The following is a 112794-nucleotide window of genomic DNA, read 5'->3' on the forward strand; positions in this document are numbered from 1 at the left end:
CGGCCAGCTGCTGCCCCCCGTGTCCGGTCGCTACCGCCTGGAGGTGGCCGGCGATGATGGCTACCGCCTGTACCTGGACGGCAAGCGTGTGATCGATCACTGGGTGAACACGGATCGCCTGCATGCCGAGGGTGTCGAACTCGACCTGCAGGCCGGGCGTGCCTATGACCTGAAGCTGGAGTACTACGACGACCAGCGCGATGCCGGCGTGCGCCTGGGCTGGCGCATGCCCGGCGCCAAGGCACCGTTCGATGAAGCGCTCGATGCCGCACGCGATGCCGATGTGGTGGTGTTCGTTGGTGGACTCACCGGCGATGTCGAAGGCGAAGAGATGACGGTCAACTACCCGGGCTTTGCCGGCGGCGACCGTACCGACCTGCGACTGCCCGCGCCGCAGCGCACCCTGCTGGAGGCCCTGCACGGCACCGGCAAGCCGGTGGTGATGGTGCTTACCGGTGGCTCGGCCATCGCCGTGGACTGGGCGCAGGCGCATCTGCCAGCGATCCTGATGAGCTGGTACCCCGGGCAACGCGGCGGCACCGCAGTCGGTCAGGCGCTGTTTGGCGACGTCAATCCCGCCGGCCGTTTGCCGGTCACGTTCTACAAGGCCGGCGAAGCGATGCCGGCATTCGACGACTACGCCATGGAGGGCCGCACCTATCGCTACTTCCGCGGCACGCCCCTGTATCCGTTCGGTCACGGTCTGTCGTATACCCGATTCGACTATGGAACGCTTCGCCTCGATGCAGACAGCCTCCGCGCCGACGGCCGCCTGGGCGTGGCGCTGGATGTGACCAACGCGGGCACCCGCAGCGGTGACGAAGTGGTGCAGCTGTACGTGCGGCGCGAGCACGCTGGCAGCGGCGACGCCGTGCAGGAACTGCGTGGCTTCCAGCGCGTCCAGCTGGCCCCGGGCGAACGCCGCACGGTGACGTTCACCCTGGAGGCGGCGCAGGCCCTGCGCCACTATGACGAAGCGCGCGCGGCGTACGCGGTGCAGCCCGGTGCCTATGAGGTCAGGGTGGGGGCGTCCAGTGCCGATATACGTGCGCAGGGCAGGTTCACCGTGGTGCCCGCGCATGACTGATCATCCCCGCCGGCATCGATTCCGATTCGACCAGATTCCTTTTCAAGGACGTCCGCTGCATGGCAAGCACTGAACACGCGCTATCGGTACGCGAGAAGCTCGGCTACAGCCTGGGCGATCTCGCCGCCAACCTGATCTTCCAGACCCTGATCACCTACCTGGCGTTCTTCTACACCGACGTCTACCGCCTGCCGGCTGCCACCGCGGCCACGATCATCTTCGTGGTGGGCCTGCTGGGTGCGTTCGTGTTCACGCCGTTGATCGGCATCGCGGCGGACCGCACATCCACACGCTGGGGCCGCTTCCGCCCATGGATCCTGTGGACAGCCATTCCGTTCGGCGTGCTGTCGCTGCTGGCGTTCAGCACCCCGGACCTGGGCGAGCGCGGAAAAGTGATCTATGCACTGGCCACCTACGCGCTGCTGGTCTGCGTCTACGCCGCGAACAACCTGCCGTACTCGGCGCTGAGCGGCGTGCTGACCGGCAGCATGGCCCAGCGCAACAGCCTCTCGGCCTACCGCTTCGTGGCTGTGATGGTCGCGCAGTTCATCATCCAGGTGCTGCTGATGCCGCTGGTGCTGATCCTGGGCGATGGCGACCGGGTGCGCGGCTTCGAGCAGGTCATGACCGCATTCGCCATCATCGGCACGGCGTTCTTCCTGATCACGTTCGCCACCACTCGCGAACGCATCGTGCCGACGCGCGAGCAGACCGGGGGCGTACTGCAGGACCTGTCGGACCTGCTGCACAACCGCCCGTGGCAGGTGATGCTGGCCCTGACCGTGCTGGTATTCATCAACCTGGCGCTGAAGGGCGGCACCTACATCTATTACTTCCAGTACTACATGAGTGAAGCCGCGCTGGCCGGCTTCCTGGACGGCTCAGGCTTCAACGGCCTGATCAGCGCCTTGAATGCTGCCCTGGCCAGCGCCGGCTTCGCGGCGTTCACCTGGCCGAAGGACGCGGCCACCTCGGCGTTCAGCCTGTTCAACGCGTGCGGCATCCTCTGCATGATCCTGGGCATCGGCGCATCACGACGGCTGGCGGATCGCTTCGGCAAGCGCGACGTCTTCGGTGGCGCCCTGTTTGTCTCGACCCTGTTCCTGCTTGCCTTCTACCTGTTTCCACCCACGGGCGTGGCGGTGGCCTTCGCTGCCTTCATGCTGCATGGCTTCTGCTATGGCATCACCATCCCGTTGCTGTGGGCGATGATCGCCGACGTCGCGGACTACTCGGAGTGGAAGAACCATCGGCGGGCGACCGCGATCATCTTCTCGGCGATGCTGTGCGGACTGAAGATCGGCCTCAGCGTCGGAGGCGCGCTGGTCGCGGCCATCCTTGCGCACTACGGCTACCAGGCAGGACTGGCGCAGCAGCCTGAGGGCGTGGTGCAGGGCATCCGCTTGACCGTAAGCGTCTACTGCTCCCTTCCTTTCCTGCTCGCCGTGGCGCTGCTGTTCTTCTACAGGATCGACAAGCGCACCGAGACCCGCATCGAGCAGGACCTCCACCTGCGTCGCCGTTCCGCCGACGCTTCCGCGTAAGGCCAAGATGACAACCATGATCGACCTCCATGCCGGCGAAGACGGCCAGGCCAGCGAAGCCCGTCTTGCGCAGCTCACCGCACACGCCATTTCGCAACCGCTGGTGACCCACATCTACACCGCCGACCCTTCGGCGCACGTGTTCGAGGGGCGCCTGTACATCTATCCGTCGCACGACATCGACGGTGGCCAGCCGTTCGACGACGAAGGTGGCCACTTCGGCATGCAGGATTATCATGTGCTGAAGATGGATACGCCCGACAGCACGGCCGTGGATTGCGGCATGGCGCTGCACGTCCGCGACGTGCCCTGGGCGCGGAAACAGATGTGGGCCCCCGATGCCGCCTGCCGCGATGGCCGCTACTACCTGTACTTCCCGGCCAAGGACGCCGAGGGCCGGTTCCGCATCGGCGCGGCGATCGGCACGCGGCCGGAGGGCCCGTTCGTGCCCGAGCCGGAGCCGATCAAGGGCGCGTACTCGATCGACCCTGCCGTGTTCGAAGACGAGGATGGCAGCCACTACCTGTACTTCGGCGGCATCTGGGGCGGGCAGCTGCAGAAGTATCGTGACAACCAGTACAGCGAGGCCCACGAGGAACCCGAGGGCAGCGCGCCGGCGCTGGGGCCGCGCGTGGGCCGCCTGGACGCCTGCATGACCGAGCTGGCCGAACCCACCCGCGAAGTGCAGATCCTGGATGAGCATGGCCAGCCGCTGCGTGCGGACGACCATGCGCGCCGCTTCTTCGAAGGCCCGTGGCTGCACAGGTATCAGGGTCGCTACTATCTGTCGTACTCCACTGGCAATACCCATCAGCTGTGCTACGCCATCGGCGACAGCCCGTATGGCCCGTTCACCTACGCTGGCGTGATCCTCACCCCCGTCGTGGGCTGGACCACCCACCACTCCATCTGCCAGTTCGAAGGGCAGTGGTACCTGTTCTATCACGATGCACTGATGTCCGGCGGCATCACCCACCTGCGCTCGGCCAAGTGCACACCGCTGCACATGGAGCCGGACGGAAGCATCCGCACGATCAATCCGTATGGGGCCTGAGCGCATGCTGCCGGTGGATGATGCGCTGGCCCCGCTGCCGGCAGGTGAACTGCACTGGCTGAGATGCGGCGAACTGGAGGTTGCGCTCGCTGCGGGGGCGGGCGGGCGCGTGGCGCACCTGCGTTACCGGGGCGTGGAGTGGCTGGTGGATGCGCAGGAGGGCGGGGTGGCTGCGATCGCCTGGGGCTGCTACCCGATGGTGCCCTGGGCCGGGCGCATCCGCCATGGAACGTTCCACTTTGACGGCAGGCCGCATCGGCTGCCGCTCAACTTCAACGGGCACGCCATTCATGGGTTGGGCTTCTCGCGACCGTGGCAGATCGACCGGCTGGATGCGGCGGCAGCCAGGTTGTCGCTGGCGTTGCCGCGCGACGGCTACTGGCCCTTTGGTGGCATTGCCATGCTGGACCTGCGGCTGCAGGCTCACGCCCTGCAGATGCGCCTTTCGGTCCAGGCCGGCGAGCAGGCGATGCCGGCGGTGCTGGGCTGGCATCCCTGGTTCCGGAAGCCGGACCGGCTGCTGTTCACGCCTCGTGCGATGTACCCGCGGGACGGGGACGGTATTGCGACGCTGCCCTGTGTGGCTCCCACTACCGGTCCTTGGGATGACTGCTTCATCGCCGACAGTGACATCACGCTGATACGCGAAGGCCAGCACCTGCGGGTGCGCTCGGACCACGACCATTGGGTGGTCTACGACGGCACGCCGCACGCCACCTGTGTGGAGCCCCAGAGCGGTCCGCCGGACGGCTTCACGCTGGCGCCGCACCGGCTGGAGCCCGGCCAGCGCCTCGCGTTGACGTTCGACCTGGCGTGGGCAGCGGACAGGGCGTGAGCCTGGCACTGGCATGCGTCTCCCCGAACCTGCGGTGCCGGCACAGGAGGACGACCGGCCGCGGACCCTGAACACGCCGAGGAAAGGTGCACCGCTGGTCGGATAATGGCGATCGGATCACGGAATACACACGATGGGAACATCCCAGGTCCTCAGATGGGCTACGGTGAGGCCATCGGAATCTGGGGGGATTCGTCACAGGAGCAACCGATGCCTATCAGGGCAGTGGTATACGTCAGCGAAGCCAGCCCAACTGTTGTGGGCGACAACGGGCGCAAAGAGGGCAACAGGCTGGACCAGCTGGTCGACGACGCCGCACGTTTCAACCGGGACGCCGGCGTTACCGGGGTGCTTCTCTTCGATGGGGGGCGGTTTCTCCAGTACATGGAGGGACCGGAGGACGGGTTGCGGGTGGCGTACGCGCGTGTGCTGGGCGCAACCAGCCACGCAGGGCTGGTGGAGCTGCAGCGGGGCAGGGTGGGCAACCGGCGCCTGCCGTTCTGGCCGATGCGCTGGCTTCCGGTAGATCCCGGGCAGTTGAAGTCCCTGGCCCACGCGGACTGGGTCGGCTTCGTGCAGCGTGGCGATACGTCGGCCGGTGGGCAATCGGCAATGGATCTGCTGGTGGGACTGGTGGAGCCGTACGCCCTTGCCGCATAACGCAAGGGGATTGCCAACGTACGCTACGGGCGAGCAGTCATCTCGTGCAGTTCCAGTCAACCCGCACTGCCCGCGATCACTGCATCGTGCAGATCATGCTGGCGTGCCGGTTCATTGGACGGGTCCGGACGGACGATGCAGGGCAGGTGCCATGCCGCTCTCCGCGTGAAGATCCTGCACAGTCGTGACACGGTGCTTTCACTGCCGCCGACATCCGTGATGGCCACACTGCAGGCTCCTTCCAGAGCAGGAGGTGCCCGATGGCTACCTGTGATGTCTGCGGCAACGACTACGACAAGAGCTTCACCGTACAGCAAGGCGGGCGTAGCGGCACGTTCGATTCCTTCGAATGCGCGATCCATGCGTTCGCCCCGCGCTGCGCCCACTGCGATTGCGCCGTCATCGGACACGGTGTCGAGGGAAACGGCCAGATTTTCTGCTGCGCACATTGCGCCAGTCATGCCGGTGTAAAGGGTGTCGCAGACCGGGCTTGAGCCGAATGCTGCTCCATCCCGCTGGTCATGCCGGCACCAGAGAAGCAATTCGTGCCACCCGGGCTGCTCCCGAATCGGCGAGCAGCGCCATTGCCCGCTGTTTCTGTGACGGCATCCCCGCCACGGCCTCCCTTGCCAGGACGACGTCGAACTCCCTGGCGTTGGCGTCCAACGCGGTTGCCAGCACACACGAATCGGCTGTCATCCCGCTGAGCCAAAGTCGGCGCACGCCCAACTTGGCCAGCAGGACCGGCAGCGGGGTGGCGAGGAACGCCGAGTGCTTGGGCTTGAGTACAAAGTAGTGATCGGGCAGGGGCGAGAGCAGGTCGGCTATCCGCCCGGCTGCGCCCCCGTCCCGCTTGCACTGCGCAACCTGTTGTCGGAAGTCACGCTTCCAGTCGGAGAAATTGTCATTGGCATAGATGACCGGCCACCTGCGGTCATCGAAGTGGTCTCTCAAACGCCGGATCTGTCTGGCCGCCCGCTCCGCAACGGGCGCAAGATCCTGCGCGCCGGGGAAGTCGAAACGGCTGAACATGTCGATGATCAGCAAGGCCGTCGATGGATCCTGTCCCATGGCTCAATCACCTGTCTGTGCGTGCGGGGCCTCGACCGGCTTGGACTGCGGTGAATCCTTCTGGCGCAGGAAGATCGTCAGTACAACCAGGGACAGCACGGCGAGAAATTCGCTCTGCCAGTTCTGCATCGATTCAAACCAGAATGTGCTGCTGGCCAGGTGCTGCAGGAAGCCGGGTGCGGGCAGGCCCCGCAACAGCTGCTCGGCTTGCTCGGCTCGCCAGCTTCCCAACGCATGCAGCGTGAAGCTCAACAGGAACAACAGCCCGAAGGCGATTGCAAGCGAATGACCGTACAGCACCTTCCAGACGCCGCCACGCCTCACCGGCCAGGGCGTAGGTCCTGGCTCGACGCGGCTCTGCTCCTGTGCAGGATCCAACGGCCGCGATTCAGCCGAGCCACGCTGGCGAAGGGTGACGGTCAGGAGAACATACATGCCCATCTGCAGGAATTCGCTCTCCCAGTTCTCGAATGTGGCGCTGACGAAGTGGCCGGTCGCCAGGTAGTGCCATAGATCGATCGGCGCGCGCCCGTGCCGCGTCAACTCCTCGTTGTGGACATGGTGCCCCGCAACTGCCTGCCCAACGATGAACACGACGGTGAGTGCAAGCAGCACCAGCGAGAGACCGTTGCGTTTCCACATGCAACACCTCGATCAGCTGTTCCAGAGACCGTGCGGAAGCATGCGCGGGCAGGAGGGCAGGGCTCGTGATCACTGCGCATCGAGGATGTGAGGCGGGCTCAACGCTTGCCTGTCGGGTCAGGATCCGGCCGCTCGTAGTCTTCAGGTACCGCCTTGGGGCCGTCCCCATCGTCGGGCATGTCGTGGTCCTTCCACCTGGCCTGGTCGTTGCGACGCTTGTCCGGCGTGTGGGCCTTCGACTGATCGTCCACGTCCGTGGTTGGATTGAAAGGCAACTTGTCGTTCATGAGCAGCTCCTGCGGCGAGAACCTGAAGCCTGCACCGCGCCGGGTTAACGCCACGACGCCGCGGAATGAACGCCGCGCACACCCGGATGTCACCGCAGCAGGGGGACAGCCCTGCGATGCTGATGTTCCGATCTTTCTGGAGAACCGCGATGCAGGCATTGACCTATCACGGCCGCAGGGATGTGCGCGTCGAGACCGTGCCGGACCCGGTGCTGGCGGCCGAGGATGATCTGATCCTGAGGGTGACCGCCACCGCCATCTGTGGTTCGGACCTGCACCTGTACCGGGGCAAGATTCCTGACCTGCACGATGGCGATGTGCTGGGCCACGAATTCATGGGCGTGGTGGAAGAGGTCGGCAGCGGCGTGACCCAGGTGAAACCCGGTGATCGCGTGGTGATCCCGTTTGTGATTGCCTGTGGCGAGTGCTTCCACTGCCGGCTGGCCGAGTATGCCGCCTGCGAGACCACCAATCCGGGCAAGGGCGCCGCACTGAACCAGAAGGGCATACTGCCTCCGGCCGCATTGTTCGGCTACAGCCATCTGTATGGCGGCGTGGCCGGCGGGCAGGCCGAATTCGTACGCGTGCCGAAGGCGAATGTAGGCCCGCTGCGCATCCCGGAAGGCGTGGCCGACGAGCAGGTTCTGTTCCTTTCGGACATCCTGCCCACCGGCTACCAGGCCGCGCTGAACGCTGGGGTCACGCCCGGCTCGACGGTGGCCATCTTCGGTGCCGGGCCGGTGGGGCTGATGAGCGCAGCCTGCTGCCGGCTGCTGGGGGCCGAGACCATCTTCATGGTGGACCATCTTCGCTACCGCCTTGACTACGCGCGTCGCGCCTACGGGGTGACCCCCATCGACTTCAGGGAGATCGAGGACCCGGCCGATTACATCCTGACCCAGACCAGCGGGCGGGGCGCAGACGCCTGCATCGAGGCCGTAGGCTTCGAGGCCGAAGGGAGTGCGCTGGAGTCAGCGCTGACCGCCGTGAAACTGGAAGGCAGCAGCGGGGTGGCGATCCGGCAGTGCATCGCCGCGGCCCGCCGCGGCGGCGTTGTCAGCATCCCCGGTGTCTATGCCGGCTTCATCCACGGTTTCCTGCTGGGTGACGCGTTCGACAAGGGCTTGACGTTCAAGATGGGGCAGACCCACGTGCAGGGACTGATGCCGGAGCTGCTCGACGCCATCTTGGAAGGAAAGCTGGATCCGGGTGACATCATCTCGCACCGGATGCGCCTGGCCGATGCAGCGCAGGGCTATGCGATGTTTGATGCCAAGGATGACGACTGCCGCAAGATCGTTCTGACACCGTGAGCGTGGCGCCATGAGTGCGATTGTCGTGGGCTGTGTGTACGCACTGTGGTTGGTGGCCGGTTCGCTGGACTTCCATTTTCACCGCCGGACCGACCTTCCACACACCTCCGCGATGCGCGAAAGCCTGTTGCATGGGGTGCAGCTGCTTCTGATCGGCAGCGGCGTGCTGGCGTGGCTGCTGCTGGAAAACACGTTGTCGCTGGTCACGCTCCTGGCGCTTCTGGTCATTGCTCACGCAATCGCCGGCTACCTGGACACCGTCAGCGCAGACGGCCGCAGACGCATCAGTCCGGCGGAGCAGCATGTGCACAGTGTTCTGGATGCCGCGCCGTGGGTCCTGTTGGCCTGGGTGGCCTGGCAGGCCCATCCTCGATGGTCGCTCAGTGTGGAACCGGCAGCACCCGGGATCTGGTGGTGGGTCCTGCTGCCGGCGTCTGGCCTGGTGGTGCTGCCTTGGCTGTGGGAGCTTCTCCAGTGCGTGAGGGCGAGAGCGAGGCGCCCGCGCTGACCGGGTGAGGATCACCGCACAGGGTATTCATGGGCACGCCACGCTTCCAGCCGAGTGATGTGGCCGCCGGCGCCTGCGCCCATTACCATCAACAGCCGTGAACGCTGTTGGCGCTGAACCGCTCGGCCGGGAGCGCAGAAGCTCTGCGCCTGCCGACGCGTTATCGCAGCGTGCAGCTCGGGGGAGGGCACTGGTAGCCCGGCGATTGAACACCTCATCTCTGCCTACATCAGCGCGGCGATCATTGAAGTGCAGGAAATTTCCTGCGCCAGAAGGAACGAATGTGCCCCTCCGTGCAGTCGCCTACGCAAGTGACGCGACATCGGGGCTTTCCATGGACCATGTGGATGACCTCGCCAGGGCCGCCGCCCGCTTCAACCTTGAAGCCGGCGTTACGGGTGTGCTTCTTTATGACGGGCTCCGCTTCCTGCAGTACATCGAGGGGCCGGAAGACAGCATCAACGTGGTGTACAGCCGCATTCTCAGTGCCCGCAGCCATCGCGAGCTGATCGAACTGGGCCGCGGCAGGGTTTCCGGCAGGTTCTTTCCCTATTGGTCGATGCGGTTGCTGTGGGTTGAGGCCTCCGAGATCCGCAGCGTCGCGCACGGCAACTGGGATGGCCTCTCCCGTGGTGGCGCGCTGCGCCAGCTGGGCCTGGTGGTAGCCCCGCACCTGGGGTGACGGTTGCATGGATTCAATGCGGGGGCGGCTGCGCGCAGGTATCGCCCAGCACGCGCCGAACCGTGTCCTGCAATTGACTCACATGGAACGGTTTGGCAACGAAGGCTGCGCGCCGGTGGCGCTGCGGCACCAGCTGGTCGTAGACCGCAGAGACGAACAGGTAGGGGATGCCGAGTTCTGCCAGGCGATCAGCGACGGGAAAGACCACACCGTCGCGAAGTTCGACATCGAGCACGGCGCCGTCGAATCGCTGGGTGTCCAGCAGCCCGAGAGCGTCGAACACGCTGTAGGCATGCGTCACCTGATCACCGACGTCCTCAAGGGCGTGCTCCATGAGTGTGGCCAGATCGAGTTGGTCTTCCACCAGCAGCAGGTTGCATCTGCGCTGGCTCATTGCGGATTGCATGCGTACATGCCTGTGTTGTCCTGGGAACACGAGTTTCTGCTGTGCTGCATCAAGATCCTGCGTGCGCATTGTCAGTCCGGCGCGAAGCCTTGCGCGCGTGCCAACCTCGTGGAGGAGGCGTGGAGGGCCTTATGGATCTCGTTGACGGCTTCTTGGCATGCGCTGTGGATACTGCCGCCGACCCCTGTATCGGAGTTTCTGTCATGCCTCTATCCGGAAACGAAGCGGCCTCTCCAGGCGTGCTGCGTATCGAGTGCATGCCGCTCGATTGTGGCGGCGCCGCCATTGTCGTGGAACTGGACCGTACGCCTGAACGGACATGGATGAAGTCGCTGAAGCGGGCATTGCAGGCCGACGATGCCCTTGAAGGCGCACAGGCCAAATTTGATGGCCGTTTTGTCTATGTCGTGGGCGTGGACGGGGGTGGGCACCGCGCTCAACACCGCGTGATGCAGGCCGTGATGGCGGCGGACGGCGGGGGCGCTCCGAACACACGCCCCCGGGGCCCCAGGGCGGGCGCGGTCGCATCGAGCGCCCTGGCGACCTGAGGGCGCCCCGGGTCCAGTCCGGGGTGCGGATGTTATCGCTGCATCAGCGCCGCGTGCAACGCCAACCTGCGGCGGCTCACATCGCCCGACAACGCGGTGATTGCGCTCGCTCCACGATGGTCTCCGGAGGCATGTCGCCCCGCACCGGAGATCGAGATGGCAGACCAGAACACCGCCCGAAGCGAGCGCCTGCTGAAGTGGCTGCAGGACGCCTACGCCATGGAACAGGAAGCGGAGACCATGATGAAGGCCATGGCTTCGCGGATCGAGAACTATCCCCAGCTTGCCGCACGCATAAGCCAGCACGTCCAGGAGACGCAGGGGCAGGCTGCCTCACTGCGGCAGTGCATTGAGGCGCTGGGAGGAAGCGTGCCCACCGCGAAGGGATTGTTCGCGAGCATGACCGCCGCCATCCACGCCGCCGGCAACACGCTGATGGAGGACGAGGTGGTCAAGAGCGTGGGCCTTTCATTTGGCTTCGAGAACACCGAGATCGCCACGTACAGGGCGCTGGTGATCGCTGCCGAGCGCGCCGGCGCGCCCGACATTGCGGCGGTGTGCGGCCAGATCCTGCAGGAAGAGGTTGCCATGGCGCGCTGGCTGGAGGACCACCAGGACGGGCTGGTCGGAGCGTTCCTCAACCGTGACGAAACGCCCGGCGCCCAGGCCAAGCGTTGACCCCTAAGCCAGCCCGCACCAGCCACCGGAGAAGCCCTCATGTTCTTTCATCACAAGAAACTGATGTATACCGTGCGCGTCCGCGAATCCAACCCGCAGCTCGCCAGCCTCATGCTTGAACAGTTCGGCGGCCCACAGGGCGAGTTGGCCGCCGCGATGCGCTACTTCACCCAGGGACTTGGCGAATGCGATCCCGGGCGCAAGGACCTGTTGATGGACATCGCCACCGAGGAGATCAGTCATCTGGAGATCATCGGCACCATCATCGCCATGCTCAACCGCGGGCCCAAGGCGATCCAGTCCGAAGGGCTTGCCGAGGCCGAGGACATGCGGCTGCTGGGCCAGAACAGCACCAGCCACACCGAACAGATCCTGTACGGCGGCGGCCCCGCGCTGGTCAATTCCAGCGGGGTGCCGTGGACAGCCGCCTACATCGACTCGATCGGCGACCCCACCGCCGACCTGCGCTCGAACATCGCGGCCGAAGCGCGCGCCAAGCTGGTGTATGAGCGCCTGATCAACGTTACCGACGACCCGGGCATCAAGGATGCGCTGCGCTTCCTGATGACCCGCGAGATCGCGCACATGAAGTCGTTCGAGAAAGCGCTGCACAGCATCCAACCCAACTTCCCACCGGGCAAGCTGCCGGGGGATCCGGCGTTCACCGATCTGTACATGGACATGTCGCAGGGTGACGGCGCCGACGATCTGCAGGGCAGCTGGAACAGCGGCGAGCTCTGGGAGCGGGTCAGCGACCGCGACGCACAGGCCGCTGTGGATGGTGGCGACGGCGGCGGCACGGTGGACCTGGACCCGCGCGAACAAGCGGCGGTGCAGGCCATGACCCTGCGCACGCTCTCCGACCCGGAAGCGCGGCCGGCCACCGGGGCCGAGCTGGGGGCAGGCCCGGGTGCAGGTGCACTGGACCTGCCGCCACGCGAGCCGTGAAAGAAGCCGGGGCGCCCGTTCGCGGCGCTCCGGTTGCAACGCCCCTGAGCCGCGTGGGGCGTACAAAAGTGGGGGGGGGGGGGGGGGGGGGGGGGCGGGCGGGGGCGGGGGGGGGGGGGGGGGGGGGGGGGGGGGGGGGGGCGGCCCGGGGGCCCCCCCCCCCCCCCCCCCCCCCCCCCCCGGGGGGGGGGGGGGGGGGGGGGGGGGGGGGGGGGGGGGGGGGGGGGGGGGGGGGGGGTGTGGCCACGAAGGGATGCAACGGGTTTCAGCGCCGATCAGCGCTGCTGGCCACCGCGGTTGTTGCCGCCGCCGCGTTCCTGCTGTTGCTGCCCGCCGCCCTGGTTGCCGCCCTGGTTGCCACCACCGCGACTGTTCTGGCCGCCTTCGCGGCCGATGTCAGCCATGTGCTGGCGGTCCTGGCTCACTGCTTCGCCGCCCTTGCGGCCGGCTTCGCGTGCTTCTTCCGAGCTGAATTCATGGGCGTTGCCTGACTCGTGCGCGGCACGTCCACCCTTGGCGGCGATCTCGCGCTGCTTGTCCTCGTCCATCGAAGCGAAACCGCGGTTGCTGGTGCCCTGGTTCTGGTTCTGGTTGGCCATGGAAAGTCTCCTTGGGTTCAGCCGCCTCATTGGCGGCAGCGACCATCTTCCAGATCCGGCGCTAGACGGCGGTGGCACGACCGCCAACGTCGCGTCATCCGGAAGGCTCTGATTCCTCATCCGGCCTCCACGAACATCCCTGCACGCGTGCGCACAGTGGCAGACACACGTTCGGTGGCCCAACCGTGCGTCAACGCGATGCGGAAGGTACACGCCACAGTTCGACGCAGCCTCCACACCGGTCTCACCGCGCGTACGATCGGTGTGGCTAAGGTAGAGCGGTCTGCAACAACCGGTGGTGCCATGCCCTTCAGAGCGATTGCCTATGTAAGTGAAGCCTCCCGCAACCTGACGGAACAGCGGCTGCAGCAACTCGTGGCGGAGGCGGTGCAGTTCAACGAGTCCGCCGATGTCACCGGCACATTGCTGTTCGATGGCTCGCGCTTCCTGCAGTACCTGGAAGGCCCGGAGGCAGGGGTCAAGGCGGTGTACACGCGCATTCTGGCTGCAAGCAGCCACAGCGGAATCGTCGAACTGAACCGGGGCAGGGTGGGTCGCCGACAGTTTCCGCGCTGGCGGATGCGCAGCGTGCGGGTGGATGAGCTCGCGCTGGGAAAGATCGCCATTTCCGACTGGACCGGATTCGTGCGCAGCGCGTCGGCGCTGCAGTCGGGCACCAGTGCCCTGGATCGACTAGTGTCGGTTTCGCAATCGCAGACGGAAGCAAGCGCGGGTGGCATCATCGAACCAGACGGGCAGCTGGCACGATGAAGGCCACAGCCGCCCCGGTTGCGTCCGGCCCACCACGCGTCGGTTGTGCGGGATGGTCGCTGCCGCGGGCGGATCAGGAAGCGTTCGGCGCGGGCGACAGCCTACTGCAGCGCTATGCCACACGCCTGTCGATGGTGGAGATCAACTCTTCCTTCTATCGACCGCACCAGCCCAGGACTTACGCGCGATGGGCGGCGAGCGTTCCGGAGGGCTTCCGGTTCGCGGTGAAACTCCCGCGCGAGATCAGCCATGAGCGTCGGCTGCGCGATGCAATGCAGCCGCTCGAACAGTTCCTTGAGGGCGTGCTGGAGCTGGGTGGAAAGCTCGGTCCGTTGCTGCTGCAGCTGCCGCCCAGCCTGGTGTACGACACGGCCACGGCCGAAGCCTTCCTGCGGGGCCTGCGCGCGCGCACGCAGGCCGATGTAGCGTGCGAGCCGCGGCATCCGAGTTGGTTCACGGCGGACGTGGATGCGCTGCTGAGCGCGCATGGTGTTGCACGGGTAGCCGCAGATCCGGCACGTGTGCCGGCGGCAGCGGTTCCCGGCGGTGATCGTGCGTGGAGCTACTGGCGCTGGCACGGCCAGCCGCAGATCTATCGCAGTGCGTACAGCGAACAGGCCCTGGCGGAACTGGCGCAAGGGCTGCGGCGCGAAGCTGATGCGCAACGGCCGGCCTGGTTCGTACTGGACAATACAGCACTGGGCCATGCCACCGGCAACGCACTGCGCCTGCAGGCGCTGCTGCAGGAGAACGCCCATGCCTGAAGGTCCTTCCATCGTACTGCTGCGCGAAGCCACTAGCCATTTCAAAGGGCACGTGGTCCGCACCGTCTCCGGAAACAGCCGCATCGACCTGTCGCCGCTGCAGGGCCGAAGGGTCAAGGCGGTCCGCAGTTGGGGCAAGCACTTCCTGCTGGAATTCAGCCGCCACACACTGCGCATCCATCTGATGATGTTCGGCAGCTGGCGCATCGACGAACGGAAGCCAACCCCGGCGCGTGTATCCCTGCTGTTCGACAATGGCGAGCTGAACTTCTATGCGTGTTCCGTGCGGCTGATCGACGAGCCGTTGGACGACGTCTACGACTGGCGCGCGGACGTGATGAACGATGCCTGGGATCCGAAGCTGGCCCGGCGCAAGCTGAAGGCAATGCCGGAAGTCATGGTCTGCGATGCGCTTCTGGACCAGACGGTCTTTGCCGGCGTGGGCAACATCATCAAGAACGAGGTGCTGTTCCGCATAGGCGTGCACCCCGCCACCCGCTTGGGCGACCTGCCGCCACGCAGGCTTACCGCGCTGATCGAACAGGCGCGCGCCTACAGCTTCGACTTCCTGGAATGGAAGCGGCGCTTCGAGCTGAAGAAGCATTGGCAGGTGCACACGAAGAAGGTCTGTCCCCTGTGCGGTGGCCCAATCAGCAAGCTCTACATGGGGACCACGCGGCGGCGCACGTTCTTCTGCCCCAATGATCAGGTGCTCTACGGGCACTGAGGCCGCCGTCCGTGGCAGCCGGGTTCCAAGGCGCGCCGATCAGGCGGCCTGCGCGGCCTTGGCGTTGCCGCCGCCCTTGGCCAGCAGGGTCAGCTTTTCGTCGGTGGCCTTCTCTTCCTCAAGCGTCTCCAGCAGCAGCGGCAGGGCGTCCTTGTAGCCCAGCTGCTTGGCCAGCGCGGCAATGGTCCCGTAGGACGCAATCTCGTAATGCTCGACCTTCTGCGCGCCGCCGATCAGCGCAGCATCCCGCACCGGGCCCTTGTCTATGCTGTCGATCACTTCCTTGCCTTCCTCCACCAGGCCCTCCATCGCCGCGCACTTGATGCGCTTCAGGCGAATGCCCAGGATCTCGACAACCTGGTCGATGCGTTCGATCTGGCCCTGGGTCTCTTCCAGGTGCGTCTCAAACGCCGTGGCCAGGTCCGGATTCTCGGCCGCACGGGCCAGGCGTGGGAGGGCCTTGGTCAGCTGCTTCTCGGCGCTGTAGATATCCGAGAGTTCGTGGATGAACAGGTCTTCCGCCGTCTTGATAGCCATACTGGGCTCCGCAGTGAGTGGAGCGATCAGCGTAGGGTCTTCCCGGTTGCGATCAGGCAGGTGCCAGGTGAAGGCGGCATGTGAAGGTCCACGCGAACCGTGCGCGTGCCCTTCACGATGCGGGATCCGCCACTCGAATTGGCGCCGGTGCCGCCAGGCCTTCGCCATGGCTTCACAATGGCATCGCCTCGTGCCCATGTACCGGCCGGTACGGTCACTTCACGCCCGACCACGCGTGGAGACTCCCATGAGCGATGACAAGCAGAAGACCGGTCGCCCGGACCGGGATCGCATCAACGTCAACGAAGATTACGAGCTGCAGTACTGGACCACCACGCTGGGCGTGTCCGCCGAGGAACTTCGTGCTGCTGTGGCGGCGGTAGGACCCACCGCCGTTGCTGTCCGCAAGCATCTGGGAAAATAGCGCGGAGTTGCCCATGTCCCTGGTCGAGTACCGCCGCAAGCGCAGTTTTGACAAGACCAAGGAGCCCGAGCCGGGCAAGGCGCTGCCGAAAGGGCAACGCGCCATTTTCGTGGTGCAGCTGCACCATGCCAGCCGGAGGCACTATGACTTCCGCCTTCAGGTAGGGGACGCGCTGAAGAGTTGGGCCGTGCCCAAGGGGCCCAGTTACGACCCGAAGGTCAAGCGCATGGCGGTGGAGGTGGAAGATCATCCTGTCGACTATGCGGCCTTCGAAGGCGAAATCCCCAAAGGCCAGTACGGCGGTGGCCATGTGGCCCAGTTCGACCATGGCGTGTGGGCGACGCAGGGCGACCCGGAAGCGCAGCTCGCCAAGGGCCATCTGCGATTCGAACTGTTCGGCGCCAAACTGAAGGGCGGATGGCATCTGGTCCGCTCCGGGAAGCCGGCGCGCCAGCCGCAGTGGCTGCTGTTCAAGGACGACGACGAATTTGCCAGCGACATCGAGGCAGATGATCTGCTGGCGGATGTCGCTGAAGCGCCCGCGGAGGATCTGAAGCGGGCCGGGGCCGGCAAGAGCGCGAAGAGGCGGCTCACCGCGGTACCCGTCAAGCGCTTCCGACGAACGAACTGGGCGAAGATGGCGCTGGCGCTCAGCAAGGCAAGAAAGGCCGCAGCGCCGTCCGGTCCATTCGAACCGCAGTTGGCCAAGCTGGGAGACGCGCCGCCCCAGGGCGAGCAGTGGGTCCACGAGATCAAGTGGGACGGGTACCGCATCCTCGCCACGGTCGCCAAGGGCAAGGTGCAGCTGTGGTCCCGGAATGCACTGGAATGGACTGGCAAGATCCCCGAGATACGTGACGCGGTGGCGGCGCTGGGCCTGACTTCAGCCGCACTGGACGGTGAGCTCATCGCCGGCGCCGGCACCAAGGAGGACTTCAACCTGCTGCAGGCCACGCTCTCCGGCGAGCGCCAGGGCGTGCTGACGTATGCCCTGTTTGATCTGCTGCATCTTGATGGCGTGGACGTCGCCGATGCGCCGCTCCTGGAGCGCAAGGCCTTGCTGCAGTCCTTGCTGGAAGGGCAGGGCAGCCCGTTGGCGTTCAGTTCCCATGTGCAGGGCGATGGCGACGAGGCCTATCTCCTGGCCGGTGAGCAGCATTTCGAAGGCATCATTTCCAAGCGCGCCGACGGCAGCTACCACAGCGGCCGCAGTGATGACTGGCGCAAGACCAAACAGCTGGCCAGCGACGAGTTTGCGGTGGTGGGCTACACCGCACCCAAAGGCAGCCGTGCCGGCTTCGGCGCGCTGCTGCTGGCCCGTCCAGATGCGGAGCACCGCTGGCTTTACGCCGGCCGGGTGGGGTCCGGGTTCTCGGACGAGCTGATCGGCGACATCAGCAAGCGCATCAAGGGCGGTGGCGGCCGCAAGCCAACCGCGTACGTGCCCACCCAGGACACCGACCTGCGCGCTGCGACCTGGTTCGAGCCGCGATTCGTGGTGGAGGTCTTCTACCGCGGGATCGGCGGGCAGAAGCTGTTGCGCCAGGCGTCGCTGAAGGCGGTGCGCGCGGACAAGGATATCGGCGACCTCGCCGATTCCGATCGCGCTGGAACGGCCCTGGCGGCGGCGCGCACACCGGCACCCCCGCGGCCTGCGCGCAAGACCAGGCTGGCACCGGTGGCGGATCGCGCGCCGCCATCGCTGTCCTCGCCGGGCAAGATCCTGTTCCCCGGCGACGGTTACACCAAGCAGGACGTGTGGGATTACTACACGGCAGTGATGGAGCACCTGCTTCCCGAGGTGATTGACCGCCCGCTCTCGATCATCCGATGCCCCAGTGGCGCCACAAAGCCCTGCTTCTTCCAGAAACACCATACGGCCGGGCTGGAGCTGGTCGACGCAGTAAAGCTCAAGGAAGAAAGCGGGGTGAACGCGCATTACCTGGTGGTGCGTGACCCGGCCAGCCTGCTGGAACTGGTGCAGTTCAACGCATTGGAATTCCACCCGTGGGGCAGCCACGCCGAAACGCCCGACCAGGCCGACCGGGTGGTGTTCGATCTGGATCCAGGACCCGGCGTTCCCTTTGCCGAGGTCAGGAAAGCGGCCACCGACATCCGCAAACTGCTGGCGCAGCTGGAGCTGGAGTCATTCCTGCGTGTATCCGGCGGAAAGGGCCTGCACGTGGTCGTGCCGCTCAACCCGGGATGCGATTGGGACCTGACCAAGCGCTTTGCGAAGGGTTTCGCCGAAGCGCTGGCGCAATCCGAGCCGCAGCGGTTCCTGGCAACAGCCACCAAAAGCCTGCGCAACAAGCGGATCTTCGTTGACTATCTGCGAAACGGGCGCGGAGCAACGGCCGTCGCGTCGTACTCGTTGCGGGCCAGGCCGGGCGCGCCGGTGGCGCTGCCGATTGCATGGAGTGATCTGTCAAAACTCAAGCGCGCCGACGGGTTCACGATCAAGGATGTGCCGGCGAAGCTCAAACGACGCCGCAAGGACCCGTGGGCCGGCATCGGGCAAGTGAAACAGAATCTCGCGCGATGGGCGCAGTCAGACCCGTAGCAAACGGCCAGGGCCTCCATGGCCCGCCGGCCACGGAATCTCTCCGCTGCACAGATGGAGGTGCCCGGTGCGCATCACGCAGTACAGCCGGGCCTCCGGGTCCGCACTGGCAGCAATGTAGTCCAGCGCCTCGGCGAGCATGCGCATGAACTGCTGCTCGGGGTAGAACGCCGCCCATTCCGGCAGCATTTCCTCCAGTTGCGCGATGATCAGGTCGAGCTCCACGTGCGTGCTCACTGCGGTTTCCTCCTTCCGGGCAAGCTGGCAACCGCGCGCACCGCAAGAAGGGTGTTGTGGGCCGCACAGCGGACGCAGGCGTGCCGTCTACGCGATGTTCAGCCACCCCCTGCTCGGCATCGCTACGGCTACGTGTGTGAGGATTTTCTGCACGGTCGCACCACGGCTGTTTCACCCCCGGCGGCGTATCAGGGAAGACTTCCAGCTGACTCTGCAAGGGTGCATTTCATGACCGACCCGTTACTGCGCGCCAGCCTATGGTCCCGTGATAGCGATTCGAACAGCTTTCGCCCACTTGCCGGAACCACGCGGGCGGACGTGCTGGTGGTTGGCGCCGGCATGACCGGCCTGTTGACAGCGGCCCGCCTGGCCGATGCCGGGCTGGATGTGCTGGTGGTCGATGCGGGGCCCATCGGTGGGCGCAACACGGTGATGTCCACCGGCAATCTTTACGCGCCCGTCTCCCGGCTGGCCGATCTGGTCTCCCGTTGGGGCGGTGACACGGCCAGCCGTGTCGTACAGTGGCGGCAGCAGGCGCTGCGGTCCATCGAAACCCTGGTTCATCGCTATGATCTGCGCTGTGGCTTCGAACGCGTGGTCATGCAGTACGGCATGCAGGAACGCACCCGCGAGGTCACTGCGCGATTCGAGCGTGAGCTGCAGGCCTATCAGCGCGTCGGCCTTCAGTGCGAACACCACCAGTCCGGGTTGCCGTTCACCTTGGGCCACGCCTTCCGCGTTGCAGATCAGGCGCAATTGGATCCGGCGGCGTTCTGCATTGAGCTGGCGCGACATCTGGCGGGCCGGGTGCGCATCCACGACTGGACCCGGATCAACAGCATCGAGGCATCCGCCGGCGTTGCGACGGCCGACGGCGCCCGCATCCACGCCAGGCACTTCGTGCTGGCCACCCATTCGCCAGCAGGTTTCAACCTGGTGCAGGCCGAGATGGAGGTCTACCGCGAATACGGCGTGGCGGTACCGGTTGCCACGCCGCCCGCGGCAGGCATTCATTGGATTGCCGATCGGCACCGATCGCTGCGCGGGGTGCGCGGTACTGATGGCCGTGACTGGCTGGTGCTGGTCGGCGAGACCCACCGCACCGGCGAAACGCCGCCGATGGATCCAGCCCAGCATCTGGTCGCCGACGCGCATCGCAATTTCACCGTGCAGGGAGAGCCGCTGTGCTGGTCCGCGCAGCAGTTCCGTGCAGCCGACCAGCTGCCCTACATCGGCAGCAGCGCGCACGATAATGTGTGGGTCGCTACCGGCTATGGGCCGGACGGTTTGACCTGGGCAGGCGTGGCCGCGCGCGCGATCACCGAGGGAATCCTCGGCACGGCCAGCGAGATCGAGCAGCTGCTCAGCCCCATGCGTTTCACCCCGGTGCGCTCGGCCTCTGGTTGGGCCCGCACCAACGCCACGGTGGCGCGGCACATGGTGGGAGATCGCCTTGCCACGGCGTCCTCGCGCTCGCCCAGTGAGCTGGCCCGTGGTTGCGGCGCACTGCTGGACGTGGATGGGAAGCGCAGTGCGGTCTACCGCGACGAGGGTGGGCGCCTGCACACGATGTCGGCGCTCTGCCCGCACCTGAAGTGCGTTGTCCAATGGAATGGCCATGAGCGCACATGGGACTGCCCTTGCCACGGCAGCCGCTTTTCGGCCACCGGAGCGCTGCTGGAAGGCCCTGCCAGGCAGGGCCTCACGCCAGAACAGTGATAGGTGCAGGTAGCCGCCGGAGCCGCGACCTCAGGCTTCGGCGGCCGCGTCCGCATCGCAGGGCATGCAGCGCTCCTTCTTGGACTTGATGTCTGCAGCGGTCTTGGCCAGTGCCTCGTAACGCTGGCGTATCTCTTCAAGATGGGCCGGCTCCATCGACTCCAGGTTCAACAACTCCTGGTTGGCGTCCTTGCTCACGCGGATCAGTTCGTCCAGCTTGATGTGCAGCGCGGCGGTATCGGCGTTCTGCGTATGCTGGATCAGGAACACCATCAGGAAGGTCACGATGGTGGTTCCTGTGTTCACCACCAGCTGCCACGTGTCATTGAAGTGGAAGGCCGGCCCGCTGGCAGCCCAGGCGATGATCACCCCCAGCGCTGCGACGAATGCCCCCAGGCTGCCGGACAATCGCGCCGTCGCGGCCGCGACACGGGCGAAACCGCGCCGGATCACTGGTCACCTCCCGCGGCCTCCTCATCCGTGTGCCGGTCTGGCAGTTTGACCCGCTCCCCGAGGCGCTTGTCCTGCTCTTCCGGCGTTGGCGCAGCGACGAAGGGGGAGATCGGGTCACTGGCGGGGAAGGTTTCCTGCAGCGCCTCGTCATGATTGCGGCGGTTGTGCAGCCTCGCCTGCAGCGGACTGACTGGATCGGGGCGCTGTGCCTCCTGGTCCGGATGGGGAAGGTCTTTCTGGTCGCGTTGCATGGTGCATCTCCAGGTTGATCACCACCCCTCAGGTGGCGGGCCCAGCATAGGAATGCGTTGTGAGCGGCCCCATCAAGAGTGGGGCAACGTGATGTCAAACCTTCAGGCAACACGCGTTAACAATCAGGGTGGAGGAGCCCGGCGTCGGCCGCGGCGGCGCCACGCCATCACCTGGCCCACCACCGCCGTCAACAGCAGCATCGCATTGGTCACCACGAATACCACGCTGCCCAGCATCGCGCTGTACACCGTGAACAGCGCAGAAGCGGTCATCTGGCCCGCGAACAGCCACCTGGACACGGCTTCCGGGTGGGACGACTGCCACTGCTTCACCATCTGCCGGATCAGGGTTGCCATCAGCACCGCCGTGGCGGCCCAGCCAAGTACGTCGGGATGCATGAGGGCCTCCGATGTGTGGGCACCCCACGCTAGCCCCTGGCTGGGCAACGCCGTACGAAGGGGAGGTGAAGACAACATCCCGCCTCCGGCGCCCTCGCGCCATTCACTCCACAGCGGCGACAATGGCCGCTCGGGCGCACCATGCGCGATCCGCCCACCGAATGCAGGAATGCTGAGATGTCCAACACCCCCTTTGGCGAATCGTCATGTGCTGCCGCAGCCAGCGGCTGCATCGAGGTGCGCGGTGCGCGCGAGCACAACCTGAAGAATGTCGATGTCTCCATTCCACGCAATGCACTGGTGGTGTTCTCCGGCGTGTCGGGGTCCGGCAAGTCCTCGCTGGCCTTCGGCACGGTCTTCGCCGAGGCGCAGCGGCGCTACTTCGAATCCGTCGCGCCCTACGCGCGTCGCCTGATCGATCAGGCCGGCGTGCCCGACGTGGATGCCATTGACGGGCTGCCACCGGCGGTCGCCCTGCAGCAGCAACGCGGTGCCAGCAATGCGCGCTCATCGGTGGGCAGCGTGACGACGTTGTCCAGCCTGGTGCGCATGATGTACTCGCGGGCAGGGGCCTACCCGGCCCACCAGCCCATGCTGTACGCCGAAGACTTCTCGCCCAACACCCCACAGGGTGCCTGCAGCACCTGCCACGGCCTGGGGCACGTCTACGAGGTGACCGAAGCACTGATGGTGCCGGACCCATCGCTGAGCATCCGCGAGCGCGCCATCGCCTCCTGGCCACCGGCATGGCATGGCCAGAACCTGCGCGACATTCTGGTCACGCTGGGCTACGACATCGATGTGCCGTGGAAGAAGCTGCCGAAGAAGGACCGCGACTGGATCCTGTTCACTGAGGAAACCCCGACCGTGCCGGTCTATGCCGGCTTCACGCCCGCCGAGACCCGCGCCGCGCTCAAGCGCAAGCTGGAGCCCAGCTACATGGGCACGTACACCGGCGCACGCCGCTACGTGCTGCACACCTTTGCCAACACCCAGAGCGCGCTGATGCGCAAGCGTGTGTCGCGCTACATGGAAGGCAGGCTGTGCCCCGCCTGCAACGGAAAGCGCCTGAAACCGGAAGCGCTCTCGGTCACCTTCGCCGGCGTGGACATCGGTGAGTTCCTGCGGCTGCCGATGGACCAGCTGGCGGCGTTGCTCGAGCCCATCGCGCAGGGCGACTTCAGTGCACACAGCCACGGCGCGCGTACCAGCAGGCGTGCAACGCCCCGCGATCGCGCCAAGCGGGCAGCAAGTGGCCGCGCGACCCACGAAGGCGCCCCCGACGTGCGCCTGACCTCAGCCTTGTCTGAGGAAAAGCGCCTGGCGGCACAACGCCTGGCGGGTGGGGTCATGGCGCGGGTGGGGCAACTGCGCGCGCTCGGCCTGGGCTATCTCTCGCTGGATCGCGCCACGCCCACGCTGTCGGCCGGCGAGCTGCAGCGCCTGCGGTTGGCCACCCAGCTCAGCTCGTTGCTGTTCGGCGTGCTGTACGTACTCGACGAACCCTCGGCCGGCCTGCATCCGGCCGACAGCCAGGCGCTGTACGACGCGCTGGAACGGCTGCGCGACGGCGGTAACTCGGTGTTTGTCGTTGAACATGATCTGGAGCTGATGCGCCGCGCGCAGTGGCTGGTGGATGTGGGCCCGCAGGCAGGAGAGCATGGCGGACGCGTTCTCTACAGTGGCCAGCCGGATGGCCTGCGCAACGTTCAGGATTCGCGCACGGCGCAGTACCTGTTCGACCAGGTGCCTGCGCCAGCCAGCCGGCAGCGCAGTGCCAACTGCTGGCTGGCGCTGAAAGGCATCCATCGCCACAACCTGCACGGTGTGGACGCGCAGGTACCGCTGGGGCTGCTGACCGCAGTGACCGGCATTTCCGGATCGGGCAAGTCCAGCCTGATGGCGCAGGCGCTGCCTGAGCTGATGCTGCTGCACCTGGGGCACGAGACGGTAGACGACAGCGCCGACAGCGCGCCCACGGATGGACCCACCGTGATCGAAGCCACTCGGGGCCAGCTTGCCGGCGATGTGGATGCCATCCAGCGCGTGGTGCAGGTAGACCAGAAGCCCATCGGCCGCACGCCACGCTCCAACCTGGCTACCTACACGGGCTTGTTCGACCACGTGCGGAAGCTGTTCGCCGCGACACCCGACGCGCGCCGCCGCCGATTCAACGCGGGCCGCTTTTCGTTCAACGTGGCCAAGGGCCGATGCGAAACCTGCGAAGGCGAGGGCTTCGTCAGCGTCGAACTGCTGTTCATGCCCAGCGTCTATGCACCATGCCCCACCTGCCACGGCGCCCGCTACAACGAAGCCACGCTGAGGGTGCAGTGGAACGGCCGCAACATTGCCGAGGTCCTGCAGATGACGGTGGACCAGGCCCATGCGTTCTTCGCCGAAGAAGAGGCCATCGCCCGCCCGCTGCAGCTGCTGCAGGAGATCGGCCTGGGCTACCTGCGGCTGGGCCAGCCAGCCACCGAACTTTCAGGCGGCGAGGCGCAACGCATCAAGTTGGCCACAGAGCTGCAGCGCAGCCAGCGCGGGCGCACGCTGTACGTGCTGGACGAACCCACCACCGGGCTGCATGCAGCAGACGCGGACAGGCTGCTGGTGCAGCTTCACCGGCTGGTGGACGCAGCCAACACGGTAGTGATGATCGAGCACGACATGCGTTCTGTCGCACAGGCCGACTGGGTGATCGACGTCGGCCCGGGCGCAGGCGGCGCGGGCGGCACCATCGTGGCGGCTGGGACGCCGCATCAGGTGGCCCACGCCAAGGGCAGCAGGACGGCACCGTTCCTTGCGCGCGAGCTGGCTCCACTGTAGAGCCGAGCCATGCTCGGCTATCGATCTCCAGCGCCGGAAGTCCAGCATGCAGGCCGCGCCTTTCAACAGAAAGCGGGCTCCGGCGCATCGCCGGAACCCCTGGCGGCTCACTTTTCCTGCAGGAACGTCAGCAGGTCCTGGTTGACCTTGTCCTTGTGGGTGTCGGTCAGGCCGTGCGGCGCACCCGGGTAGACAATCAGCTTTGCGCCCTTGATGAGCTTCGCCGATTGGCGGCCTGAGATATCGATCGGCACGATCTGGTCGTCGTCACCGTGGATGACCAGGGTGGGCACATCGAATTTCTTCAGGTCTGCGCGGAAATCGGTGGCCGAGAACGCAGCGATCGAGTCGTAGGTGTTCTTGTGGCCGCCCTGCATGCCCTGTGCCCACCACGCATCGATCAGCCCCTGCGACACCTTCGCGCCCGGGCGGTTGAAGCCATAGAACGGGCCCGACGGAAGGTCCTTGTACAGCTGCGCGCGGTTATCCATCTGTGCCTTGCGGATGCCATCGAACACTTCGATCGGCAGGCCGTTCGGGTTGTCGGCGGTCTTCAGCATGAACGGCGGCACCGAGCTGATCAGCACGGCCTTCTTCACCCGCCCGGTGCCATGCCGGCCGATGTAGCGCGCCACTTCGCCGCCACCGGTGGAGAAGCCCACCAGGGTCACATTGTGCAGGTCCAGCGTATTGATCACCGTGGCCAGGTCATCGGCGTAGTGATCCATGTCGTTGCCGTCCCACGGCTGGCTGGAACGGCCGTGGCCGCGACGGTCATGGGCAATGACGCGGTAGCCGTGGTTGGCCAGGAAGATCATCTGCGATTCCCAGCTGTCCGAGTTCAACGGCCAGCCGTGGCTGAAGGTCACGACCGGACCGTTCTTCGGGCCCCAGTCCTTGTAGTACAGCTGCACGCCATCGGCGGTGGTGATGTAGCTGGCGGTGCGCGCGATGCTGGTGACTGCCGCCGGCGTGGCCGGTTCGGCGGCCTGCGCGGACAGGCCGGCCTGGACCGAGAGGGCGAGGGTGGCAACGGCCAGAGTACGGGCGAAGGTGTTCATGCGGGAACTCTCATGGGTGGGTGGTGAGACGTACTTTGCGCCCGCGATCAGGCGCCCGGGTGATGAACTGTCCTGATTTCTTGATAGATCGTCTTGCGCGGATGTGCGCGTACGAATCGATCGCGATCGCGTGTTGACAGGGTAGAACGCTCGTTCTACTTTGCGGCCATGAGCAAGCTCACCACCGACACCCAACAGAAGATCCTGGCCACGGCCGAGGCGCTGATCTACCAGAACGGGATCCACGCCACCGGCATGGACCTGCTGGTGAGGACCTCGGGCGTGGCGCGGAAGAGCATCTACCGCCACTTCGAGAACAAGGACGACGTGGCCGCCGCCGCGTTGAAGGCGCGCGACGTGCGCTGGTTGGCCTGGTTCCGGAACGAATGCGATAAAGCGGACACCCCGGAAGCGCGCATCCTCGGAATGTTCACCGCGCTCAAGAGCTGGTTCCAGTCCGAGGGCTATCGCGGGTGTGCGTTCATCAATACCGCGGGAGAGGTCGGCGACCCGGCTGATCCGATCCGGCAGATCGCGCGTGATCACAAGCAGAAGCTGCTCGATTACACGCAGGAACTTACCGAACAACTGGATGTGGAGCAGCCGGCGGATCTTGCCCGTCAGCTGCTGATCCTGATGGAAGGCGCCATCACCCTGTCGCGCGTGATGGGTGATTTCGACGCCGCAGATACCGCGAAGGATGTCGCGAAGCTGTTATTGGAACAGGCCAAGCGTTAGCGCCTGGGTACCCCAGACCCGTTGAAGCAACCCGTATATCCATTTCGATTGGAGGTTTCCCCGTGTCCGCTGAACAACCCCGTCCGCCGCTTCCTCCGTTCACCCTTGAATCGGCCACGCAGAAAGTGCGTCTTGCCGAGGATGGCTGGAACTCCCGCGATGCCGACAAGGTCTCGCTTGCCTATTCGCTCGACACCCAGTGGCGTAACCGTGCCGAATTCACCAACGGCCGGGAGGAAGCCCGGCAGTTCCTGGCACGCAAATGGAACAAGGAGCTCGAGTACCGCCTGATCAAGGAGCTCTGGGCCTTTACCGAAAACCGCATTGCGGTCCGCTACGCGTACGAATGGCACGACGACTCCGGCAACTGGTTCCGTTCCTATGGCAACGAAAACTGGGAATTCGGAGAGGATGGCCTGATGCAGCGCCGCTTCTCGTGTATCAACGACATGCCGATCAAGGAGAGCGACCGCAAGTTCCATTGGCCGCTGGGGCGTCGCCCGGATGATCACCCGGGGTTGTCGGAGCTGGGTATGTGATTGCCGCTGAGGCGCCATCCGAAGCACGCTCAGGTACGATGGGGCGGCCGGCATCTGCGCCGGCCGGGGCAGGGGATGCAATGGAGATGCAGGCAGGGGGCGGATTCGATCCGCCGGCAAAGACCGATTCGCAGGAACTGACATTCCACTGGCTCTACCAGCGGGTGCAGGGGCTGGTTGAGCACAGCATCTACCCGAAAGCGGGCAGGGTGGAGACGTGGGCGTTCCGGGTGGGCGCACTGGCGGCCGCCATCGGCATTCTCGGTAGCCAGCTGCCTGATCGATGGCTTCCGCTTACGGCTGCACTGGTTTTGGTCAGGGTCTGCCTGGCGGTGGAAATCGGAGGTTTTGTCATCGGCGGGTTTCTCGCAGCCCGCCGCGGACTCCGGCAGTTCGTACAGCCACGGCTGTCGCACGCGCAGGAAATGGATGGCGAATTTACACAGTGGCAAGCGGTGATCGCCGAGCTTCGGAAGTTCCCCAGAGTCGAGCGTGAGCGCCGCCTCAAGTATGTCAGCCACTTGCGATCCAGCATGATCGAGCGCATGGGATTAATGTACGGAGGGCTGCAGCGCCTTGGGCCATTCCCACTCTTGATTGCCCTCTATCTGCAGTTCCGCCAATGGAGATGGGGTGACTGGAGCAGCGCCTTTGATGTTGGCGCGCTGGGTGCTTTCATCATCTACGCCCTCGTACTGCTATACCTCACAGGATGGCTATTGATCGGGCTGCGTTCGCGCCTGGATACCTACGTCGCCCTGCTTGAAGGCTCCATCCACGAACCCGAACCCTCGCAACCAACGTCCCTATAGAGCCGAGCCACGCTCGGCTACTGCGGGCGACATCGCGCCCCATCAGGTACCTCAGCAGCAACAACCCGCAGCGCCCGCTCCATCAGGACAGGCTCAGGCACTCCGGCCAGCGCCTGCTGCAGAACGCCCAAAGGTTCCATCTGCCATTGAAGAAGGGCCCGCAACTGCACAACGGCCGGCGCCCGCTGCCGGGCATCCAGTGATACCCGCAACAGCAGATAATTCGGGCGCCTCTCCAGCCACAGCACCGGAACGTCGCGGCAATAGATCTGCAAAGCGGCGCCCTCACGCTGATCGACGAATTGATAGCCCTGTCGTGACCGAGCTTCCACGAACTGCATCGCTTTGCGGCGCAGTTGCAGGAAGCGATCGTCGTGGATGTTCTGGAACCCGATAGGCGAAGGCACGGGCGGGGCAAGCCACTGCGTTGGCGACGCGACTAGCTCCACCAGGCACAGCGCCGTGGCCGCCCATCGGCACCCTGCCACTCACCCTTCCGGATGGAGGCGCGTACTGGCGTGTGCGGCGAGGCCGAGTCCGGCCATGATCAGGCCCTCCATCACCCGTGGACCGACGTACTGTTCCAGTTCGCCGTTCTCGCGGGCACGCTGCGCGGCCAGCAGGATCTCCAGCACCACGCGTAGCCCAGCCAGCGAGCAATCGGTATCCGCCAGCGCGATGCATCGGCCGGGCATCTGATGGCGTTCAGGCCAGGGCTGGCCATCCGAGGCGGCGCCAGAGCCGATGCTGTGCAGCAGGGCGATGAGCGTGTTCGGGTCCAACGCAGGGCCATTCGCGGACGCGTCGTGGATCGGGTGCGGGGCAGGGGAGTGGGGCGGGTTCATGACTGGCTCCTTGCGTGCATGCAGAAGCCGCCACCGATAAAGGTGGCGGACGGTGCGGGGCTCGAAATCCGGTGTGCAATCTTCCCGGCGGGCACAAGGCCCCCACGCACCGCCCGCCATAGCCGGCCGACGGATTGCCAGCCGGCACCACAGAAGGTGGTGCCGGCTGGCAAGCGCATACTTCTCTTGCACAACCGAGGATTTCGAGGTCTCGGCCACCCGTTTTCGGTGGCATGAACAGGAATACCCCTGGCTGTGCACGATGCCAACGCAGTAGGGCTGATGCCGACACCACTTTCAACATTTTCAGAATCGTTGCATGCAGCGCAATGAGGCTGGGGCCTTGCGCCGCAAGGCTGTTGTCGATGTCGTGGGTGCACGCCTGGCGGGTGTCGGCATTCGCCCGGCGGGGTCGTGAGCGAGGCAGATGCGACAGGACTGCCAAAGGTCGCCAGGCTCGCGTTCAGTGACCAGTTGCTGCGCCACCAGTCGTTCGACTTGCGGGCAGCGAGCCGGCTGCGTCGTTTCCTCGTTCACCCGCGCTCGATCCCGGCGCGGGCGCTGGGCGACTGGGTTGCCGCGAATGCCTGATCATCCATGTGACGGCTGGAACGCAAGTGTTGATGGTGTGCCAATAGGTAATGGCGCCTGATCGTGACGCATCACATTAACAGCCTTCAATCCCGTCGAGGGGCGAAGCCTGTGGAGCCATCGAAGTCTCACGGGTACTTACATCTTAGGCGCTCGACCTCCCGAGGGTCGCGCTATTCGGTGAGCCGCGGGTCGTGGCAGACTAGCCGCCATGAAAAGCGATCAAGCTGCCATGCCCGGACGGACACGAGTGGTTGATTCAGTGTTCGAATTCGAACTGCAAGGCCGAACGCTCTACGTGGACGCGGAGCACGTATCCCAATGCGTAGAGCTGTGGCGAACTGGGCGGTACACGCAACTCGGCATTTCGGATCGTGAGAACCCTGGCCTCAAGAGCATCGATTTCATTGAGGCCTTCTTTCCTGTAGCCGATCTCCACTTGATGCTGTTTGACAGAGTCGATTTGTCTGTCCTGCGCGGGAACGCGGAGTGGCTGGAGCACTTCTTCACCAACGCTGGGCCAAACGCCATCGACGACATTAGGCCCTTCACCAAGCTCGAATCGCTGGGGCAACCGTGGACCAGAGAATTTCGCGTCGACGCAGGCCTTGACCGTTTGAAGGGCTTGGCACTGGGCGGGTTCAGATCAGCATCAGGTGACGTCTCGGAGTTGTCCGTCCTGCCCGCACTGGAGAAGCTCTCGCTCTATTCCAATCGGCTGCAGAGTCTGAAAGGGCTCGAGACGATGCGGGGCCTACGCGAACTCTCCGTCAGTTACGCGCCGAAGCTCGAATGCATCGATCCGATCGGTGACCTTAAGGAACTTCGTGACCTGCGTTTCGAACACTGCAATATCGTCCGCGGTTTTGCGGATCTGGTGAGGGGTGAGCACCTGCTCAACCTGACGTACATGAAATGCTCGCCTCTCGATCACGTGCGGTTCGTCGGTCGCTTGTGTTCTTTGCAGAGCTTTGTTTTCCTGGAAACGGACGTGCTCGATGGCGACATGACTTCCCTTGTGGATCATCCGACGCTGGCGCACGTAGCATTCACAAGGAAGAAGCACTTTACGCTCAGCGAACGCCAGGTCCTTGAACGTCTTGGTGATCGGGAAGGTGGGGTTAGGGCCCGGATAGCCAAGCTGAATCTCAAGAAGGCCACAGCGGAAGCCGCAGCGCAAGCTGCAGTAGGAGCGCAGTAGTTCCGCCGCACAGTGGGCGGCCTGTGCTCGTTACGCAAGCTTGTTGTGCGGGGATGGCACGTAGGACGCAAGCGTCTGCCGTAACTCACTGTAGATTGAGATATCGAGGCGACGTCGTATCGGATCGTTTGGCGCAATTCGCCAAATCCTCCCTGGAAAGCGAGACATCGCTCGACAATCTCAAATAGTGCGAGGATTCGGGATGTTCATCGGGGGTGCCGCGGGTGCCCATTTCCAGCGCATGCAGGACAATTTAGGGGAGCTGCACTGCGCCCAACATCACCTATCCAGCTTCCACCACGCAACCAGCGCTGCAAATGCCGGCGACGGCTGCCGACGGTTCGGGTAGTAAAGGTGATAGCCGGGGAAGGGGACGCACCACCTGTCCAGCACTGCCACCAACCTGCCTTGCGCGATGTGCTCGGCCACCAGCGGTTCCGGTGCGTATGCCAAGCCCAAGCCATCCAGTGCGGCATTGATGACGTGGGTCATGCTGTTGAAGACCAACGGCCCGTCGCCGCGCACGGTGAATTCCTTGCCCCTCTCTTCGAACTCCCACGCATAGATGGCACCGTTTGGGCGATGTCGGATGTGGATGCAGCGATGGTGCGTAATGTCGGCGGGCTTCTTCGGTTTCGGATACTTCTCGAAGTAGTCGGGTGAGCCCACCACGACCAGACGCCAATCAGGGCCAACCCTGACAGCAATCATGTCCTTGCTCAGTGCCTCTCCGAGCCGGATGCCCGCATCGAAGCGCTGCTCCACCACATTGGTGAAGCCGTAATCCACGTAGAACTCAAGCGTAATGTCCGGGTACTCGTCCAGGAATCCGGCAAGCCGCGGACGGATGATGGTCTCCATGGAATCATCCGTGCAGGAGATTCGTAGCGTTCCAGCTGGGCGGTCGCGCAGGTCACCCAGCGCCTCCACGCTGGCACCGATGGCCTCGAAGTGGGGTGCGATGGAGCGCATCAGGCGCTCGCCCGCTTCAGTGGGAGAGACATTGCGCGTGGTCCGCGCGAGCAGGCGAATTCCCAGGCGCTCTTCCAGTAGGCGCATCGAATGGCTCAGCGCAGAGGGCGTAACCCCGAGGCGAACGGCGGCCTTGGTGAAGCTCTGCTCCTGCGCCACTACCAGGAACGCTTGCAGATCATGGGTCTTCACGGTGCTCATGGATCAATTGTGAGCGGAACTCAGCAATGCATCAACTTTCAACCGGCTTATCGATGTAGGGGGCGGGGCCTATCGTGGCGACCTGAGTCCCCCAAACGAGGCCATAAGCCCATGAAACGCACCACGCTGATGCTGGCGCTGCTCGCCAGCCTCTACGTTCCGGCTTCAGCCATGGGCGCTGACACACCGGCGCCAGCCCGGTCCATGGGAGCCGACAACTTCTACCGCAGCCCCACGGTCAAGGGGGAGCGCGTGAGCTTCCACAACCAGTACCAGATGGAGGTGGTGGGTACGCTTTACCGCCCTCAAGGCCTGCCCGACGGCAACCGCGCGCCCGCAGTGGTGGTTGGCCACCCGATGGGCGCAGTGAAGGAGCAGAGTTCCCAGCTCTACGCGCAGAAGCTGGCCGAGCAGGGCTTCGTTACGCTGGCGATCGACCTTTCCTTCTGGGGCGAGAGTGGCGGCGCACCGCGACACCTGGTAGCGCCGGAAATCTATTCGGACGACATCAGTGCGGCCGTGGATTTCCTGAACACGCAGTCCTTTGTCGATCCGGACCGCATCGGCGGCCTGGGCATCTGTGGCAGCGGCAGCTTTGTGATCAGCGCCGCCAAGATCGACCCACGCATCAAGGCCATCGCCACGGTCAGCATGTACGACATGGGTGCGGCGGCACGGCAGGGGCTGAACAGTGACCAGTCGCTGGAGCAGCGCAAGGCGGTGATCCAGTCCGCGGCAGATCAGCGTCTGGCCGAATTCAAGGGCGGGGCGCCGGTGTTCGTGCCTGGCACCGTGAACCACCTCGATGCTGACACGCCCGCCATCCAGCGTGAGTTCTTCGACTTCTACCGCACCCCGCGCGGCGCCTATACACCAAAAGGCGACAAGGCCGAACTGACAACGCAGCCGCTCTTCAGCAGCCTGGTCAAATTCATGAATTTCTATCCTTTCAACGACATTGAGACGATCTCGCCCCGACCAATGCTCTTCGTCTCCGGCGACGTCGCGCATTCCCGCGAGTTCAGCGAAGACGCCTACCGAAGGGCAGGGCAGCCGAAGGAGATCTACTGGGTGAAGGGTGCCGGCCACGTGGATCTGTACGACCGCATCCAGCTGATTCCCTTTGACAAGCTGGCCACGTTCTTCCAGCGCGGCCTGGCCGGGAAATGAGCCGCACCGACGCCCTCGCACATCGCGCCAACTGGGGTGGCGTGCTCGCAATGACGCTGTGCGTCTTCACGTTGATCGCCTCGGAATTCATGCCGGTGAGCCTGCTCACTCCCTTGGCGGCAGATCTGGGCGTGACCGAAGGCCTTGCCGGCTACGGCATTGCCATTTCGGGTGCCTTTGCGGTGTTGACCAGCCTGTCGATCTCGCGATTGGCGGGTAGCGTGAACCGCCGAACGTTGCTGTTGACCCTCACGGCGTTGATGGCGGTGTCGGGACTGGTGGTGGCGCTGGCCCAGGACTATCCGGTCTACATGACAGGCCGTGCGCTGATCGGCGTAGTGATCGGCGGCTTCTGGTCATTGTCCACCGCAACCGCGATGCGGCTGGTACCGGAGGCCGAGGTCCCGCGAGCCTTGGCGATATTCAACAGTGGCAACGCCCTTGCAACGGTCATTGCGGCGCCACTGGGCAGCTATCTCGGCAGCATGATCGGATGGCGCGGCGCATTCCTCTGTCTTCTGCCGGTGGCAGCTGTCGCCCTGGCCTGGCAGTGGATTTGTCTGCCGTCCATGGAAGCGGAGGAGGGCCGATCACACAGCGGAGTCGTCGTGTTGCTGCGGCGACGCGTGGTGGCACTGGGCATGATGTCCTGCGCTGCGTTCTTCATGGGGCAGTTTGCCCTGTTCACCTACGTGCGGCCGTTCCTGGAGCGGGTCACGCATGCTGGGGTACCTGCCGTTCCGTGGGTTCTGCTGGCGATCGGAGTGAGTGGTTTCGTGGGCACACTTGCCATCGGGGCATTCATCAGGCGCGGACTCTACCGCACGCTTGTGATTGTTCCCGCGCTCATGGCGCTGATTGCCATCACTCTGGTTCCACTCGGACCCCACCTTTGGCCGACCGCTGCACTGCTCTCGGCGTGGGGTCTGCTGGCCACGTCCGCACCGGTCGGCTGGTGGAGCTGGCTGGCGCGCACCTTCACCGACAATGCCGAGGCCGGCGGCGGGCTGATGGTTGCGGTGGTGCAGTGCTCCATCGCGTTGGGCGCCACCCTCGGCGGACTGCTGTTCGACAGCCTTGGCTTTGCCAGTACGTTCCTGGCCAGTGCGGGCATCCTGTTGCTTGCCGCGCTGCTTGCCTACGCCACTGCGGCTGAAGAGATGCACACGTCAGCCGCGGGGATTGCCACACAGGCCTCGAAGCGATGACGCGCCTCACTTCCATAGCGGCGAAGCTGCTCGTGCTCCTTGTCGCTTTTGGGGCGGTAGCAGCTTGCTCAGCCGCGCCCGATCATCCAGCCGTCGCTGCCACCAGTACTGGGGCCAACCAGGAGATTCATCCCATGAAAATTCGACTGATCATCAATGATCAAGTGCTGTCGGCCACCCTGGAGGACAGCCTTCCTGCACGCGAGTTCATCGCTCAGTTGCCGCTGACCCTACAACTTGAAGACTACGCCGCGACTGAGAAGATTGCGCAGCTGCCGCGCAGTCTAAACGTGGAGGGTGAGCCGGAGGGAATCACGCCCGTGGCAGGTGATATGGCCTTCTATGCGCCTTGGGGAAACCTGGCGATTTTTCACAGGCCTTTTGGCTATTCAAAGGGTCTCGTAAGGCTGGGTCGCATCGAAGGCGGGCTGCAGCTCCTTCGCAAGACCGGGGCCGTAGAGGTCCGCATTGAGTCGTTCTAGAGGCTGGCTGCCCATCTTGGGGCCCAGCCTTCTTGCCAATCTGCTGGGCGCGGCGACGCTTGCTGCCGTTCCCGGTCAGATGGCTTTCGCACACGAAGGAATAGCGATGCACACCACATCAAATCAAGCCCCCACAACTGAACTGGATCCGCGCCGGAAAGCCATCATTCCGATCGGCGCCTTCGCAGCGGCCGGCGACTTGGATGGCCTTCGTCAGGCGTTGAACCAGGGCCTGGACGCGGGATTGAGTTTGGCCGAAGCGCGAGAGCTGCTGGTGCAGCTCTACGCCTATGCGGGGTTTCCTCGGAGCCTGAACGCGTTGAGCGAACTGATGAAGGTGGCGGATGCGCGTAGACAGCAGGGTATCCAGGATGACGCCGGCCGCGAGCCCCGCAAGCCGATTCCCACGGGCGATGCCTTGCTCGCTGCAGGCACGGCAAACCAGACCAGGCTGGCCGGCGCTCCTGTCTCAGGGCCTTTGTTCGATTTTGCCCCGCAAGCAAATCAATACCTCCGTACGCACCTCTTCGGCGACATCTTCGAGCGCGACAATCTTGATTGGCAAAGCCGCGAATTGGCTACGGCCAGCATGCTGGCCGCCATGCACGGGGTGGAGCCCCAATTGCAGTCCCACATTGGAATCAGCATGAACATCGGCCTGCGGCCGGAGCAGCTATACGATCTGGCCGATGTACTTGAGGAGCGCGTCAGCCTCGAGGCTGCCGAACGTGTTCGCGTGGCGATTCAACGTCAGCTTGAGGCTCGAAAAGAATGATGGTCGGGAAAATGCTCCTTCGGCTGCCTTCGAGTTTTGAGATTAGGGATGTTTACCGGGTCGGGTAGTAGAGCTGGTAGCCGAGGAAGGCCAGCAGACTCGGCCGATGATGCCGGCGCGCCTCCGACCGACTTCACAGATCTGTACCCCGCAGATGGGCATAGTGCCCTTTGGGTAGTGTGAGCGCGTCCATCCAGCCACGGGGTTTTCCCGAACGCCAGGAGGTCACTGTGCCAAGTTGTGATGAAGGAATGAAGTTGACGCGTCGCCAGGTGATCGCCGGCGGCGTCACGACCGTGGCAATGTCCGCCGCACCGGGGGCGTCATCGCTCGCCGCCGAACTGGCGACGCCCCCGCCGCCCAGGCCGCCGGTCATCAGCACGGTAGCCTTCACCGTCAACGGCAAGCGGCGGGAGCTTGAACTCGACACCCGGACCACGCTGCTCGATGCCCTGCGCGAACATCTGAAGCTGACTGGAACGAAAAAAGGCTGCGACCACGGTCAATGCGGTGCCTGTACCGTGCTGGTCAACGGTGAGCGCATCAATGCCTGCCTCAGCCTGGCGGTACAGCACCAGGGCGATGCCATCACCACCATCGAAGGCCTCGGCACCCCCGATGACCTGCATCCGATGCAGGCCGCCTTCATCAAGCATGATGGCTACCAGTGCGGGTATTGCACGCCGGGGCAGATCTGTTCGGCGGTGGCGGTCCTGGACGAGATCAAGCGGGGTGTCCCCAGCCATGTGCAGGCGGATGTCAGCGCACGGCCCCGTGCCACCAACATGGAAATGCGCGAACGCATGAGCGGCAACCTCTGCCGCTGCGGTGCCTATTCCAACATTGCCGAAGCGATGGAAGAGGTCGCTGGCGTAACCTCTGCAGGGAGGCGCTCATGAGGGCCTTCAGTTACGAACGCGCCAAATCCCCGGCCGAGGCCGCCAAGGCCGTCGCCGGTACCGAGGGCGCGAAGTTCCTGGCCGGAGGGACCAATCTGCTCGACCTGATGAAGCTGGAGGTCGAGACGCCAGCGCACCTGGTCGATGTGCAGGACATCGGCCTGGACAGGATCGAACCCACCGACGAGGGCGGCCTGCGCATCGGCACGCTGGTCACCAATACCGCACTGGCCTCGCATGAGCGCGTGCGCCGCAACTACGCGGTGCTGACCCGCGCGATCGTGGCAGGCGCCTCCGGGCAGTTGCGCAACAAAGCCACCACCGGCGGCAACCTGCTGCAGCGCACACGCTGCCCGTATTTCTACGACCCCAATCTGCCCTGCAACAAGCGCCTGCCCGGATCCGGCTGCGGCGCACTCGAGGGGTTCTCCCGGCAGATGGGCGTGATCGGCACCTCGGACAGCTGCATCGCGACCTATCCGGGCGACATGGCGGTGGCCCTGCGGGTGCTGGACGCCTCGATCCAGACCGTCAGGGGTGACGGCAGTACGCGCAGCATCCCGATTGCCGATTTCCATCGTTCCCCCGGCGACAAGCCGCAGCAGGACAACGTGCTGCAGCGCGGTGAGCTGATCACCCACGTCACGCTGCCACAACCCCTGGGCGGTCGGCACGTGTACCACAAGGTACGTGACCGCGCGTCCTACGCGTTCGCACTGGTGTCGGTCGCCGCGGTCGTGCAGCGTGACGGCTCGGCGCGGTTCGCCTTCGGCGGGGTCGCGCCGAAACCGTGGCGCGTCGAGGCAGCCGAACCGCTGCTGCGCGACGGCGTAAAGGCCGCGACCCGGCAGGTGTTCGCCGGTGCCCGCCCGACGCGGGAGAACGCGTTCAAGATCGCGCTCGCCAAGCGCACTCTCGCAGCCGTGCTGGTGGAAGGAGAGCGCTGATGCCCCTTGAATTCAACGCCCCCGCCGGCGACAACCTGTTTGACAAGGCCAAGGTGGTCGGCAAGTCGACGCCGCGCATCGACGGCCCACGCAAGACCACCGGTACCGCCCCCTATGCCTACGAGCGCCATGACGTGGCGCCGAACCAGGCCTACGGCTACATCGTCGGTGCGGGCATCGGCAAGGGGCGCATCATTTCGATGGATGCCTCCCGCGCACGCGCCGCCCCCGGCGTACTGGCTGTCATCACCGCACCGGAAACCAAGCCGGTCGGCAAATCGAACTGGAACAATGCGCCGCTGTTCGGCGGACCCGAAGTTGCCCACTACCACCAGGCCATCGCCTGCGTGGTGGCAGAGACCTTCGAGCAGGCCCGCGCCGCCGCGGCGCTGATCCGCACCCGCTACGAGCGCGGCAAGGGCCGCTTCGATTTCCCAGCCTTGGCGCCGTCCGCGCCGCTGGCAAAGGGGCGCGGTGGCAAGCCCGACCGGCAGACGCTCGGCGATTTCGACACCGCTTACGCGAGCGCGGCGGTCAAGCTCGACGAGACCTACCACACCTCCGACGAAAGTCATTCGATGATGGAGCCGCACGCCACCATCGCCGCCTGGGAGGGTGACACGCTCACGCTGTGGACGGCGAACCAGATGATCGACTGGGCCAGGCAGGGCATGGCGGCGATCCTCGGCATCGATCCTGCCAAGGTGCGTGTGGACTCGCCCTATATCGGCGGCGGCTTCGGCGGCAAGCTGTTCATCCGTGCCGACGCGGTGCTGGCCGCGCTGGCGGCCAAGCAGGTCGGGCGGCCGGTGAAGATCGCGCTGCAGCGCCCGTTGATGCCCAACAACACCACGCACCGGCACGCCACCCTCCAGCGCGTGCGGATCGGCTGCGGAAAGGACGGCCGGATCTCCGCCATCGCCCACGAGAACTGGTCGGGCAACATCAACGGCGAGGATGGCGAGAACGGCACCCTGCAGACGCCCAAGCTCTATGCAGGCGCCAACCGCCTGGTGGCCAACTACATCGCCACACTCGACATGCCCGAAGGCAATGCGATGCGCGCACCGGGCGAAGCACCGGGCCACATGGCGCTGGAAGTGGCGATGGACGAAATGGCCGAGAAGCTGGGCCTCGACCCGATCGCGTTTCGCATCCTCAACGAGCCCGAGGTGGTACCCGGCGATCCGTCCAAGAAGTTCTCCGACCGCAACCTGGTGCGCTGCCTGCGCGAAGGCGCGGAGCGCTTCAACTGGAACAAGCGCAACCCCAGGCCGGCGCAGGTCAGGGAAGGGGACTGGCTGGTCGGCATGGGCGTGTCTGCGGGCTATCGCGGCGCACCGACGATGAAGTCGGCGGCGCGGGTCCGGCTTGACGGCCAGGGCGGGGTTATTGTCGAGACCGACATGACCGACATCGGCACCGGCTCCTACACGATCATCGCGCAGACGGCAGCCGAGACCATGGGCGTGCCGCTGGACCGGGTCCAGGTGACCCTCGGTGACTCCCGTCATCCCGCCTCCGCCGGTTCCGGCGGCCAGTGGGGCGCGGCAAGCTCGACCGCGGGCGTGTACGCGGCGTGCGTCAGCCTGCGCCGCAAGGTGGGCGAGAAACTGGGCTTCGACGGCGACACCGCAGACTTCGCCAATGGCCGCATCCAGGCGGGTGGGCGGACGATCAAGCTGGCGGAGGCGGGGACACTGTCGGCGGAGGACGGCATTGCCTTCGGCGAATTCAAGCAAGGCTACGACGTCGGCACCTATGCAGGGCACTTCTGCGAGGTTGCCGTGCATGCCTACACTGGAGAGACGCGCATCCGCCGCATGCTTGCCGTATGCGATGGCGGCCGGATTCTCAATCCGCTGTCCGCACGCAGCCAGGTCATCGGCGGGATGGTGATGGGTGCGGGCGCGACCCTGATGGAGGAGCTGGTGGTCGACAAACGGCTGGGCTTGTTCATCAACCATGACCTGGCCGGCTACGAGGTTCCCGTGCACGCCGACATTCCGTACCAGGAAGTGGTCTTCCTCGACACGCTGGATCCGGTGATCTCGCCGATGAAGGCCAAGGGTGTGGGTGAACTGGGCATCTGCGGGGTCGGCGCCGCGATCGCCAATGCGGTCTACAACGCAACCGGCGTGCGCGTGCGCAACTATCCCATTACCCTGGACAAGCTGCTGCCCGGCTTGCCCGACGTGGGCTGACCCTTGCGCATGGACCGACCCGCAGCCTCGCCCACTCTGGAGGCCTCCTCCGCAGGCGGAGGGGAGCCCGGCGATCTTGCCGGGGACCTGTCCGCAGCGCCGGGCTTCCTCGCCGAAGGCAGCCCGCGCGGCGTACTCGAGACGGCCTTGACGCGCGTGCGCGCGGGGGAGCACGCCGTGCTTGCGCTGGTGCTGGAAACCGATGGCTCCACTTACGCCGGTGCCGGCGACATGGTGCTGTTCTGCAACGGCGGCCAGGTCGGCTGGCTCAGCGGCGGATGCCTGGAGCCCGAGCTCGCGCGACGCGCGGAGCAGGTGAGCGCGGCAGGGCGGGTCGACTGGATCGAGATCGACACCCGCAGTGACGACGACCTGTTGAGCGGGTCCGCGCTCGGCTGCCGCGGCCGGCTGCGGATTGCGCTCCTGCCATTGCGTGCCATGGCCGGCATCGACGCCGTCATCGAGGCTTGGTTGCGCGAAGGTGTGTCACTCCAGCGCGACCTTCGTACGTCGGGGCAGGTCGTTTTCCGCGCCGGCCATCGCGAGCAGGCATGGCAGCTGCATCCGATGGACGGGGCGCAATCCTTTGGCGAGGGCGCATGGCATTTGCCGTTGCCCCGGCTTCCGCGGGCCCTGGTGTTGGGGGGCGGTCCCGAAACGCCCTTGCTGGTTCCGTTGCTGAGGGGCCTGGGGTGGCGGGTGAGCGTGGCCGAACGGCGAGCGCGCTGGGCCACAGCCGGGCAGTGCGCAGATGCGCATCTTCAGACCAGCCTGGCCGAGGCCCTTCATGGCGACCCGTGCGACGCGGTACTGGTGATGCATCACGATTTCGAACTGGACCGGGAGGCGCTGGTGGCCCTGGCTGATACCAAAGTTGCGTTCATTGGACTGCTGGGTCCGCGGCGAAGGCGCGAGGACCTGTTCAAGCTGCTGACACCGGATCAGCGCCACCGCCTTTCCCCGAGACTTCGATCACCTGTCGGCCTGGACATCGGCGGCCGAGGGCCAGAGGCGATTTCGCTCAGCATCGCCGCGCAGCTGCAGCAATGGCGAAGCGCGCACGGCAGGTGACCGACGCGCATGCGGTCGTCGTGCTGGCTGCCGGCGGGAGCACCCGACTTGGCCAGCCCAAACAGCTTCTGACCCGGCAGGGCGAGACCCTGGTACGTCGCGTGGTGCGGTTGGCCTTGGAGTTCGCGCCATCGCAGGTCTTGGTCGTGGTGGGCGCGAACGCACAGGCCGTGACATCCAGCATTGCCGGGCTGGATGCCACTCCGGTAACCAACCACCACTGGGAACGCGGCCTGGCGAGCAGCCTGCAGGTTGCCGGCGCGCACCTGCTGCCTACGGTGACCGCGGTGATGGTCGTGGCATGCGACCAGCCCGCGATCGAGCGCTCCCATCTGCAGGCGCTGCTTTCGGGTGCCCGCGCCTCGGCGTCAGGGTGCGGGGGTACCCGTCATGGAGACGCGCTTGGCATTCCTGCAGTAGTGCCGCGCGCATGGTTCAATCACGTGGGTGCAAGCGGTGACCGCGGCTTCGGAGCGCGCTTGAGGCAGCTTCCCAGCGATACCGTGCATGCCCTTCAAGCGCCGGAACTGGGCCTGGATATCGATACGCCAGAAGATCTTGTGCGTGCGCGCGATGCGGGCTGGATCGATGCCGGGAGGTGACTTACATGATCACTGGGCCAATGCCTGTCGCGCAGGTGACGAGCGGCAGGGCTGGAGCCCGAACCCTTGCTGCCCGCAGCCCTGTAGAGTCGAGCCATGCTCGACTACGGCACGCCACATCGCGCCCCATCAGGCACATCACCAGCAAGACTCTGCAGCACCCGATCCAACAGAACAGGTTCCGGCACGCCAGCCAGCACCTGCTCCAGGTAATCCAACTGCTCCAACTGCCATTGGAGGAGCGCCTGCAACCGCACAACGGCGGGCGCCCGCTGCTCCGCGTCCAGTGAGGTCCACAACAGCAGATGTTGCGGGCGCCTCTCCAGCAAGAGCACCGGAACGCCGTTGCAGCGGATCTGGAAAGCGACATCCCGTTGCCGTTCAACGAACTGGAAGCCCTGTCGTGGCCGAGCCTCCACGAACTGCACGGCTTGGCGGCGCAGTTGTGAGAATCGATCATCGTTGATGCTTTGGAATGCGGCAGGCGAGGGCACCGGCGGCGCCGGCCACTGCGTCTGTGCCGCAATCACCACCAAAAGACAGAGCGCGGTGGCCGCCCAGCGCCACCAGGCCACTCAGCCCTCCGGATGCAGTCGGGTACTGACGTGTGCGGTAAGGCCGATTCCGGCCATGATCAGCCCCTCCATTACGCGCGGGCCAACGTACTGCTCCAGCTCGCCGTTCTCGCGGGCACGCTGTGCGGCCAGCAGGATCTCCAGCACTACCCGAAGACCCGCCAGCGAGCAGTCGGTGTCCGCCAGGGCGATGCGTCGGCCTGGCATCTGATGGCGTTCTGCCCACGGCTGGCCATCGGAGGCGACGCCTGAGCCGATGCTGTGCAGCAGGGCGATGAGGGTGTTCGGGTCCAGCGCAGGGCCATTCGCTGGCGCGTCGTGGATCGGGTGCGGGGCAGGGGAGTGGGGCTGGGTCATGGTGGGGCTCCTTGCGTGCAGGCAGAAGCCGCCACCGATAAAGGTGGCGGACGATGCGTGGTTCGAAACCCCGTGTGTGGATGACCGGGCAGGCGCAAGGCCTCCACGCACCGCCCGCCATAGCCGACTGACGGATTGCCAGCCGGCACCGCGCGAAGCAGTGCCGGCTGGCAAGTGCGAGCAACATCCACACAACCGGGGTTTCGAATCCCGACCACCGATGCACGGTGGCAGGGCAAGGAATACGCGGACCTATGCGTGATGCCAATGCAGTAGGGCTGATGACGTCACTACTTTCAACATTTTCAGAATCGTTGCATATGGCTCAATGAGGCCGGAGCGTTGCGCTGCAATGCTATCGACCATGTCGGCGGTGCAGCTCTGCGCGCTGTCGGCATCCGCCCGGCGGGGCTGTGTGCAAGGCACATGCGACAGGCCTGTCCAGCAATGCGCTACCAATTGCGCGTGACGCGTCACGTTAATAGGTGAAATCTGCGAAGCAAAGCGCTGCGTGTCACCATGTGGCGGGGCGGATCATCAGCACAATGCCCCTTGGTACCTCATGGACACATCGGCCCAAGAAGGTTTTCATGTCTGGCATGACTGACGGGCAGCAACTACGCAACGCGCAATGGGGCAAGGTGTCGCGCCTGTTCAAGCCTGCGTTGATCATTAGCGCGGCGCTGGCGGCAAGCGCAGAAACGCTCTATCGCACAGGGGTATACCCGCGAGCCATCTTCGAGGCGGGCAGCGCTGATGCTCGAACCTGGTTGTATGTGGCATTGATGTACCTGATCGCCTTTCCAGTATTGTTTCTTTGGATGAGGCGACTGCTCGCAGGCTACCCCATGCCATGGAACCCGCCACTCAAGCGCTGGTTGCTGGGCGCGTTCTCCCTGATCCTCTGCAGCGGAATGATCATGCTGCCGGTCATCGTGCTGACTGTTGGAGGCAGCGCTGCAAGTCGCGGCAAAGAGCTGTATCAGCTGTTAACCGGCAGCCTCTTCGGCACATTCCTTGTGGGAACGGTGCTCGCCTACGGAGCGGCCCTGGGTGCATGGCTGCTGTTTATCGGAACCCCCAAGCTGCTCTTCCCCAAGCTGGGCTCGCGCTAGGCCGGCTGCGATAGTTTCCTGGAAGTCCCGATTTTCGAGCCTGCCACCTGCTGCCAGGCGTCAGTAGCCCTTCAACGCTGACTTGGTCCGTTCCAGCCAGGCGGCATTGTGGCTGCGCGCGTGGCGCGACCAGTGCTGGGCATCGTCGATGATGCTGGCGAACAAGGTGCGGGCCTGCTCGCGATCGTCGGGTTGCGGCTGCGCCATCAGCCATTCGGCGTAGAGGCAGCGGGCGGCCGCGTCGTTTCCGCATTCCACGGCGCGCTCGAATGCGGCGCGGGCTCCGGGTGCTTGCGCGGTTGCCAATGCCTGCGCGTACAGCAAGGTCTGTTCCGGTTTGCGGCGCACGTCCGGGTGGCGTGCGAAGAGGTCGTCCAGCGTCTCCACCGCAAGCGCAGCGTGCCCGGACTCGAGGCGGGCACGGGCAAGGCCGGTCAGGATGTAGGGATCGTCGCCCAGCGGCGAGCTGGCTGCCTGTTCAAGCAGGGTCCTGGCTTCCTCGGCCTGGCCGGCATCCAGCAGCGTCATGCCCAGGCGAATCCGGTTCTGCACGGTGGGCGTGCGGGCCAGTTCGGCGCGGGCGTTGCGCAGGTCCTGGCCCGGGTCCATGAGCTGCTTGGCGGAACGGACGACCTGCCGGGCGCCGCGCGAGTGACGGACTTCCGGAAAGTAGATCGCCAGGAAGTAGACGACGCTGCCGAGCAGCGGGAACGAGAAGAGCAGGATGAGCCAGTAGAGGCTCTGGCCCGAGCGTGGCTGCGATCTTGTCCAGGTCTGTGCAGGTGGTGAGGACGAGCGGTTGGTTGATTGCATGGGCATTTTAGCCTCCGAAGTTCTCGCTCTCGGCAATCGCATCTCCACTGTGCAAGGCGGGTCCCCACGCAAATCGCGCAACGCATTCGCTGCGACCAGCCCGCCAAGCAACTAGCGTAGCTACTAGCGCCGCTTCTTGAAAACGATGAGCCGTCCCTTCTTCTGGCTCCAGGTACTAACGATTCCTCGAATCTTGAGGTGCGTAAGCAGAGCAACATGAGCCGGATCATCCGGCACGCTAGGATTGTCTCGACCTAGCTTGGACAATTTCCGGTAAGGATCACGCATGCCAACAAGTATCGCCTTCAGCTGATCATCCGCGATGCTATCCAAGTGATCCCCAAGCAAGCGCACCATTAGGGCCGGAGACACTCCAGCCTGGGCGAACTTGATTATTAGCTCTAAAGGAAGTTGCCAGCCGTCTGTTGCAGCATACCGAGCAATCTCGACCATTGTCGGCAGGCCCACTCCCTCAGCATACATAACAGAATTTTCCATGACCGCATGCTTTACAGTCACGTCAATCAAGGCGCTCGCCATCAGCTTCGCAAGGTCAGGCCCAACCAAGGCCGGGCTCATGTACTGCACAAAGCCACTCGACACCGATATGACTCGCTCTCGCGTGTCCCAAGAAGAGCCTCTCAGATGCTCATACGTCGCAGCCTCGTCCTTGATAATCTTGTTCTTTATAAGGAGTGGGAACAGATCCCCATCCTCAACCGGCACATCTTCTGCGGCGAATACTACGTCAAGCTTCCGCACGATCAAGACGCGCAGCTTGGGGGCTAGCGTCGCTTTGGCCTGAAGCACTGCCATGGCCACCTCGGACTTCTGCTTCGATTCCGAATCGCCATCCACTCTGATGCAGCGCTCGCGCTTCAGCACCGCAGCCAAAGCCTCGTCAACCTTTCCGTAGTGATCAAGATATGCAATAACATTACCAAGGGACGCCGGAAATCTTCGTTGAGCTGCCAATACAGGGTACACGGCAGGTGGTGCATTGCTTAGGTCATCTACAACACACTCGGCAGAAGAGTGCTCCACGAGCCTGGCAATCAGTGGCAATGGCCGCTGACGGACATCATGGAGGATCTGAGTGAATCGCTCGACAGATCGAATGGATCGCTCTTTTGACTCCAGCAACTGGACATAGACTGGTAGATTAGCGACGAGATAGTTGTACACATAGATGCGCTTGTTGAACAGAACATCCAATGCGATATCTAAATCTCCGTCATTGATGTGCGCAAGGTTATCTCGGCTGATGACATAGAGGTTGCGGGACGCAAGCTCTTGCACTAGCACGCGTGGTAGCGGGGTCAGATCAACAGGCTTCAATTGAGCTTTTGCGAAAACCCATGCGACCTTCGCGGCAACATCCTTAATTTGTACCTTATCGCTCAAGAGATCGGGGAGCTTGGAGTAGTTCTCAGCGAGATACTGGCGGACGGGCAGATCAGTCTTGTAGTCAACGTCAGTCTTCAACGAAACCAGAGCAATCCCGACCAGCTCTCTCTGCAGAGTCTCGGTAATCGGGTCAAGCGCGACCAGCCATGTGAGTACGTTAGGCGTTAGAGGCGCTAACTGTCGGATGAGTTCGCCGCTGAACTCACCACCACTCACATAAGCTTTAACGAAGGCGAGCTGATTCTCTCCACCTTCAGCAACGGACTCGATCATAACCTTGGCGAGGCTTGCGCGAGCCTTGTCACGCAGGAGGTAATCAAGAAGCCGTATGTTGTAAAGCGCGGAATCGGCCAAGGAGCCTACGCCGACTTCGAGGATGACAGCATTCGCGTCCTCTTCCTCCAGCTGGAAATTGATATCCGCTTCTGCTCTCTGAAAATGATGAACAACGAAGTTCATCGCGGCGGATGTGGTACGGGTTCCGTGGAAGATTGCCGTGCAGAGCGCGAAGTTGCGATTGATGTGACCCGCACGCACCAACTCAAAGGCCAGCCTAGAGGGGAGCACCTTGCGCGCCAACTCGCGCAGGTCACCGACACCGAGGTGCGGCCATAGATCGCGGCGCGCCATCAGCTCATGAATATCCGCGCGCCGAAGGAATGCCGCAATGTCCCTCAGTGCGGACAGGGATGCCACAATGGCATCGCGATCGCTTTTGTCCCACTCGTCTTTAGAGAAGGGGCCGATAGCTGCCTTAAGGTCTTCACGTTGAAAAGATAAAGTGGCAACGTGACCTTGACGGAAATACAACTGCGCCTGGATCAAAGTGTCGTCTGTAGCTTCGATGAAATCGCGCCAGAACGAAGCGCTTTGGACGTCCTCGTCCGAAACAGAGCTCCCACCTCTAAGCAGCAAAATGCGATCGAAGGCGTCCCCGCTCGCCTTGGCAACCTGCTGGACAAACACAGAGAGCTTCGTTCCCAAGACTTTGCTCCGCTGCTCAATCCCATCGATGGTGGAGAGGCGCTCAGACAGGTTCGCCGATTCAATCGCTACCGACCGCAACCCATCGCCGGACAGTCTTCGTCCAACCCTGTAGAGCGCATCAAGGCGACTTGCTCCAAGACGGATGGCTTCGAAGTCAGACAGGTGCGTGCTCTTATAGAGCATCATTGCAAACAGCTCGCTGTCAGAAATAAGAAGGCGCTTTCCGTCCCCTGATCGAATCCGCTCGCGGAACAAGATGAATTCGTTGCGAACGTTCTTGAGCAGGCGCATGTCTGGTACGTAGCGACTGACTAGATCGATCAGCTCATGGCTGATTTTAAAGTCGCTGGCACCGAAGAGCCGGATAGCAACGTTCTTGGCGTTGTAATGAGTTATGAACGGAACAACAGGAATGACCAAGTCAAAGAACTTCGTCCTATTCGCACGACTGCTCTCCAAGTGCGACTCTACGGCATCATCATCATCCAATCCAATAAGTCCGCTGACCTCCTGCCTCCAGTGCGTCGGAGGCTTCTGTTCAGCGGGCGGGTCCTTATCGGAATTTGCGCCGACGGTAGAATGCGTCGCCTTGACGAGCTCCGCCTCGGCATCCGCGCCCAGCTTCTCAAAGATGCTGTCCTTCATTGCATAGATGAAGCGCACTGGGCTGTTGCGGCGCGCATTGAGCAAGGTGTTCAGTGCTCTCAATGTCTCAAAGATGTGCGTATCGTCGAACCGATCGATGTCCTCAAAGACAACGATATTCCTCCCGGACACATCGAAGAAATAGAAGATCTCGTCAAGGTACTGATCGAAGTAAGTCGGATTGTGCTTATCCAATGTGACGGTTGCCTGTCCCGCCGAAAGCTGCTTTACCGTCAACCTACCGTAGGTAAGCAACCTCAGTGAAAATGCGAGAACTGCCGTTGCAGCGAACACATTGACATGGGCCCATTGGGACGAGCCACTCCAGCTGAGTGCGTCGGCAAGCTTGCCCGACCACCCCATAATCACAAATACAACTGAGACCGCGACAGCTATCAGGCACGCGGCAGCGACCTCCTAGGACGTGTCGAAGTGCTCGATTCGATTGAATCTGGACGCAGGCGTCTTCCGCGGATCTTCCCGATAGAGAAGCTGTTTGACGATCTCGCGCTGAATTCGATTGGTAACACTATTGGATGCATCTGCAGGGTCCAGTCCTGGAGCCTCAGGCGAAAGTGCTGAAAGGGAGATCTCTACGACCTTGCCAGGCGCTTGCTGCACTATGCGTTTGAGAATACTGCTCTTGCCGACACCATAGTTTCCAGAAAGGGCAATGTTGCGCACGCTCGAGTTGCCGAGCGCGTGCTGTATCTCTCTGAAGTACACCCCGTGGTCAGCCTCTTGGTATTCCGGGGTAAGAGGCAACAATCCCAAGGGAGGAGGCTCCCCCGAATACTCCCGCCCCCCCCCGTCTATAGTGGCTTCTACGGATACAGCATCTGAACCAGGGGAGGGGAGTGACGCATTCTGTGATCCCTCCTCAGGCGAGTTTTGGCTATTCATGACTTCCTGTCCAAGTGCCTCATGCGATAGACCAAGCGTAACGCAGGCCGGTGCATGGAAACAGCGCCCCCCTTGGGGGAGCGGCCTTTGCCGCATTAGCGATCTTCAACAGCCATCGCTCCATCAGGTTCCCGGACCATGTCCAGCGCGCCATCACCCAGCCGGGCAATGCTCTCAACGGCCGCTTCTGGCAGGGCCACACTGCTGCGACTTTCGAGCTTCTGATTTTCACAATGGGATACCATGCCCCGAACCTTCGGGGCGGCGAAATGGAAATCCGATCAGGCCTAGTTCTGGCACTACTGCTACTGTGGGCACCTGCGCATGCGCAACAACTACGCTCGGCCACCGGCCCGCAGCCACTGCCCAGGTACACGCCGCCAACACCGAAGGCGAGCAATCTTGGCGCTGAGCCGCTGAAATGCGAGCAACACGTTGATCCGCGCATCCGGCTCTATTGCGCGGAAATTGAGCGATCCCTGATACAGGGCGAGGCGCGTCGCCAAGGGTTACCAACGCCATCGAGCGAGATTGTTCGCATGCCAGCATACGGGAGCGCCGAGGCAAAGCAGCTGGGCGCTGCCTGTATGGGGGGCACCGCAATGCGCCGCCTAAACAACGGCTGGGAACAGTTGCGGAACGCCAAGGGCGAGTGGCTGAGGTGCAGATCCAATGACTAATGAGTTTGAATACTCAAAAATGCAAATCGCTGATGCCCATTTCGACGCTGCGTGCAAGGTGTTCCTGTCCAATGGGCATCCAGCCGTAATCGTGACGCTCGCGGGGGTGGCTGAAGAGATTTACGGCGCTCTGATTAGCTACACTCTTGGATGGACACCAGAACAGCAGCCGAGAGCGATCGATACGCTGGTGGATTGGGCCACCACGCCAGAAGACGATGGCGGGCTCGGCTTAGAGCGGAAGGCAGCCTGGCAGTTGCTGTATGCCACCAAAAATGCTGTCAAGCATGCAAGGGATCCTGCCGAATTGACCAAGGTTGACCCCGCAGCGATGGCGTACATATTGATCGCCGCGATGATCAATCGAATTAGACTTGGCGCGCTTCCTGAAGGATCGATGCAAGAGGCTGCTCGATTGCTTATGGACATCTGGCACCAGCGACCGGACTGGGTGGAAGCTGAAGCGGAGAAGTGGAAGCGTCCCGGGGTGTAGGGGCAGCGCCCTACGGAAGCGCCTCACACGCGCTGGCGAGGCCTCGGCCCCGGTATCGGCAGGGCTGATGATGGTGGCTCGGCGTCAGGGCCAGCCATCGCCACCGCCGACCGCTGTTTGCGCCGGCTCACCACGTCCCGCAGATTGACGACAGTGGCAGGATGATGGCGAATGCCGGCAGCGCGATTGAGGGCATTTCTAGAACTGTCGATCGACGGCGCAGAACGCGCAGCTTCCATCATCCGGCGCCATTCCTGCGCTTGGCAGGCGGTGAGCGACAGCCAGGCCAGATCTTCGGGAAGCAGCTCGCGGCCTTCGGGTGTGATCAGGCGATCACCGAGGAAAGAAAAACCGGCCCAAGGGCCGGTCAAGTCGATACGGTGGTGCGGGTCAAACTCAATCATGCCGCGATCTCATCCTTGGCCGGGGACTGAGGACGCAGGCAAGAGCCGAGCCAGAGGCCCAGCCATTGCCACGCCGAGGACACGAACGCGGCCACAGCCCCGATACAGCATTTCGCAATCTTGGTAGGTATGTTTAGTGTTGCATCAGTAACGGACTAAATTTAAAAGCGTTTTTGCCGATATAGCACATTAATCTGTTGCGCCTTTTGCATCGAGCCTTGTGTTGCGCGACTCAGGCTCCTAAGCGCAACAGGCCAACTCGTGGTCCGCAACACCCAGAACAGTCGCTGCAAGGCTTCTGACTAGTGGCCAGTCCCCCTCGCCGCTTGTCCCCTCTTTGAGCTTCAAAGCTTGCGGCTTCATGGGTCAACGCATTTTTTTATCGGTGGGGCTGAAAGAGGTCGCCATTACCGTCTCCATGAACCAGCTCGACGTGGAGACCTTGCCTCCCGACAATGATCGAAAGCTGCGGTCGCTTGTCTTTTCTCCCCGTAGCCAGTCGGCGCCATTCCGAGCGGTCCAATCCGGACGGGGTCGGGTAGTCCTCCGGGTGGGTGTGCCATTCGCCCAGATATCGTACCGTGCCACGTGAGGCGCGCCAGCGATCAAGGGCAAGCTTGGAATGACCGAATGGGGAGCGGTGAAAAAAGGTGCGCAGCCTGAGGTCCCAGATAGTTGGGGCTGTGGCCTGTTCAATGATCAGATGCTCGCCATGAACTGTCCCAAGAAGTAGCCCGCCTGACTCGGGAGCTTGATCGCCGTCTTGCACGTAGCGGGCAAACACATCCAAAGTGGCCGGCGAGAGATGAATGAGCTCGCCCAAGCCCGCCAGGTCATCGCCGACTGGCGACGCGACTACAACCAGGTGCGACCACACAGCAGCTGCGGTCGAATCCCGCCTGCCCAGTTCGCTGCCAACCACCGAGCACAACAAGCCGACAACGCAGTAACCTTCAACCCCGGGCTTTATCAGTAATCACTGGTATGGCCAGTGGGGGCAGGTCAAAGCTGAAGTCTGATCCGGATGGCCCAGATATCTTTCAGCTTGAGCGGAGCCTTCTGTCCGATCAGCTTTCCCTTGTTCCAAGGCTCGTGGGGCTGAGATGTGTGAAGAATTGCCATGACCTACTCCTGATGAAGGGGGTGGTCAGGGTTCTCCCACGTCAAGAATCAAGGCGTGATGCGACCCGAAGCGGACATCTGCTGATTGAGGGTATTGCCAACGGACTGTACAAGGCCGAGGTGATCCACCGTCGCTCCTGGCAAAGCCTCGAGGCCGTCGAGCTGGCCACGCTGGAATGGGTGAACTGGTTCAATCTTCGACGCCTGCTGGAGCCGATCAGCAACATCCCCCCCAGCCGAAGCTGAAGCAGCCTACTATCAGCAGACCCGTGAGCTCGCCATGGCGGCGTGACTCACACCAACGAGCCTCCGGGATTTCCGGGGCGGTTCAGCCAGCAGATCGCTGGATATTGACGCTTGACTTTCGGCATGGTAAGCGCAATATCTTGCAAAGTCTTGCAAGAACTTCCTCAGGCGAGGCCGCGTGACGACGGAACTTGTGGGGGTGGTATGACAGCGCGCCAGCAGGCGATCTTCACACTCGACGAGTTGGCTGCCTACTTGAAAGTCGGCAAGCGGACGCTTTACCGGCTCGCCGCGCACGGGGACATTCCGGCCTTCAAGGTCGGCGGGACGTGGCGGTTTCGTCAAAGTGAAATCGATCGATGGATCAATGATCAGACCCAAGCAGGCAGAAAGAAGGAGGTGATACGCACGGATGAGCAGCCAAAGTCAGCGGAACAACCCGTGTCGCCAGGGCGCGCTGTCCGTCGCCGCAGGCAAACGGAGTGAGCGAGAGTCTTCAATTTTTCTTCTGGAGGTGTGACATGGACATTGATCTCAAGAAATTGGCTCCCTGGAACTGGTTCAAGAAGGAGCAGGAAGAACAACAGAGCACTGCCTCGCTGCCGGTGCAGCGCAATGACCTGCCGGTGGCGGGTGGGTCGGTCAGTCCCATCCTGCAATTGCATCGCGAGATCGATCGCCTGTTCGACGACGCGTTTCGAGGCTTCGGTTTCCCGACGCTGGCCATGCCACGCTGGCCGTCGGAGTGGCCGGGCCTGCTGAAGCCGGCCCTGGACATCCAGGAGACCGACAAGCAGTACAAGATCGCCCTGGAAGTGCCCGGGGTCGAGGAAAAGGACATCCAGATCACGCTCGATAACGATGTGTTGCTGGTGCGCGGTGAGAAGCATCGGGAACAGGAAACGAAGGATGGTGGTTTCCACCGCGTGGAGCGTTCCTACGGCAGCTTTCAGCGCGCCCTGAATCTGCCGGCCGATGCCAACCAGGAAACGATCAAGGCCGCTTTCAAGAACGGCGTGCTCACGATCACGATGGACAAGCGCGAGGCCAGTGCCCCCAGGCAGGGGCGCTCGATCCCGATCAACGGCTGACGCCGATCGGCTCGTCCTCCGAAAAACAACCAAGTGAATGGCGAGGCGCCGTGACCTTCGGTGCCTCGTCAAATCAGTCCCTTTAAGGAGCATCAGCATGGCCAGAAAGCAGTGCCAAGTCTGCGGCCAGCCCGCCACGGTGCGGGTGGAAGCCAATCTCAATGGTCGCCACAGCACCATGCTGTTGTGTGACGATCACTATCGCCAACTGGCGCGCCAGCAAAAGCGCACCGTCTCGCCGCTGGAGGCTCTGTTTGGCTCGCGCAGCGGTTCGTTCGAAGACTTCCTCGGCAGCGACTTCTTCCGCATCGGTGACGATGCACCGTCCGTGGCGGCCGATACCGACGAGGTCGTCGATGCCTCGTTCGGCGAATCCGCTCCCGCAACGGCGGGCACGGCGCGCCGCCGCGGCAGTGGGCTGGCCAGCCGTATCAGCGAACAGTCTGAGGCCCTGTTGCAGGAAGCCGCCAAACATGCTGCCGAGTTCGGCCGGCCCGAAGTCGATACCGAACACCTGCTGCTGGCGCTGACCGACAGCGACGTGGTCAAGACCATCCTGGGGCAGTTCAAGATCAAGGTCGATGACCTCAAGCGGCAGATCGAATCCGAAGCCAAGCGTGGCGACAAGCCGTTCGAAGGCGAGATCGGCGTGTCGCCACGTGTCAAGGATGCGCTCAGCCGTGCCTTCGTGGCCTCCAACGAGTTGAGTCATTCCTATGTGGGGCCAGAGCACTTTCTGATCGGCCTGGCCGAAGAAGGCGAAGGCTTGGCAGCCAACCTGCTGCGCCGCTACGGGCTCACGCCGCAGGCGCTGCGCCAGCAGGTGAGCAAGGTGGTCGGCAAGGGGGCCGAGGACGGCCGTGCCGAGACGCCGACCAATACGCCGGAACTCGACAAGTATTCGCGCGACCTCACCAAGATGGCGCGCGAGGGCAAGCTCGATCCGGTCATCGGCCGCGCGCAGGAGATCGAGACGACCATCGAAGTGCTGGCCCGGCGCAAGAAGAACAACCCGGTGCTGATCGGCGAGCCTGGCGTGGGCAAGACCGCCATCGTCGAAGGGCTGGCGCAGCGCATGGTCGCAGGCGAGGTGCCCGAGACGCTGCGCGACAAGCGCCTGGTGGAACTCAACATCAACGCCATGGTGGCCGGCGCCAAGTACCGCGGCGAGTTCGAGGAGCGTGTGCAGAAGGTGCTCAAGGAAGTGACCGAGCACCAGGGCGAGCTGATTCTCTTCATCGACGAGGTGCACACCATCGTCGGTGCCGGCCAGGGTGGCGGCGAAGGCGGGCTGGACGTGGCCAACGTGTTCAAGCCGATGATGGCGCGCGGCGAGCTGAACCTGATCGGCGCCACCACGCTCAACGAGTATCAGAAGTACATCGAAAAGGATGCCGCGCTGGAGCGTCGCTTCCAGCCGGTGATGGTGCCCGAGCCGACGGTAGCGCAGACCATTATGATCCTGCGCGGCCTGCGCGACACGTTCGAAGCGCACCACAAGGTCAGTATCACAGAGGACGCGATCATCGCCGCCGCCGAGTTGTCCGACCGTTACATCACCGCCCGCTTTCTGCCCGACAAGGCCATCGACCTGCTCGACCAGGCAGCCGCACGCGTGAAGCTGTCAGCCACGGCCCGCCCGGTTGCCGTGCAGGAGCTGGAGGCCGAACTGCACCAGCTGCGGCGTGAGCAGGACTACATGGCCTCGCGCAAGCAGTACGACAAGGCCGCCGAGCTGGGCAAGCGCATCGAGGCCAAGGAGGCCGAACTCAAGAAGCTCGTCGAGGAATGGGAACGCGAGCGCGCCTCGGGCAGCGCCGAGGTCAAAGCCGAGCATGTCGCGCAGATCGTCTCGCGGCTGACCGGCATCCCGGTCAGCGAGCTGACGGTGGAAGAGCGCGAGAAGCTGCTGCATCTGGAGCAGCGGCTGCACGAGCGCGTGGTGGGCCAGGACGAAGCGGTGCGCGCGGTGGCCGATGCCGTGCGTCTGGCGCGCGCGGGCCTGCGCGAAGGCAGCAAGCCGGTGGCGACTTTTCTGTTCCTCGGGCCGACCGGCGTGGGCAAGACCGAGCTCGCCAAGGCGCTGGCCGAGTCCATCTATGGCGATGAAGGTGCGCTGCTGCGCATCGACATGTCCGAGTACGGGGAACGCCATACCGTGGCACGCCTGGTGGGCGCGCCTCCGGGTTATGTGGGCTATGACGAGGGCGGCCAGCTCACCGAGAAGGTGCGTCGCAAGCCCTACAGCGTGTTGCTGCTGGACGAGATCGAAAAAGCGCACCCCGACGTCTACAACATCCTGCTACAGGTGTTCGACGACGGTCGCCTCACCGACGGCAAGGGCCGGGTGGTGGATTTCACCAACACCATCATCATCGCCACCTCGAATCTGGGCTCGGACATCATCCAGCGTCGGCTGAAGGCCCGTGGCGCCGCCGGCGAGGAATACGAGAGGACCAAGTCCGAGGTGATGGACGTGCTGCGCGGACACTTCCGCCCCGAGTTCCTCAACCGCATCGACGAGATCATCGTCTTCCATGCGCTGGGCAAGGAGGAGATCCGCCATATCGTCGGCCTGCAGCTCGATCGTGTGGCCCGCAACGCCGCCAGCCAGGGCGTGACGCTGACCTTCGATCAGACCTTGATCGATCACTTCGCGGAGGAAGGCTACAAGCCCGAGTTCGGCGCGCGTGAGCTCAAGCGGCTGATCCGCAGCGAACTGGAGACCGCATTGGCGCGCGAGATGCTGGGTGGCGGTATCGGCAAGGGCGATCACGCCAGCGCCCGCTGGGACGACAAGGCCGAACGCGTCGTCTTCGAGCGCAAGGAGCCACCCGCGCAGCCGGCCGAGCCTGATAAGTCCGATGCCGCGAACGTGGCCGAGGCACCGCCGAACGGCGAGAGCAAGCCTAAGCGCAAGAAGAAGCCGGCGGGCGGCGAATCTTGAGTCATGAGGAGGCTATCGTGTCCGACCCCAACGGGCTGACATGGGCAGCCACCCTCGTGTCGCTGGCGGTCGCTGTCCCCACGGCGGGGCACGCGGTCATCTACAAGCGTGACCCTCGATCGGCCACGCTGTGGATACTGCTGATCGCCTTGTTGCCGCTGGGCGGTTCGCTGCTGTATGGGCTGTTCGGCATCAACCGTTACCAGCGGCGGGCACGGCGGCTGTTTCCGGGGACGGATCTTGCTGTTCGACAGGATCTCTCGCCCACGGTGCCCGAGCCCGTATCGCCGCCGCTTGCCGGCCTGGCGCACCTGGTAGGACGCGCCACCGGCCAGTCGCTGACCGGCGGCAACCGCATCGAGCCGCTTGTCGATGGCGAGCGGGCCTACCCGGCCATGCTCGCCGCCATCGAATCGGCGCGGAACAGCGTCGCCTTGGCCTCGTACATCTTCGACAGCCAAGGCATCGGGGCGCAGTTCGTCGATGCGCTGCGCCGGGCTCATGAGCGCGGCGTGCAAGTGCGGGTGCTGATCGACGACGTGTATGCCCGCTGGACGCCCCGCAGCGCCTACCGCGCCTTGCAACGCGCCGGCGTTCCGGCGGCGACGTTCAACCCGACGTTGATTCCCGCGCGCCTGCATGCCGCGCATCTGCGCAATCACCGCAAGCTGCTGGTGATCGATGGCGAGGCAGGTTTCACCGGTGGCATGAATATCTGCAGCCCGTATTGGCGGCCCGATGCGCCGGGCCAGGCCTGTCACGATTTGCACTTTCGTCTGCGCGGGCCGGTGGTTGCGCATCTGATGCAGTGCTTCACCGATGATTGGTGCGATGCCACGGGCGAGCAGCTCGGCGAGGGTTTCTGGCGCGAATCGCCCGCAATGGCTGATGAGCAAGGGACCTCTTGGGCGCGCGGCATCGAGGCCGGTCCCGACGAGGCCCTGGACAGGATGCGCTGGACCTTCATGGGCGCTTTGAGCGCGGCGAAGCATTCGGTGCGCATCTGGACACCTTATTTCGTCCCCGATCAGCCGATGATCGCGGCGCTTAGCACGGCTGCGTTGCGCGGGGTGCGTATCGACGTGCTGACGCCCGCAAACGGTGACCATCCCGCGGTGCAATGGGCCGCGCGCGCCCACTACTGGCAGGTGCTGGAGCACGGTGTGCGCATCTTCGAACGTCCTGGCCCGTTCGACCACAGCAAGCTGATGCTGATAGACGGCCAGTGGTGCTGCCTGGGTTCGGCCAACTGGGATGCGCGCAGCCTGCGCCTCAACTTCGAGTTCAATGTGGAGGTGTACGACACCGCGCTGTCTACGCGGCTGGAATCCCTTTTTGATGCCGCCCGTGATGCATCGAACGAGATATCGGCCATGGCGTTGCGCGCCCGCCCGCTGGCCATCCGCTTGCGCGACGGGGTGGCCCGTCTGTTCACCCCCATTCTCTAGCGACACGACTTGCGAGGAACATTGCCGATGGAAAAGAAAGATCAATGGAACATCGGCTACTGGATCGTCGCCGGCCTGTTGCTGCTGACGCTGCAGAACTACTGGCAGGCGGCGAAGACGGTTGAACCCGTTCCCTATAGTGAGTTCGAGAAAGCGCTGGCCGAGGGGCGCGTCGCCGAAGTACTGGTGTCGGACCGCACGGTGACCGGGCGCCTGAAATCACCGGACAGCCGGGGCAAGACCACCATCGTGGCCACCCGTGTCGAACCCGACCTGGCCGAGCGGCTGTCCAAATACGACGTGCCTTACGCGCGGGTGGTGGAAAGCACCTGGCTGCGTGATGTGCTCTCCTGGATTCTGCCGGCGGTGGCCTTCTTCGGCGTCTGGTTCTTCCTGTTCCGCCGCTTTGCCGAGAAGCAGGGCATGGGCGGTTTCCTGAGCATCGGCAAGAGCCGCGCCAAGGTATTCATGGAGAAGAACACTGGCGTGACCTTTGCCGATGTCGCTGGCGTCGATGAAGCCAAGGCGGAGTTGGTTGAGATCGTCGATTTCCTCAAGAATCCGCAGGAGTATGGACGGCTCGGGGCGCGCATTCCCAAGGGCGTGTTGCTGGTGGGCCCACCGGGCACCGGCAAGACATTGCTGGCCAAGGCTGTTGCCGGCGAGGCGGCGGTGCCCTTCTTCTCCATCTCCGGATCAGAGTTTGTCGAGATGTTCGTCGGCGTGGGTGCGGCGCGCGTGCGCGACCTGTTCGAGCAGGCGCGCGGGCAGGCGCCCGGCATCATCTTCATCGACGAACTCGACGCACTGGGCCGCGCGCGCGGTGTCGGCGGTCCCATCGGCGGCCACGACGAGCGCGAGCAGACCTTGAACCAGTTGCTTACCGAGATGGATGGCTTCGACAGTTCGGTGGGGCTCATCATCCTGGCTGCCACCAACCGGCCCGAAATCCTCGACCAGGCGCTGCTGCGCGCCGGTCGCTTCGACCGTCAGGTGCTGGTGGACCGGCCCGACAAGAATGGTCGCCTGGATATCCTGAAGGTCCATGTCAAGAAGATCACCCTGGCCCACGGTGTAGATCTGGAACAGGTGGCGGCGCTGACCACCGGCTTTTCCGGCGCTGATCTGGCCAATCTCGTGAACGAAGCAGCGCTGAACGCGACGCGGCGCAAGGCGCAGGCTGTGGAACTGCAAAACTTCACCGCCGCCATCGAGCGCATCGTGGCGGGCCTGGAGAAGAAGAACCGCGTGCTCAATCCCAAGGAGCGGGAAACCGTGGCCTATCACGAGATGGGCCATGCGCCGGTGGCGCTGGCGCTGCCCGGCACCGACCCCGTGCACAAGATCTCGATCATCCCGCGCGGCATCGGCGCGCTGGGCTACACCCTGCAACGCCCCACCGAAGACCGCTTCCTGATGACGCGCGCCGATCTGGAGTACAAGATCGCCGTGCTGTTGGGCGGGCGCGCCGCAGAGAAGTTGGTGTTTGGCGAACTGTCGACCGGTGCCGCAGACGATCTCGCGCGGGCCACCGACATCGCCCGCGACATGATTACACGCTTCGGCATGGATGAGGGCTTGGGGTACGTTGCTTTTGAGGCACAGAGGCCGCGTTTTCTTGATGCGCCTGAACTGGTTCAGGGTGGCTGCCGGGTAGCCGAATCGACTCAGACACGCATCGACCAAGCCATCCGTGACATCGTGATGGGTGTGTTTGATCGTGCATACCGAATTCTCGAAATCAACCGAGAAGTGCTGGAGCGCTGCGCGCGCGAGCTGCTGGCGCGGGAAACGCTCGACGAAAGCGATATCCGTCAATTGACTCAAGGACTTGCTCGGAACTGAAAACAGTAGTAGGTGCCATTCAGAGTAAGCCGACGGCTCTGTTCAGTGCGTCATCCAATTCGCCGGCATTGTTCAAGGAGAACCGATATGTCTGCATTGACTCCGTGGGACCCCTTCCGGGAGCTGGATGAATTGCAAAACCGCCTGGCGACGATGTTGGGACGGACACCCCAGCGACAGGGCGCCCGTACCGGCAACGAAGCCATGACCACGGCGGACTGGGCACCAATGGTGGACGTCAGCGAGGATGAGAACGCATTCATCCTCAAGCTGGATCTGCCGGAGGTCCCCAAGGATGCCGTGCGCGTCAGCGCGGAAAACGGCGTGCTCACCATCAGCGGCGAGCGCAAACTGGAAAAAGAGGAGCAGGGCAAGAAGTTCCACCGCATCGAACGTGCGTATGGCCGCTTTGTGCGCAGCTTTGTCTTGCCTGACAACGTTGATCCGACCAAGGTGACGGCTTCGATGAAAGACGGCGTGCTGGAAGTGCGGCTTGTCAAGGCCGAGCAAGCCAAACCGAAACAGATTGAAATCTCAGTCAACTAACTTCAATCAGGAGCCCAAGATCATGAATATCAAACAGCCACAATACATCTTCTCCGCACTTGCCCTGGCGGTCGTCGTCGGACTGAGCGGACCGGCTCTGGCCCAATCGGCGGCAGGTTCTAGCCCAGGTGCTGCAGCACCCTCTGCCGCATCCAAGGCGGCACAGCCACAGGTAGATGACAAGGTCGCCCGGGAAGCCGCGGGAAAGCGCGCCAAACTCGCCCAAGATGCAATCACTGCGCTGGCCAAGACCCATGAGGCATTGATCCTCCTTGATGCAAGGAAGACCAAGGAGGCGCTCGCTGCGCTGGAACTGGCCAGCGGAAAGCTGGAACTGGTATTGGCGCGTGACCCAAAACTTGCTTTGGCGCCCGTCGATGTACGCGTCATCACCCATGACATCCACGCCGACGTGGAATCGGTCAAGAAAGCGGTCAAGTTGTCTCGGGAGTTGTTGGATGATGGCGAGGTGCAAAAGGCACGGCCCATCGTCGCCAATCTTGCCAGCGAAATCGTGATCGAAACCGACAACCTGCCGATGGCAACGTACCCGGCAGCGATCAAGTCGGCCGCACGGCTCATCGACAGCGGCAAGATTGACGATGCCAAGGCGGTGCTCGCCCGAGCGCTGAACACGATGGTGATGACCTCGGTCGCCTTTCCTCTGCCCGTGCTACGGGCCGAAGCCGCGATGGCAAAAGCGGAAAAGCTGGCCGAGACCGGCAAGCGCAATGCCAAACAGAGCGAGGAGCTCAGCGCCCTGCTGGCCTACGTGCGCACGGAGATCGAGCTGGCGCAGATCCTGGGTTATGGCAAGAAGGCGGACTTCAAGCCCATCTTCGATCAGGTGAAGGCTATCGAGCAGAAATCCGCCGGAGGAAAAAGCGGCAAGGGGTGGTTCGACGAGTTGAAGATGCGCATCCAAAGGCTGTCTTGATGTGGTGAAGGAGCTGACTGCACCATCGGCTAGTCTCGCGATGGGCGCAGTCAGCCCAATAGATTCGCCTATTTTCACTAACTCATACGAGACATATCACCATGAATGAGCAAACATCGAATCCCAATGCGACGAACAAAGAAATAAACGAACAGGCCGCGGTAAGCAGCCTTCCTGTCAGTCCAGAGGCCAAGCCTGAAGTCGTCACGGAGGTACAGCCTGAGGTTCAGAAGGAAACGGACTCGCAGGCGGCAGACAAACGTAAACAAGTCCTCGATGAGGCCGTCTCGGCCTTGGCGCTGACCAAATCAGCGCTGGCCGCACTTGACGGCAAGGACGCTGCACGCGCATTGGCAACGCTGGCCGAAGTGACGGGAAAGCTGGAGCTGATCGTTGCGCGCGAACCCACGCTCGCCCTGGCCCCCGTTGATGTGCGCACCATCGTGCACGACCTGTTCGCCAACACGGACACCATTGAGGCGATGACCGACGAGGCGCTGGATGCCCTCAAACATGGCGAGGTGCAACAGGCACGTCACGTGCTGGCTTTGCTGGCCAGTGAGATCGTGATCGCGGTCACCAACATCCCTCTGGCGTCCTATCCCGCAGCCGTGAAGTCAGTCGTGCCGCTGATCGATCAGGGCAAGATCGAAGAAGCCAAAGCCGCGCTGCAGGCAGCGCTCAGCACGCTGGTCGAGACGCGCAGCGTGCATCCGCTGCCCGCCCTGCGCGCCAGGCTGCTCCTGAAGCGCGCCGAGCCCCTGGTAGAAGATGGTCAGCGCAGCGAAGCATCCAATGAGCGCCTGGAGACATTGTTGAACGAAGCCCGGCAGCAGTTGGAAATGGCAGAACTGCTGGGCTATGGAAAAAGGAAGGACTTTGAGTCCATGTACGATGAACTCAAGAAAATCAAGCAGAAGACGGGAGGGGGAGGCGGCGGAAAAGGCTGGCTCGATGAAGTCAAGGCAAAACTGTCCAGGTTGTTCTGAAACCGCTGGAGAGGGGGCGCATAGCGCCCCCTCTCTTGTCCCATGAGTGTTTGATTTTTCATCTCGTATAGGTCTTTAGGAGATATTGCATGAACACAGACACCATCGCCAATTCCAATGCGGATGACCCCACCAAAGCACTGTGTTCGCTGAGCCAAAATTGGTGGCTTTTTGCGCTGCGCGGTGTCTTGGCATTGATTTTCGCAGCCCTTGCGTTCTGGATGCCACAATCGGCTCTGTTGGCCACGACCTTAGTGTTCGGCGCATTCTCCTTGGTCAATGGCGCTTTCAACTTGGTTGCAGCGGTGCGCCATATCCAGAAAAAAGAGCGCTGGGGCTGGCTGCTGTTCAGCGGCATTGTCGGCATGCTTACCGGCGTTGTCGTCCTGGTTGCTCCTTTGGTCGCCACGATGGTCATGGCTTCTTTTTTATGGGCTAGCGTGGGGGTCTGGGCGATTTTCACCGGTGTGCTGGAGATATCCGCCGCGGTTCGGCTGCGTCAAGAAATCAAGGGTGAAATCTGGCTTGCCTTCAGTGGACTGCTCTCGATAGTCCTTGGCGCTATCGTCTTGTGGATATTCTTCTCCCGTCCGGCCGAGTCATTCCTGGCCGCAGGCTGGCTGCTGGGCTTCTATGCGGCAGTCTATGGTGTCACGCTTTTGTTCTTGAGTTGGCGTCTTCGCAGAACGCGCCAGGGATAAGAGCGGGTCAAACTAAATTCTATGGATATGAGCATTTTCGGTTCGTGACTCCATAGAAATGACATCAAAGGAGTCATACATGCAGACGCAATATAGCTATCGAGCTGTCGACAAAGAGTTTCATGAACCATGGCAGAGAGCTTTGGGAAATGCGGTCGAGCACGCCCTCAAGCCATTGCTCGACAAACACACTAAAGATTCAGTGCGACTTCGAATCGTCCTTGATCGCGACAAGACCAAGCGGCAATTTCTGGCCAGTGGCTATATGCACCTGCCCGGCAGAAAGATTGTCAGCGTTACTGCATCACATGACGAGCTGACGCCCCTCGCGCAGATGCTCGCACAGTCGTTGTGCCGTCAGGCCAAGAAGCATTTTGACCGGCTGCATGCTCAGGACCAGATCAAGCGCAAAGCACGACGCGAGCGCTTGCGCGAGCTCAAGGTGCGAATTGCCGCAAAACCCGCGTCAGCCGCCCATGAGGCCAAAGTGACCCGAATGCCTCTACTGTCGAAACTTGAGGCTGTCGCAAGGCGTGAGCTGGCTTATCTGCGTGCCGTCGGCGATTTACCGCGCGATTATCCGACGCTGCGCGACGTGGTGGATGAAGCGATTGTCCAAGCTGAGGTGGAATGGCAATCCGTGCCGGAAGAAAAAGCGGCTTACTTCGGTCTTCTGAAGCATCTGTTCGCCGTGCTGGATCACGAAGTGGCAAACAGCCGGCAATTTGGCGAATTCGTTTCTCTGGACGCGCCGGTCGAAGCGGATGCCCAGGACGTCGCCGAGGCCATGGTGGAAGAGGAAGTCTTCGAATTTTATCAGCCCGATGACACACTCAGGCTGGCCGATATCATCGCTGACAGTCAGCATCCCGATGCCGCAACGATCGCGGAACAGCAGGAGCTAGTTGATCGGTCGAGCGAGTTCGCTTTTGCATTCGACCTGCTGAAGGACATGCCGCGTTTGTGGCGGCGCATTTTTCTGCTTATCCGTGTGGACGGGCTGGATGCCAGCAGCGTCTCTGAAATCCTGCTGATTCCTAGTAAGGAAGATACTGTCCAAAGGTGGCTCATGCAGGCCGAAGCGTTCATCGCTGCTCATTTGGAAGAGGCCGGAGTAAGCAAAGACGGGAACGATTGGCTCCAAGGCGTTGATTGGTCGGCATTGTCTGTGACCCGAAGCGCGGCAGCCTCACTGTGGTCCAAGGAGGCGAACCATGAAGAATGATCTTCACCTCGTCTGTCCGCATTGCCAGTCCATCAACCGCGTACCGACTGCGAAGCTATCGGAACATCCCAACTGCGGCCGCTGCCAGCAGCCCTTGTTCACGGGCGAACCCATCGAGTTGACCACGGCGACGTTCTCGCGCCACGTGGAGCGCAGCGACCTGCCACTGTTGGTAGATTTCTGGGCACCTTGGTGCGGGCCGTGCAAGATGATGGCCCCGCAGTTCCAGCAAGCGGCGCGTCAGCTCGAACCCAGGGTCAGGCTGGCCAAGGTCAATACCGAGGCAGAACCCCACCTGGCCGCGCAGTTCGGCATCCGCAGCATTCCGACGCTCGCCCTGTTCCAAGGTGGGCGGGAGATCGGGCGTCAGGCGGGCGCCATGGGCGCGCAGGACATCGTGCGCTGGGCATCTGCACAGGTGGGGCGCTGACCGATGCAGGACTTGCTCGGCGCCACCCTGATCCTGCTGGCGGCATGCAGTCTCGCGGCGGTGGCGACGGCGGCGTTCAGAGTACCCGCCTTGCTGGGTTACCTCGCCGTCGGCGCCTTGCTGGGCCCGTCGGTCAGCGGTGTAGTCGCGCCGGGAGAAGCGCTTGATTTTCTGTCCGAGCTGGGCGTGGCCCTGCTGCTGTTCATGGTTGGGCTGGAGTTCTCCCTCGGGCACTTCTGGCTTTCCCGTAAAACCGTATTGGCGGCCGGCAGCTTGCAGATGATCGCTGTCGCCACGCCACTGACCTTGATGTTGATGTGGCTGGGACAGCCAGTTCAGTGCGCTGCGTTGCTCAGCACTGCGGCGGCCATGTCGTCCACGGCGCTGGTCAGCCGACAGCTGGCCGACCAAGGCGAGCTCACCACCCGCCACGGCCGCAGCGCCATCGCCGTGCTGGTCTTTCAGGACCTGGCCAGCGTGCCCCTGCTGGCCCTGCTGGCGATCTGGGCGCGCGGCGAGTCGCCGAAGATCGAGAGCGTGCTGCTCGAAGTGTTGGGCGTGCTGATGTTGTTCGCGGCAGCGGCCCTCGCCTCCCGTCGTCTGTTGCATGGCCTGCTGGGCTGGGTGGCGCGGCAGGGCCACGAAGAATCCTTCGTGCTGGTTTCCTTGTGCGTGGTGGTGGCTGCCGCCGCTGCTGCACACGCGGTCGGCGTATCCGCCGCCCTGGGTGCGTTTTTGGCCGGCATGGTGCTGGGCGAGAGCGACTTCCGTCACCACATGGAAAGCCACCTCAAACCGTTTCGCGATGTGTTGTCGGGGGTGTTCTTCGTGACCATCGGCCTGCAGTTGGACGGAGCGCAGATTCTTTCGGCACCACTGGCGGTGTTCGCGTGGCTGGCAGTGCTGGTACCGGTCAAGATCGGGCTCAACACCCTGGCCTTGCGGGCGACGCGCCTGTCCGCCTTCGATGCCTGGCGCACGGGCATAGCGTTGGGGCATGGCGGCGAGTTCGCCCTGCTGTTGTTGGGCATGGTCTTGCAGCAGCATCTGATTCCCGCGACCGTCGTACAACCCATGCTGGTCGCGCTGGTGCTCAGCATGGCCTTGGCACCGCTGCTGATCCGCCATCACGATGTACTTGCCCGGTTCTTGAGCCGCACCGGCGGCGTCATTCAGCCACCCCAGGCTGAAGAAGTTGAGATCACCGCGCAGACAGCGCGATTTCGAGACCACGTCATCATCTGCGGCGCAGGCGAGCTTGGCCTGACAGTCAGCGAAATTCTTCGACACGCGGGCGTGGCGCATCTGCTGCTGGAAGCAGACGAGCAGAAGGTCGAGGCCGCACGTGCCGCCGGCGCGCCGGTGTTCCATGGCGATGCCAGTCGCCCCGATACCTTGCTGGCTGCCGGGTTGGCGCAAGCGCGTCTGGTGGTGCTCACGTTCGACCATGCCCAGCAAGTGCTGCGCATCGCCCAGGCGATTGCCGAGCGCCGTCCGGCGCTGACCTTGTGGGTGTCATGCAGAAGTACGACCGCGGCCGATGCACTTCGCGCCATGCCCAACGTGCATGTACACCAGCAATCCTTTGCCGCGGCCCTTGGGCTGGCGGAACAGGTGATGTCGTCGCTTGGCATGTCGGCCGAGCTCGTCGAACGAAACATCAGTGCGATGCGCCGCCGTCTCGACAGCGGCAATGTCGCAGGGAGTCCATCTGCATGAAGTCAACAGGCCGCAATCCATTTCAGGTCTTCCGTGACCAATGGGCCATCATGAGTTTATACGATCGCTTCGAGCAGGTCGTCGCCCTCGTTCTGTCGGCGGTAATTGCCGTCATCATCGTGGTGTCGCTGTTCCAGCTCATCGCCATCGTCTTCACGCTGCTGGTCCTCGATGCCTTCAATCCCCTGGATCACAAGGTATTCCAGAGTGTGTTCGGCATGATCATGACGCTCTTGATCGCGATGGAGTTCAAGCATTCCATTGTGCGCGTGGCGCTGCGTCGGGACAGCATCATCCAGGTCAAGACCGTGATCCTCATCGGTCTGATCGCGCTGGCGCGCAAGTTCGTGATCCTTGACCCCGAGGCGAGCCCCGCAAAGATAGCCGCGCTGGCAGGCGCCACGCTGGCTCTGGGTGCGACCTACTGGCTGCTGCGCGAGCGCGGCGACCGCGCCGCCGAGACCTCTTGACCTGCCCCCACTGAGCCGTACCACGTGAAGCTGTAAAGTCCGTCAACCCGAGAGGACGGACATGCGCAAGAGTCGCTTCACCACCGAACAGATCATCGGATTCATCAAGCAGGCCGAGGCCGGCATGGCAGTCGCGGAACTGGGCCGCCAGCACGGCTTCAGCCCCGCCAGCTTCTACGCCTGGCGGGCCAAGTACGGCGGCATGGAGGCCGAGGACGCCAAGCGCCTGAAGGAGCTGGAAGCCGAGAACAACCGGCTCAAGCGGTTGCTGGCCGACGCCCATTTGGACATCGAGGTGCTGAAGATCGGCTTCGGGGTAAAACGCTAGCCCCGCAACGCAAGCGCGAGGCAGTCCGACGCATGCTCGACCAGACGGTGTTGAGCGAGCGCCGGGCTTGCCGCCTTGCGGGGCTGTCCCGCGATGCCTTCCGCCACCCGCCCGTGCCGACGCCTGCCACCCAGGCACTGTCGGCACGGATCATCGAACTGGCCCAGATCCGCCGCAGGTTCGGCTATCGCCGCCTGCACGACCTGCTGCGCCCGGAGTTCCCAGACGTGAACCACAAGAAGGTCTATCGGCTCTACAGCGAGGCCAGCCTCGCCGTGCGCCGACGCAAGAAGGCCAAGCGCCCCCCGCTTGAGCGACAGCCTCTGGCGATCGCTACGGCGCCCAACCAGGTCTGGAGCATGGACTTCGTCAGCGACGCCCTGGCCAACGCCCGGCGGCTCAAGTGCCTGACCGTGGCCGACGACTTCACCCACGAGTGCGTGGACATCACGGTTGACCATGGCATGGGTGGCGCCTACGTCGTCCGGGTCCTCGACCAGGCCGCCTGCTTCCGGGGCTACCCGCGGGCCGTACGCACGGACAACGTGCTAACTCTGGAGTCAACAACAAATTGGGAGCGAACGGATCCGCGGACGTCGCTGACGTCCGGTCAGGCAAGTCGCACCGCTATTTGCACCAAGTCCCGTGGGCTTCCACGTCTTCAGGGTCTCCTGGTCTGACCATAGTGAACACGAGGTCCAGAACGGCCTCGAACGTGCCTAAAACAGCATGGAGTCCCGTGGAAGGCCCGAGCATTATCTACAGGATCCTAAGAGGTCCCGACGGCCCTACGGAGAGGGGTCGATCCACGGGGTAAAGCATTTTCGAAGTAGCAGCGGTATTGGGTTTGTTGCTTGACCAGGCCATAGGCGACACGCGCCATCTTCGCGGCCACGGCAGTCAGTGCTTTTCTTTTGCGGTCGGCGTTGGATGGATCGTTCCGGATGTAGCGCTCGTACTTCTCCCGGAAGCTGTTCTCCCGCATCCGGATGGCCACTGTGGCGGCAAACCAGAAGGCGAAGCGAAGGCGCGCATTGCCGCGCTTGGACAGCCGCTCCTGGCCCTTGTATTGGCCTGATTGGCACTTGGCCAGATCGAGGCCGCAGTACTTCAGGAACTGGCGATGGTGGGCGAAGCGACGCAGGTCGCCAGCCTCGGCCAGAATGGTCAGTGCAAGCACAGGTCCAATACCCGGAATCGAACGCAGCGACTCATAGTCTGGGCGCCCCGAAAGGGTCTGGTGCGCCTGTTCCGCGAGCCGGTCGCGCTGCTGGACCAGCTCCTGGAAGCGCTGCAATTGCAGGCGGAAGCTCTGAACCTCGAGCGAGTCATCGGCGACAGGCAAGCCAATGCTTCGCAGGGCGATTTCATATAGTTCGCGTAGCCATGCCGCCTTGTTGACCTTGCGCCCCACCAGGTCCCACGCCTCCTTGCGGAACGTCTCGTAGTCACGCTGTTGGATTGATGCCGCAGTAGGAAAGCGGAGCATGAAGCGGGCGAACCAGTCCGCATGTGCGCTGTCGAAGTAGCGCTCGATTTCGGGAAAGTACAGCGGCAGATAGTGCGTCATCAAGCTGTGCTGCAGTCGCGTCCTTGCCAGGCTGATCTGATAGTGAGTCTTGGACAGCTCCTGCAATCCGTGGTACCCGGCCAGCAAGGGATCAATGTAGCGCAGCGTCATGCCCTGCTTGAGCAGTGCGAGAATCACGCGGGCATCTTTCGGGTCGTTCTTGTCCCATGAGTTGAACATTGCTTCGCGGTAGCGGGCGCCAGCGACTGATGAGACAAGGCAAACGTCGAAGCCTTCCGTGAGAAGCCGGAAAGCCAGCGTTCGATGGCAGTCTCCAGTGGGTTCCATGGCGATCCTGGCAGGCTGGGGTAATCCACGCAGCAGAGCGACCAGACGATCGTGCTCTTCCATCGAGCTGGCAATCCGAAACTGCTGCTGCTTGCCGTCAGGCGTTTCAATCAGGACGGCATGGTGACGCTTGGCAATATCAATCGCGACCCACGTGGCCGCAGGCGTAGCATTGGGCTGGGCAGTCATCGTCGGCAAGCTCCTGTGGTGTGTGAGAACCCTCAGGATGACCTTGGAGACGGTGGCTGCCCACGTCATGGGGATGCTTCCAGATGTACTACGGCCCCGAGTTCACCAGCCGGGCCTTCATCGCATGGACGCAACGCCACGGCATCAAGCACCTGTTGATCGAGCCGGGCAGGCCCATGCAGAACGGCTACATCGAGAGCTTCAACGGCAAGTTCAGGGACGAGTGCCTCAACGAACACTGGTTCACCTCGCTCGCCCAAGCCCGCCAGGTCATCGCCGACTGGCGACGCGACTACAACCAGGTGCGACCACACAGCAGCTGCGGTCGAATCCCGCCTGCCCAGTTCGCTGCCAACCACCGAGCACAACAAGCCGACAACGCAGTAACCTTCAACCCCGGGCTTTATCAGTAATCACTGGTATGGCCAGTGGGGGCAGGTCAGCCGCGCGAATCCGCGAGATGCACGAGGACAGCCGTGGCACTCTCGGCGCCGGTCGCATGCACGAAGACCTGGTCGATCAGGGCGAGTCGGCCAGCTTGAACCGCGTGGCGCGACTGATGGCGGCCGAGGGTTTGCAGGGCTGGCCGCGCCCGAAGCGGCGCGGTCAGCGCGGACGGCCGGCGCTCACGCCTCCGGGCGTGCGCAACCTGCTGGAGCGGGACTTCACCGCACTGGAGCCGGAGACCAAATGGGTCGGCGCTCAGCCTGTTCCAGGTCAAGAGCTATGCCGACGAATTCCGCGCGGCGGTGGGCGGCAAGTCCGCACCTCCGTTGCCGGTGGACCAGGACCATTCGGTGAGCCTGGTCACCGATGACATGGAAGACACCACCCGCGACTTCGTGCTCAAGCGCCTGGCGCAGGAATTGAAGGGCCTGCCTCTGGAGGATTTCGTGGTGCACCTGCTGCAGTGCATGGGCTACCACGCGCGCAAGACCCGTGTGAACGAGCCCAGCGTGGACGTGATCGCCCACAAGGACCACCTGGGCATCGAGCCGCCCATCATCAAGGTGCAGGTCAAGAGCAGCCCCAACACCGTGACCGACAAGGACGTGTCGGCGCTGTACGGCAAGCTGTCCCACGGCGAATACGGGCTGTTCGTGACCCTGGGCAGCTACAGCCCGTCCTGCCGCAATTTCGAACAGGGCAAGGGCAACCTGCGCCTGATCGACGGAGATGAACTGGTGGACCTGATCTTCGCCCACTACGAGCAGTTCGATTCACGCCACAAGGGCCTGCTGCCGTTGCGCCGCATCTACGTGCCGCAGGTGCTGGAGGCGGACTAACAATGGCAGGGCTGCGAATTTGATGCATCGCTCCATCTATCTGGTACGCCACGGAGAAAGTGTCTCCAATGCGGGTGGCATCACCATGCCCCATGCCTTGATTCCACTAACAGAAGCGGGGCGCAAGCAGGCAGAGGCGCTATCGGCTCGGTTGCCAGCTCAGCCCCCCAGGATTCTTGCCTCGCCCTTTATCAGGGCGCTGGACACCGCCGAGCCTTACGCCAAGCGAAGGCAGGTCAAGATCGAGCAGGAGCCGTTGCTGCAGGAATTCGACATGATCGACCCGGTGTTGATCGCCGGCATGGACCAAGACCAACGGCGCCCGATCGCCGATGCGTTCTGGAAAGAGGGTGATCCCACAAAGCAGATGGGCGAGCAGGCCGAAAGCTTCGGGCAGTTCGCGAGCCGAGTATCCGCGTTCATGACCGACCGGCTCCCGCTGCTACCCGACGGAACGGTCTGCTTCGGTCACGGCATCTGGATCGGCATGGTGGCGTGGAAGCTGTTGGGGTTCGGCGCAGACACCAGTGATGACATGCGCCGCTTCCGGCGTTTCCAGACTGGCCTGCCGCTGCCCAACGGCGCGGTCTACGCGCTTGAGGAATTGGCGCCCGCTCAGTGGTTACTCCTCAATAGATTCGCGTGAATCACACGCTTCCGCACCGCGGTCGAAGCATCGCCGATTACTTTGGCCTGCGCTGCGGAAGTGACTCCACCGTTGCTTCTGGCAGCGCGCCCAGCTGCGCCAGCTGGTCCCTTGAGCCGCTGTACGATTCATAGAACTGTGCCCACTTGCTGAAGCCGCCCAGTTCGCCTACTGCGCGGATCATCGCGACGTGGGATGCCGTGAGCAGAGCGACCTGCGATTCAAGCTCGGCGATGCGCACATCGCGATCTGCCAGGGCGCTGGCCGCGGCATCACCAGAGAGCTTTCCAGGCCTGCCTCGCCAACGACGGAATTCGGCTTGCCGCTCCTGATACTGCGCAAGCATGCGGCTGCGTTCTTTGCTGCGGGTGATCGATGATGCGGCTTTGATTTGCGGATGCAAGCGTGCAACCGCCCGCGCGGTGATGTCCTCGTCGCGCGATAGCAGGTCGTCCAGCACTCGGCGCATTTCCGGATCGCAATCGCGTGTGGCTTGTTGCAAGCTGTCGTTATCCATCCATGACTCCGCTGCGGCGAGGAAGAGAGAGGTCGGGACCATCAGGGAATGGCTTATCGCCTTCCTTGGTCGCCAGGAGCGTGCGCACGCCGTCAAGTCTGACCTTGGCATGTTGAACCTGGTTCGTGCGGCCGATGCTCTTTGATGGCCTGGCTTCTGCGATCTCGACAGCCGCGACCAACTTGAGTTCGAGCGTCCGCAGGTGACGGCGGTTCTCCGGCAAGTTGGTTGCCGACAGATGACGGCAGCCGGAGAAGCACTCCAGATGCTTTGGACACGGATCGACAGTGAAGCTGTTCAAGCAATGTCCGTATGGAGTCGCGTGAAAGCCATCGGCTTCGACCTTCAGAAACTCGAACGCTGCGGTGTCACCCTCCGCGCTCTGGATCTTCTTGAACGCATCCACGATTGGACCACTGGCTTTGCCGGATTGGATCATCTTCGCGACAGTGCTGGCTTTCTCGCCGAGTGCCATTTCCACGTCTGGAGGCAGTTCGAGTTGATCCAACTCTTCCGCCAAGCTGCGATGATCGTACTCGTAGCTTTGGGCCACGCTGCGGCGATTGAAGCGTTTGGAGATGACGGTGTCGGCTACGCCGAGACGGAAAAGCTCGGTGTTCTGTAGGTGACGCAGGGTATGGGAGGTGAGTACCAGGACCTTGTCGTCGTCAGATTGCCCATACCGTTTGAAAAGCGTGTCGCGGGACTTCTGCTCGCCGAGGGAAAGATTGACCAAGCTTGTATCGGGCCGACCAACGGAGATGTATCGGGTGACATCGCAGACCCCATTGTTTCGCTCCTCGGCTAGGGACCGTTTCGGATGCAGGAAAAGGAATTCCCAGGAAGCAAAGCTGCGATCGGTCAGACTGAAAAGCTCGGTGTCCGGCAACTTTGAGCTGGCCGCGACACGAAGGTAACTTTCAAGATCTCCGATTCTTACGAAGACCTTGCTCATGTCGCGCTTGCCGTTGGGTGAGACCGCCCTGCCTTCGACGTCTCTCAGCACCAATGCGCCACCATCTTTGCCCTCGAATCCCGCCATCCGGCGAAAGTACATGCGAGCGGTCGCACTCATTTCACCTTGAAGACTGGCATTCAAGCTCTCTTGAACTTTCTGGAGCTCGTCGAAGCAATCAGCGGAATAGTTTTGACGGCACTTCTGCATCCAATACTGTTTCTTGTCCTCGGCCAGGTCTAGCCAGAAGGCGTTTCCGGAAAGGCGAGAGTAGATTTGCGTGGTCGGCACCAGCTCACCGAGCGCAAAGTCTGGCAGAACGCGCCCTGTTTCAGTTTGCTTCCTCAGCGTGCTTCGTAGCGGATTTGTGATTGCCTCAGCACGGGTCAGGGTCTCGCTCACGATCTCCTCGAACATCTGGGGAACGTAGTGAGTCTTGGCGACTAGCACCTTGCTATCTGCATTCTTTGCCTGCTGCTTTTCGGCGAAGTGCCGAATCATGAGCGATTTGGAGTAGCCACCTAGCTCCCCTGCAGGCCGCTGCTTCGAGTCGTAATAGTGCCGGTCCGTCCGCCACTCAGCGGGGAGGAGCGTGGCCTCACCAATTCGGAAGCCCGTCAAGATCATGATGCGAATGGCCGCAAAGCGCAGTTCGTCCATGAAGGTCAGGGGCTGCTCGGTCATAACGATCCGGACCAACTCCCAGAACGCGCGACGTTCTGGTAGGCGCTCAGCGCGCTTGCGATCTTCCAGGTTGTGCCGAATCTCCGCTTGAGAATTGAGAAATTTGGACCGCCGAGTGGCTCTAGGCTGGAGACGTGCGGCGGCGAGGGCAGGGTAGAGCGGCCCCACATCGGCCAAATGGTTGGCATCAAACACCACCTTGGTCAGACCCGCGATCAAGTCGCCAAGCTTGCCCGACGCCTGGATGCTGTTGCCGGTGCGAACCGCGAGAGCCATCTCGTCGACGGTGACACTCCACGGCTCAGCGTCCCCCGCGCATGTAGCGATCACGCGCAAGGGGCGTGCCACATTGTTGGCGATGTGACCGAACGAGTTGCGGCGAACAAACAGCTGTTCCATGACGGCAGCTTTGATGAGGTCTTGCCATGCGAGCGAAAAAGTGCGCGCATGCAGAACCGGTAGCCCGTTCGAAGAGTGGGCTGCGTTGAGCGCATCAAGTGCCGAAGGTTCCGAACTGAAGTGGCGCAAGCGATGCTTAGGTGCAACGCCTCCTGCAAGCGCAGTGAGGTCCCAGTCGTACCCTTTGATCGCCGTGCCGCTCTGGTCCAGAGGAATTCCCCAAGGAACCCCATGCGTCGCGGCCAGTTCCATTCCGAGCTTGATGAAAGCGGCGAAGTGGGGATTCAAGACGGCGTACCTTCGAGCTCAACCACCACTGCCTGAACCTCTGCGATCGTCCGTTCAAGCTGTAGATAGGCCGGCGAAACCGCGTCGCCACGAGACGAGTCGTGGAAAAACCGCGCCACATCCCGAAAGTCGGCTAGAACTCTCGAGTGCATCTGAACGTCGTGAATCGGCATGAACTTCCTGCAGCCGTAGCAGGACAAGATCGGGTTGTAGGGACACGCAGCCTGCCCGGAGGTGCACCCACCGATCCCCGCGATCGGAACACCATGTGGCGCTCCGCCAATCTGCTGGGACTCTTTCAATTGCGCGAGTTCTTCTGGACCGATAAAACGATTGTGGGCAATGCGAGCCACGCGCTGATAGATCTCGGAGATTCCCAGGGCTTTGTTCACCCGCTCAGCCTGGTTGGCCGATGTTTCGTAGTACACGAGCGCAGTCGTCATATCCGAGTGCCCAAGGAACTCGGCCAGTTCCTCTTGGCTTGCGCCGGCGTCAACGAGGCGTTGAGCGGCTGTATGTCGTAGATTGACGGCAGTCGCGCCAAGCTCGAGCAGATCGCGGAGTAGGGAGCTGATGCGACGACTTGCTTCATTTGCGGATGTGGCGCCGAACACCCTAGCGCCCGCGTCATCGCCATCAACCTGAAAGCGCCGTTCGATCTCGACGAAAAGAGGTGTCCACTCGCGTTTTACTCGTCTAAGCAGCGGCTTGGCGGCACTAGAACTCCGCTGTTTCGCCATGCGGAATGTGATGTGGACGGAAGCGAACATGTCGACGGATTCGTGACGAACTTTGACGTCACGAAACGTGAGCATTGCGATCTGAACCGGTCGCATCCCGAACTGGTACGCACACAGCAGCATCGCTGCGTCTTGCACATCTTCGAGGGTCAGCGACGACGCTTTGGCCTGGATTGCCGCTTCGTCCAAAAAACGAACTACCGCCGCTTCATCATCCACCGAGAGAAACGCTTCGCCAGACCGGACGACGGCGTACTTGTCGTTGAAGGGAAGGGGCAGGGCGGATATCACACCGTGATAGGAGTCAGCCCATTGGTTGAGTCGATATTTGCATAGCAGTCGCAGGATAGATTTCGCGCACGCGTACGCTTCCGCCGGCAGGTCGCGTGCAAAAAATGTCGCCCAGAATGATCCTATTCCTGTTGGTGCTACCCCCAACAACCTGACGATTTCTGCCTCGCCGATTGCCTTGCTGCCACGGGCGTACTTGCTTGCCGACGATGGAGCCAGGCCTTCACCCAGGAGGTACAAGAAGACGTGTTTTATCAACAAGGCGAGTTGCTCGGACAGATGATCAAAGCCAACTTTCACAACCCGGCCATCGATATGAACCGCAAAACATCTGGCATTGGCTGGATCTCGAATTGATCGTTGCTTTCCGTCGAAATCGTCGTAGTACCGAATCACCGGAGGCAACGACGGTAGTTGAGCAACTATTTCGCAAGCCCCAGCTTCCAGCTGCCATTGAATATTTTCATTTCTAGCCATGTCGCGCTCCAAGCGAGGCCTAGGAGGGGATCGCTCTTAGAACGGAAACTCTCTCGTCTAACGCGTCGTTCCAGACTGACGAGAGACGATCTTCAAACACTGCCCGGGCATAGCGAACTGGCATCTGTGACTCTCTGGACCAACCAAAAAACGCCCTGAGCTTCTGGAGCGCTTCTTCCATTGGATCACCCTGCTGCAGCAGCTGATTCAGTCTTACCACGGCGCATGTATGACGCAGATCGTGGGGTGTTATGGTCGTCTTCTGATTTCTGTCCGTTAGCTCTTTAAGGGCAGCGCGTGGGAGGCTCACGGAGATCTTTGCGAACATCTTCGTCAAAGACTCCGTTGACAACGGCGTGTTCTGCTGCGTGTTCAACAGGAAGGCGTGACTTGGCTTTCCTCGATAGTTCTCGACGTAGGTTTGCACCAACGCAGCAATCGTGTTGCTCACTGGCAGTTGACGAACGGAATCCGCAGATTTAATGCTGGGTCGCGAATACCGTGGATCAACCTCGTCATCGGAATACTTGCTTTCCGACACGTTCAACCAGTGCCGGGGTCGTTGTTGACGATCATCGAATCCGCTTTTGACAACATCCGCCGTGAGGAGCATCAGCTCACCGCGCCGGAGGCCCTGGTGAAGCATCAACAAGAAGGCCACGAAGGTTAGCCACCTGGTATGCGTTCTGGGGAATGGGTTGGTCGCAGATGCTGGGTCCAACATTTCGTATAACACTTCAACCACGCTGGCCGGCAGTGAACGGATCTGGCTCGCGTGCTTGCTCTTTCGCACATGTAGCTGCCCATAGAGATTGGACAGGCGATGCAGCCGACCCTCGATATGCCGTAATCGATCCGTTGGCAGGGTTGTCTTCGACAGCCAAGTGACTACGGCCGTGACGAAGGACAACCCGGTTCTCCAACGTGTCTCGTCGGCGGACCCTACGTAGGCTTGGTTTCGGATGGATATGAACCAAGACTCAAGAATCTCGGCAAGCCGTACGTCATCCAGGTCGCCCAATGCATCGTCTAGAGAACTGGTTCCAAATAGGCTGTCTGCGTGGGCGTAGAGGTTCTCCACATAGCGTAGCCGCTTGACCTGAGTGGATGCGGCAAGCTCAGAACTCGACATCGATGTCCAGACGCTGGCCCAGTAGCGCGGCAGCCTGTAGCGATCATCGACAATCAATGCGCCTCGGAGTGAGCTCGGGACTTGAGGATCATTCAGCAGTCTAAGCACAAGGAACTCTTGGAGAGAGCAACATGATTTGTACCATTTATCACGTCACTGTTGCGGTCAAGTAGGCCTAGAAGGCCTTCTCAACGCAACACCTCAATAACTACCACTTTTTCGCATAATGTATATTATGTTCACTGCGCCATTGCCCGATCCAGGCTTCACCAGTCACGCCCCTGATCCACTCCAGGCGCCGGCCTGATTGTCAGTGATTCGATCACTGCCAACCGCCCTTTGGGCTTCCCTCAACCTCTGCAGGAATGCCAAAGGATCTTGCGGATCTGACAGTGGCGGGTAAAGACGGCTTTGCGGGCGTAGTTTTGCCGCTGATCTTGCCGTGGCTGCACGCCAGCCTGGCAAGAGCGCTTTCGCCGATTCGGCACCAACGACCGAGGCCTCAGGAGCGCGTTCTGGCACCCCAGCCGTAGCCACTCACTGGTCGTGACGCGTCACGCTATTCGGCTCGTTCCATGCCGGCGAGCTCCATGCCATCTAGGCGCGGGCCCGCGTCGATGCGCTGAGGATGAGCGCCACATACGCAATCAACGTGCCGGCCACCAAACCCCAAACCTCCATCTCCCAGTTCCTCCGATACGGGGATGGGCCTGTCACCGCCCAAACCAACAGCAAGGCGGCCGTCACCAGCACCGTCCTGTTGGCGATGGAAATGAGCTTGTCTGCAGATTCATGGCCCAGATTGGGATCCCATCCGAAGAGCCAACGCAGGCGTTTCCAGTAGTCGTGCCCCACAGCCAACAGAAAGAGGAACGCGCCCGCCAGCAGACTCAGCAAAAACTGTACCAATGGATTCAAGGGACATCCTCAGGAATTGTGCAGCCAGCCTCGGCTGGATATCGCCGACCACGTGCGACCAACGCATCGCATCACAGGAACGTGTGCATCACAAAGACATCCACCAAGCCCAGCGTCCCATGCCGGAACGCCTTCGGTAGCGTTCCCACCACATCGAACCCCAGCTTCCGGTACAGCGCCACGGCCGGGGCATTGGTACTGACCACGTAATTGAACTGCATGGCCAGGAATCCTTCCGCCCTCGCCCGCTCCAGGCTGTGTTCCACCAGGGCCCGGCCCACACCTTGCCCTTGTGCCGGCGCATCCACCACATACGTGGCGCTGGCCACATGCGCCCCAAGGTCAGGGAAATTCGGGCCCATCTTGTACATGCCCACAACCCGGCCCTCCAGCACAGCTACATGAGGTGCCTGGGCCTGGAACCAATGCGTGCGAAACGTCTCGACAGCGAAAGAGCCAGCAAAGGGCAGCGCATCCTGCGTCGCAATGGCTTGCTTGAACATGCCCCACATCGCGTCGAAATCGCCTGCACGGGCGGGCCGGATCTCCATGCGTCTCCTGCAGATCTGTGGTGGCGATCAGGCTGGACACTACCAGAATCCAACGCCTGCTCCGTAGCCGCTTCACGCGCCACCGCCATCGGCTCCGCAATAGTTGTGGGAATTCCGGCCCTCAGAGCAGTAGATGCCTCCTGTTTCCGTGCACATCCCGCACTGGCTTCGACGGTGGCGCGTTCCTGCCTACGTCCTGCTGGGCGTCTACCTGCTGTACCTGCTGGCCGGCAACATCTTCCTCAATACCCCGTTGTTCGATCAGGTCACCAACCGCAAGCCGCACAAGTTCGTGATGACCACCGGCCCGGCCATCACGCTGCTGCCCGGCCATGTCATCGCCTGGAACGTGCACATGCGCGGCCACGTGAACCACACGGTCTACGCGCTGCATGCCGAGCGCGCCAGCGCCCGGTTGGCGGTACTGCCCCTGTTCCAGCGCGAGGTGCGGGTTCCGCGCTTGCAGGCGACGGGGGTTTCCGCCGAGATCAGCCGCGTCGAAGAAGCCATCCCGCCACCGCCGCGCAGCGACCGCGGCTGGACGCTCCGTTTCGACGCCATCCACAGCGACAGCATCCGCAGCGCACGCTTTGGCAAGCTGCTGATCATCGGCAAGGGCCACGGCACGGTGGGCTTCCTCAAGCAGCTACGCGGCGGGCCTTCGGAGCTCTTCGAGTCCGAAGTTGCGTTCGCCGACGCGGACACCAGCTATGACGGTGTGCAGTTGCTGGGTGACATGAATCTCAGCGCACGCTTCAGCTATCCGCGCCACTATCGGGACCAGGCGCCTGGTCTGGCCAAGCTGAAGCTGCTGCATGCCCAGCTCGAGGTCGACGCCCGCAGCCAGGGCCTGCGCATGGACACGGATGCCACAACGCCGAAGATCTCCAGCGCGCCCATACCCGGACGCCTGCAACTGGCGCTGCACCTGATCGACGGCCAGCTGCAGCCCGGGGACCGCGCAATCTGGCAGGTGCCGCTCTACCTGGGTGACGGCGCCCCCGACCGCGGCGTGCTGGCCCTGCAGCTCAATGTGGCCAACGACCTGCGCCTGCAGGCCCGCCTGCCGCCCAAACCCGGCTCAGGCAGCGAAGTGGATGCCGATCTGCACGTCAGTGGCCGCGACATCCCCTTCCAGCAGCCCGCACAGCTGCTGGACCGCAGTTCGGGCACAGTGCGCGGCGAATGGACGTTCACTTCGCTCAACTGGATCCCTGCCCTGTTCGTCCGCAAGCCGTGGCTGCAGCTGGACGGAGGCGGCACGCTGAAAGCCGATCTGCGCCTGCGCAACGGCGAACTGATCGAAGGCAGCACTGTGGACATCCCGGCGGCCGCGGCCGTGGCCGAGGTCGCCGGCGTCCGCTTGGCGGGCACGGCCAGTGCCCATGGCGTATTGAAGGCCGGCAGCCCCAGCCAGGCACAGCTGGCTGTCCGACTGCCACGATTCACTGCGCAGCCAACCGATGCCAAGGGCGTGCGCCTGTTCGACGGCCGTGACCTGGCCCTGGACCTGGCCGGCGATGGCCGCCTGCAGGAGTTGCGCAAAGGGGTACGCGCGCAGCTGCGCTTCAGTGAAGCCACCATCCCTGATCTGACGGCCTACAACCGCTACCTCGGCTCGCCGCAGGTGCGGCTGCTTCAAGGCACCGGCAGCCTGAGCGGCGATGCCACGCTCGACACCGATGGACGCGTCGGTCATGGCACGGCCCGGCTGTTTGCGCGCAACGCCAGTGCCAAGGTGGCGGGACTGGAAATGGGCGGCGATATCGGCGTGAACGCGACCCTGCGCCGCGGTGACTTCAATGAACGTCATTTCGATCTCTCCGGCACCACCGTGGAGCTGCGCAATGTGCAGGTGGCCGGTACAGAGCGCCCAAGTGCATGGAAGGGCCGCGTGGCCTTCAAGCGTGGCCGCATCGATGCGCAGTCGCCCTTCCAGGTCGATGCCACCACGGATCTGGATCTCAGCGACGCCCGTCCGTTGCTTGCACTGTTCGCAGAGCGCACCGACTACCCGCGCTGGACCTTGTCGCTGCTGGATTCCGGACAGGTACAGGCACAGGCAACGCTGCGCTGGCGCCCAGGCCATCTGGTCATCGATGGACTGCAGGCCGAGAACGATCGCCTGTCGGTACGCGCGCGGCTGGATCTGCTCGACCAGCGCAAGCGCGGGGACCTGTATCTGCGCTGGGGGCTGCTGGGTGCGGGCATCGAGCTGGACGGTGACCAGCGCCAGTGGCACCTGGCCAAGGCACGCGAGTGGTTTGATCAGCGGCCTTCCCTGCTGCCAGCGAGCCAGGGAACGGGCGCCGCAGGTTCATCGGACTGAAGGCTGGCGGCCTGCATCCATTTGCGGCCTCAGTGCGTAGACGCAATCAAGCGCATCATGGAGCTGCACGGTATGAAGCGGAGTTCACAGGTTTTCGGGCTTCTGGGATGGATGGCGATCACCTTCATCGCGGCCACTCTGGGGGCGTGGGCGTCGGCATCCGCGGCAAGCTTCTACACCACCCTCGCCCTTCCCCCGTGGGCACCACCTGCCAGTGTCTTCGGTCCGGTGTGGACCTTGCTCTACGCCATGATGGCCATTGCCGCCTGGCTGGTCTGGCGCGAACGCGGCTGGCGTGGAGCACGACCGGCGCTGATGCTCTACCTGGTGCAGCTTGCCGTCAATGCGCTGTGGAGCTGGCTGTTCTTCGGCTGGAAGCTGGGCGCCTTGGCCTTCGCCGACATTCTTGTATTGATTGCGCTGGTATGCGCAACAACCGTCGCGTTTGCGCGCGTCCGTCCGATTGCGGCGGCACTGCTGCTTCCCTATCTGGCCTGGATCTCGTTCGCTTCAGCGCTCAACTTCGCGGTATGGCGAGCCAATCCCGGGCTGCTGTGACCTCTGCCGGTCACGCCTGGGCCGCGGCCTGCCGGTGCCAGCTCCGCAGCAGGGCCGGCTTGAACGCCTGCTGCCCGCAGCCAGTAGGGCATCGCACCACCCGCGCCGCAGTATGGCTGACCAGGCCCTGCCCTTCCTCTGCCTTGAAGATCGTCTCGCAGGACAGGCAACGGGCCACCAGCGAGTACAGATGCAGCAACCGGCCGCTGGCAGGGTCCTGCAGCGCATCCACATCCAGCAGTTCGAACTGGCAGCTGTCAGGCAGCATGCGATACGGGGGCAAGGGCACGGTCTGCAGATTCACGGGGCGGTCGCTCAGGGAAGTGGACCCACCCTAGGCAATGACCTGTCGAGCTGATGTGCAGCGCAGATGTACTCTTCGCGAAAACTGCAAGTGTTCGACCTGGCCTTTACATGAAGAATTCAGCTTGGACAGAAACACGCTTCACACGCACACGCTGGTAGGCGGATGCACGATTTTGCTTCACCATTGATGGATACGGATGTATCACTGGGCTATCCAGCCATCCACGAACCATGAGCCCTGCCCTTGATGCCTTCTGCTGAATCCGCGCACGACACCGCCTCGTCCAGCTGCGCGCGCGAACCGATCCATACCCCCGGCGCGATCCAGCCGTACGGTGTGCTTCTGGTCGTTGAGCCGCAGTCCCTGCAGGTGCTCGAGCGCGCCATCAGCCATCCGGGGCTGCTGCAGCAGTTCGGCGAGCCGTTGGCGCAGCATGTCAGCAAGGTGCTTGGCGGTGCGCTGGCGCCGTTCCAGGCGTTGTTCCAGCAGGCGACGGTCGGCAGCAGCGCGCATGTCGGTGCCGTGCATCTGGATGGCCATGGCCGCCATCAACTGCTGGTGCACCGCTCCGCCACCGATCTGCTGGTCGAGCTGGAAGCGCCGGTTCCCGGCCAGCCCGGCTCGCTGGAAGAACTGTATCCGGCCATCCGCGAGCTGATGGCCGGGATCGAGTCGGCCGGCACCGTGGAAGACCTCTGCCAGCTGGCTGCCGCGCACATGCGCCGGCTGACCGGCTTTGACCGCACCCTGGTCTATCAGTTCGATGCCGGCTGGAATGGCATCGTGGTGGCCGAGGATGGCAACGGCCTGTTGCCGTCCTACCTTGACCTGCGCTTCCCCGAATCGGACATTCCTGCGCAGGCCCGCGAACTCTACCGCCGCAACCGGGTGCGCCTGATCGCGGACAACAACTACACCCCCGCGCCGTTGATGCGGGCCGACGACCATCGCGACGCACCAGCCACCGACCTGAGCCTGGCCGTGCTGCGCAGCGTCTCGCCGGTCCACCTGCAGTACATGCGCAACATGGGGACCGGCGCATCGATGTCGGTATCGCTGGTGCATGAAGGCCGCTTGTGGGGGCTGGTGTCTTGCCACACCGTGCAGCCACGGCGCCTGCCCTACCACGTGCGTACCGCCTGCGAGCTCATGGGCCAGATCCTGTCGCTGCAGATCGCGTTGAAGGAGCGGGCGCGTGCGATCGAAGAGCGCGTCGCGCGGCGCTCGATACTGGTCAAGCTGCTGGGTCGCATGGCCGGCGACGAGGACTTCATGGCGGCCCTGCGCCAGGACGAGGCCAGCCTGCTGTCGCTGACCGGCGCGGCCGGCGCGGCGATCGTTCACAAAGGCGATTGCCTGCGTGTTGGCCAGTGCCCTTCCGCCAGCGACGTGCTGGCCCTGGCGAACTGGTTGGCCGCGCAGCAGGCCGGTCAGGAAACCTACTGCACCGATCACCTGGCAGCCGACTGGTCGCCTGCCGCGCACCTGGCCGATGTGGCCAGCGGCCTGCTGGCGGTGTCCATTTCGCAGTTGCATGACAGTTATTTGATGTGGTTCCGGCCGGAAGTGGTGCGTACCGTGCGCTGGGGTGGCGATCCCCGCAAGGAAGCCGCACCGGGCGTTGCGCTGTCCCCGCGCAACTCGTTCGAGGCCTGGAAGGAGACCGTGCAGCAGCGCAGCCTGCCGTGGAGCGACGCTGACTGCGAAGCGGCACACGAAATGCGCACGGCCATCGTCGATATCGTGTTGCGCAAGGCCGAGGAAATGGCCGAACTGAACGAGCAGCTGCTCCGCAGCAACAAGGAACTGGAAGCCTTCTCCTATTCGGTCAGCCACGACTTGCGCGCTCCCTTCCGTCACATTGTCGGCTATTCCGAGCTGCTGGGCAGCTCGGCGGGCGAACGCCTGAACGATACCGAGCGCCGCTTCCTGGACACGATCGTGGAATCGGCCAAGTCCGCCGGCACGCTGGTGGATGACCTGCTCAGCTTCTCGCAGATGGGACGCTCCACGCTGGGGCGTGTGCGGCTGGACATGACCGCGCTGGCCGAGGATGTGCGCCGGAGCCTGGCCCTGGACTACACCGGCCGCGACGTGCAGTGGACGCTCGCACCGCTGCCGGAGGTTGAAGCCGATCCGACGATGCTGCGCCTGGTCTGGCAGAACCTGCTGGCCAACGCGATCAAGTTCACCCGCGAGCGCGAACATGCAGTGATCGAGGTTGGTCACGAGCGAAACGACGAGGAAGACCACTTCTTCGTGCGCGACAACGGCTGCGGCTTCGACATGCGCTACGTGGACAAGCTGTTCGGCGTGTTCCAGCGCCTGCACCACGTCGAAGAGTTCGAAGGCACCGGCATCGGCCTGGCCAATGTCCGCCGCATCATCGGCCGCCATGGCGGCCGTACCTGGGCCGTGGGCGAGCCCGGCAAGGGCGCGACCATTCACTTCACCCTACCCCGCTCCACAGGAGAACACCCATGAGGGACCTGCGGCCGATCCTCCTGGTAGAGGACAGCCCCAAGGATGCAGAGCTGACGATGGCCGCGCTTGAGCGCTGCCAGCTGTTGAACGATGTCATCCATGTACGCGACGGCGCCGAAGCGCTGGATTACCTGCGCTGCGAAGGCAAGTTCGCCGGTGCCATGCACGGCGGCCCGGTGGTCGTGCTGCTGGACCTGAAGCTGCCCAAAGTCAATGGCTTGGAGGTACTGGAGCAGGTCCGTGGCGACCCCTACCTGAGCAGCACCCCGGTTGTGATGCTGACCTCTTCGCGCGAGGAGCAGGATCTGGTGCGCAGTTACGAACTGGGCGTCAACGCATTCGTGGTCAAGCCGGTCGACTTCAAGGAGTTCTTTGACGCCATCCAAGGACTGGGCATGTTCTGGGGCATCACCAACCAGCCACCACCGCACCGGCCCAGCGGCTCGGGGCAGCACAATGCGTGATGGATCGCGCCGCAGCGAGCGCCTGCGCATCCTCATGCTGGAGGACAGCGCGCTTGATGCGGAGCTGATCACCGCACAGCTGCGGCGTGCCGGCCTGGAGTTCGAGGTCGAGCGCCTGTGGACGCGCAATGCGTTCATCGAGGCCATCGACAACCGTGCGTTCGACGTGATCCTGGCCGACCATGTGCTGCCCGGATTCGATGGCGATGCGGCCCTCGCGCTGGCGCGCGAGCGGATTCCACAGACCCCTTTCATCTTCGTCTCCGGCACACTGACGGAAGAGCTGGCCGTACAGGCGCTGACCCGTGGCGCGCGCGATTACGTCGTCAAGCAGCGCCTGCAACGCCTGCCGGATGCGATCCGCCGCGCTCGCCAGGAAGCCCATGAACGCGCCCAGCTGATGCATGCCCAGGCGGCGCTGAACGAGAGCCAAGCGCAGCTGCAGCAGGTCACCGATGCCGTACCCGCGCTGATCGCCCAGCTCGACAACGCGCATCGCTACCGGTTCGCCAACAAGGCGTTCCTGGACTGGCATGGATTCAGCCTGGCCGAGCTGCTGGGCCGGACCGCGCGCGATGTCAGCGGCATCTCCGCTTTCGAACACGCCTTGCCCAGCCTTGAACGGGTACTGCAGGGCGAACGCACGAGCTTCCAGGTCGAGCTCGTCCATCGCAGTGGCGAGTCGCGTTTCGTACAGATGGAATGCGTGCCGGAGCATGCCGCCGATGGCAGCGTGGCCGGCTACATCTGCCTGGGCAGCGACATCTCGCTGCTGAAGCAGGCCGAGCTGGCCCTGCGTGAGGACAACCAGCTGCTCGAGCAGCAGGTGCAGGCGCGCACGGCCGAGCTGCGCGCCAGCAAGCGCCGCCTGCAGGCGATCTTCGAGTCCAGCTTCCAGCATCAGGTGCTGCTGGATCTGCGCGGATGCGTGGTCGATGCCAATGACGCTTCCTTGGCCGCTGTACTTGCAGACAAGAAGGACATTGTTGGCCAGCACTTCGCCGAATCGGTCTGGTTCGCCACCACCGAGGGCATGGGCGCAGCGATCGACCGCGCCGTCGGAGACGCAGCGCAGGGCCGCAGTTCACTGCATGCGCTGGAGCTGGAGCTCCCGACCGGCCGCCGCAGCTTCGACTTCTCGTTCCGTCCGCTGCTCGACGCCGAAGGGGCGGTCACCGCCGTTGTCTCCGAGGCCGTCGAAACCACCGCACGCCTGCAGGCCGAGCACGCGCTGCGCCAGTCACAGAAGATCGAGGCGGTCGGTCAGCTCACCGGCGGCATCGCGCATGATTTCAACAACATCCTGACCGTCATTTCCGGCAATGTCGAGCACGCCATGCTGCTCAGTGAAAGGGCTGGCGAGGCCGGTGCGCTGGTGGGCCGTGCGCTGGACAATGCGCTGAAGGGGGTGGGCCGTGCCGCCAGCCTGACCCAGCGCCTGCTGGCGTTTGCCCGCCGCCAGCCGCTGCGCAGCCAGGCCGCTGACCTCAATGTCCGCCTGCTGGACATGCACGACATGCTGCAGCGTGCATTGGGTGAACTGGTGCAGCTGGAGATCCGCAGCGCGGAGGACATCTGGTGCGTGGAGATCGACATCAGCCAACTGGAGGCCTCCGTACTGAACCTGGCGGTCAACGCCCGCGATGCGATGCCGCATGGCGGGCGGCTGGTGATTGAAGTCGACAACAGCCATCTGGACCACGACTATGCCGCGCTGTTCCCGGATGCAACGCCGGGCGAGTACGTGATGCTGCGGGTGCGCGACAACGGCCACGGCATGGATGCGGCGACGCTCGCCCGGGTCTTCGAACCCTTCTTCACCACCAAGCAGGTTGGCCGTGGCACCGGCCTGGGCCTGTCGATGGTGCATGGGTTCGTCAAGCAGTCAGGCGGCCACGTGCTGATCGATTCGGTGGAAGGCGGCGGCACCAGCATCACCATGATGTTCCCGCGTTCACTGCTGCCGTTGCCCAGCGAGGCGCGCACTTCGCAGACCGGCCTGGCAGGCTATTCGCCGCGCGAGGAAACCATCCTGGTGACCGAGGACAACGACGATGTCCGCGCCCACACGGTGGATGCACTGCGGCTGCTGGGCTACCGGGTATTGGAAGCCCACGACGGCCCTTCCGCACTGCGGCTGCTGGAACGCCCGGATACCAGGGTGGACCTGCTGTTCTCGGACGTGGTGATGCCCGGCATGTCGGGCTGGGAGCTGGTGCGGGAAGTCCGTGAACGCTGGCCGGAGGTCGCCGTGCTGTTCACGTCGGGCTATCCCCGTGACCACGACCAGGTGGGCAGCCAAGGGCGGGCCGTTGCGCTGCTGCCAAAGCCGTTCACCCGAAGTGATCTGGCGAAGGCCGTGCGCACCGCGCTGGAGGCAGCGCCACACTGAGGTCAGGACGCCGGATCGCGCCCGCCGGCCGCGATCCGGTTGATGTCCGCGCACTCCACCGTCGCCGGTGGATGCTCCCTGGCGGCCAAGGCAATCATCGCTTGGCCCAGTGCCAGGTTGCTCGTCACCAACGAAGGTGCAACCGCACCGGCCAGTTTCATCAATGGCGCACCGCCCCAGTAAAGGGGCTTCAACAGGGCATGACGGGTGCCGGTGCCCGGGACCGGCCTGACACCGCCCGGGCGCAGCATCACGGTGCGCACCGGCAGGCTCTGCAATGCGACTTCGGTCTCGCCCTTGATCCTCAACGGCATCAGCCGGCTCCGAGGGTCCGCGCCGGCACCGGATACATACAGAAAGCACCCTTCGGGATTCGCAGCCGCCCAGGCAAGGGCCACCGCCAGAGTGGTGTCCAGGGTCACGCGTCGGTACTCGGCCTCTGCCGTTCCAACCGGTGGCGCACCGGCACAGTAGAAGCAGGCATCGAAGCCGGCCAGTTCCTCATGCCGCCCTTGCATATGCAGAAAATCGGGGATGATCAGTTCGCTGCCAGGCCCGTTCAGGCTGCCCGGGCTGCGGACCAGGGCAGTCAGGTGGGCCACCTGCGGCGAACGCTGGCAGGCCAGCGCCACACCCTGTCCCACCAGGCCTGCAGCACCGGTCAGCAAAATCCGTAGCGCACTTCGCTCGGCCATGGTCGCACCCACGCTAGAGTTTCACGAAACGTTGCACCTTGCGCGCAAGCCAGCCGCTGAACACCAGCGGTGCGTCCAGCGCCGATACGCAGATGCACGGCACGCCCGGCGCAGTCACCGGCTGATGCTCTACCTCTTCGTCCAGATCTGCCACGTCACCCGGTGCGAACAACCCCAGCGCATCATTGTACGAACCCCGCAGGATCTGGGTCAGTTCGCTGCGGCCATGGCTGTGCATGGGCAGGCACTTGCCCGGGGCAATCTTCAGCATGATCAGCGAGGGCATCTGCTTGGCACGGATGCAATGCACGCCGGGCGCCATCCAGCGCCAACGCAGCTCGCTGAGCGATGCGCCGAAGTACGGGTGCAGTGATGCAGGAAGGTGGTCGGGGTCGGCCTCGGGCCGCTCCCTCGGCACAGGGCGCCTGGTTCCGGCGATGGCGCTCGGCGCCTCCGAGGCCAGCTGCATCAGCATGGCCTCGCGCAACTGCTCGCGACGCCCGTCGGCAGCGGGCGGTTGGGTCTGCTCCAGCAACACCGAGCCGATTGCCTCGGCATCGCGCAGGCGCTGGCGGCAGTGGGGGCACTGCTCGAGGTGGGCACCGGCCACGATGCTCAACGGCGCCGGCAGCGCGCCGGCGGCATAGCTCATCAGCGTGGATTCGTGCAGGTGGTGGTGCGGATTCACAGCGCACCTCCCACTTTGGCCTGCAGTTGCAGGAACGCACGTCGCAGGTGTGACTTTACCGTCCCCAGCGGCATGCCCAGCGCCTGGGCAATCTCACTGTGGCTCTTCGCCTCGAAATAGGACATCCGCACCAGCCTCGCCTGCACGGCGGGCAGCTCGTTGATGCGCTGGCGAAGGCGCGCCTGGTCGGCGAACTGCTCGGCACTGCTGCGCTCGATCACGTCCACGGCCGCGGCGTCTTCCACCGCTGCCTGCACCTGCATCCAGCTGCGCTCGCGACGGATGCGGTCGATCTGCAGGTTTCGCGCGATCCGGTACAGCCAGGTACTCAGCGCGCCCTGGGCCGCATCATACTCGGCCGCCCGCAACCACAGGCGCAGCAGGCACTCCTGCGCCATTTCCTCGGCCACGGCGTCGGGTGCCCCCAGGCCACGCAGATACACGCACAGCCGCGGCATGAAGTAGTCATAGATCCGCATGAAGCAGTCGCGGTCGCGCAGCCGCGCCACACTGTCCATGTCATCGGCCCAGTTCGTCGGCTCGCTGCTCGGCTGCTGGGAACTGGACACGGTGCGTGCGGTATCGAAGTTGAGGAGGGTGCTGGCGGCGTCAGGGTACATCTGCGTGAGCGGCGGGCAGGTGAAGGTCTGTCCTCTCTACGCGCAGGGGTGGCCATTGGATGCAGCAGGCACTGCGCATCCAAGCAGCCACGGCCACCGTATGACCTGAGCCTCCCTACCGGACGAATACCATGCGCACTGCCTGGCTGCTGCTATGCCTGCCCCATGCCGCGCTGGCGGCGCCCTGGCTGCGCAATGAGGGCGTGGCCACCTCGGCGCAGGGCGACCTGCTCTATCGTGAAGTGCACTGGCGGCGCGGCCCATCGGAGGGTGCCGAACGCTGGGTGCTCTATCAGTGCCCTGATGGCCGCCCCTTCGCCCGCAAGCATCTGCCGGCCAGCGCGCGCCCGCAGGCCCGGGGTTATTCGCTGCAGGACAGCCGTAGCGGGCAAACCGCTGAAGTCGACGCCAGTGGCGAGTCGGTGTCCATCGCCTGGAAAGAAGATGCCGCCAGCGAGCTGCGTCAGCGTCGGCTTGAGCTGGCGCCGGATGCGGTGATCGACACGGGCTTCGACGCCGCGGTGCGCCAGCATTGGCCAGCGCTGCTGCGAGGTGAACGCATCAGCCTGCCCTTCCTGGTGCCGGGGCGGCAGCGCTTCTTCCCGGTGCAGGTGCGGCGTACCGGCCCTGTTCGCTGGCAGGGCATCGACGCCCAGGCCATCGAGGTCAGTCTGGACACGTGGTACGGCGGCATCGCGCCGCGCCTGTCGCTGGTCTATGCCAGCGCCGACCGCCGCCTGCTGGAATTCCGCGGAACCAGCAACCTGCGCGATACCCGCGGCACCTACCCACAGGTCACGGTGCGCTTCAGCTCGCCGGTGGCCGAGCGGCCCGCCAGCGAATGGCAACAGGCCTGGGCGCAACCGCTGGTGGAACGCTGCAGCGTGATGCCCAAGTGAAGCCGGAATTTTCCACAGTCGGCCGCATCCATTGCGCGCACTGCTGCGTAGAGGAAGACACGACACCCGCCGAGATCCGCCATGGCCTCTGTAGCGCCCCTCCCCCGCCGACCTTGGCGCCTGCTGCGCACCCTGAAGCGCTGGGTCGACACCGGCAGCGCTGCAGACCACGCCGCTGGCGAGCCCGGACGCATCGACTGGCTGCGCGCCGTACCGTTCGCGTTGATGCACCTGGCCTGCATCGCGGTGATCTGGGTAGGTATCTCTTGGACCGCCGTGATCGTCGCCGCAGCCCTCTACGCAGTGCGCATGTTTGCGATCACCGCCTTTTACCACCGCTACTTCTCGCACCGAACGTTCCAGGCATCGCGAACGGTGCAGTTCGTGTTCGCAGTGATCGGCGCGTCCAGCGTGCAACGCGGGCCACTGTGGTGGGCCGCCCACCATCGCCATCACCATCGGCATGCCGACCAGCCACTGGACCCGCACTCGCCGCGCGAAGGCGGCTTCTGGCGCAGCCACATGGGCTGGTTCCTGACCCGTGAGGCATTCGCCACGGATCTATCGCGCGTGCCTGACCTGGCGCGCTTCCCGGAGCTGCGCTGGCTGGACCGCTTCGATACGGCGGTGCCGGTACTGCTGGCTGCCGCGCTGTACGCACTCGGCGCCGGCCTGGAGCGCTGGGCGCCCGGGCTGCACACCTCTGGCCCGCAGTTGCTGGTGTGGGGCTTCTTCATTTCCACCGTGGTGTTGTTCCACGCCACCGTCACCATCAACTCACTCGCCCATCGTTTTGGCCGGCGGCGCTTCGAGACCCGTGACGACAGCCGCAACAACCTCTGGCTGGCGCTGCTTACCTTCGGCGAAGGCTGGCACAACAACCACCATTTCTTTCCCGGCACCGTCCGCCAGGGGTTCCGCTGGTGGGAGATCGACCTGACCTGGTACGGGCTGCGCGCAATGGCGGCCTTGGGCCTGGTGAGGGGGCTCAAGCCCATCCCCGAGTGGGTACTGGCCAAGGCGAGGTACTGACATGCGCATCGCGATCATCGGCTCCGGCATCGCTGGCCTGGCCAGCGCCTGGTGGCTGGACGGCGAACACGAAGTGACGCTGTTCGAGGCCAACGATTACCTGGGCGGGCATACCCACACCCATGACGTGCAGGTGGACGGCACGCGCATGGCGGTGGATACCGGTTTCATCGTCTTCAACCCCCTGCACTACCCGCTGCTGACGGCACTATTTGAAGAACTGGGCGTGGCCTCGCAGCCGACCACCATGAGCTTCTCAATGCACAGCGAGCGCAGTGGCGTCGAGTACAACGCCACGTCGCTGGATGGCCTGTTCTGCCAGCGTCGCAACCTGGTTTCGCCACGCTTCTGGGGAATGCTGGCCGACCTGCGCCGGTTCTACCGGGATGCACCGCTGCTGCTTGCCGAAGGCGAAGGCCCGACACTGGGCCAGTACCTGCACAGCCAGCGCTACGGTGCTGCGTTCATCGACGAGCACCTGCTGCCGATGGCTTCAGCGCTGTGGTCGTCACCGACCGACACGGTCATGCAGTTCCCGGCCCGCTACCTGGCCCAGTTCATGGCCAACCACCAGATGCTGCAGATGACCGGGCGCGCACCTTGGCGGGTAGTCAGCGGCGGCTCGGCACAAGCTATGTCGATGCCCTGCGTGCCCGCTGGCGGGTACGCGAGCGGCTGGAATGTCCGGTCCATTCGGTCGAGCGCATGCCGTGGGGCGCGCGCGTGCACAGCGCGGCCGGCGTGGAGGGCTTTGACGAGGTCATCCTGGCGTGCCACAGCGACCAGGCGCTGGCCCTGCTGCGTGACGCCGATCCGGTCGAACGCGACGTGCTCGGCGCCATCCGCTACCAGGCCAACGAAGCAGTACTGCATACCGACGCATCGCTGCTGCCGCGCAACCGCAAGGCATGGGCCGCATGGAATGCACACGTTCCCAAGGAGCCAGGCGCGCCCTGTACGGTCAGCTATTGCATGAACCTTCTGCAGGGCCTGCCCGGTGACACCCCGCTGGTCGTGACCCTCAACCGCAGCGAGGCGATCGATCCGGCCAAGGTGCTGCGCAGGCTGCACTATGCCCATCCGGTCCACGACCACGTAGCGGTACGCGCGCAACAGCGCTGGGCTGAGCTGCAGGGCCGCCGCCGCACCTGGTTCGCGGGCGCGTACTGGGGCTGGGGTTTCCACGAAGACGGCATCCGCAGCGCCCGCCGCGTGGTGGACGCGATGCGCGAGTGCACCCCGCACCGCGACACCATCGCACCCGGCGAGGTGGCAGCGTGAGTGCCAGCGCACTCTACTTCGGGCAGGTGATGCACCGACGGCATCATCCGCAGCCCCACGCGTTCCGCTATCCGATCGCGCAGCTGCTGCTCGATCTGGACGAGCTGGAGACCGTGTTCGCCGGGCGCTGGCTGTGGTCGGTCAATCGCCGCAACCTGGCCGAGTTCCGCCGCAGTGACTACTTCGGCAACCCTGCGCAACCACTGGCCGATGCGGTGCGCGACCATGCCGCGGCTACCCTGGGTTATCGGCCCACCGGCCCGGTGCGCCTGCTCACCCATCTTCGCTTCGCCGGGCACGTATTCAATCCGGTCAGCTTCTACTACTGCTACCGGGCCGATGGCAACACCTTGGACTGCATCGTCGCCGAGATCACCAATACCCCGTGGAAGGAGCGGCACGCCTATGTGCTGCCGGTAGCTGCGGCCACCGGCGACGGGGCATCACTGCGCTGGACATTCGACAAATCCTTTCACGTCTCACCCTTCATGCCGATGGACTGCCGCTACGACTGGCGGTTCAACGCACCTGGTGATGATCTTCGCGTGCACATGCAGGTCTGGCGCGACGGCGTTCGGCAGTTCGACGCCACCCAGTCCATGCAGCGAAGGGTGCTGGACGGCCCTGGGCTGGCCCGGGTACTGGCCTGCTACCCCCTGATGACCACGCAGGTGGTGGCCGCCATCCACTGGCACGCGCTGCGGCTGTGGCTGAAGCGCAACCCCGTGCACGACCACCCTGCTCTTGCCGAGAAACCACGATGAATTCGATGACTCCTCCCCTGGTCGCCTTGCCACGTCCCGGCGCCCTGGATGCATTCCTGCGCCGCCGCCTGCTGGCCCAGCTTGCCCCCATGCGCGACGGCCGCCTGTGCGTGCGTGATGCACTCGGCGAAGTCTGGCTGGGCGATGCGCATGGCGAACTGCATGTCACCGTCACCATCGATGACCCGGCGTTCTACCGCAAGGTTGCAGCGCAAGGCAGTGTGGGTGCAGGTGAAAGCTACATACAGGGCGAATGGCACTGCGATGACCTGGTGGCGCTGATTCGGCTGCTGGTACGCAATCGCGACCTGCTCGACGGCATGGAGCGTGGCCCGGCCCGCCTGGGCGGCTGGCTGTTGCGGGGCTGGAACCGCCTGCGCCGCAACAGCCGCGAGGGCAGTCGCCGCAACATAGCCGCGCACTATGACCTGGGCAACGACTTCTTTGCCCTGTTCCTGTCGCCGGACCTGATGTATTCCTCAGCCCTGTTCGACAAAGAAGACGAGTCGCTGGAATCCGCCTCCCGGCGCAAGCTGGACCGCATCTGCCAGCAGCTGAAGCTCAAACCGGGCGACCGCGTGGTGGAGATAGGCACCGGCTGGGGTGGTTTTGCGCTGCACGCCGCGCGGCACTACGGCTGCCACGTCACCACCACCACCATCTCCGCAGAACAGCATGCGCTGGCGGCAGAGCGCGTGTGCGCCGCAGGCCTGCAAGGTCAGGTCACGCTGCTGATGCAGGACTACCGCGACCTGCAGGGCCAGTTCGACAAGCTGGTGTCGATTGAGATGATCGAGGCCATCGGCGCCGAATACCTGGACACCTACATGGCGACGTTGCAGCGCCTGTTGAAGCCTGATGGCGTTGCGCTGCTGCAGGCCATCACCATCGAGGACCATCGCTACGAGCAGGCCCGGCGCAGCGTCGACTACATCAAGCGCTACGTGTTCCCCGGCAGCTTCATTCCGTCGATCAACGCGATCATGGCCGCCAAAACGCGGTCCAGCGACCTGCAGCTGATCGCCCAGCAGGACTTCGGCCACTCCTACGCGCTGACCCTGCGCGCCTGGCGCCAGCGCTTCCTCGTCCGGTTGCCCGACGTGCAGGCGCAGGGCTTCGATACGCGCTTCTGCCGCCTGTGGGAGTTCTACCTGGCCTATTGCGAGGGCGGCTTCCTGGAGCGCTCGATCGGGGTCTCCCATCTGCTGATGGCGCGCCCGGGGCATCGCCCGCGCGCCTCATCGGGCCAAGGCAGTTGAGATGCGCCGGTTCTGGGCCAATCTGCTTGGCAACCAGCTGGTCTGGCTGTGCGCCGTGGCCGGCGCCGGGCGCGGCTGGCAGTGGCCGGCGTTGCTGGCAGCCTCTCTGTACATCGGCAGCCAGCTGCTGACGTCGCCGCAACCACGGCTGGACCTTCGGTTGATGGTGCTGGCGCTGGCCTGCGCCTGGCTGGTCGATGCCAGCGCCGCTGCGACCGGCACCGTTCGTTACGCCGCCGCCCCGCTCGCCTGGGCGCCTCCGCCGTGGATCATGGCGCTGTGGGCCGCGTTCGCGATGACGCTGACCACCTCGATGCGCTTCCTGCTGCGCCACCGTGCCCTGCCGGCGCTGTTCGGCCTGCTGCTGGCACCGCTGGCCTATCTGTCCGCGGCACGTGGCTTTGATGCAGTGCGGTTCGCTGTGCCGGCATGGCAGGGCCTGCTGGTACTGGGTGCGGGCTGGTGCATCGCGCTTTCACTGCTGTGCCACTGCGCCCGTCACGGCTCACGAGCCAGCTCGCCGCCCCTGGCTGGAGTTCCTTCATGAACCATCTCCTGTGGGTCCTGCTGTACACCTTGCTGATGATGAGTTGGGGCTGGGCCTGGCAGCGCCGCCACCAGAACATCGGCGTGGTCGATGTGCTCTGGGCCAAGGGCGTAGGTGCATCGGCCCTGTTGCTGGCGCTGCTCGGCGATGGCGCGACGATGCCGCGGATCGCGCTGGGCGTGCTCGGCGGCCTCTGGGGCAGCCGTTTGGCCCTGCACCTCTGGCACCGGGTCCGTAGCGAACCGGAAGACGGGCGCTACCGCTATCTGCGCGAACACTGGCAGGGCCACCAGGGCAAGATCTTTGGCTTCTTCATGGCGCAGGCATTGCTGGTGCTGCTGTTTGCCCTGCCCTTTGTCGCAGTGGCTGCCAACCCGAGCAGCCGCATGACGTGGTGGGCCGTGGCCGCCGCGCTGGTGTGGCTGCTGAGCGTCGGCGGCGAAGCACTGGCCGACCGGCAGCTGGCCCGGTTCCGCGCCGACCGGGCAAACAAGGGCCGCACCTGCCGCGAAGGGCTCTGGCGCTATTCCCGCCACCCCAACTACTTCTTTGAATGGCTGCACTGGTTCACTTATGTGCTGCTCGCGGTCGGTTCGCCACTGTGGTGGCTGGCGTGGGCCGGCCCATTGCTGATGTACGTGTTCCTGCGCTACCTCAGCGGCATTCCATTCACCGAGAAACAGGCGCTGCGCAGCCGCGGCGACGACTATCGCGCCTACCAGCGCAGCACACCGATGTTCTTTCCCTGGTTCCCCCGTTCTTCCAAGGAGCATTCCGCATGAACGCGATCCCGTCACTGAATCCTGCCGAAGACGCGGAAACCGGGCTGATCGCCTGGGCTGAACGCGGGCTGGTCCCCGATGCGGCGCTGCGTGCGGGCATCCGCCGCTTGTGCGCACAACGCCTGCATGAGGAAAGCGAAGGTGGCATCGAAGGCCAGTCGGCGCGCTTCAGCCGGCGCATCGCCGAGCTGGCCGACAGCCCACTCGCATTGCACACCGACGCAGCCAACCGACAGCACTATGAAGTGCCAGCTGCCTTTTTCCAGGCCTGCCTGGGCAGGCGACTGAAGTACAGCAGCTGCTACTACCCCACCGGGCGCGAAACGCTGGACCAGGCGGAGGACGCGATGCTGGAACTGTACGGCCAGCGCGCAGGCCTGGCCGATGGCCAGCAGATTCTCGAACTGGGATGCGGCTGGGGCTCACTGACCCTGTGGATGGCAGAACGCTACCCGCAGGCCAGCATCACCGCCGTTTCCAATTCGCACAGCCAACGCCAGCACATCATGGCGCAGTGTGAAGCCAGGGGGCTGCGCAACGTCGAGGTGATCACCCGCGATGTCAACCAGCTTGAGCTGCCCACGGCACGCTTCGACCGCTGCGTGTCGGTCGAGATGTTCGAACACGTGCGCAACTACGAGCGCCTGCTGGCGGGCATCGCTCGGTGGTTGAAGCCGGACGGCGCGCTGTTCGTGCACATCTTCGCCCATCGCACATTGATGTATCCGTTCGAGACAGACGGCGGCGACAACTGGATGGGGCGGCACTTCTTCACCGGCGGGCTGATGCCGGCAGCTGACACCCTGCTGCATTTCCAGCGCGACCTGCGGCTCGACCAGCGCTGGCTGCTGGACGGCACCCACTACCAGCGCACCGCCGACCACTGGCTGGCCAACCAGGATGCGGCCCGCCAGCAGGTGATGCCGGTGTTGATCGCAACCTATGGCCAGGCTGCAGCGAAGGTCTGGTGGCAGCGCTGGCGGATGTTCTGGATGGCCTGTGCCGAGTTGTTTGGCTATGACGACGGCCAGCAGTGGCTGGTGGCCCACTATCTGTTCCGACCCCGCTGAGGTGCAACATGCGCATGTTCTCGCTGCTTCCCCTGATCGCGGTCGGCCTGTTCGGTACCGGCTGCAGTTCCAGCGACACCCGCCCGCTGCCGCGCCCGCCATCCGTGGATGTGCCGCGCTTCATGGGCGATTGGTATGTGATCGCGCATATCCCGTCGCGCCCCGAACGCGAGGCCTTCGACGCGGTGGAGAGTTACGCACTTCGTCCCGACGGGCGCATCCAGACCACCTTCACCTACCGCAAGGGCAGCTTCGATGCGCCGCAGAAGTCGATGCATCCCATCGGTCGTGTGGAGAAGGAAGGCAATGGCGCGATCTGGGGCATGCAGTTCATCTGGCCAATCCAGGCCGAGTACGTGATTGCCTGGCTCGACGAGAGCTACCGCCAGACCATCGTGGCACGCAGCAAGCGCGACTACGTCTGGTACATGGCCCGCACACCACAGGTGTCCGAGCATGACTATGAGCAGGCGGTCGCACGGATTGCGGCCATGGGTTATGACACCCGCAAGCTCAGACGCGTGCCGCAGTCGGTCCGATGACACGCCACGACCCTTTGCGCTGGGCGGCATCGCCCGCCAACGTCTGAAGGGCCTGGATTCGGGCGTGGCGATCCATTACATCAATTAACACCCCTGGATTGATGGTTCGCGCACATTGACTCTTAGGAATAATCGCAAAAATCCAGCAAATTCGGTGCCCGGCGCGGCAGCAGCGCCAGAATGGTCGCCACGCCCTCCCGGGCGCCGATCACCTCCCAGCGCATGAATGGATACCCTGCACCGCGCCGTCTGCGGCTCGCACTGCTAGACGATCACGAAGTCGTCCGCCGCGGCACCGCCTTGCACCTGTGCCGCGACGTCCGCTTCAACATTGTCGCCAGCCACACCCACAGCGACGCGTTCATCGGCTGCCTGCGCAAGCTGGCAGTGGATGTCGCCATCATCGATCTCACCCTGGCGCCTGGCGACCGCAGCAGTGATGAGCTGGTTCCCCTGCTGCGGGAGCGCTTTCCTCATGTGCCCCTGCTGGCCTTCGCCACGCTGACGCCAACAACCCGCGTGGACCACCTTCTGGCGGCCGGCATCAGCGGCATTGTCAGCAAATCCGAGCCGCTGGAGATGCTGTCCGAGGCCATCGTGCGTGTATCGCAGGGATTGTGCCGCCTGCCGGCCGATTGCCTGGTCCCGGCCTGCCGCGACGAACTCAGTCGCAATGAACGCGAAGTGCTGGACCTGCTCCTGTCCGGCCTGACCGTGTCGGAGATCGCATTGCGCCGCCACCGCAGCGTCAAGACGGTCAGCACCCAGAAGGTGGCCGCCCTGCGCAAGCTCGGGCTGCGCAATGACGTGGAGATCTATGCACTGCGAGAGCAGCGGAACCTCCGATGAGGCGCCGTGTTCGCCTCCGGTTGCATACCTTTGTCACCTCGTTGATGGTCCTGATCCTGCTGCCAGCAGCCTCGGCCGAGGATGCACATCTGCAGGCGTGGCCGGCGGGTCGCGAAGTGCGGGTCGCCACCGCGCCATCATTGCGCCCGCTGCCTGCACCACTGGCGGACTCGATCCCGCTCCCGACCCTCGCCCACGGCTATGCGCAGCTCGCGGCTGACCATTCCGGACTGCGCTTCCGTGACATCGCCTACACCAGCACGAGGGCAGCGGTCACTGCCGTCTGCCGGCACGAGGCCGATCTGGTGCTGGTGATGGGCGGCCCGGCGCATCGCCCACGGCCCTGCCCCGGCCTGATGGCATCCGGCGCCTTCGATGGCGGCAAGACGGTCCTGGCCGTGCGTAAAGGCGAGCACGCGCCACGTGACGTCGGCAGCGTGAAGGCGCAGGTGCTGGCCGTGATTCGCGGCGGCCCTTATGCCAGCTGGCTGGCAACCCACCATCCGCAGGTCCGCCTGCTGCACTTGCCCGATCGGCATGCAGCCCTGGCCGCCGTGGACAACGGCATCGCCGATGCTGCGATCGGCCTGGAAGCTACACTGCACGCGATGATCCGGCGGCACTTCGCGGGCAAACTGCAGCTTCATCCGTTCGAGAGCGACTTCTCCACCGATCTGCACCTGCTCGTGCGCCGCGAGGACCAGCAGCTGCTGACGCGCATCGACCAGGCACTGCACGACATCACGCTCGAAGAGCACGCGGGCCTGCTGGCATTGTGGGCGCAGCAGATGCTGCCCGCCCCCGTCGAGAACGCGCTTGACCGGGTGCGCGCCCTGCACCCGCCCTGGCTGCTGTATGTGGCCGCAATACTCATCGGCCTGACCATGTTCTGGCAGGCACTACGTTGGCGAATCGGTCGCAAGGAACAACGCCTTGGGCGCGCGGCAGGAATGATCAGCCACGAAGTGCGCAATTCCGCGCAGACGATACTGGCTTCGATCGACCTGCTGAGCCAGTCGCGCCTGTCCAGGAGAGAGCACGACCTGCTCGCGGCCGCGCGTGCCGCCGGCCACGCGCTGCGCAGGCTGCTCGACCGCTCGCTCGCGTTCTCGCGTCTGGCCAGCGGCAGCTTCAGGCCCCACGTCGTACCTTGCGACGTCGGCCAGCTCTGTGCCCATGCACTGGACGCGATCCGGCCGGAAGCACTGCGCAGGGGATTGTCCCTCAAGCTTGATTGCACGCCCGACCCCGCACCGACGGTCGCACTCGATGCTGACGGGCTGCGCCAGATTGTCGACAACCTGCTGGGCAACGCGTTGAAGTTCACTGATGCCGGTGGCATCGAAGTGCGCCTGCAGCTGTCACCCATCCCGTCTGCCAGGGAGCTGTTGCTGGATGTGATCGACAGCGGCATCGGTATCGCCCCCGCGCAACTGCCGCTACTGTTCCGCCCGTTCCAGCAGGGAGAGGATGGCCAGAAGCGCGGCGGCACTGGCCTGGGCCTGACGATTGCGCGCGAGCTGGCCATTGCCATGGGCGGCAACCTGGCCGCGTACAGCGTACATGGGCGCGGCAGTCGCTTCACCCTGCGACTGCCGGTCCGCGCTGTCCCTCGCGATCCGCCCACCATCGAGCGCCCGCAGCAGGCGCCGTTGACGGGCACAGAGCTGCTCCTGGTCGAGGACCATGCACTCAGCCGGCGCGTCGTGGCAGAGCAACTGCGTCGGCTGGGTGCCGATGTGTGCGCGGTTGCCGATGCGGAAACCGCGTTGGCCGAACAGGCGCTGCGACCGCGCTGCACGGTGGTGCTGGATATCGGGCTCCACGGCCGGGACGGCTACGGCTTGGCACAGCAGCTGCGCGCGCGGGCAAAGGCGCCCCTGCGAGTGATTGCCCTGTCCGCCCGCATGGGGCGCCGGCACGTGGCGCGCTGTCGCCGGGCCGGATTCGACGCCGTCCTGGTCAAGCCGCTGCAGGTGGCAGACTTGCTGCAGGCGCTGGGCCTTCCGCCTTCGGCGCACGCTGCCGCGCCTTGTAGCGCGCGGGGCGCCGACCCGGATTTCGCTTCGGATATCGCCCATGAGCTGGCCGGGATCGAACAGTCCCTGCAGGACGCCGATGCCGCGACATTGCGCCATCATGCGCACCGCCTGCAGGGCACGTTGCAGATGTTCCGGGCAATCGACCAGGCCGGCACCGCGGCCGCCCTGTGGGAGTTGGGGCAGCAGGCCACGCCCGACTGGGTCGAGGCATGGCGACTGCTGCAGGGATTGCAGCAGTGGCACGGCTCCCGCAAGGCGGAAGCCGTGCCTTCAAGCTGATCAGGCCGCCAGGCGCTCGACCTGGCGACGGGTCAGGTCGTTGAATCGCCCCAGCGACATCAGGTGCTGATGGATCAGCGCCAACCAGCCGCTGCGGTGCCACTCGATCACGGTCGCTTCCGGCAACGCCACGAACTTCTCAACGTCCACCACCAGGAAGCCATTGAGGTTGAACTCGCGGCCATCCGGAGTGCGCACGGTGGCGTTGCGCTCGACCAGCAGGCCGTTGTCGATCAGGGCCTTGGAGAAGGCCTGGGTCTGTTCGTGCTCGCGGGTGTACTGGCCGCAGAACTCCAGCGCCTGCTGCACCATGTCGGTGGCCTTGCCGTCCACGAACAGCGGCTGGCCTTCGTCACCCCCCTTGACCACGCGCGAGCTCTCTTCGTCGATGCCCAGCAGGAAGTCGTTGTCCGCACCGGTGTCGATGAAAATGAAGGGGTGGCGACGCAGGTAGGCCGGAATGTAGGCCTCGTCTTCCCACAGGCCGTCCTTGATGAACAGGTTCTGGTCGGACACACCGACGGCCGCCATCGGCACGGCGGTCGGGCCAGCGAACAGAATCGGGAAGTGGTGCAGGGCCAGCGAGAACTCGCCCAGCACCAGCGGAATGGCGTTGTTGCCGGCCGCAAACTCGAGCCTGCCCGGCAGGATGCGCAGATCGGCGTGCACATCGGCCTGCAGCGGCACCGGACGGGTATAGAACAGGGGAGCGCCGCTCGGCGCCGCTTCGGTGGTGGTGTCGCTGGTGGTGGTCATCTTGGGAACCGTTCAATCATGCGCGCCTGCCATCCCGGGCGCGCCAGCGGGAACAACCTGAATCCCGCATTATCAACAAGCTCGATGACAACGGCCACCCCACCGACGGCCTATTTCAGCTGCAAGGGGTAGCGCTGCCAGAGCACGTGCACCAGGAACCCGGCCAGCTCGGTGTCGCGCGCGCTCACCGCGGCACGGATCTTGTCCAGCAGCACCATATCGCTGCAGGAACGCACGTCGGCATGGTTGGCCTGCCCTGCCCGGCGCGCGCGATAACGCGCGGCGCGCTGCGCATCGCTCATCGCGTACCCGAACTTGGGCGGACGGCCGCGCTTGCGCGGCAGGGTCAGCTCCAGGGTTCCGGGGTCTTTGTCATCACGCATGAGAGGGGTGCGGGCGGCGGCGAGCAACGGGGGGCGCAATTTATCGTGAGGCATCACTTTAATCCAGCTTTTTCTGCACTTTTGTTGCGATGCAGCGCCAACGTTGCCGTGTCGGTGCGGATCCATCCACGCATGGCGTGGATCTACTGCAGAGCTCGCGACCCGGTAACCCGCTAGATCCACGCCATGCGTGGATGCGGAAACCCGAACAAAAAAGTGGGAGCCCGCGAACGGGCTCCCCTCGCCTTCCTCATGCAGCGCGTACCGGTTCATAGCCGTGCAGGTGCGCTTCGCTGCTGGCCCGTCCCTGGCTGAGCGACCGCAGCGCAGTGGTGTACCCCACCAGCTGCGCGAGCGGCGCAAAGCCACTGACCTCGGCCCGACCGTCCTGGTCGTCGATGCGGGCGATGCGGCCATGGCGCCGGTTGAGGTCGCCCACCACGTCACCCACCGATGTCGACGGCGAATGCACCGTCACCGCCATCACCGGCTCCAGCAGCTGCGTGCCACCCTCGGCCAGCGCCGCCTTGATCGCCTCGGCGCCTGCGCGATGGAACGCCATCTCCGACGAGTCCTTGGCATGGGTCTGGCCATCGACAAGACTGACCTCGATACCGACCACCGGATGACCCTGCGGCCCTTCCGACAGTGCGGCACGCACGCCCTTCTCCACCGCCGCGATGAAGCTGCGCGGCACCACGCCACCGACGATGCGGTCGTTGAACACCACCTGGTCGTCCTCACGCGGCGCCACGTCCAGCACCACGTGCGCGAACTGGCCCTGGCCACCGGTCTGCTTGACCAGCCGCCCAACGACACCCGTCATCGCGCGCATCGGCGTCTCCTGGTAGGCCACGCGCGGCGCACCTACGCCCACGTCGACGTTCCACTCGCTGCGCAGGCGCTCGACCATCACTTCCAGGTGCAGCTCGCCCATACCCCAGACCAGGGTCTCCGCCGTATCGCGATCGGTTTCAACGCGGAACGACGGATCTTCCTGGGCCAGGCTCGCCAGTCCCTGCGCCATCCGGATCAGGTCGGCCGCACGCGCCGGTTCCAACCGCCAGGCCAGCACCGGCGCCTGTGCCTGTATGTTCTCCAGGCGCAACGGCAGCGCACGGCCGCTCAGCGTTTCACCGCTGACCGCATCCTTCCAGCCCAGCACCGCGACGATGTCACCGGCCACGGCCTGTTCAATGTCGTGGGTCTGGTCGGCCTGCACCCGCACCAGCCGACTGACCCGCCGTCCCTGCGGATGCTGCGAACTGGCCACCGCGTCGCCCACCTTCAAGGTGCCCGAGTACAGCCGTACGAAGCTGAGTGCACCGTGCTGCTGGTGGGTAATCTTGAACAGCAGCCCCGCCAGCGGGCCATCAGGATCCGGCGGCAAGACCACCTCGCCCTCATCGCTTTCGGCGCTGACGGCAGGGCGATCCAGCGGCGACGGCAGGTAATCGACCACGGCATCCAGCAGCGTCTCGATGCCCTTGTCCTTGAACGCAGCACCGGCCAGCACGGGCACGCCCGCACCCGCCAGCGTCGCCCGGCGGATCGCCGCGCGCAGCGCCCCGGCATCGATCACCCGACCTTCCAGCCAGGCATCGGCCAGTTCTTCGTCATGATCGGCCACGGCTTCGACCAGAGCATCGCGCTGGGCTCGCCACTGGATACGTGCCGCGTCGTCCCACGGGCTGATGGTCGTCGCACCGTCGCGCCACTGCAGCACGCGCTCATCGACCAGGTCGACCCAGCCGTTGAAGTCGCTCTCGCTGCCCAACGGCACGCCCAGCGCCCACGGCCGCGCCTGAAGCTTGTCCTGAAGCTGCTCCAGTACGCGCTCGAACGACGCGCCGACGCGGTCCATCTTGTTGACGAAGGCGATCAGCGGCACGCGATGACGGCGCGCCTGGCGCCACACCGTCTCGGACTGCGGCTGCACGCCATCCACGGCCGAGAACACGGCCACGGCGCCGTCGAGCACGCGCAGCGAACGTTCGACTTCGATGGCGAAGTCGATGTGGCCAGGGGTATCGATCAGGGTCAGCCGATGCGGCGGCAGGTCACGCGGTGCCCACTGCGCCTGCACGGCGGCCGCGCCGATGGTGATGCCCCGTTCGCGCTCGATTGCAGAGAAATCGGTGGTCGCATTGCCGTCGTGCACTTCGCCGACGCGATGGATTTCGCCGCTTTTCCACAGCAGGCGTTCGGTCAACGTGGTTTTGCCGGCGTCGATGTGGGCAATGATGCCAAGGTTGCGACGGCGGGAAAGGACTTGGGTGTTCATGGGAAAGGTTCCTGCAAAGCCAACTTCGTGGGCCGCGCACCCCGGTTGGCGACAGGGTGCGCGGCTAGCGTTCGGTCTCGGCGATCTGGTGCATGGCACGTTCTCCTTTGCAGTACTGGGTAGCGTCGAGTACGTAGAGTCGACTGGGTAGAGTCGACTGTTAGTCGACTCACAAAAAACAAAAAACGAAAAGAGCGCCCCGAAGGGCGCTCTGTCGAAGGTCCAGCGATGGCCGTCTCAACGGCCTCGTGGGGCTCCAGGCAGACACGCCCGTTCCGCGCTTGCGCGGGTCAGGGTGAAAAACTTCAGGAGCGGCATCCGGTTCATGGGGCGCATTCTAGACCTGCCAATCTGGCGCGCAAGTGAATATTGAGCACATAAATGGAACGATGAGGCCGGCAACGATAGGGGTCAGATCCCTTTGCCCCTGGCAAAGGAATCTGACCCCTGGCGGCCTTTACTTGCAGCCGTGCAGCTTACGCGCCTCGGCCACCGTCGCAGCCCGGTCATCGCCCATCGAGATCCAGCCCTGCAGCGACATCGCCGGATCCACATGCGGCTGCCGTGCGCCACCGTGGACCACCACTTCGGTCCAGCTGCCCACCGGCGCCAGTTCGGACAAGCGCGCCGCCTGGTCGTCCTCGGTGCTGAACATGTCGTCCGGACCCGCCGGAGGCGTGGCATTCACGGTTTCCGTCTTGCGGGTCCGGACCCGAAGTGCACCGTCCGGCAGCCGCTGGGTGATCACTTCGTATCGCTCAACACCATATGCCCAGCTATTTTCGCCAACGCTGCGGGTCTCGCTGCCGTCATCCGCCACGGTCACCCTCTCCCCTGCCGGCCCGACAACGCCCGCGACAGCCGCCAGGCCGGACATCAATGCCTGATAGACGATCATCTGCCGCTGCCCGGTGGTCAACGCTCCGGCCTTGAGCTTGGCCGCAGGAATCTTCAGATACGCCGTCTCCCTGCACAGCACCAGCACCTGCTGGTCGTCCCAACTCACCGACATTTCCTCGTTGGCGAAGTACTGCGTCTTCATCGACGTCACAGCGGCGCCCTCGCCACTGGAATGCCGGATCTCGATCAGCGAGGCATTCTCCGCTGCATCGGTCAGCGAAACCGGCGAGGTGGAAGCCGCAGTCGCAGCGCCTGCGAAGCCAACCAACACGGCCAGCAGAGTGCCGCGCGAAATGCTACAGATCATTGCATCAGTCCATTGAGAAATTCAGATGCACCATGATATGTCGAGCGAGGCACGATGCGCCCGTGCGGCCCTGATCAACTCATTTCCCCGTAGGTGCAGCCTACCGTCACCCATCCCGGTGAATAGGAAAGATCAACAATCATCCGCACATGTCGATCACCAGGAAGCGTTTTGTACAGATTGAGTCCTTTCCAGCCATACACTCTTTCCATAGCCTCGGCATCCCAGCGCGATGACATACCCCCGATATGGTTTGCAATGGATCTCCCTCGCACCATCTCTTCTCCGACGGGCACCGGAATGGCAAGAAGCATCTCCTGAACACCCGAAACATGCACAAGTGTCGAGGATTCCCCCCACGCCATGACGGGAGTCCGAGCCTCCCAGAGCATCAGTGACGCGCCATTACGCTCCTTGCTCTGACTGAAATCCGTCAGGTCGCCCGCTGCAATCCGATCAGTGAAGTTGTCCAACTCCTGGTGAGTCAGCTGGCACTGTAATAAGCGGGACAGGGTCGGCGATACGTCCTGTTGCGCTTGAGCCGGACATGAGAGCCCCATTGCCACGCAGAGTACCGCCGCCTGCGCGCCCCACACTTCGTTAAACATCACAGCCACACTCAGCACCCCTCTCGAACCTTCGGCGAAGGCCAATCAATGAGGCGGGGCATCCAAGAAGTAAAGCCGATGTGCGGCCCGCCGGAGCATCGCCCATCGGGCGCAATCTAGCTGCCAAAGCAGCAAGCCACTAACGCCGGTCCATATGCGTCAAAAATGAGAGGCGCGACTACCTGCGCCCTCCACCTCAGCAGGCGGACCCGGGCTAGGTCACCACCACCAGCGGCATCCCACGCCTTGGGTGCTCCGGCACCACCACGTCCCGCTGGTAGACGCGCTGCAGGTCGTCTTCGGTCAGCACCTGCAATGGCGTGCCATCGGCCGCCCCCCTACCCTGCTCCAGCACCACGATGCGGTCGGCATAGCCTCAGCCACATAGGGGCTATGAATTCCCTCCGTACTTTTCCGGGTGCTGCAGGTAGTCCCAGTTTCCCTGCGCCTGCTCCCTGACGCGGCGGCTCCTATCCTTTGCGAGTGTCGGATACAACTTCGTGGCAAGCCCCTCTGAGATCCAAAGCATGTGGCACGCCACTCGGAATCTGACTTTGGCCATCGGGTGGGATGCCAGTTCAAACCAGACACTCTCTGTAGCTGCATACGCATCATTCAGCTTGCAAAGCCAACTGCCAGATGTCTCCCATGTTCCCTAGGCGCCGTCCACAAGACCCTTGCGAATCGCATTCAGTGCGCTCTCGATAGGAACGATGCCATCCTTGAAATCGTGAATGGCATTGATGATGGCAAGCACTATCTGGAGTTCATCTTCCTTGCGGTGTCTGCGAATCGCGCATTTGATTTCATGCTCGCGTCCGAAGGTGAACATATGGGCTTCCTCCCTCTGGAACGCCCAATGGTCAGTCAGCCCGAAACATCAAAGCAATAATCAACTTCCACCGCACATACCTGAAGGAGGGGCTCAGCCAGCGCAACTCCTGCGACCTCAAGGCCCAACATCCCAGCTTCGCCTGTGGCAGGGGCGGAGAATCACCCGAAAGCCGCTCAGGACGACGTGAAAGACGCGGCTATTTACGACACCACCCTGGAATCAGGTGACCACCACCAGCGGCACCCTGCGCCGCGGATGCTCCAGCACCACCACATCCTGCTGGTAGACACGCTGCAGGTTGTCTTCGGTGAGCACCTGCAGCGGCGTACCATCGGCCGCCACGCTGCCCTGTTCCAGCAGCACGACGCGATCGGCGTAGCCAGCCGCCAGGTTCAGATCGTGCAGCACCACGATCACGCACGCACCGGCCTCGGCGCAGGCACGCACGCTACGCAATGTGCGCTCCTGGTGACGCAGGTCCAGCGCGGCGGTCGGCTCATCGAGCAGCAGCAGCGGCGTATCCTGCGCCAGCACGCGCGCGAACGTGGTCCGGGCGGACTCGCCACCGGAGAGCTGCTGCACCTCGCGCAGGCGCAGCGCCTGCAGTTCGGCGGCATCGATGGCCGCTTCCACCCGGGCATCGTCCGTGACCGGGTCCGGCGGATGCGGCAACCGTCCCATCGCCACCACTTCTTCCACGCTGAAGGCAAAGCGCACGCCATGCTCCTGCGGCATTACCGCGCGCTCGCGCGCCAGCGGCCCGGCCTTGTAGCTGGCCAGCGGTTTGCCCAACAGGCTCACCTCGCCCGCATCGGCGCGCAGGTCGCCGGCCGCTACCGCCAGCAACGTGGACTTGCCTGCGCCGTTCGGGCCAACCAGCGCGGTCACCGTACCCGGCTCGAACGCCAGCGAGATGCCATGCAGGATCTCGCGCTGCTGGCGACGCACCACCACCTCGTGCAGCTTCAGCAACGCGCTCATGGGGCCGCCTTGCGGCGCTGCTGCAGCACCAGCCAGAGGAAGAACGGCGCGCCCAGCGCGGCCGAGAACAAGCCCAGCGGAATCTCCGCCGGCGGATCGAGCGTGCGGGCCGCGGTGTCGGCCACCACGATCAGCAGCGCACCGAGCAGGCCGGACAACGGCAGCAGCCAGCGATGCCCGGGACCGACCAACAGGCGCGCCACGTGCGGCACTACCAGGCCAACGAAACTGATCGAACCGGCAAACGCCACCGCCGCGCCCACCAGCAGCGCACTGAACGCCACCAGGCGACGTCGCGTGCGGGTGACATCCAGCCCGAGATGCTGTGCCTGGCGCTCGCCCAGCGCCAGCATGTCCAGCGGCGTGGCCAACCGCTGCAACGCGAACACGCCGATGGCAAACAGCGGCACCACCGCCGCCACATCGGCCCAGTTGGCGCGCGCCAGCGAGCCCATCTGCCAGAACACCAGCGACTGCAGTTCGCTTTCGCTGGCGATGTAAGTGAGGAAACCAATCAGCGCCGAGCAGAACGCGGCCATCGCGATACCGACCAGCAGCAGCGTGGCGTTACCCGCGCCTTTGCCGGGCCGTGCCAACGCATACGTCAGGCCGATCGCCAGCGCACCGCCGACGAACGCGGCCACAGGCACCAGCCAGCCCGCCGCACCGGCGGCGCCCAGCACGATGGCGGCCACCGCACCCAGTGCAGCACCCTGGCTGACACCGACGATGCCGGGGTCGGCCAGCGGGTTACCGAACAGGCCCTGCAGGCTGGCACCGGCCATCGCCAAAGACGCGCCCACCATCGCACCCAGCAGGGCACGCGGAATGCGCAGTTGCCAGACCACGGCCAGATCGCGGCTACTGACTGCCTGCGGATCCAGCAGGCCCAGCTTCACCGCCAGCGCCTGCATCACCTCCAGCGGCGGCAGCCGCAGCGGGCCCACGGCGAACGACGCCAGCACTGCCCCCAGCAGTGCCAGCAACGCCACCAGCAACATCGTCCGCCCGCGACGGCGGCGCCGATCCGCCGGACTCATGCCTTCGGCAACGCCGCCAGGGCCTTGGCCAGCGCCAGCGCGCCAGCACCGGAACCGACACTGGCGTACTTCAGCTGCACATCCGGCATCACCCAGACCCGATTGGCCTGCCCGGCCGGCGTCTGCTTCAGCGTCGGGTACGCCTTCCACAGGCCTTCGGCACCGCCGAACAGCCGCAGGTCATGCTCGGTCACCAGGATCACCTCCGGTGCCGCGGCGACCACCCCCTCGTTGCTCAGCTGCGAGTAGTTCTTCACCCCAGCCTCGGTGCCAATGTTGATGCCGCCGGCCAGCGCGATCAGCTGCGCTGACGCGCTGTCGGCACCGGCAACAGTGGGCGAGCCGCCAGCGCCGGTGGCCGATACGTGGATCAGTCGTGGCGCATGGCCCAGGCCCTTGCCAATCGCTGCAGCCTCGTCGAGCTGGCGCTGCACCTGCGTGGCCAATGTTTGCCCCGCTTCGGCCAGCCCTAGTGCGGCGGCGACCTTGCGCACCTTGTCCGGGGCCGGCTGCAGATCATCGATGACCACCGCCGGCTCACCGACTTCGCGCAGCTTTTTGGCCAGCTCGGTGTGGCGGCGCAGGCTGTTGCCGAGGAACAGCGAGCCCTGCAGGCTCAGCACGCCCTCCACGCCGGTGGTGCGGTTGAACAGGAACTGGTGCGGCGCGGCCAGGCCGGCCTGGGTGGTGGTGTTGGTCGGCGCGGCGAATACCTGCGTGCCCAGCCCCAGTGCTTCGATCACCGCGATGACGTCGTCGCCACCGGCAATGATCCGGCTGGTATCGGTCACCTCGATATCGGCGCCGTCATCGGAATGCACCTTGGCCGGCAGCACCGCCTTCTGGTCATGCACGGCCGGCAGCTCGGCACCGGCCACGCGCTGCCAGCCTGCCGGCAACGCGGTTTCGGCAGCGGCCGGTGCGGCGGGCGGCTCGGCGGCCTTCTGGCCATCAGGCGGTGTCGACGCGCCGCCACAGGCGGCCAGTACCAGCGAAACAGCCAACGGAAGCGCACACAGGCGCAGACGGGACGCGATGTTCATGCTCGTTCTCCTTGCTGGCAGGGCGGCGCGCACGCCGCCCCACCTTGTGACTTACTGCTTCGGGGTGATGCGGGTGATGCGGTCACCCTTCGGGTCCTCAGCGCCGCGCGACTTGTTCACCGCGAACACGTTGCCCTTGCCATCGGCGCGGACGTGGTTCGGCAGCGTGCCGCCATCAAGATTGGCGACCACCTTGCCGTCACCATTCACCACGGTGACCGTGCCAGCGCCACGGTTGCTGACATAGGCCAGGCCGGAGGCATCATCGAAGGCGACGTTCAGCGCGCCGGCGCCGACCGGCACGTCATGCAGCACCTTGCCGGCTGCCACGTCGACGATCAGCAGGTTGTCGGTGCCCTGCGAGGCGACGTACAGGCGGTTGCGTGCCGCATCCAAGGCCACGCCCGAGGCACTGATCGAATTGCCCAGATCGATGACCTTCTCGACCTTGCCGCTGGCCACATCGATCACCGCCGCTTCCGGGGTGCCGATGCTGACGGTGAACAGCTTGCCGCCCTTCTCGTCCAGCACCAGGCTCATCGGGGTGAACGTGCCGTCGTCCACGCCGGCTTCCAGCGTCACTGCCGGCAGCTCCTTGAAGGTCCTGGCGTCGAACACCGACAGGTGGTCCTCGCCCGTCGCCGAGGCGAACACCTTGCCGCGGGTGCCATCGACCACCACGTCGCGCGCGTGCGGCACAGTGTCGGCCGGGAACTGGTGGACCAGCGACAGGTCCTTCTGGCGGTAGACCGCGATCGAGTTCTGGCGGGTATTGGTCACCCACACATTGCCGTTGGTGTCATCCACGCCCACGCCGTAGACCGCATACACCGCACCATTGGTGCTGCCCGGCACCTGCGCCGGGGTGATCGCCTTGGTCACCTTCAGCGACTTCGGGTCCAGCTTCAGCAGCTGCGACTGGGTCACCGGCGGGCGACCCACCGCCGAGGTCACGAACACCGCGTTGCTGGCGGCGCTGTAGGCGGACTGGTACAGGCCCGGCACCAGCTTGTTGGACTGGGTGGCGAACTGCGCCTGGCCGGACAGCGGCAGCTGCGGCGAGACGCGCAGCTTCAGCACGGTGGCCGCAGCCGGTTGGCTGGCGCGCACCACCACCGGATGAGTGCCCGGCACCGCGTCGGCCGGAATGCTCAACTGGGTCTTGAAGTTGCCATCAGCATCGACCACCAGCGGCTGCGCGTTGAGCACGCTGTCACCGCGCAGCAGGCTGACCTTCTGGCCCGGCAAGAACCCACGGCCGACCACGTCGGCAGTGCTGCCGGGAACCACGTTCTCACCGCGTGAGACGACTTCACCCTTGAAGGTGGCGTTGGCCGGCTGGTCGAACACCGGCTGCGCGGTGGCGGTCACCGCCAGCAAAAGGCCGGCGGCGAGAGAGGTGAGACGGAAAGACGGACGGAACGACATGGAAGGCTCCTTGCACACGTAGGCCGCGCCACGCGGCGCGGGAGTCATCGGTTGCCTGGGCCGCTGCACGCCGGCAGCCTCGCCTGGGTAGTGGGGTCGCACGGCATCGCGTGCGAAGGCATTCATTCGGCGGCGTTGTCCCCGCCACTGGGCGCGCCATCGCTGGTACTACGGTCGGTCACGCCGTACAGCTCGTGCAGCGCCGCGTGGAACGAGGCGGGCAGCATCGGGCCATGGCCCAGGCCAGGAAATTCCCGGTAGCGCACACTCAGGCCCGGCACTTTGCCCAAGCGTTCGGCCAACTGCATTGCCGCGTCCGGCGTGGCGCCACCGATACGGCGCAGGTGCGCCACCACGCGCGGATTGGTCAGGTCACGCTTGCCGCGATCGCCGACGCGCTCGGCGCCGCCCAGCATCAGCCACAGGCTGGCCTGCTGGCCGTGCACGTTCTGCACGAACTGCTGTTCCGGATCACCCAGCGCCGCGCCCTGGCTCCACCACAGCGAGGGACTGGCCGCCAGATAGGACTGGAAGGCGGCGGGGCGGGTGTAGAGCGCATTGAGCACGAACAGCCCGCCCAACGAGTGCCCCCACAGTGCTTGCTGCTGCGTATCGATGCGTGCGCGTCGCTCGACTTCCGGCTTGATGCGGCGTTCGATCACATCCAGGAAAACCGCAGCACCACCGCCAACTGCCTGGGTCGTACCGCTCTCGTCATCGGCACGGTCGATCCACGCGGTGTAGTCGCGGGTGCGCGCCCTGGAATCGATGCGCAGGTCGTTGTCGTAGCCGATCAGCACCAGCACCGGCGGCACATTGCGCGCGGCCAGTTCGGCCAGCAGCGGCTGGTCCAGGACCATGGCGACGGCGTTGCCGTCCAGCGCGTACAGCACCGGAGAGGGCACCTTGCTGGCCTTGACCGGGATCGCCAGGTTCACCCGCCAACGGCGCTGCTGGTCCGGGCTGTCCAACACGAAATGCTCGAAGCGATAGCTGGCCGCCGGCTCGTCGAGCACGGTGTGGCCGATCTTCTGCAGCGGATTGCGCTGCTGCGCATGGGCGTACGGGGTGGCCAGGAGCAGACCCATCATCAAGGCGGCCATGCCGCGGGCCAGTGGACCACGGCGCAAAGGAGGGACGAAATGCTTCATCAGCGGCGGCACGAGCGGCCGATGGCCGCCGGTTCACAGGGGACCGCAGTCTACCTTAAACGCGAATGATTATCACATCGATCAAATGTCACACTGTGTATCACGCGCGCGATGCGTTCATTTTCCCGGTTGCGCCGGAAACACCGAATCCACTATTTTGCCGGGCAGCGGGGCGCAGGAGCGCCCTTCCCTCGCAGGGCTGCGGATGGATGGGCAATCGAGCCATCGGCCGCGCCCTGTCCCTTGCCAAACCCATCCACGCATGGCGTGGATCTGCTCACCACCACCCACGGGAATGGATCCCGTGACTGCGAGAACATCTTGAAGCGCACCGCCCTGATCGCCCTTTCCCTCGGCCTGCTTGCACCGCTGGCCGCCCATGCCGCACAGGACCTGCCAACGCTCTACCAAGCCTTTGAAGAAGCCGGCAATTCTTCACTGGGCATGGACGAACTCAACCAGACGGTGACATTCACTGCCGTGGCACTGAGCGTTTCCAGCAACCTGGCGGGCGAACCGCTGATCGAGGCCGGCGATGACCAGGGCAATGTCCTGGCCCGGCTGACCAGCGACGATGAGCAGCAGGCGGCCAAGCTGGGCGCGCTGGAAGAAGGCGCGACCTTCACCGCCAGCTGCACACTGCAGTTCAGCTCGGGAACGGATTACCTGTCCTTCGGCGATTGCAGCATCAAGTAAGAAAGAAGCCGGCGAAACGCCGGCTTCGTTTTCCCGCCCTGTAGAAGTCGAGCCATGCTCGACTCACGCAGTCTCACGGCCCCGCAGGCACCGGGCCGTAGACGTTCTGCTGCGGTGTACCCGGCAGCAGCGCGAACACGAGGATCACCAGACCACCGAACGGAACAAAGGCCAGCAGGTACATCCAGCCCGACTGGTTGCAGTCGTGCAGGCGGCGCACGGTGACGGCGATGACCGGCACGAACGTGGCCAGCCAGAACACGACGAACAGGATGATAGAAGCGATGCCCAGTATGTCGGACTGCATCACCAGCCCGGCGATGAGCGGCACCATCAGGACGGTCGAGACGATCAACAGGAACAGCTGGAACATCCAGTACTCGCGACGGTTGGCACGGCCCTCGAACTGGGCATAACGCTTCAACGGCAGAATCATTTCCTGCACGGCATCGATCCTTGAAAAAGTAGCCGCGCAGTCTGCCAAAGGAACGCCCGCAGGACAATGTGATGACGAACCACACTCGACCGCCATTACCCCTGTAGAGCCGAGCCATGCTCGGCTCCTGTTTCCGCAGGTGCTGCTGGCTCGGTCCAGAGTGGAGTCGAGCATCGCTCGATCCTACATAAGCCAGCTCAACGGCCCTTCGCGGCCCGCGCCGCCTCGCGCTCGGCGCGCAGCCGATCCAGCTTTTCCTTCAGCTTGATCTCCAGGCCGCGCGGCACCGGGTTGTAGTACACCCGTTCGCCCATCGCGTCCGGAAAACCGGTCTGGTCCAGCGCGATGCCTCCTTCGGCATCGTGGTCGTACTGGTATTCGGCGCCGTAGCCCAGTTCCTTCATCAGCTTGGTCGGCGCATTGCGCAGGTGCAGAGGCACTTCTTCGGTACCGCTCTGGCGCACGTCGGCCTTGGCCTGGTTGAACGCAGCGTAGCCGGCGTTCGACTTGGCGGTGCTGGCCAGGTACAGCACCAGCTGGGCAAACGCGAGCTCGCCTTCCGGGCTACCGAGCCGCTCGTAGATGTCCCAGGCTTCCAGCGCCATGCTCTGCGCGCGCGGATCGGCCAAGCCGATGTCCTCGATGGCCATGCGGGTCAGCCGGCGCGCGAGATAGGACGGATCGCAACCGCCGTCCAGCATGCGGGTCAGCCAGTACAGCGCAGCATCGGGGTTGGAGCTGCGCACGGACTTGTGCAGCGCCGAAATCTGGTCGTAGAACTGCTCGCCGCCCTTGTCGAAGCGGCGGGTACGGTCGGCCAGCACCTGGGTCAGGGTCTGCGGGGTGATGCGACCACCCTCCCCGCCCGCCAGCTCGGCGGCTATTTCAAGAAGCGTCAGTGCGCGGCGCACGTCACCATCAGCGGCAGTGGCGATTTCCAGCAGCAGCTCGGGCGCAACCTCGATACCCTCCTCGCCCAGACCGCGTTCGCGGTCGCCCAGCGCGCGTTCCAGCGCTTCGACGATATCGGTTGGCGATACCGCTTCCAGCACGTGCACGCGGCAACGCGACAGCAGCGCCGAATTCAGCTCGAACGATGGATTCTCGGTGGTGGCACCGACGAACAGGATGGTGCCGCGCTCGATGTGTGGCAGGAACGCATCCTGCTGCGCCTTGTTGAAGCGGTGCACCTCATCCACGAACAGCACGGTGCGCCGGCCTTCGGCAAAGCGCTGCGCGGCCTCGGCCAGCACCTGGCGCACTTCCGGCAGACCGGACAGCACGGCCGAGATGGCACGGAATTCAGCGTCGGAGTACTCGGCCAGCAGCAGCGCCAGCGTGGTCTTGCCGCAGCCCGGCGGCCCCCACAGGATCATCGAATGCACGCGACCGGATTCGACTGCACGGCGCAGTGCGCTCTCCGGCGCCAGCAGGCGCTTCTGCCCGACCATTTCGTCCAGGGTGCGCGGGCGCATGCGCTCGGCCAGCGGGCGCAGATGTTCCCGATCAACACTCAGCAGATCGGGGCCGGGGAAGGAAGTTGAACGATGTCTTGCCACCCGCTCATTGTACCGCGCCGCCCAAAGGTAGCGCCGGGCCGTGCCCGGCGGGCGGGACGCGATGTCCGGTAGTGCCGGCCGCTGGCCGGCAGATCAACAGCGTGTCAACCAAGGTTGACACCCACCAAGGTGGTGCCGGTTAGCACCCACCAGAGCAGGTAGCGCCGGGCCATGCCCGGCGACCGCCATCAATTACCGATAACGTCGGTGCCCTTCGGCGGCGTAAAGCTGAAGGTGCCGGCCGCGAAGCCCGGGTTGCGCTTCCAGCCGCTGAAGCTGATCACGGTCCGCTGGCCGAC

General features: G+C 64.1%; 110 protein-coding genes and 8 pseudogenes (2 of these 118 cut by a window edge). 72 read left to right on the forward strand and 46 right to left on the reverse strand.

Annotated elements, in window-relative coordinates; genetic code table 11:
- The 6 genes from ROV95_RS13380 to ROV95_RS13405 all read left to right on the forward strand — a co-directional run.
- Positions 1-1087: the final stretch of a glycoside hydrolase family 3 C-terminal domain-containing protein gene (locus ROV95_RS13380; RefSeq protein ID WP_312544813.1), read on the forward strand. Its footprint begins 1607 nt before the window's first position; 1087 of the gene's 2694 nt are visible here — the last part of the coding sequence; its start codon lies beyond the left edge, outside the window; the stop codon is at positions 1085-1087.
- A gap of 59 nt (positions 1088-1146) precedes the next feature.
- Positions 1147-2631 carry an MFS transporter gene (locus tag ROV95_RS13385; RefSeq protein WP_171953081.1) on the forward strand — a complete coding sequence of 495 codons (1485 nt, stop codon included), beginning with the start codon at positions 1147-1149 and terminating at the stop codon, positions 2629-2631.
- 16 nt (positions 2632-2647) lie between these two features.
- Positions 2648-3685, forward strand: a complete 1038-nt coding sequence (locus ROV95_RS13390; protein ID WP_312544815.1) for a glycoside hydrolase family 43 protein — start codon at positions 2648-2650, stop codon at positions 3683-3685.
- A complete protein-coding gene (locus ROV95_RS13395; protein WP_312544817.1) occupies positions 3675-4520 on the forward strand; it encodes an aldose epimerase in 846 nt (281 codons plus the stop codon). The genes ROV95_RS13390 and ROV95_RS13395 overlap by 11 nt, the downstream gene beginning before the upstream one ends.
- A gap of 210 nt (positions 4521-4730) precedes the next feature.
- Complete coding sequence (locus tag ROV95_RS13400; RefSeq protein WP_031269501.1) at positions 4731-5180, forward strand: BLUF domain-containing protein; 450 nt, start codon at positions 4731-4733, stop codon at positions 5178-5180.
- Between the two features lie 260 nt (positions 5181-5440).
- Positions 5441-5674, forward strand: coding sequence for a hypothetical protein (locus tag ROV95_RS13405; RefSeq protein ID WP_312544819.1), 234 nt, complete (start codon positions 5441-5443; stop codon positions 5672-5674).
- Between the two features lie 25 nt (positions 5675-5699).
- On the opposite strand, the gene ROV95_RS13410 is transcribed toward ROV95_RS13405, so the two are convergent.
- From ROV95_RS13410 to ROV95_RS13420, 3 genes are all read right to left on the reverse strand, one after another.
- The gene (locus ROV95_RS13410; RefSeq protein ID WP_312544820.1) at positions 5700-6251 is read right to left on the reverse strand and encodes an isochorismatase family cysteine hydrolase; all 552 of its coding nucleotides are present in this window, start codon (positions 6249-6251) and stop codon (positions 5700-5702) included.
- A gap of 3 nt (positions 6252-6254) precedes the next feature.
- Positions 6255-6893 (reverse strand): DUF6766 family protein, encoded by a 639-nt coding sequence (locus tag ROV95_RS13415; protein ID WP_312544821.1) that lies wholly within the window; start codon positions 6891-6893, stop codon positions 6255-6257.
- A gap of 98 nt (positions 6894-6991) precedes the next feature.
- Positions 6992-7180 carry a hypothetical protein gene (locus ROV95_RS13420; RefSeq protein WP_019337695.1) on the reverse strand — a complete coding sequence of 63 codons (189 nt, stop codon included), beginning with the start codon at positions 7178-7180 and terminating at the stop codon, positions 6992-6994.
- A gap of 149 nt (positions 7181-7329) precedes the next feature.
- Between ROV95_RS13420 and ROV95_RS13425 the strand changes: the two genes are divergently transcribed.
- The 3 genes from ROV95_RS13425 (at position 7330) to ROV95_RS13435 (ending at position 9683) form a co-directional block, all read left to right on the forward strand.
- A complete protein-coding gene (locus ROV95_RS13425) occupies positions 7330-8493 on the forward strand; it encodes a zinc-dependent alcohol dehydrogenase (protein WP_312544823.1) in 1164 nt (387 codons plus the stop codon).
- Positions 8494-8503: 10 nt separating this feature from the next.
- Positions 8504-9001 (forward strand): hypothetical protein, encoded by a 498-nt coding sequence (locus ROV95_RS13430; RefSeq protein ID WP_058982975.1) that lies wholly within the window; start codon positions 8504-8506, stop codon positions 8999-9001.
- A gap of 283 nt (positions 9002-9284) precedes the next feature.
- On the forward strand, positions 9285-9683 hold the full coding sequence (locus ROV95_RS13435; RefSeq protein WP_312544825.1) for a BLUF domain-containing protein: 399 nt from the start codon (positions 9285-9287) through the stop codon (positions 9681-9683).
- 13 nt (positions 9684-9696) lie between these two features.
- On the opposite strand, the gene ROV95_RS13440 is transcribed toward ROV95_RS13435, so the two are convergent.
- On the reverse strand, positions 9697-10089 hold the full coding sequence (locus ROV95_RS13440; protein ID WP_111098446.1) for a response regulator: 393 nt from the start codon (positions 10087-10089) through the stop codon (positions 9697-9699).
- 131 nt (positions 10090-10220) lie between these two features.
- Here ROV95_RS13440 and ROV95_RS13445 point away from each other — a divergent pair, with 131 nt between their 5' ends.
- The 3 genes from ROV95_RS13445 (at position 10221) to ROV95_RS13455 (ending at position 12263) form a co-directional block, all read left to right on the forward strand.
- Positions 10221-10637: a hypothetical protein gene (locus ROV95_RS13445; protein ID WP_312544827.1), complete on the forward strand. Its 417-nt coding sequence runs from the start codon at positions 10221-10223 to the stop codon at positions 10635-10637.
- Positions 10638-10793: 156 nt separating this feature from the next.
- Positions 10794-11315 (forward strand): ferritin-like domain-containing protein, encoded by a 522-nt coding sequence (locus ROV95_RS13450; protein ID WP_111098445.1) that lies wholly within the window; start codon positions 10794-10796, stop codon positions 11313-11315.
- A 39-nt stretch (positions 11316-11354) separates the two neighbouring features.
- Positions 11355-12263, forward strand: coding sequence for a manganese catalase family protein (locus tag ROV95_RS13455; RefSeq protein WP_019659716.1), 909 nt, complete (start codon positions 11355-11357; stop codon positions 12261-12263).
- Positions 12264-12538: 275 nt separating this feature from the next.
- Here ROV95_RS13455 and ROV95_RS13460 read toward each other — a convergent pair whose 3' ends face one another.
- Positions 12539-12862, reverse strand: a complete 324-nt coding sequence (locus ROV95_RS13460; protein WP_058982980.1) for a KGG domain-containing protein — start codon at positions 12860-12862, stop codon at positions 12539-12541.
- Positions 12863-13165: 303 nt separating this feature from the next.
- Between ROV95_RS13460 and ROV95_RS13465 the strand changes: the two genes are divergently transcribed.
- Genes ROV95_RS13465 through ROV95_RS13475 form a run of 3 tightly spaced genes read left to right on the forward strand, consistent with a single transcriptional unit; the run spans position 13166 to position 15124 of the window.
- The gene (locus tag ROV95_RS13465) at positions 13166-13633 is read left to right on the forward strand and encodes a BLUF domain-containing protein (protein WP_134734838.1); all 468 of its coding nucleotides are present in this window, start codon (positions 13166-13168) and stop codon (positions 13631-13633) included.
- Positions 13630-14397, forward strand: a complete 768-nt coding sequence (locus ROV95_RS13470; RefSeq protein WP_134734839.1) for a DUF72 domain-containing protein — start codon at positions 13630-13632, stop codon at positions 14395-14397. The genes ROV95_RS13465 and ROV95_RS13470 overlap by 4 nt, the downstream gene beginning before the upstream one ends.
- Positions 14390-15124: a DNA-formamidopyrimidine glycosylase family protein gene (locus tag ROV95_RS13475; protein ID WP_134734840.1), complete on the forward strand. Its 735-nt coding sequence runs from the start codon at positions 14390-14392 to the stop codon at positions 15122-15124. Before ROV95_RS13470 ends, ROV95_RS13475 begins: the two co-directional genes overlap by 8 nt.
- Positions 15125-15163: 39 nt before the next feature.
- On the opposite strand, the gene ROV95_RS13480 is transcribed toward ROV95_RS13475, so the two are convergent.
- The gene (locus tag ROV95_RS13480; protein ID WP_019659711.1) at positions 15164-15661 is read right to left on the reverse strand and encodes a DUF892 family protein; all 498 of its coding nucleotides are present in this window, start codon (positions 15659-15661) and stop codon (positions 15164-15166) included.
- Positions 15662-15908: 247 nt separating this feature from the next.
- On the opposite strand from ROV95_RS13480, the gene ROV95_RS13485 reads away from it, so the two are divergent.
- Positions 15909-16085, forward strand: a complete 177-nt coding sequence (locus ROV95_RS13485) for a DUF3606 domain-containing protein (protein ID WP_080398873.1) — start codon at positions 15909-15911, stop codon at positions 16083-16085.
- Positions 16086-16098: 13 nt separating this feature from the next.
- Positions 16099-18648 carry a DNA ligase D gene (gene ligD / locus ROV95_RS13490; RefSeq protein ID WP_312544834.1) on the forward strand — a complete coding sequence of 850 codons (2550 nt, stop codon included), beginning with the start codon at positions 16099-16101 and terminating at the stop codon, positions 18646-18648.
- Here the strand turns inward: ligD and ROV95_RS13495 are convergent.
- Positions 18637-18885: a hypothetical protein gene (locus ROV95_RS13495; protein ID WP_312544835.1), complete on the reverse strand. Its 249-nt coding sequence runs from the start codon at positions 18883-18885 to the stop codon at positions 18637-18639. The two genes, ligD and ROV95_RS13495, sit on opposite strands and share 12 nt — an antisense overlap.
- Before the next feature lie 228 nt (positions 18886-19113).
- Here ROV95_RS13495 and ROV95_RS13500 point away from each other — a divergent pair, with 228 nt between their 5' ends.
- Entirely contained in the window at positions 19114-20604 is a 1491-nt protein-coding gene (locus ROV95_RS13500) for an FAD-dependent oxidoreductase (RefSeq protein WP_312545140.1), read from the forward strand.
- Positions 20605-20634: 30 nt separating this feature from the next.
- On the opposite strand, the gene ROV95_RS13505 is transcribed toward ROV95_RS13500, so the two are convergent.
- The 3 genes from ROV95_RS13505 to ROV95_RS13515 all read right to left on the reverse strand — a co-directional run bounded on the left by ROV95_RS13505 (position 20635) and on the right by ROV95_RS13515 (position 21707).
- Entirely contained in the window at positions 20635-21057 is a 423-nt protein-coding gene (locus ROV95_RS13505) for a low affinity iron permease family protein (RefSeq protein ID WP_134729265.1), read from the reverse strand.
- Complete coding sequence (locus tag ROV95_RS13510) at positions 21054-21308, reverse strand: hypothetical protein (RefSeq protein ID WP_019659705.1); 255 nt, start codon at positions 21306-21308, stop codon at positions 21054-21056. The genes ROV95_RS13505 and ROV95_RS13510 overlap by 4 nt, the downstream gene beginning before the upstream one ends.
- A 123-nt stretch (positions 21309-21431) precedes the next feature.
- The gene (locus ROV95_RS13515; RefSeq protein ID WP_312544837.1) at positions 21432-21707 is read right to left on the reverse strand and encodes a hypothetical protein; all 276 of its coding nucleotides are present in this window, start codon (positions 21705-21707) and stop codon (positions 21432-21434) included.
- A gap of 177 nt (positions 21708-21884) precedes the next feature.
- Here ROV95_RS13515 and ROV95_RS13520 point away from each other — a divergent pair, with 177 nt between their 5' ends.
- The gene (locus ROV95_RS13520; RefSeq protein WP_312544839.1) at positions 21885-24533 is read left to right on the forward strand and encodes an excinuclease ABC subunit UvrA; all 2649 of its coding nucleotides are present in this window, start codon (positions 21885-21887) and stop codon (positions 24531-24533) included.
- Between the two features lie 107 nt (positions 24534-24640).
- Here ROV95_RS13520 and ROV95_RS13525 read toward each other — a convergent pair whose 3' ends face one another.
- Positions 24641-25594: an alpha/beta hydrolase gene (locus ROV95_RS13525; RefSeq protein WP_312544841.1), complete on the reverse strand. Its 954-nt coding sequence runs from the start codon at positions 25592-25594 to the stop codon at positions 24641-24643.
- 168 nt (positions 25595-25762) lie between these two features.
- On the opposite strand from ROV95_RS13525, the gene ROV95_RS13530 reads away from it, so the two are divergent.
- The 3 genes from ROV95_RS13530 to ROV95_RS13540 all read left to right on the forward strand — a co-directional run bounded on the left by ROV95_RS13530 (position 25763) and on the right by ROV95_RS13540 (position 27683).
- Positions 25763-26332: a TetR family transcriptional regulator gene (locus ROV95_RS13530; protein ID WP_312544842.1), complete on the forward strand. Its 570-nt coding sequence runs from the start codon at positions 25763-25765 to the stop codon at positions 26330-26332.
- Positions 26333-26394: 62 nt separating this feature from the next.
- Positions 26395-26871, forward strand: a complete 477-nt coding sequence (locus ROV95_RS13535) for a nuclear transport factor 2 family protein (RefSeq protein ID WP_021202431.1) — start codon at positions 26395-26397, stop codon at positions 26869-26871.
- Positions 26872-26951: 80 nt separating this feature from the next.
- Positions 26952-27683, forward strand: a complete 732-nt coding sequence (locus ROV95_RS13540) for a hypothetical protein (protein WP_312544844.1) — start codon at positions 26952-26954, stop codon at positions 27681-27683.
- Positions 27684-27700: 17 nt separating this feature from the next.
- On the opposite strand, the gene ROV95_RS13545 is transcribed toward ROV95_RS13540, so the two are convergent.
- A complete protein-coding gene (locus ROV95_RS13545) occupies positions 27701-28090 on the reverse strand; it encodes a hypothetical protein (protein ID WP_312544846.1) in 390 nt (129 codons plus the stop codon).
- 81 nt (positions 28091-28171) lie between these two features.
- Positions 28172-28528: a hypothetical protein gene (locus tag ROV95_RS13550; RefSeq protein WP_312544848.1), complete on the reverse strand. Its 357-nt coding sequence runs from the start codon at positions 28526-28528 to the stop codon at positions 28172-28174.
- A gap of 414 nt (positions 28529-28942) precedes the next feature.
- On the opposite strand from ROV95_RS13550, the gene ROV95_RS13555 reads away from it, so the two are divergent.
- Both ROV95_RS13555 and ROV95_RS13560 read left to right on the forward strand, forming a co-directional pair.
- A complete protein-coding gene (locus ROV95_RS13555; protein WP_312544850.1) occupies positions 28943-29119 on the forward strand; it encodes a hypothetical protein in 177 nt (58 codons plus the stop codon).
- Positions 29120-29330: 211 nt separating this feature from the next.
- Positions 29331-30320, forward strand: coding sequence for a leucine-rich repeat domain-containing protein (locus tag ROV95_RS13560; protein ID WP_312544852.1), 990 nt, complete (start codon positions 29331-29333; stop codon positions 30318-30320).
- A 279-nt stretch (positions 30321-30599) separates the two neighbouring features.
- On the opposite strand, the gene ROV95_RS13565 is transcribed toward ROV95_RS13560, so the two are convergent.
- Positions 30600-31493: a LysR family transcriptional regulator gene (locus ROV95_RS13565; RefSeq protein ID WP_312544854.1), complete on the reverse strand. Its 894-nt coding sequence runs from the start codon at positions 31491-31493 to the stop codon at positions 30600-30602.
- A gap of 111 nt (positions 31494-31604) precedes the next feature.
- On the opposite strand from ROV95_RS13565, the gene ROV95_RS13570 reads away from it, so the two are divergent.
- The 9 genes from ROV95_RS13570 to ROV95_RS13610 all read left to right on the forward strand — a co-directional run bounded on the left by ROV95_RS13570 (position 31605) and on the right by ROV95_RS13610 (position 40851).
- Entirely contained in the window at positions 31605-32663 is a 1059-nt protein-coding gene (locus ROV95_RS13570) for an alpha/beta hydrolase (RefSeq protein ID WP_312545142.1), read from the forward strand.
- On the forward strand, positions 32660-33871 hold the full coding sequence (locus tag ROV95_RS13575) for an MFS transporter (protein ID WP_312544856.1): 1212 nt from the start codon (positions 32660-32662) through the stop codon (positions 33869-33871). Before ROV95_RS13570 ends, ROV95_RS13575 begins: the two co-directional genes overlap by 4 nt.
- 134 nt (positions 33872-34005) lie before the next feature.
- On the forward strand, positions 34006-34353 hold the full coding sequence (locus ROV95_RS13580; RefSeq protein WP_058983026.1) for a cyclophilin-like fold protein: 348 nt from the start codon (positions 34006-34008) through the stop codon (positions 34351-34353).
- A 106-nt stretch (positions 34354-34459) separates the two neighbouring features.
- Positions 34460-35128: a carboxymuconolactone decarboxylase family protein gene (locus ROV95_RS13585; protein WP_312544858.1), complete on the forward strand. Its 669-nt coding sequence runs from the start codon at positions 34460-34462 to the stop codon at positions 35126-35128.
- Between the two features lie 251 nt (positions 35129-35379).
- On the forward strand, positions 35380-36027 hold the full coding sequence (paoA, locus tag ROV95_RS13590; RefSeq protein WP_114618397.1) for an aldehyde dehydrogenase iron-sulfur subunit PaoA: 648 nt from the start codon (positions 35380-35382) through the stop codon (positions 36025-36027).
- Positions 36024-36974, forward strand: a complete 951-nt coding sequence (locus ROV95_RS13595; protein WP_312544860.1) for a xanthine dehydrogenase family protein subunit M — start codon at positions 36024-36026, stop codon at positions 36972-36974. The genes paoA and ROV95_RS13595 overlap by 4 nt, the downstream gene beginning before the upstream one ends.
- A complete protein-coding gene (gene paoC / locus ROV95_RS13600; protein WP_312544861.1) occupies positions 36974-39178 on the forward strand; it encodes an aldehyde oxidoreductase molybdenum-binding subunit PaoC in 2205 nt (734 codons plus the stop codon). The genes ROV95_RS13595 and paoC overlap by 1 nt, the downstream gene beginning before the upstream one ends.
- Before the next feature lie 9 nt (positions 39179-39187).
- A complete protein-coding gene (locus tag ROV95_RS13605; protein WP_312544862.1) occupies positions 39188-40249 on the forward strand; it encodes an XdhC family protein in 1062 nt (353 codons plus the stop codon).
- Entirely contained in the window at positions 40225-40851 is a 627-nt protein-coding gene (locus tag ROV95_RS13610) for a nucleotidyltransferase family protein (RefSeq protein WP_312544865.1), read from the forward strand. The genes ROV95_RS13605 and ROV95_RS13610 overlap by 25 nt, the downstream gene beginning before the upstream one ends.
- Before the next feature lie 104 nt (positions 40852-40955).
- Here the strand turns inward: ROV95_RS13610 and ROV95_RS13615 are convergent, their stop codons facing one another.
- Both ROV95_RS13615 and ROV95_RS13620 read right to left on the reverse strand, forming a co-directional pair.
- The gene (locus ROV95_RS13615) at positions 40956-41426 is read right to left on the reverse strand and encodes a hypothetical protein (RefSeq protein ID WP_312544866.1); all 471 of its coding nucleotides are present in this window, start codon (positions 41424-41426) and stop codon (positions 40956-40958) included.
- A complete protein-coding gene (locus ROV95_RS13620) occupies positions 41427-41783 on the reverse strand; it encodes a hypothetical protein (protein ID WP_312544868.1) in 357 nt (118 codons plus the stop codon). It abuts the gene before it with no gap.
- A 590-nt stretch (positions 41784-42373) separates the two neighbouring features.
- Here ROV95_RS13620 and ROV95_RS13625 point away from each other — a divergent pair.
- Positions 42374-42898 (forward strand): transporter, encoded by a 525-nt coding sequence (locus ROV95_RS13625; RefSeq protein ID WP_312544870.1) that lies wholly within the window; start codon positions 42374-42376, stop codon positions 42896-42898.
- Between the two features lie 60 nt (positions 42899-42958).
- Here the strand turns inward: ROV95_RS13625 and ROV95_RS13630 are convergent, their stop codons facing one another.
- Together ROV95_RS13630 and ROV95_RS13635 are read right to left on the reverse strand one after the other, a co-directional pair.
- The gene (locus tag ROV95_RS13630; protein ID WP_312544871.1) at positions 42959-43711 is read right to left on the reverse strand and encodes a tetratricopeptide repeat protein; all 753 of its coding nucleotides are present in this window, start codon (positions 43709-43711) and stop codon (positions 42959-42961) included.
- Between the two features lie 123 nt (positions 43712-43834).
- Positions 43835-47749: pseudogene (locus ROV95_RS13635) on the reverse strand (hypothetical protein).
- 576 nt (positions 47750-48325) lie between these two features.
- On the opposite strand from ROV95_RS13635, the gene ROV95_RS13645 reads away from it, so the two are divergent.
- Positions 48326-48826, forward strand: a complete 501-nt coding sequence (locus ROV95_RS13645) for a hypothetical protein (RefSeq protein WP_161770960.1) — start codon at positions 48326-48328, stop codon at positions 48824-48826.
- Positions 48827-48849: 23 nt separating this feature from the next.
- Here ROV95_RS13645 and ROV95_RS13650 read toward each other — a convergent pair whose 3' ends face one another.
- Both ROV95_RS13650 and ROV95_RS13655 read right to left on the reverse strand, forming a co-directional pair.
- Positions 48850-49230: a DUF3653 domain-containing protein gene (locus tag ROV95_RS13650; protein ID WP_312544878.1), complete on the reverse strand. Its 381-nt coding sequence runs from the start codon at positions 49228-49230 to the stop codon at positions 48850-48852.
- A 379-nt stretch (positions 49231-49609) separates the two neighbouring features.
- Complete coding sequence (locus tag ROV95_RS13655; RefSeq protein WP_312544880.1) at positions 49610-50107, reverse strand: Mov34/MPN/PAD-1 family protein; 498 nt, start codon at positions 50105-50107, stop codon at positions 49610-49612.
- On the opposite strand from ROV95_RS13655, the pseudogene ROV95_RS13660 reads away from it, so the two are divergent.
- The 16 genes and pseudogenes from ROV95_RS13660 to ROV95_RS13735 all read left to right on the forward strand — a co-directional run.
- Positions 50051-50206: pseudogene (locus tag ROV95_RS13660) on the forward strand (integrase core domain-containing protein); the annotation flags it as partial. The gene ROV95_RS13655 and the pseudogene ROV95_RS13660 sit on opposite strands and share 57 nt — an antisense overlap.
- Before the next feature lie 221 nt (positions 50207-50427).
- Positions 50428-50644: pseudogene (locus tag ROV95_RS13665) on the forward strand (IS3 family transposase); the annotation flags it as partial.
- Positions 50645-50802: 158 nt separating this feature from the next.
- On the forward strand, positions 50803-51084 hold the full coding sequence (locus ROV95_RS13670; RefSeq protein ID WP_032961707.1) for a helix-turn-helix domain-containing protein: 282 nt from the start codon (positions 50803-50805) through the stop codon (positions 51082-51084).
- 35 nt (positions 51085-51119) lie between these two features.
- Positions 51120-51689 carry an Hsp20/alpha crystallin family protein gene (locus ROV95_RS13675; RefSeq protein WP_005409669.1) on the forward strand — a complete coding sequence of 190 codons (570 nt, stop codon included), beginning with the start codon at positions 51120-51122 and terminating at the stop codon, positions 51687-51689.
- Positions 51690-51786: 97 nt separating this feature from the next.
- Complete coding sequence (clpK, locus tag ROV95_RS13680; RefSeq protein ID WP_180890376.1) at positions 51787-54636, forward strand: heat shock survival AAA family ATPase ClpK; 2850 nt, start codon at positions 51787-51789, stop codon at positions 54634-54636.
- Positions 54637-54653: 17 nt separating this feature from the next.
- Positions 54654-56084 carry a cardiolipin synthase gene (gene cls, locus ROV95_RS13685; RefSeq protein ID WP_188218419.1) on the forward strand — a complete coding sequence of 477 codons (1431 nt, stop codon included), beginning with the start codon at positions 54654-54656 and terminating at the stop codon, positions 56082-56084.
- A gap of 27 nt (positions 56085-56111) precedes the next feature.
- Complete coding sequence (gene ftsH, locus ROV95_RS13690; RefSeq protein WP_005409666.1) at positions 56112-57929, forward strand: ATP-dependent zinc metalloprotease FtsH; 1818 nt, start codon at positions 56112-56114, stop codon at positions 57927-57929.
- A gap of 87 nt (positions 57930-58016) precedes the next feature.
- Complete coding sequence (gene hsp20-GI / locus ROV95_RS13695; protein ID WP_005409665.1) at positions 58017-58475, forward strand: small heat shock protein sHSP20-GI; 459 nt, start codon at positions 58017-58019, stop codon at positions 58473-58475.
- Positions 58476-58497: 22 nt separating this feature from the next.
- Entirely contained in the window at positions 58498-59412 is a 915-nt protein-coding gene (yfdX1, locus tag ROV95_RS13700; protein WP_005409664.1) for a heat resistance protein YfdX1, read from the forward strand.
- Positions 59413-59513: 101 nt separating this feature from the next.
- Complete coding sequence (gene yfdX2, locus ROV95_RS13705; protein ID WP_005409663.1) at positions 59514-60401, forward strand: heat resistance protein YfdX2; 888 nt, start codon at positions 59514-59516, stop codon at positions 60399-60401.
- Positions 60402-60490: 89 nt separating this feature from the next.
- The gene (locus ROV95_RS13710) at positions 60491-61102 is read left to right on the forward strand and encodes an HdeD family acid-resistance protein (RefSeq protein WP_005409662.1); all 612 of its coding nucleotides are present in this window, start codon (positions 60491-60493) and stop codon (positions 61100-61102) included.
- A gap of 79 nt (positions 61103-61181) precedes the next feature.
- Positions 61182-62327, forward strand: a complete 1146-nt coding sequence (locus tag ROV95_RS13715; protein ID WP_005409661.1) for a hypothetical protein — start codon at positions 61182-61184, stop codon at positions 62325-62327.
- On the forward strand, positions 62317-62757 hold the full coding sequence (trx-GI, locus tag ROV95_RS13720; RefSeq protein ID WP_005409660.1) for a heat resistance system thioredoxin Trx-GI: 441 nt from the start codon (positions 62317-62319) through the stop codon (positions 62755-62757). The genes ROV95_RS13715 and trx-GI overlap by 11 nt, the downstream gene beginning before the upstream one ends.
- A 3-nt stretch (positions 62758-62760) precedes the next feature.
- Complete coding sequence (gene kefB-GI / locus ROV95_RS13725) at positions 62761-64476, forward strand: heat resistance system K+/H+ antiporter KefB-GI (RefSeq protein ID WP_005409659.1); 1716 nt, start codon at positions 62761-62763, stop codon at positions 64474-64476.
- Complete coding sequence (gene psiE-GI / locus ROV95_RS13730; protein WP_032961714.1) at positions 64473-64946, forward strand: heat resistance protein PsiE-GI; 474 nt, start codon at positions 64473-64475, stop codon at positions 64944-64946. Before kefB-GI ends, psiE-GI begins: the two co-directional genes overlap by 4 nt.
- Before the next feature lie 61 nt (positions 64947-65007).
- Positions 65008-65819: pseudogene (locus tag ROV95_RS13735) on the forward strand (IS3 family transposase); the annotation flags it as partial.
- A 224-nt stretch (positions 65820-66043) separates the two neighbouring features.
- Here the strand turns inward: ROV95_RS13735 and ROV95_RS13740 are convergent.
- A complete protein-coding gene (locus ROV95_RS13740) occupies positions 66044-67321 on the reverse strand; it encodes an IS110 family transposase (RefSeq protein ID WP_312544882.1) in 1278 nt (425 codons plus the stop codon).
- A 92-nt stretch (positions 67322-67413) separates the two neighbouring features.
- On the opposite strand from ROV95_RS13740, the pseudogene ROV95_RS13745 reads away from it, so the two are divergent.
- From ROV95_RS13745 to ROV95_RS13760, 4 genes and pseudogenes are all read left to right on the forward strand, one after another.
- Positions 67414-67734: pseudogene (locus ROV95_RS13745) on the forward strand (integrase core domain-containing protein); the annotation flags it as partial.
- A 35-nt stretch (positions 67735-67769) separates the two neighbouring features.
- A pseudogene (locus ROV95_RS13750) lies at positions 67770-68018 on the forward strand (IS3 family transposase); the annotation flags it as partial.
- Between the two features lie 100 nt (positions 68019-68118).
- Positions 68119-68607, forward strand: coding sequence for a restriction endonuclease (locus ROV95_RS13755; RefSeq protein ID WP_312544884.1), 489 nt, complete (start codon positions 68119-68121; stop codon positions 68605-68607).
- 22 nt (positions 68608-68629) lie between these two features.
- Positions 68630-69253: a histidine phosphatase family protein gene (locus tag ROV95_RS13760; RefSeq protein WP_005409645.1), complete on the forward strand. Its 624-nt coding sequence runs from the start codon at positions 68630-68632 to the stop codon at positions 69251-69253.
- A 37-nt stretch (positions 69254-69290) separates the two neighbouring features.
- Here the strand turns inward: ROV95_RS13760 and ROV95_RS13765 are convergent, their stop codons facing one another.
- The 6 genes from ROV95_RS13765 to ROV95_RS13790 all read right to left on the reverse strand — a co-directional run bounded on the left by ROV95_RS13765 (position 69291) and on the right by ROV95_RS13790 (position 76205).
- The gene (locus ROV95_RS13765) at positions 69291-69770 is read right to left on the reverse strand and encodes a hypothetical protein (RefSeq protein ID WP_005409644.1); all 480 of its coding nucleotides are present in this window, start codon (positions 69768-69770) and stop codon (positions 69291-69293) included.
- Positions 69763-72096, reverse strand: coding sequence for a hypothetical protein (locus ROV95_RS13770; RefSeq protein ID WP_312544886.1), 2334 nt, complete (start codon positions 72094-72096; stop codon positions 69763-69765). The genes ROV95_RS13765 and ROV95_RS13770 overlap by 8 nt, the downstream gene beginning before the upstream one ends.
- Positions 72093-73604: a site-specific integrase gene (locus ROV95_RS13775; RefSeq protein ID WP_049449467.1), complete on the reverse strand. Its 1512-nt coding sequence runs from the start codon at positions 73602-73604 to the stop codon at positions 72093-72095. Before ROV95_RS13775 ends, ROV95_RS13770 begins: the two co-directional genes overlap by 4 nt.
- A 19-nt stretch (positions 73605-73623) precedes the next feature.
- A complete protein-coding gene (locus ROV95_RS13780; protein ID WP_032960048.1) occupies positions 73624-74844 on the reverse strand; it encodes a site-specific integrase in 1221 nt (406 codons plus the stop codon).
- A gap of 489 nt (positions 74845-75333) precedes the next feature.
- Positions 75334-75654, reverse strand: a complete 321-nt coding sequence (locus ROV95_RS13785; protein ID WP_312544887.1) for a hypothetical protein — start codon at positions 75652-75654, stop codon at positions 75334-75336.
- Positions 75655-75725: 71 nt separating this feature from the next.
- Positions 75726-76205: a GNAT family N-acetyltransferase gene (locus ROV95_RS13790; RefSeq protein ID WP_312544888.1), complete on the reverse strand. Its 480-nt coding sequence runs from the start codon at positions 76203-76205 to the stop codon at positions 75726-75728.
- 133 nt (positions 76206-76338) lie between these two features.
- Here ROV95_RS13790 and ROV95_RS13795 point away from each other — a divergent pair, with 133 nt between their 5' ends.
- Both ROV95_RS13795 and ROV95_RS13800 read left to right on the forward strand, forming a co-directional pair.
- The gene (locus tag ROV95_RS13795) at positions 76339-78534 is read left to right on the forward strand and encodes a hypothetical protein (protein ID WP_312544889.1); all 2196 of its coding nucleotides are present in this window, start codon (positions 76339-76341) and stop codon (positions 78532-78534) included.
- A 72-nt stretch (positions 78535-78606) separates the two neighbouring features.
- Positions 78607-79092: a TspO/MBR family protein gene (locus ROV95_RS13800; RefSeq protein WP_026346980.1), complete on the forward strand. Its 486-nt coding sequence runs from the start codon at positions 78607-78609 to the stop codon at positions 79090-79092.
- A 10-nt stretch (positions 79093-79102) separates the two neighbouring features.
- Here ROV95_RS13800 and ROV95_RS13805 read toward each other — a convergent pair whose 3' ends face one another.
- The gene (locus ROV95_RS13805) at positions 79103-79396 is read right to left on the reverse strand and encodes a hypothetical protein (protein WP_031269080.1); all 294 of its coding nucleotides are present in this window, start codon (positions 79394-79396) and stop codon (positions 79103-79105) included.
- A 249-nt stretch (positions 79397-79645) separates the two neighbouring features.
- On the opposite strand from ROV95_RS13805, the gene ROV95_RS13810 reads away from it, so the two are divergent.
- Genes ROV95_RS13810 through ROV95_RS13820 form a run of 3 tightly spaced genes read left to right on the forward strand, consistent with a single transcriptional unit; the run spans position 79646 to position 84739 of the window.
- Positions 79646-81883, forward strand: coding sequence for an ATP-binding protein (locus ROV95_RS13810; protein ID WP_312544890.1), 2238 nt, complete (start codon positions 79646-79648; stop codon positions 81881-81883).
- Positions 81880-82347, forward strand: a complete 468-nt coding sequence (locus ROV95_RS13815; RefSeq protein WP_019659676.1) for a response regulator — start codon at positions 81880-81882, stop codon at positions 82345-82347. Before ROV95_RS13810 ends, ROV95_RS13815 begins: the two co-directional genes overlap by 4 nt.
- Complete coding sequence (locus ROV95_RS13820) at positions 82340-84739, forward strand: response regulator (protein ID WP_312544891.1); 2400 nt, start codon at positions 82340-82342, stop codon at positions 84737-84739. The genes ROV95_RS13815 and ROV95_RS13820 overlap by 8 nt, the downstream gene beginning before the upstream one ends.
- 2 nt (positions 84740-84741) lie before the next feature.
- Here ROV95_RS13820 and ROV95_RS13825 read toward each other — a convergent pair whose 3' ends face one another.
- From ROV95_RS13825 to ROV95_RS13835, 3 genes are read right to left on the reverse strand one after another with little or no spacing between them, the layout of a single operon-like run.
- Positions 84742-85434 (reverse strand): oxidoreductase, encoded by a 693-nt coding sequence (locus tag ROV95_RS13825; RefSeq protein ID WP_312544893.1) that lies wholly within the window; start codon positions 85432-85434, stop codon positions 84742-84744.
- A 13-nt stretch (positions 85435-85447) separates the two neighbouring features.
- A complete protein-coding gene (locus ROV95_RS13830; RefSeq protein ID WP_312544894.1) occupies positions 85448-86122 on the reverse strand; it encodes a ChrR family anti-sigma-E factor in 675 nt (224 codons plus the stop codon).
- Entirely contained in the window at positions 86119-86742 is a 624-nt protein-coding gene (locus ROV95_RS13835) for a sigma-70 family RNA polymerase sigma factor (RefSeq protein WP_058981669.1), read from the reverse strand. The genes ROV95_RS13830 and ROV95_RS13835 overlap by 4 nt, the downstream gene beginning before the upstream one ends.
- Positions 86743-86873: 131 nt before the next feature.
- Here ROV95_RS13835 and ROV95_RS13840 point away from each other — a divergent pair, with 131 nt between their 5' ends.
- From ROV95_RS13840 to ROV95_RS13890, 11 genes and pseudogenes are all read left to right on the forward strand, one after another.
- The gene (locus ROV95_RS13840) at positions 86874-87641 is read left to right on the forward strand and encodes a hypothetical protein (protein WP_031269076.1); all 768 of its coding nucleotides are present in this window, start codon (positions 86874-86876) and stop codon (positions 87639-87641) included.
- 81 nt (positions 87642-87722) lie between these two features.
- Complete coding sequence (locus tag ROV95_RS13845; RefSeq protein WP_312544897.1) at positions 87723-88673, forward strand: acyl-CoA desaturase; 951 nt, start codon at positions 87723-87725, stop codon at positions 88671-88673.
- 1 nt (position 88674) lies between these two features.
- Positions 88675-89954: pseudogene (locus tag ROV95_RS13850) on the forward strand (FAD-dependent oxidoreductase).
- On the forward strand, positions 89951-90718 hold the full coding sequence (locus ROV95_RS13855; protein ID WP_010485792.1) for a DUF1365 domain-containing protein: 768 nt from the start codon (positions 89951-89953) through the stop codon (positions 90716-90718). Before ROV95_RS13850 ends, ROV95_RS13855 begins: the two are co-directional and overlap by 4 nt.
- Entirely contained in the window at positions 90715-91977 is a 1263-nt protein-coding gene (locus tag ROV95_RS13860; protein ID WP_312544899.1) for a cyclopropane-fatty-acyl-phospholipid synthase family protein, read from the forward strand. Before ROV95_RS13855 ends, ROV95_RS13860 begins: the two co-directional genes overlap by 4 nt.
- A gap of 1 nt (position 91978) precedes the next feature.
- Positions 91979-92524 carry a DUF2878 domain-containing protein gene (locus ROV95_RS13865; protein ID WP_251102028.1) on the forward strand — a complete coding sequence of 182 codons (546 nt, stop codon included), beginning with the start codon at positions 91979-91981 and terminating at the stop codon, positions 92522-92524.
- Positions 92521-93306: a DUF1295 domain-containing protein gene (locus tag ROV95_RS13870; RefSeq protein ID WP_312544903.1), complete on the forward strand. Its 786-nt coding sequence runs from the start codon at positions 92521-92523 to the stop codon at positions 93304-93306. The genes ROV95_RS13865 and ROV95_RS13870 overlap by 4 nt, the downstream gene beginning before the upstream one ends.
- Positions 93303-94376 (forward strand): cyclopropane-fatty-acyl-phospholipid synthase family protein, encoded by a 1074-nt coding sequence (locus ROV95_RS13875; RefSeq protein WP_312544904.1) that lies wholly within the window; start codon positions 93303-93305, stop codon positions 94374-94376. Before ROV95_RS13870 ends, ROV95_RS13875 begins: the two co-directional genes overlap by 4 nt.
- An 8-nt stretch (positions 94377-94384) precedes the next feature.
- On the forward strand, positions 94385-94918 hold the full coding sequence (locus ROV95_RS13880; RefSeq protein WP_312544905.1) for a lipocalin family protein: 534 nt from the start codon (positions 94385-94387) through the stop codon (positions 94916-94918).
- A gap of 180 nt (positions 94919-95098) precedes the next feature.
- Positions 95099-95767 carry a response regulator transcription factor gene (locus ROV95_RS13885; RefSeq protein WP_227844946.1) on the forward strand — a complete coding sequence of 223 codons (669 nt, stop codon included), beginning with the start codon at positions 95099-95101 and terminating at the stop codon, positions 95765-95767.
- 44 nt (positions 95768-95811) lie between these two features.
- A complete protein-coding gene (locus ROV95_RS13890) occupies positions 95812-98088 on the forward strand; it encodes an ATP-binding protein (protein WP_312544906.1) in 2277 nt (758 codons plus the stop codon).
- On the opposite strand, the gene ROV95_RS13895 is transcribed toward ROV95_RS13890, so the two are convergent.
- From ROV95_RS13895 to ROV95_RS13950, 12 genes and pseudogenes are all read right to left on the reverse strand, one after another.
- The gene (locus ROV95_RS13895; RefSeq protein ID WP_312544908.1) at positions 98089-98844 is read right to left on the reverse strand and encodes a SapC family protein; all 756 of its coding nucleotides are present in this window, start codon (positions 98842-98844) and stop codon (positions 98089-98091) included.
- A 110-nt stretch (positions 98845-98954) separates the two neighbouring features.
- On the reverse strand, positions 98955-99227 hold the full coding sequence (locus tag ROV95_RS13900) for a hypothetical protein (protein WP_005409616.1): 273 nt from the start codon (positions 99225-99227) through the stop codon (positions 98955-98957).
- A gap of 250 nt (positions 99228-99477) precedes the next feature.
- Positions 99478-101511: an elongation factor G gene (fusA, locus tag ROV95_RS13905; protein ID WP_111098313.1), complete on the reverse strand. Its 2034-nt coding sequence runs from the start codon at positions 101509-101511 to the stop codon at positions 99478-99480.
- A gap of 457 nt (positions 101512-101968) precedes the next feature.
- Positions 101969-102718, reverse strand: a complete 750-nt coding sequence (locus ROV95_RS13910; RefSeq protein WP_312544912.1) for a hypothetical protein — start codon at positions 102716-102718, stop codon at positions 101969-101971.
- Positions 102719-102792: 74 nt separating this feature from the next.
- Positions 102793-103326, reverse strand: coding sequence for a hypothetical protein (locus tag ROV95_RS13915; RefSeq protein ID WP_312544913.1), 534 nt, complete (start codon positions 103324-103326; stop codon positions 102793-102795).
- A 214-nt stretch (positions 103327-103540) separates the two neighbouring features.
- Positions 103541-103702 (reverse strand): annotated as a pseudogene (locus ROV95_RS13920) (hemin ABC transporter ATP-binding protein); the annotation flags it as partial.
- Between the two features lie 279 nt (positions 103703-103981).
- Positions 103982-104158 (reverse strand): hypothetical protein, encoded by a 177-nt coding sequence (locus tag ROV95_RS13925; protein WP_312544914.1) that lies wholly within the window; start codon positions 104156-104158, stop codon positions 103982-103984.
- 222 nt (positions 104159-104380) lie between these two features.
- Positions 104381-105142 (reverse strand): heme ABC transporter ATP-binding protein, encoded by a 762-nt coding sequence (locus ROV95_RS13930; RefSeq protein ID WP_312544915.1) that lies wholly within the window; start codon positions 105140-105142, stop codon positions 104381-104383.
- Positions 105139-106182: an iron ABC transporter permease gene (locus tag ROV95_RS13935; protein WP_111098315.1), complete on the reverse strand. Its 1044-nt coding sequence runs from the start codon at positions 106180-106182 to the stop codon at positions 105139-105141. The genes ROV95_RS13930 and ROV95_RS13935 overlap by 4 nt, the downstream gene beginning before the upstream one ends.
- Entirely contained in the window at positions 106179-107225 is a 1047-nt protein-coding gene (locus ROV95_RS13940; RefSeq protein ID WP_312544916.1) for an ABC transporter substrate-binding protein, read from the reverse strand. Before ROV95_RS13940 ends, ROV95_RS13935 begins: the two co-directional genes overlap by 4 nt.
- A 51-nt stretch (positions 107226-107276) precedes the next feature.
- Positions 107277-108653, reverse strand: coding sequence for an ATP-binding protein (locus ROV95_RS13945; protein ID WP_312544917.1), 1377 nt, complete (start codon positions 108651-108653; stop codon positions 107277-107279).
- 122 nt (positions 108654-108775) lie between these two features.
- Complete coding sequence (locus ROV95_RS13950; protein ID WP_312544918.1) at positions 108776-109804, reverse strand: alpha/beta hydrolase-fold protein; 1029 nt, start codon at positions 109802-109804, stop codon at positions 108776-108778.
- Between the two features lie 321 nt (positions 109805-110125).
- Here ROV95_RS13950 and ROV95_RS13955 point away from each other — a divergent pair, with 321 nt between their 5' ends.
- Positions 110126-110500 (forward strand): hypothetical protein, encoded by a 375-nt coding sequence (locus ROV95_RS13955; RefSeq protein ID WP_021201787.1) that lies wholly within the window; start codon positions 110126-110128, stop codon positions 110498-110500.
- Positions 110501-110573: 73 nt separating this feature from the next.
- Here ROV95_RS13955 and ROV95_RS13960 read toward each other — a convergent pair whose 3' ends face one another.
- The 3 genes from ROV95_RS13960 to lolA all read right to left on the reverse strand — a co-directional run.
- A complete protein-coding gene (locus ROV95_RS13960; protein WP_312544920.1) occupies positions 110574-110945 on the reverse strand; it encodes a DUF805 domain-containing protein in 372 nt (123 codons plus the stop codon).
- A gap of 188 nt (positions 110946-111133) precedes the next feature.
- Entirely contained in the window at positions 111134-112411 is a 1278-nt protein-coding gene (locus tag ROV95_RS13965) for a replication-associated recombination protein A (RefSeq protein ID WP_227844942.1), read from the reverse strand.
- Positions 112412-112683: 272 nt separating this feature from the next.
- Positions 112684-112794, reverse strand: the 3' portion of a protein-coding gene (gene lolA, locus ROV95_RS13970; protein WP_312544922.1) for an outer membrane lipoprotein chaperone LolA. 528 nt of this gene lie beyond the right edge of the window; only the last 111 of its 639 coding nucleotides appear in the window; its start codon lies beyond the right edge, outside the window; it ends in the stop codon at positions 112684-112686.

The sequence above is a fragment of the Stenotrophomonas maltophilia group sp. msm1 genome, from assembly GCF_032025805.1.
GTDB lineage: Bacteria > Pseudomonadota > Gammaproteobacteria > Xanthomonadales > Xanthomonadaceae > Stenotrophomonas > Stenotrophomonas hibiscicola.

Excerpts from the sequence above, each read along its gene's own strand:
- ROV95_RS13385 (WP_171953081.1), top strand. The coding sequence starts at position 1,147 with ATGGCAAGCACTGAACACGCGCTATCGGTACGCGAGAAGCTCGGCTAC.
- ROV95_RS13390 (WP_312544815.1), top strand. The coding sequence starts at position 2,648 with ATGATCGACCTCCATGCCGGCGAAGACGGCCAGGCCAGCGAAGCCCGT.
- ROV95_RS13395 (WP_312544817.1), top strand. The coding sequence starts at position 3,675 with ATGGGGCCTGAGCGCATGCTGCCGGTGGATGATGCGCTGGCCCCGCTG.
- ROV95_RS13400 (WP_031269501.1), top strand. The coding sequence starts at position 4,731 with ATGCCTATCAGGGCAGTGGTATACGTCAGCGAAGCCAGCCCAACTGTT.
- ROV95_RS13405 (WP_312544819.1), top strand. The coding sequence starts at position 5,441 with ATGGCTACCTGTGATGTCTGCGGCAACGACTACGACAAGAGCTTCACC.
- ROV95_RS13410 (WP_312544820.1), bottom strand. The coding sequence starts at position 6,251 with ATGGGACAGGATCCATCGACGGCCTTGCTGATCATCGACATGTTCAGC.
- ROV95_RS13415 (WP_312544821.1), bottom strand. The coding sequence starts at position 6,893 with ATGTGGAAACGCAACGGTCTCTCGCTGGTGCTGCTTGCACTCACCGTC.
- ROV95_RS13420 (WP_019337695.1), bottom strand. The coding sequence starts at position 7,180 with ATGAACGACAAGTTGCCTTTCAATCCAACCACGGACGTGGACGATCAG.
- ROV95_RS13425 (WP_312544823.1), top strand. The coding sequence starts at position 7,330 with ATGCAGGCATTGACCTATCACGGCCGCAGGGATGTGCGCGTCGAGACC.
- ROV95_RS13430 (WP_058982975.1), top strand. The coding sequence starts at position 8,504 with ATGAGTGCGATTGTCGTGGGCTGTGTGTACGCACTGTGGTTGGTGGCC.
- ROV95_RS13440 (WP_111098446.1), bottom strand. The coding sequence starts at position 10,089 with ATGCAATCCGCAATGAGCCAGCGCAGATGCAACCTGCTGCTGGTGGAA.
- ROV95_RS13445 (WP_312544827.1), top strand. The coding sequence starts at position 10,221 with ATGGATCTCGTTGACGGCTTCTTGGCATGCGCTGTGGATACTGCCGCC.
- ROV95_RS13450 (WP_111098445.1), top strand. The coding sequence starts at position 10,794 with ATGGCAGACCAGAACACCGCCCGAAGCGAGCGCCTGCTGAAGTGGCTG.
- ROV95_RS13455 (WP_019659716.1), top strand. The coding sequence starts at position 11,355 with ATGTTCTTTCATCACAAGAAACTGATGTATACCGTGCGCGTCCGCGAA.
- ROV95_RS13460 (WP_058982980.1), bottom strand. The coding sequence starts at position 12,862 with ATGGCCAACCAGAACCAGAACCAGGGCACCAGCAACCGCGGTTTCGCT.
- ROV95_RS13465 (WP_134734838.1), top strand. The coding sequence starts at position 13,166 with ATGCCCTTCAGAGCGATTGCCTATGTAAGTGAAGCCTCCCGCAACCTG.
- ROV95_RS13470 (WP_134734839.1), top strand. The coding sequence starts at position 13,630 with ATGAAGGCCACAGCCGCCCCGGTTGCGTCCGGCCCACCACGCGTCGGT.
- ROV95_RS13475 (WP_134734840.1), top strand. The coding sequence starts at position 14,390 with ATGCCTGAAGGTCCTTCCATCGTACTGCTGCGCGAAGCCACTAGCCAT.
- ROV95_RS13480 (WP_019659711.1), bottom strand. The coding sequence starts at position 15,661 with ATGGCTATCAAGACGGCGGAAGACCTGTTCATCCACGAACTCTCGGAT.
- ROV95_RS13485 (WP_080398873.1), top strand. The coding sequence starts at position 15,909 with ATGAGCGATGACAAGCAGAAGACCGGTCGCCCGGACCGGGATCGCATC.
- ligD (WP_312544834.1), top strand. The coding sequence starts at position 16,099 with ATGTCCCTGGTCGAGTACCGCCGCAAGCGCAGTTTTGACAAGACCAAG.
- ROV95_RS13500 (WP_312545140.1), top strand. The coding sequence starts at position 19,114 with ATGACCGACCCGTTACTGCGCGCCAGCCTATGGTCCCGTGATAGCGAT.
- ROV95_RS13510 (WP_019659705.1), bottom strand. The coding sequence starts at position 21,308 with ATGCAACGCGACCAGAAAGACCTTCCCCATCCGGACCAGGAGGCACAG.
- ROV95_RS13515 (WP_312544837.1), bottom strand. The coding sequence starts at position 21,707 with ATGCATCCCGACGTACTTGGCTGGGCCGCCACGGCGGTGCTGATGGCA.
- ROV95_RS13520 (WP_312544839.1), top strand. The coding sequence starts at position 21,885 with ATGTCCAACACCCCCTTTGGCGAATCGTCATGTGCTGCCGCAGCCAGC.
- ROV95_RS13525 (WP_312544841.1), bottom strand. The coding sequence starts at position 25,594 with ATGAACACCTTCGCCCGTACTCTGGCCGTTGCCACCCTCGCCCTCTCG.
- ROV95_RS13530 (WP_312544842.1), top strand. The coding sequence starts at position 25,763 with ATGAGCAAGCTCACCACCGACACCCAACAGAAGATCCTGGCCACGGCC.
- ROV95_RS13540 (WP_312544844.1), top strand. The coding sequence starts at position 26,952 with ATGGAGATGCAGGCAGGGGGCGGATTCGATCCGCCGGCAAAGACCGAT.
- ROV95_RS13550 (WP_312544848.1), bottom strand. The coding sequence starts at position 28,528 with ATGAACCCGCCCCACTCCCCTGCCCCGCACCCGATCCACGACGCGTCC.
- ROV95_RS13560 (WP_312544852.1), top strand. The coding sequence starts at position 29,331 with ATGAAAAGCGATCAAGCTGCCATGCCCGGACGGACACGAGTGGTTGAT.
- ROV95_RS13565 (WP_312544854.1), bottom strand. The coding sequence starts at position 31,493 with ATGAGCACCGTGAAGACCCATGATCTGCAAGCGTTCCTGGTAGTGGCG.
- ROV95_RS13570 (WP_312545142.1), top strand. The coding sequence starts at position 31,605 with ATGAAACGCACCACGCTGATGCTGGCGCTGCTCGCCAGCCTCTACGTT.
- ROV95_RS13575 (WP_312544856.1), top strand. The coding sequence starts at position 32,660 with ATGAGCCGCACCGACGCCCTCGCACATCGCGCCAACTGGGGTGGCGTG.
- ROV95_RS13580 (WP_058983026.1), top strand. The coding sequence starts at position 34,006 with ATGAAAATTCGACTGATCATCAATGATCAAGTGCTGTCGGCCACCCTG.
- ROV95_RS13585 (WP_312544858.1), top strand. The coding sequence starts at position 34,460 with ATGCACACCACATCAAATCAAGCCCCCACAACTGAACTGGATCCGCGC.
- paoA (WP_114618397.1), top strand. The coding sequence starts at position 35,380 with ATGAAGTTGACGCGTCGCCAGGTGATCGCCGGCGGCGTCACGACCGTG.
- ROV95_RS13595 (WP_312544860.1), top strand. The coding sequence starts at position 36,024 with ATGAGGGCCTTCAGTTACGAACGCGCCAAATCCCCGGCCGAGGCCGCC.
- paoC (WP_312544861.1), top strand. The coding sequence starts at position 36,974 with ATGCCCCTTGAATTCAACGCCCCCGCCGGCGACAACCTGTTTGACAAG.
- ROV95_RS13605 (WP_312544862.1), top strand. The coding sequence starts at position 39,188 with ATGGACCGACCCGCAGCCTCGCCCACTCTGGAGGCCTCCTCCGCAGGC.
- ROV95_RS13610 (WP_312544865.1), top strand. The coding sequence starts at position 40,225 with ATGGCGAAGCGCGCACGGCAGGTGACCGACGCGCATGCGGTCGTCGTG.
- ROV95_RS13620 (WP_312544868.1), bottom strand. The coding sequence starts at position 41,783 with ATGACCCAGCCCCACTCCCCTGCCCCGCACCCGATCCACGACGCGCCA.
- ROV95_RS13625 (WP_312544870.1), top strand. The coding sequence starts at position 42,374 with ATGTCTGGCATGACTGACGGGCAGCAACTACGCAACGCGCAATGGGGC.
- ROV95_RS13630 (WP_312544871.1), bottom strand. The coding sequence starts at position 43,711 with ATGCAATCAACCAACCGCTCGTCCTCACCACCTGCACAGACCTGGACA.
- ROV95_RS13645 (WP_161770960.1), top strand. The coding sequence starts at position 48,326 with ATGACTAATGAGTTTGAATACTCAAAAATGCAAATCGCTGATGCCCAT.
- ROV95_RS13650 (WP_312544878.1), bottom strand. The coding sequence starts at position 49,230 with ATGATTGAGTTTGACCCGCACCACCGTATCGACTTGACCGGCCCTTGG.
- ROV95_RS13670 (WP_032961707.1), top strand. The coding sequence starts at position 50,803 with ATGACAGCGCGCCAGCAGGCGATCTTCACACTCGACGAGTTGGCTGCC.
- ROV95_RS13675 (WP_005409669.1), top strand. The coding sequence starts at position 51,120 with ATGGACATTGATCTCAAGAAATTGGCTCCCTGGAACTGGTTCAAGAAG.
- clpK (WP_180890376.1), top strand. The coding sequence starts at position 51,787 with ATGGCCAGAAAGCAGTGCCAAGTCTGCGGCCAGCCCGCCACGGTGCGG.
- ftsH (WP_005409666.1), top strand. The coding sequence starts at position 56,112 with ATGGAAAAGAAAGATCAATGGAACATCGGCTACTGGATCGTCGCCGGC.
- hsp20-GI (WP_005409665.1), top strand. The coding sequence starts at position 58,017 with ATGTCTGCATTGACTCCGTGGGACCCCTTCCGGGAGCTGGATGAATTG.
- yfdX1 (WP_005409664.1), top strand. The coding sequence starts at position 58,498 with ATGAATATCAAACAGCCACAATACATCTTCTCCGCACTTGCCCTGGCG.
- yfdX2 (WP_005409663.1), top strand. The coding sequence starts at position 59,514 with ATGAATGAGCAAACATCGAATCCCAATGCGACGAACAAAGAAATAAAC.
- ROV95_RS13710 (WP_005409662.1), top strand. The coding sequence starts at position 60,491 with ATGAACACAGACACCATCGCCAATTCCAATGCGGATGACCCCACCAAA.
- ROV95_RS13715 (WP_005409661.1), top strand. The coding sequence starts at position 61,182 with ATGCAGACGCAATATAGCTATCGAGCTGTCGACAAAGAGTTTCATGAA.
- trx-GI (WP_005409660.1), top strand. The coding sequence starts at position 62,317 with ATGAAGAATGATCTTCACCTCGTCTGTCCGCATTGCCAGTCCATCAAC.
- kefB-GI (WP_005409659.1), top strand. The coding sequence starts at position 62,761 with ATGCAGGACTTGCTCGGCGCCACCCTGATCCTGCTGGCGGCATGCAGT.
- psiE-GI (WP_032961714.1), top strand. The coding sequence starts at position 64,473 with ATGAAGTCAACAGGCCGCAATCCATTTCAGGTCTTCCGTGACCAATGG.
- ROV95_RS13740 (WP_312544882.1), bottom strand. The coding sequence starts at position 67,321 with ATGACTGCCCAGCCCAATGCTACGCCTGCGGCCACGTGGGTCGCGATT.
- ROV95_RS13760 (WP_005409645.1), top strand. The coding sequence starts at position 68,630 with ATGCATCGCTCCATCTATCTGGTACGCCACGGAGAAAGTGTCTCCAAT.
- ROV95_RS13765 (WP_005409644.1), bottom strand. The coding sequence starts at position 69,770 with ATGGATAACGACAGCTTGCAACAAGCCACACGCGATTGCGATCCGGAA.
- ROV95_RS13775 (WP_049449467.1), bottom strand. The coding sequence starts at position 73,604 with ATGGCTAGAAATGAAAATATTCAATGGCAGCTGGAAGCTGGGGCTTGC.
- ROV95_RS13790 (WP_312544888.1), bottom strand. The coding sequence starts at position 76,205 with ATGGAGATCCGGCCCGCCCGTGCAGGCGATTTCGACGCGATGTGGGGC.
- ROV95_RS13795 (WP_312544889.1), top strand. The coding sequence starts at position 76,339 with ATGCCTCCTGTTTCCGTGCACATCCCGCACTGGCTTCGACGGTGGCGC.
- ROV95_RS13800 (WP_026346980.1), top strand. The coding sequence starts at position 78,607 with ATGAAGCGGAGTTCACAGGTTTTCGGGCTTCTGGGATGGATGGCGATC.
- ROV95_RS13810 (WP_312544890.1), top strand. The coding sequence starts at position 79,646 with ATGCCTTCTGCTGAATCCGCGCACGACACCGCCTCGTCCAGCTGCGCG.
- ROV95_RS13815 (WP_019659676.1), top strand. The coding sequence starts at position 81,880 with ATGAGGGACCTGCGGCCGATCCTCCTGGTAGAGGACAGCCCCAAGGAT.
- ROV95_RS13820 (WP_312544891.1), top strand. The coding sequence starts at position 82,340 with ATGCGTGATGGATCGCGCCGCAGCGAGCGCCTGCGCATCCTCATGCTG.
- ROV95_RS13825 (WP_312544893.1), bottom strand. The coding sequence starts at position 85,434 with ATGGCCGAGCGAAGTGCGCTACGGATTTTGCTGACCGGTGCTGCAGGC.
- ROV95_RS13835 (WP_058981669.1), bottom strand. The coding sequence starts at position 86,742 with ATGTACCCTGACGCCGCCAGCACCCTCCTCAACTTCGATACCGCACGC.
- ROV95_RS13840 (WP_031269076.1), top strand. The coding sequence starts at position 86,874 with ATGCGCACTGCCTGGCTGCTGCTATGCCTGCCCCATGCCGCGCTGGCG.
- ROV95_RS13845 (WP_312544897.1), top strand. The coding sequence starts at position 87,723 with ATGGCCTCTGTAGCGCCCCTCCCCCGCCGACCTTGGCGCCTGCTGCGC.
- ROV95_RS13860 (WP_312544899.1), top strand. The coding sequence starts at position 90,715 with ATGAATTCGATGACTCCTCCCCTGGTCGCCTTGCCACGTCCCGGCGCC.
- ROV95_RS13865 (WP_251102028.1), top strand. The coding sequence starts at position 91,979 with ATGCGCCGGTTCTGGGCCAATCTGCTTGGCAACCAGCTGGTCTGGCTG.
- ROV95_RS13870 (WP_312544903.1), top strand. The coding sequence starts at position 92,521 with ATGAACCATCTCCTGTGGGTCCTGCTGTACACCTTGCTGATGATGAGT.
- ROV95_RS13875 (WP_312544904.1), top strand. The coding sequence starts at position 93,303 with ATGAACGCGATCCCGTCACTGAATCCTGCCGAAGACGCGGAAACCGGG.
- ROV95_RS13880 (WP_312544905.1), top strand. The coding sequence starts at position 94,385 with ATGCGCATGTTCTCGCTGCTTCCCCTGATCGCGGTCGGCCTGTTCGGT.
- ROV95_RS13885 (WP_227844946.1), top strand. The coding sequence starts at position 95,099 with ATGGTCGCCACGCCCTCCCGGGCGCCGATCACCTCCCAGCGCATGAAT.
- ROV95_RS13890 (WP_312544906.1), top strand. The coding sequence starts at position 95,812 with ATGGTCCTGATCCTGCTGCCAGCAGCCTCGGCCGAGGATGCACATCTG.
- ROV95_RS13895 (WP_312544908.1), bottom strand. The coding sequence starts at position 98,844 with ATGACCACCACCAGCGACACCACCACCGAAGCGGCGCCGAGCGGCGCT.
- ROV95_RS13900 (WP_005409616.1), bottom strand. The coding sequence starts at position 99,227 with ATGCGTGATGACAAAGACCCCGGAACCCTGGAGCTGACCCTGCCGCGC.
- fusA (WP_111098313.1), bottom strand. The coding sequence starts at position 101,511 with ATGAACACCCAAGTCCTTTCCCGCCGTCGCAACCTTGGCATCATTGCC.
- ROV95_RS13910 (WP_312544912.1), bottom strand. The coding sequence starts at position 102,718 with ATGATCTGTAGCATTTCGCGCGGCACTCTGCTGGCCGTGTTGGTTGGC.
- ROV95_RS13915 (WP_312544913.1), bottom strand. The coding sequence starts at position 103,326 with ATGTTTAACGAAGTGTGGGGCGCGCAGGCGGCGGTACTCTGCGTGGCA.
- ROV95_RS13925 (WP_312544914.1), bottom strand. The coding sequence starts at position 104,158 with ATGTTCACCTTCGGACGCGAGCATGAAATCAAATGCGCGATTCGCAGA.
- ROV95_RS13930 (WP_312544915.1), bottom strand. The coding sequence starts at position 105,142 with ATGAGCGCGTTGCTGAAGCTGCACGAGGTGGTGGTGCGTCGCCAGCAG.
- ROV95_RS13935 (WP_111098315.1), bottom strand. The coding sequence starts at position 106,182 with ATGAGTCCGGCGGATCGGCGCCGCCGTCGCGGGCGGACGATGTTGCTG.
- ROV95_RS13940 (WP_312544916.1), bottom strand. The coding sequence starts at position 107,225 with ATGAACATCGCGTCCCGTCTGCGCCTGTGTGCGCTTCCGTTGGCTGTT.
- ROV95_RS13945 (WP_312544917.1), bottom strand. The coding sequence starts at position 108,653 with ATGTCGTTCCGTCCGTCTTTCCGTCTCACCTCTCTCGCCGCCGGCCTT.
- ROV95_RS13950 (WP_312544918.1), bottom strand. The coding sequence starts at position 109,804 with ATGAAGCATTTCGTCCCTCCTTTGCGCCGTGGTCCACTGGCCCGCGGC.
- ROV95_RS13965 (WP_227844942.1), bottom strand. The coding sequence starts at position 112,411 with ATGCGCCCGCGCACCCTGGACGAAATGGTCGGGCAGAAGCGCCTGCTG.